107 protein-coding genes, 2 tRNA genes and 3 pseudogenes (2 of these 112 only partly in view) are annotated in these 114344 nt (G+C 62.5%); 50 read left to right on the plus strand and 62 right to left on the minus strand.

The genetic code is table 11. The features are described 5' to 3' along the window. Together O7A70_RS13210 and O7A70_RS13215 are read right to left on the minus strand one after the other, a co-directional pair. On the minus strand, window positions 1-91 hold the 5' portion of the coding sequence (locus O7A70_RS13210) for a hypothetical protein (protein ID WP_337140711.1). It extends 41 nt beyond the left edge of the window; only the first 91 of its 132 coding nucleotides appear in the window; it begins with the start codon at window positions 89-91; its stop codon lies beyond the left edge, outside the window. Between the two features lie 122 nt (window positions 92-213). Then, entirely contained in the window at window positions 214-927 is a 714-nt protein-coding gene (locus tag O7A70_RS13215; RefSeq protein WP_337140712.1) for a GntR family transcriptional regulator, read from the minus strand. Between the two features lie 264 nt (window positions 928-1191). Between O7A70_RS13215 and O7A70_RS13220 the strand changes: the two genes are divergently transcribed. From O7A70_RS13220 to O7A70_RS13245, 6 genes are all read left to right on the plus strand, one after another. Next, complete coding sequence (locus tag O7A70_RS13220; protein WP_337140713.1) at window positions 1192-2280, plus strand: ABC transporter ATP-binding protein; 1089 nt, start codon at window positions 1192-1194, stop codon at window positions 2278-2280. Between the two features lie 34 nt (window positions 2281-2314). Continuing rightward, window positions 2315-3604, plus strand: coding sequence for an ABC transporter substrate-binding protein (locus O7A70_RS13225; protein ID WP_337140714.1), 1290 nt, complete (start codon window positions 2315-2317; stop codon window positions 3602-3604). A 91-nt stretch (window positions 3605-3695) separates the two neighbouring features. Next, complete coding sequence (locus O7A70_RS13230; RefSeq protein ID WP_337140715.1) at window positions 3696-4604, plus strand: ABC transporter permease; 909 nt, start codon at window positions 3696-3698, stop codon at window positions 4602-4604. A 1-nt stretch (window position 4605) separates the two neighbouring features. Next, complete coding sequence (locus O7A70_RS13235) at window positions 4606-5424, plus strand: ABC transporter permease (protein ID WP_337140716.1); 819 nt, start codon at window positions 4606-4608, stop codon at window positions 5422-5424. A gap of 2 nt (window positions 5425-5426) precedes the next feature. Further along, on the plus strand, window positions 5427-6173 hold the full coding sequence (locus O7A70_RS13240; RefSeq protein WP_337140879.1) for an aspartate/glutamate racemase family protein: 747 nt from the start codon (window positions 5427-5429) through the stop codon (window positions 6171-6173). Window positions 6174-6178: 5 nt separating this feature from the next. Further along, the gene (locus tag O7A70_RS13245) at window positions 6179-7015 is read left to right on the plus strand and encodes a GNAT family N-acetyltransferase (RefSeq protein ID WP_337140718.1); all 837 of its coding nucleotides are present in this window, start codon (window positions 6179-6181) and stop codon (window positions 7013-7015) included. A gap of 27 nt (window positions 7016-7042) precedes the next feature. On the opposite strand, the gene O7A70_RS13250 is transcribed toward O7A70_RS13245, so the two are convergent. Then, window positions 7043-9253, minus strand: a complete 2211-nt coding sequence (locus tag O7A70_RS13250; protein WP_337140719.1) for a GumC family protein — start codon at window positions 9251-9253, stop codon at window positions 7043-7045. 253 nt (window positions 9254-9506) lie between these two features. Here O7A70_RS13250 and O7A70_RS13255 point away from each other — a divergent pair, with 253 nt between their 5' ends. The 7 genes and pseudogenes from O7A70_RS13255 to O7A70_RS13285 all read left to right on the plus strand — a co-directional run bounded on the left by O7A70_RS13255 (window position 9507) and on the right by O7A70_RS13285 (window position 13233). Beyond that, window positions 9507-10070: a polysaccharide biosynthesis/export family protein gene (locus O7A70_RS13255; RefSeq protein ID WP_337140720.1), complete on the plus strand. Its 564-nt coding sequence runs from the start codon at window positions 9507-9509 to the stop codon at window positions 10068-10070. After that, a pseudogene (locus O7A70_RS13260) lies at window positions 10039-10170 on the plus strand (glycosyltransferase family 1 protein); the annotation flags it as partial. The gene O7A70_RS13255 and the pseudogene O7A70_RS13260, both read left to right, overlap by 32 nt. 142 nt (window positions 10171-10312) lie before the next feature. Next, window positions 10313-11848, plus strand: coding sequence for an undecaprenyl-phosphate glucose phosphotransferase (locus O7A70_RS13265; RefSeq protein ID WP_027143600.1), 1536 nt, complete (start codon window positions 10313-10315; stop codon window positions 11846-11848). Further along, window positions 11845-11970 (plus strand): hypothetical protein, encoded by a 126-nt coding sequence (locus O7A70_RS13270; protein WP_337140721.1) that lies wholly within the window; start codon window positions 11845-11847, stop codon window positions 11968-11970. Before O7A70_RS13265 ends, O7A70_RS13270 begins: the two co-directional genes overlap by 4 nt. A 41-nt stretch (window positions 11971-12011) precedes the next feature. Then, window positions 12012-12248: pseudogene (locus tag O7A70_RS13275) on the plus strand (hypothetical protein); the annotation flags it as partial. A 56-nt stretch (window positions 12249-12304) separates the two neighbouring features. Beyond that, window positions 12305-12381 (plus strand) — tRNA-Pro (locus O7A70_RS13280). Between the two features lie 327 nt (window positions 12382-12708). Beyond that, window positions 12709-13233 (plus strand): hypothetical protein, encoded by a 525-nt coding sequence (locus O7A70_RS13285; RefSeq protein WP_337140722.1) that lies wholly within the window; start codon window positions 12709-12711, stop codon window positions 13231-13233. 153 nt (window positions 13234-13386) lie between these two features. Here O7A70_RS13285 and O7A70_RS13290 read toward each other — a convergent pair whose 3' ends face one another. Further along, window positions 13387-13854, minus strand: a complete 468-nt coding sequence (locus O7A70_RS13290; protein ID WP_337140723.1) for a YbaK/EbsC family protein — start codon at window positions 13852-13854, stop codon at window positions 13387-13389. 185 nt (window positions 13855-14039) lie between these two features. After that, window positions 14040-14324: a helix-turn-helix domain-containing protein gene (locus O7A70_RS13295; RefSeq protein ID WP_140506483.1), complete on the minus strand. Its 285-nt coding sequence runs from the start codon at window positions 14322-14324 to the stop codon at window positions 14040-14042. Window positions 14325-14558: 234 nt separating this feature from the next. Here O7A70_RS13295 and O7A70_RS13300 point away from each other — a divergent pair, with 234 nt between their 5' ends. Beyond that, on the plus strand, window positions 14559-15173 hold the full coding sequence (locus O7A70_RS13300; RefSeq protein WP_337140724.1) for a hypothetical protein: 615 nt from the start codon (window positions 14559-14561) through the stop codon (window positions 15171-15173). Between the two features lie 185 nt (window positions 15174-15358). Further along, a complete protein-coding gene (locus O7A70_RS13305; RefSeq protein WP_337140725.1) occupies window positions 15359-15553 on the plus strand; it encodes a hypothetical protein in 195 nt (64 codons plus the stop codon). Between the two features lie 179 nt (window positions 15554-15732). Here O7A70_RS13305 and O7A70_RS13310 read toward each other — a convergent pair whose 3' ends face one another. From O7A70_RS13310 to O7A70_RS13340, 7 genes are all read right to left on the minus strand, one after another. Continuing rightward, window positions 15733-16038 (minus strand): hypothetical protein, encoded by a 306-nt coding sequence (locus tag O7A70_RS13310; protein ID WP_337140726.1) that lies wholly within the window; start codon window positions 16036-16038, stop codon window positions 15733-15735. A 95-nt stretch (window positions 16039-16133) separates the two neighbouring features. Then, a complete protein-coding gene (locus O7A70_RS13315; protein ID WP_027143593.1) occupies window positions 16134-16673 on the minus strand; it encodes a MerR family transcriptional regulator in 540 nt (179 codons plus the stop codon). A gap of 214 nt (window positions 16674-16887) precedes the next feature. Next, a complete protein-coding gene (locus tag O7A70_RS13320) occupies window positions 16888-17211 on the minus strand; it encodes an integration host factor subunit alpha (RefSeq protein ID WP_010915609.1) in 324 nt (107 codons plus the stop codon). Window positions 17212-17312: 101 nt separating this feature from the next. Beyond that, window positions 17313-18284 carry a beta-ketoacyl-ACP synthase III gene (locus tag O7A70_RS13325; RefSeq protein ID WP_337140727.1) on the minus strand — a complete coding sequence of 324 codons (972 nt, stop codon included), beginning with the start codon at window positions 18282-18284 and terminating at the stop codon, window positions 17313-17315. Between the two features lie 9 nt (window positions 18285-18293). Next, window positions 18294-19364 carry a phosphate acyltransferase PlsX gene (plsX, locus tag O7A70_RS13330; protein WP_027143591.1) on the minus strand — a complete coding sequence of 357 codons (1071 nt, stop codon included), beginning with the start codon at window positions 19362-19364 and terminating at the stop codon, window positions 18294-18296. A 113-nt stretch (window positions 19365-19477) separates the two neighbouring features. Then, the gene (locus O7A70_RS13335; protein ID WP_337140728.1) at window positions 19478-20026 is read right to left on the minus strand and encodes a YceD family protein; all 549 of its coding nucleotides are present in this window, start codon (window positions 20024-20026) and stop codon (window positions 19478-19480) included. A gap of 3 nt (window positions 20027-20029) precedes the next feature. Then, window positions 20030-20572 (minus strand): ubiquinol-cytochrome C chaperone family protein, encoded by a 543-nt coding sequence (locus O7A70_RS13340; protein WP_337140729.1) that lies wholly within the window; start codon window positions 20570-20572, stop codon window positions 20030-20032. Between the two features lie 114 nt (window positions 20573-20686). On the opposite strand from O7A70_RS13340, the gene O7A70_RS13345 reads away from it, so the two are divergent. Then, window positions 20687-21199, plus strand: coding sequence for an outer membrane protein assembly factor BamE (locus O7A70_RS13345; protein WP_027143588.1), 513 nt, complete (start codon window positions 20687-20689; stop codon window positions 21197-21199). 226 nt (window positions 21200-21425) lie between these two features. Here O7A70_RS13345 and O7A70_RS13350 read toward each other — a convergent pair whose 3' ends face one another. The 5 genes from O7A70_RS13350 to osmF all read right to left on the minus strand — a co-directional run bounded on the left by O7A70_RS13350 (window position 21426) and on the right by osmF (window position 27607). Beyond that, the gene (locus O7A70_RS13350) at window positions 21426-23567 is read right to left on the minus strand and encodes a sodium-translocating pyrophosphatase (protein WP_337140730.1); all 2142 of its coding nucleotides are present in this window, start codon (window positions 23565-23567) and stop codon (window positions 21426-21428) included. Window positions 23568-23807: 240 nt separating this feature from the next. Beyond that, complete coding sequence (locus tag O7A70_RS13355; RefSeq protein WP_027143586.1) at window positions 23808-24557, minus strand: ABC transporter permease; 750 nt, start codon at window positions 24555-24557, stop codon at window positions 23808-23810. Further along, window positions 24554-25492 (minus strand): ABC transporter ATP-binding protein, encoded by a 939-nt coding sequence (locus O7A70_RS13360; protein WP_337140732.1) that lies wholly within the window; start codon window positions 25490-25492, stop codon window positions 24554-24556. The genes O7A70_RS13355 and O7A70_RS13360 overlap by 4 nt, the downstream gene beginning before the upstream one ends. Next, on the minus strand, window positions 25489-26652 hold the full coding sequence (locus O7A70_RS13365; RefSeq protein WP_337140733.1) for an ABC transporter permease: 1164 nt from the start codon (window positions 26650-26652) through the stop codon (window positions 25489-25491). The genes O7A70_RS13360 and O7A70_RS13365 overlap by 4 nt, the downstream gene beginning before the upstream one ends. 43 nt (window positions 26653-26695) lie before the next feature. After that, on the minus strand, window positions 26696-27607 hold the full coding sequence (gene osmF, locus O7A70_RS13370; RefSeq protein ID WP_337140734.1) for a glycine betaine ABC transporter substrate-binding protein OsmF: 912 nt from the start codon (window positions 27605-27607) through the stop codon (window positions 26696-26698). A gap of 216 nt (window positions 27608-27823) precedes the next feature. On the opposite strand from osmF, the gene O7A70_RS13375 reads away from it, so the two are divergent. Beyond that, window positions 27824-28396, plus strand: coding sequence for an NADPH-dependent FMN reductase (locus O7A70_RS13375; RefSeq protein ID WP_127279854.1), 573 nt, complete (start codon window positions 27824-27826; stop codon window positions 28394-28396). A 14-nt stretch (window positions 28397-28410) separates the two neighbouring features. Here O7A70_RS13375 and O7A70_RS13380 read toward each other — a convergent pair whose 3' ends face one another. The 14 genes from O7A70_RS13380 to O7A70_RS13445 form a co-directional block, all read right to left on the minus strand. After that, a complete protein-coding gene (locus O7A70_RS13380) occupies window positions 28411-29622 on the minus strand; it encodes an MFS transporter (protein ID WP_337140735.1) in 1212 nt (403 codons plus the stop codon). After that, window positions 29619-30119: a transcription antitermination factor NusB gene (nusB, locus tag O7A70_RS13385; RefSeq protein ID WP_015318243.1), complete on the minus strand. Its 501-nt coding sequence runs from the start codon at window positions 30117-30119 to the stop codon at window positions 29619-29621. The genes O7A70_RS13380 and nusB overlap by 4 nt, the downstream gene beginning before the upstream one ends. Beyond that, entirely contained in the window at window positions 30116-30610 is a 495-nt protein-coding gene (gene ribH, locus O7A70_RS13390; RefSeq protein ID WP_140506511.1) for a 6,7-dimethyl-8-ribityllumazine synthase, read from the minus strand. The genes nusB and ribH overlap by 4 nt, the downstream gene beginning before the upstream one ends. A 109-nt stretch (window positions 30611-30719) precedes the next feature. Then, window positions 30720-31337 (minus strand): riboflavin synthase, encoded by a 618-nt coding sequence (locus tag O7A70_RS13395; RefSeq protein WP_337140736.1) that lies wholly within the window; start codon window positions 31335-31337, stop codon window positions 30720-30722. A gap of 6 nt (window positions 31338-31343) precedes the next feature. Beyond that, on the minus strand, window positions 31344-32480 hold the full coding sequence (gene ribD, locus O7A70_RS13400; protein ID WP_337140737.1) for a bifunctional diaminohydroxyphosphoribosylaminopyrimidine deaminase/5-amino-6-(5-phosphoribosylamino)uracil reductase RibD: 1137 nt from the start codon (window positions 32478-32480) through the stop codon (window positions 31344-31346). Between the two features lie 2 nt (window positions 32481-32482). Beyond that, entirely contained in the window at window positions 32483-32962 is a 480-nt protein-coding gene (nrdR, locus tag O7A70_RS13405; RefSeq protein ID WP_337140738.1) for a transcriptional regulator NrdR, read from the minus strand. 98 nt (window positions 32963-33060) lie between these two features. After that, a complete protein-coding gene (locus O7A70_RS13410) occupies window positions 33061-33390 on the minus strand; it encodes a GlpM family protein (protein WP_140769125.1) in 330 nt (109 codons plus the stop codon). A 25-nt stretch (window positions 33391-33415) separates the two neighbouring features. Then, entirely contained in the window at window positions 33416-33994 is a 579-nt protein-coding gene (locus O7A70_RS13415; protein WP_442921185.1) for a hypothetical protein, read from the minus strand. 80 nt (window positions 33995-34074) lie between these two features. Then, the gene (gene glyA, locus O7A70_RS13420; RefSeq protein WP_337107535.1) at window positions 34075-35388 is read right to left on the minus strand and encodes a serine hydroxymethyltransferase; all 1314 of its coding nucleotides are present in this window, start codon (window positions 35386-35388) and stop codon (window positions 34075-34077) included. Between the two features lie 178 nt (window positions 35389-35566). Next, on the minus strand, window positions 35567-37207 hold the full coding sequence (locus O7A70_RS13425; RefSeq protein ID WP_337140740.1) for a Na+/H+ antiporter: 1641 nt from the start codon (window positions 37205-37207) through the stop codon (window positions 35567-35569). Window positions 37208-37341: 134 nt separating this feature from the next. Beyond that, on the minus strand, window positions 37342-38595 hold the full coding sequence (locus O7A70_RS13430) for a L,D-transpeptidase family protein (protein WP_337140741.1): 1254 nt from the start codon (window positions 38593-38595) through the stop codon (window positions 37342-37344). Window positions 38596-38945: 350 nt separating this feature from the next. Continuing rightward, a complete protein-coding gene (ldtR, locus tag O7A70_RS13435; RefSeq protein WP_013896002.1) occupies window positions 38946-39461 on the minus strand; it encodes a transcriptional regulator LdtR in 516 nt (171 codons plus the stop codon). Window positions 39462-39699: 238 nt separating this feature from the next. Further along, window positions 39700-40122: a DUF6163 family protein gene (locus O7A70_RS13440; protein WP_027143571.1), complete on the minus strand. Its 423-nt coding sequence runs from the start codon at window positions 40120-40122 to the stop codon at window positions 39700-39702. Then, the gene (locus O7A70_RS13445) at window positions 40119-41159 is read right to left on the minus strand and encodes an enoyl-CoA hydratase/isomerase family protein (RefSeq protein WP_337140742.1); all 1041 of its coding nucleotides are present in this window, start codon (window positions 41157-41159) and stop codon (window positions 40119-40121) included. The genes O7A70_RS13440 and O7A70_RS13445 overlap by 4 nt, the downstream gene beginning before the upstream one ends. A 163-nt stretch (window positions 41160-41322) precedes the next feature. On the opposite strand from O7A70_RS13445, the gene O7A70_RS13450 reads away from it, so the two are divergent. The 3 genes from O7A70_RS13450 to O7A70_RS13460 all read left to right on the plus strand — a co-directional run bounded on the left by O7A70_RS13450 (window position 41323) and on the right by O7A70_RS13460 (window position 44376). Further along, window positions 41323-42144, plus strand: a complete 822-nt coding sequence (locus O7A70_RS13450; RefSeq protein ID WP_337140743.1) for a DUF2066 domain-containing protein — start codon at window positions 41323-41325, stop codon at window positions 42142-42144. 110 nt (window positions 42145-42254) lie between these two features. Beyond that, the gene (gene hemB, locus O7A70_RS13455; protein ID WP_027143568.1) at window positions 42255-43286 is read left to right on the plus strand and encodes a porphobilinogen synthase; all 1032 of its coding nucleotides are present in this window, start codon (window positions 42255-42257) and stop codon (window positions 43284-43286) included. Between the two features lie 445 nt (window positions 43287-43731). After that, window positions 43732-44376 carry a dihydrofolate reductase family protein gene (locus tag O7A70_RS13460; protein WP_337140744.1) on the plus strand — a complete coding sequence of 215 codons (645 nt, stop codon included), beginning with the start codon at window positions 43732-43734 and terminating at the stop codon, window positions 44374-44376. A gap of 202 nt (window positions 44377-44578) precedes the next feature. Here the strand turns inward: O7A70_RS13460 and ppk2 are convergent, their stop codons facing one another. Beyond that, entirely contained in the window at window positions 44579-45499 is a 921-nt protein-coding gene (gene ppk2, locus O7A70_RS13465) for a polyphosphate kinase 2 (protein WP_027143566.1), read from the minus strand. Between the two features lie 283 nt (window positions 45500-45782). Here ppk2 and O7A70_RS13470 point away from each other — a divergent pair, with 283 nt between their 5' ends. Then, window positions 45783-46826, plus strand: a complete 1044-nt coding sequence (locus O7A70_RS13470) for an aldo/keto reductase (protein WP_337140745.1) — start codon at window positions 45783-45785, stop codon at window positions 46824-46826. A 27-nt stretch (window positions 46827-46853) separates the two neighbouring features. Here O7A70_RS13470 and O7A70_RS13475 read toward each other — a convergent pair whose 3' ends face one another. Both O7A70_RS13475 and O7A70_RS13480 read right to left on the minus strand, forming a co-directional pair. Next, window positions 46854-47825, minus strand: a complete 972-nt coding sequence (locus O7A70_RS13475) for a glycosyl transferase family 90 (RefSeq protein WP_337140746.1) — start codon at window positions 47823-47825, stop codon at window positions 46854-46856. A 248-nt stretch (window positions 47826-48073) separates the two neighbouring features. Beyond that, window positions 48074-49045, minus strand: a complete 972-nt coding sequence (locus tag O7A70_RS13480; RefSeq protein ID WP_337140747.1) for a glycosyl transferase family 90 — start codon at window positions 49043-49045, stop codon at window positions 48074-48076. Window positions 49046-49232: 187 nt separating this feature from the next. Between O7A70_RS13480 and O7A70_RS13485 the strand changes: the two genes are divergently transcribed. Then, window positions 49233-49379 carry a hypothetical protein gene (locus O7A70_RS13485; RefSeq protein WP_084637067.1) on the plus strand — a complete coding sequence of 49 codons (147 nt, stop codon included), beginning with the start codon at window positions 49233-49235 and terminating at the stop codon, window positions 49377-49379. A gap of 60 nt (window positions 49380-49439) precedes the next feature. Here O7A70_RS13485 and O7A70_RS34195 read toward each other — a convergent pair whose 3' ends face one another. After that, the gene (locus O7A70_RS34195; RefSeq protein WP_442921182.1) at window positions 49440-49859 is read right to left on the minus strand and encodes a DUF982 domain-containing protein; all 420 of its coding nucleotides are present in this window, start codon (window positions 49857-49859) and stop codon (window positions 49440-49442) included. Next, the gene (locus O7A70_RS13495; RefSeq protein WP_337140748.1) at window positions 49804-50469 is read right to left on the minus strand and encodes a GntR family transcriptional regulator; all 666 of its coding nucleotides are present in this window, start codon (window positions 50467-50469) and stop codon (window positions 49804-49806) included. The genes O7A70_RS34195 and O7A70_RS13495 overlap by 56 nt, the downstream gene beginning before the upstream one ends. A gap of 115 nt (window positions 50470-50584) precedes the next feature. Between O7A70_RS13495 and O7A70_RS13500 the strand changes: the two genes are divergently transcribed. After that, on the plus strand, window positions 50585-51838 hold the full coding sequence (locus tag O7A70_RS13500; protein WP_337140749.1) for an MFS transporter: 1254 nt from the start codon (window positions 50585-50587) through the stop codon (window positions 51836-51838). A 36-nt stretch (window positions 51839-51874) separates the two neighbouring features. Continuing rightward, entirely contained in the window at window positions 51875-52240 is a 366-nt protein-coding gene (locus O7A70_RS13505; protein WP_337140750.1) for a DUF423 domain-containing protein, read from the plus strand. 15 nt (window positions 52241-52255) lie between these two features. Here O7A70_RS13505 and O7A70_RS13510 read toward each other — a convergent pair whose 3' ends face one another. Both O7A70_RS13510 and O7A70_RS13515 read right to left on the minus strand, forming a co-directional pair. Beyond that, the gene (locus O7A70_RS13510) at window positions 52256-52405 is read right to left on the minus strand and encodes a hypothetical protein (protein WP_337140751.1); all 150 of its coding nucleotides are present in this window, start codon (window positions 52403-52405) and stop codon (window positions 52256-52258) included. A gap of 56 nt (window positions 52406-52461) precedes the next feature. Then, entirely contained in the window at window positions 52462-52605 is a 144-nt protein-coding gene (locus O7A70_RS13515; RefSeq protein ID WP_337140752.1) for a hypothetical protein, read from the minus strand. Window positions 52606-52771: 166 nt separating this feature from the next. On the opposite strand from O7A70_RS13515, the gene O7A70_RS13520 reads away from it, so the two are divergent. Continuing rightward, on the plus strand, window positions 52772-53848 hold the full coding sequence (locus tag O7A70_RS13520) for a LacI family DNA-binding transcriptional regulator (protein ID WP_337140753.1): 1077 nt from the start codon (window positions 52772-52774) through the stop codon (window positions 53846-53848). A gap of 18 nt (window positions 53849-53866) precedes the next feature. Here O7A70_RS13520 and O7A70_RS13525 read toward each other — a convergent pair whose 3' ends face one another. Beyond that, complete coding sequence (locus O7A70_RS13525; RefSeq protein WP_337140754.1) at window positions 53867-55087, minus strand: OpgC family protein; 1221 nt, start codon at window positions 55085-55087, stop codon at window positions 53867-53869. Between the two features lie 201 nt (window positions 55088-55288). Between O7A70_RS13525 and O7A70_RS13530 the strand changes: the two genes are divergently transcribed. After that, complete coding sequence (locus tag O7A70_RS13530) at window positions 55289-55975, plus strand: alpha/beta hydrolase (RefSeq protein ID WP_337140755.1); 687 nt, start codon at window positions 55289-55291, stop codon at window positions 55973-55975. 36 nt (window positions 55976-56011) lie between these two features. Beyond that, on the plus strand, window positions 56012-56749 hold the full coding sequence (locus O7A70_RS13535; RefSeq protein WP_337140756.1) for a calcium-binding protein: 738 nt from the start codon (window positions 56012-56014) through the stop codon (window positions 56747-56749). A gap of 70 nt (window positions 56750-56819) precedes the next feature. Here O7A70_RS13535 and sthA read toward each other — a convergent pair whose 3' ends face one another. After that, complete coding sequence (gene sthA, locus O7A70_RS13540; protein WP_337107520.1) at window positions 56820-58208, minus strand: Si-specific NAD(P)(+) transhydrogenase; 1389 nt, start codon at window positions 58206-58208, stop codon at window positions 56820-56822. A gap of 204 nt (window positions 58209-58412) precedes the next feature. Between sthA and O7A70_RS13545 the strand changes: the two genes are divergently transcribed. The 3 genes from O7A70_RS13545 to O7A70_RS13555 all read left to right on the plus strand — a co-directional run bounded on the left by O7A70_RS13545 (window position 58413) and on the right by O7A70_RS13555 (window position 60811). Next, window positions 58413-58883: an RDD family protein gene (locus O7A70_RS13545; RefSeq protein WP_337140757.1), complete on the plus strand. Its 471-nt coding sequence runs from the start codon at window positions 58413-58415 to the stop codon at window positions 58881-58883. A 139-nt stretch (window positions 58884-59022) separates the two neighbouring features. Then, window positions 59023-59781, plus strand: coding sequence for an arginyltransferase (locus O7A70_RS13550; protein WP_015318275.1), 759 nt, complete (start codon window positions 59023-59025; stop codon window positions 59779-59781). 133 nt (window positions 59782-59914) lie between these two features. Continuing rightward, window positions 59915-60811, plus strand: a complete 897-nt coding sequence (locus O7A70_RS13555; RefSeq protein ID WP_027146679.1) for a DMT family transporter — start codon at window positions 59915-59917, stop codon at window positions 60809-60811. A gap of 15 nt (window positions 60812-60826) precedes the next feature. Here O7A70_RS13555 and O7A70_RS13560 read toward each other — a convergent pair whose 3' ends face one another. Further along, on the minus strand, window positions 60827-62044 hold the full coding sequence (locus tag O7A70_RS13560; protein ID WP_337140758.1) for an AI-2E family transporter: 1218 nt from the start codon (window positions 62042-62044) through the stop codon (window positions 60827-60829). Window positions 62045-62295: 251 nt separating this feature from the next. Next, entirely contained in the window at window positions 62296-64548 is a 2253-nt protein-coding gene (parC, locus tag O7A70_RS13565; protein WP_337140759.1) for a DNA topoisomerase IV subunit A, read from the minus strand. A 331-nt stretch (window positions 64549-64879) separates the two neighbouring features. Between parC and O7A70_RS13570 the strand changes: the two genes are divergently transcribed. Then, window positions 64880-66070, plus strand: a complete 1191-nt coding sequence (locus tag O7A70_RS13570; RefSeq protein ID WP_337140760.1) for a hypothetical protein — start codon at window positions 64880-64882, stop codon at window positions 66068-66070. Between the two features lie 110 nt (window positions 66071-66180). On the opposite strand, the gene aspS is transcribed toward O7A70_RS13570, so the two are convergent. Continuing rightward, window positions 66181-67971, minus strand: coding sequence for an aspartate--tRNA ligase (aspS, locus tag O7A70_RS13575; protein ID WP_337140880.1), 1791 nt, complete (start codon window positions 67969-67971; stop codon window positions 66181-66183). 222 nt (window positions 67972-68193) lie between these two features. Between aspS and O7A70_RS13580 the strand changes: the two genes are divergently transcribed. The 3 genes and pseudogenes from O7A70_RS13580 (at window position 68194) to rnd (ending at window position 70082) form a co-directional block, all read left to right on the plus strand. Then, window positions 68194-68568, plus strand: a complete 375-nt coding sequence (locus tag O7A70_RS13580; RefSeq protein ID WP_337140761.1) for an avidin/streptavidin family protein — start codon at window positions 68194-68196, stop codon at window positions 68566-68568. Between the two features lie 14 nt (window positions 68569-68582). Next, a pseudogene (locus tag O7A70_RS13585) lies at window positions 68583-68855 on the plus strand (MFS transporter); the annotation flags it as partial. Between the two features lie 75 nt (window positions 68856-68930). Next, the gene (gene rnd, locus O7A70_RS13590; RefSeq protein WP_027143088.1) at window positions 68931-70082 is read left to right on the plus strand and encodes a ribonuclease D; all 1152 of its coding nucleotides are present in this window, start codon (window positions 68931-68933) and stop codon (window positions 70080-70082) included. 52 nt (window positions 70083-70134) lie between these two features. On the opposite strand, the gene O7A70_RS13595 is transcribed toward rnd, so the two are convergent. The 5 genes from O7A70_RS13595 to O7A70_RS13615 all read right to left on the minus strand — a co-directional run bounded on the left by O7A70_RS13595 (window position 70135) and on the right by O7A70_RS13615 (window position 73572). Then, window positions 70135-70554, minus strand: coding sequence for an MAPEG family protein (locus O7A70_RS13595; RefSeq protein ID WP_337140762.1), 420 nt, complete (start codon window positions 70552-70554; stop codon window positions 70135-70137). Window positions 70555-70579: 25 nt separating this feature from the next. Then, window positions 70580-71122 carry a hypothetical protein gene (locus O7A70_RS13600; protein ID WP_337140881.1) on the minus strand — a complete coding sequence of 181 codons (543 nt, stop codon included), beginning with the start codon at window positions 71120-71122 and terminating at the stop codon, window positions 70580-70582. A gap of 31 nt (window positions 71123-71153) precedes the next feature. After that, window positions 71154-72656, minus strand: a complete 1503-nt coding sequence (gene guaB / locus O7A70_RS13605; RefSeq protein ID WP_140507237.1) for an IMP dehydrogenase — start codon at window positions 72654-72656, stop codon at window positions 71154-71156. A 230-nt stretch (window positions 72657-72886) separates the two neighbouring features. Continuing rightward, window positions 72887-73336: a PIN domain-containing protein gene (locus tag O7A70_RS13610; RefSeq protein WP_337140763.1), complete on the minus strand. Its 450-nt coding sequence runs from the start codon at window positions 73334-73336 to the stop codon at window positions 72887-72889. Next, the gene (locus tag O7A70_RS13615) at window positions 73333-73572 is read right to left on the minus strand and encodes a type II toxin-antitoxin system Phd/YefM family antitoxin (protein ID WP_337140764.1); all 240 of its coding nucleotides are present in this window, start codon (window positions 73570-73572) and stop codon (window positions 73333-73335) included. The genes O7A70_RS13610 and O7A70_RS13615 overlap by 4 nt, the downstream gene beginning before the upstream one ends. A 211-nt stretch (window positions 73573-73783) precedes the next feature. On the opposite strand from O7A70_RS13615, the gene O7A70_RS13620 reads away from it, so the two are divergent. Further along, a complete protein-coding gene (locus tag O7A70_RS13620; protein ID WP_337140765.1) occupies window positions 73784-75205 on the plus strand; it encodes an MFS transporter in 1422 nt (473 codons plus the stop codon). Window positions 75206-75247: 42 nt separating this feature from the next. Here O7A70_RS13620 and O7A70_RS13625 read toward each other — a convergent pair whose 3' ends face one another. Both O7A70_RS13625 and O7A70_RS13630 read right to left on the minus strand, forming a co-directional pair. Next, window positions 75248-75961, minus strand: coding sequence for an RlmE family RNA methyltransferase (locus O7A70_RS13625; protein ID WP_337107507.1), 714 nt, complete (start codon window positions 75959-75961; stop codon window positions 75248-75250). A gap of 25 nt (window positions 75962-75986) precedes the next feature. After that, window positions 75987-77408, minus strand: a complete 1422-nt coding sequence (locus O7A70_RS13630; RefSeq protein ID WP_442921183.1) for a Ppx/GppA phosphatase family protein — start codon at window positions 77406-77408, stop codon at window positions 75987-75989. A 356-nt stretch (window positions 77409-77764) separates the two neighbouring features. On the opposite strand from O7A70_RS13630, the gene O7A70_RS13635 reads away from it, so the two are divergent. Together O7A70_RS13635 and O7A70_RS13640 are read left to right on the plus strand one after the other, a co-directional pair. Next, window positions 77765-78697 (plus strand): lysylphosphatidylglycerol synthase domain-containing protein, encoded by a 933-nt coding sequence (locus tag O7A70_RS13635; protein WP_337140766.1) that lies wholly within the window; start codon window positions 77765-77767, stop codon window positions 78695-78697. Between the two features lie 180 nt (window positions 78698-78877). Next, a tRNA-Gln gene (locus O7A70_RS13640) sits at window positions 78878-78951 on the plus strand. Between the two features lie 67 nt (window positions 78952-79018). Here O7A70_RS13640 and O7A70_RS13645 read toward each other — a convergent pair. Continuing rightward, window positions 79019-80281, minus strand: coding sequence for a tyrosine-type recombinase/integrase (locus O7A70_RS13645; RefSeq protein ID WP_337140767.1), 1263 nt, complete (start codon window positions 80279-80281; stop codon window positions 79019-79021). A gap of 348 nt (window positions 80282-80629) precedes the next feature. Between O7A70_RS13645 and O7A70_RS13650 the strand changes: the two genes are divergently transcribed. From O7A70_RS13650 to O7A70_RS13685, 8 genes are all read left to right on the plus strand, one after another. Next, window positions 80630-80839, plus strand: coding sequence for a hypothetical protein (locus O7A70_RS13650; RefSeq protein WP_337140768.1), 210 nt, complete (start codon window positions 80630-80632; stop codon window positions 80837-80839). 518 nt (window positions 80840-81357) lie between these two features. Further along, a complete protein-coding gene (locus tag O7A70_RS13655) occupies window positions 81358-82368 on the plus strand; it encodes an AAA family ATPase (protein WP_337140769.1) in 1011 nt (336 codons plus the stop codon). A 356-nt stretch (window positions 82369-82724) separates the two neighbouring features. Next, window positions 82725-83099, plus strand: a complete 375-nt coding sequence (locus O7A70_RS13660) for a hypothetical protein (protein WP_337140770.1) — start codon at window positions 82725-82727, stop codon at window positions 83097-83099. Next, complete coding sequence (locus O7A70_RS13665) at window positions 83096-84598, plus strand: hypothetical protein (protein ID WP_337140771.1); 1503 nt, start codon at window positions 83096-83098, stop codon at window positions 84596-84598. Before O7A70_RS13660 ends, O7A70_RS13665 begins: the two co-directional genes overlap by 4 nt. 12 nt (window positions 84599-84610) lie before the next feature. Beyond that, window positions 84611-84901: a hypothetical protein gene (locus O7A70_RS13670; RefSeq protein WP_337140772.1), complete on the plus strand. Its 291-nt coding sequence runs from the start codon at window positions 84611-84613 to the stop codon at window positions 84899-84901. Next, window positions 84898-85689: a hypothetical protein gene (locus O7A70_RS13675; protein ID WP_337140773.1), complete on the plus strand. Its 792-nt coding sequence runs from the start codon at window positions 84898-84900 to the stop codon at window positions 85687-85689. The genes O7A70_RS13670 and O7A70_RS13675 overlap by 4 nt, the downstream gene beginning before the upstream one ends. 13 nt (window positions 85690-85702) lie before the next feature. Next, window positions 85703-88711: a hypothetical protein gene (locus tag O7A70_RS13680; protein ID WP_337140774.1), complete on the plus strand. Its 3009-nt coding sequence runs from the start codon at window positions 85703-85705 to the stop codon at window positions 88709-88711. Window positions 88712-89089: 378 nt separating this feature from the next. Beyond that, on the plus strand, window positions 89090-91540 hold the full coding sequence (locus O7A70_RS13685) for a hypothetical protein (protein WP_337140775.1): 2451 nt from the start codon (window positions 89090-89092) through the stop codon (window positions 91538-91540). Window positions 91541-91781: 241 nt separating this feature from the next. On the opposite strand, the gene O7A70_RS13690 is transcribed toward O7A70_RS13685, so the two are convergent. Next, the gene (locus O7A70_RS13690) at window positions 91782-92015 is read right to left on the minus strand and encodes a helix-turn-helix domain-containing protein (RefSeq protein ID WP_337140777.1); all 234 of its coding nucleotides are present in this window, start codon (window positions 92013-92015) and stop codon (window positions 91782-91784) included. Window positions 92016-92108: 93 nt separating this feature from the next. On the opposite strand from O7A70_RS13690, the gene O7A70_RS13695 reads away from it, so the two are divergent. Next, the gene (locus O7A70_RS13695) at window positions 92109-92483 is read left to right on the plus strand and encodes a hypothetical protein (protein WP_337140778.1); all 375 of its coding nucleotides are present in this window, start codon (window positions 92109-92111) and stop codon (window positions 92481-92483) included. Window positions 92484-92583: 100 nt separating this feature from the next. Continuing rightward, window positions 92584-93000, plus strand: coding sequence for a hypothetical protein (locus O7A70_RS13700; protein ID WP_337140779.1), 417 nt, complete (start codon window positions 92584-92586; stop codon window positions 92998-93000). A 618-nt stretch (window positions 93001-93618) separates the two neighbouring features. On the opposite strand, the gene O7A70_RS13705 is transcribed toward O7A70_RS13700, so the two are convergent. Then, window positions 93619-95007: a calcium-binding protein gene (locus tag O7A70_RS13705; protein WP_337140780.1), complete on the minus strand. Its 1389-nt coding sequence runs from the start codon at window positions 95005-95007 to the stop codon at window positions 93619-93621. Window positions 95008-95246: 239 nt separating this feature from the next. Between O7A70_RS13705 and O7A70_RS13710 the strand changes: the two genes are divergently transcribed. Next, a complete protein-coding gene (locus O7A70_RS13710; protein ID WP_337140781.1) occupies window positions 95247-95435 on the plus strand; it encodes a hypothetical protein in 189 nt (62 codons plus the stop codon). A 72-nt stretch (window positions 95436-95507) separates the two neighbouring features. After that, entirely contained in the window at window positions 95508-96137 is a 630-nt protein-coding gene (locus O7A70_RS13715; RefSeq protein WP_337140782.1) for a hypothetical protein, read from the plus strand. A gap of 40 nt (window positions 96138-96177) precedes the next feature. On the opposite strand, the gene O7A70_RS13720 is transcribed toward O7A70_RS13715, so the two are convergent. Beyond that, entirely contained in the window at window positions 96178-96570 is a 393-nt protein-coding gene (locus O7A70_RS13720; protein ID WP_337140783.1) for a hypothetical protein, read from the minus strand. Window positions 96571-96639: 69 nt separating this feature from the next. After that, a complete protein-coding gene (locus tag O7A70_RS13725) occupies window positions 96640-97326 on the minus strand; it encodes a D-lyxose/D-mannose family sugar isomerase (protein WP_337140784.1) in 687 nt (228 codons plus the stop codon). Between the two features lie 186 nt (window positions 97327-97512). On the opposite strand from O7A70_RS13725, the gene O7A70_RS13730 reads away from it, so the two are divergent. Then, window positions 97513-98571, plus strand: coding sequence for a D-TA family PLP-dependent enzyme (locus O7A70_RS13730; RefSeq protein ID WP_337140785.1), 1059 nt, complete (start codon window positions 97513-97515; stop codon window positions 98569-98571). Between the two features lie 4 nt (window positions 98572-98575). Here the strand turns inward: O7A70_RS13730 and O7A70_RS13735 are convergent, their stop codons facing one another. The 7 genes from O7A70_RS13735 to hutH all read right to left on the minus strand — a co-directional run. Continuing rightward, window positions 98576-99337 carry a heme ABC transporter permease gene (locus O7A70_RS13735; protein ID WP_337140786.1) on the minus strand — a complete coding sequence of 254 codons (762 nt, stop codon included), beginning with the start codon at window positions 99335-99337 and terminating at the stop codon, window positions 98576-98578. A gap of 102 nt (window positions 99338-99439) precedes the next feature. After that, complete coding sequence (locus tag O7A70_RS13740; RefSeq protein ID WP_140769070.1) at window positions 99440-101212, minus strand: glucan ABC transporter ATP-binding protein/ permease; 1773 nt, start codon at window positions 101210-101212, stop codon at window positions 99440-99442. A 372-nt stretch (window positions 101213-101584) separates the two neighbouring features. Continuing rightward, entirely contained in the window at window positions 101585-110173 is an 8589-nt protein-coding gene (locus tag O7A70_RS13745; protein WP_337140787.1) for a GH36-type glycosyl hydrolase domain-containing protein, read from the minus strand. A gap of 287 nt (window positions 110174-110460) precedes the next feature. Then, complete coding sequence (locus tag O7A70_RS13750) at window positions 110461-111039, minus strand: HutD/Ves family protein (RefSeq protein WP_337140883.1); 579 nt, start codon at window positions 111037-111039, stop codon at window positions 110461-110463. An 11-nt stretch (window positions 111040-111050) separates the two neighbouring features. Then, window positions 111051-112724: a urocanate hydratase gene (hutU, locus tag O7A70_RS13755; RefSeq protein WP_337140788.1), complete on the minus strand. Its 1674-nt coding sequence runs from the start codon at window positions 112722-112724 to the stop codon at window positions 111051-111053. A gap of 43 nt (window positions 112725-112767) precedes the next feature. Then, window positions 112768-113583 (minus strand): N-formylglutamate deformylase, encoded by an 816-nt coding sequence (gene hutG, locus O7A70_RS13760; protein ID WP_337140789.1) that lies wholly within the window; start codon window positions 113581-113583, stop codon window positions 112768-112770. Then, a protein-coding gene (gene hutH / locus O7A70_RS13765) for a histidine ammonia-lyase (RefSeq protein ID WP_337140790.1) crosses the window boundary here: on the minus strand, window positions 113580-114344 show its 3' end. The gene runs 771 nt beyond the window's last position; 765 of the gene's 1536 nt are visible here — the last part of the coding sequence; its start codon lies beyond the right edge, outside the window — the gene reads right to left on this strand; its stop codon occupies window positions 113580-113582. The genes hutG and hutH overlap by 4 nt, the downstream gene beginning before the upstream one ends.

Raw genomic sequence — 114344 nt, forward strand, 5'->3', positions numbered from 1 at the left:
GCGTCACGCCCGACAGCATGGTGCGGATGCGGGCCAGGCTCTGGTAGCGGCCATTGACCGAAATATAGCAAGGCCTGCAGGAAGCCGGCATGTTCGGCGCGCGGCACGCCGTGGCGGGTGGTCACGGCGGAGGCATAGCCGGCGTCGCGCGCAAAGCACACTTCGCGGCGCCGGACAGGCGGCCCCCTTTCCATGGACGACGAACACTAGCTGTCAGAAATTGAGAGCCTCGCGGAGCGCTGGGCCTGCCCTGACGCGCAGATCGAGATCAGCCTCGATGTGGTCGATGTGGTGCAACATCAAGCGGCTCACCAGCCCGGAATCGCCGCTTTCCAGCGCGCCGACAATGCCTGTGTGCTCACTGTGGCCGCAGGCCGACACGCCAGACCGTCCGTAAAGTGCGATGACAAGCGACGAGCGCGCAACCAGTTCCTCCATGAAGCGCTGCAGGATGGCATTGCCGGCGACCGAAGCGAGCAGCAGATGGAAATCGCCTGACGCCTTGATTTCGGAACGCCGCGCCGTCGGACCGCGCTCGGCGATGAAGCGGCCCTCCTCGTCGAGTTGTGCCCTGAAGGCGACAATGTCGGCGGCTGTGACCCGTTCGGAGGCGGCGGTTGCAATGCCCGGCTCGATCAGCCGGCGCGACGCGAACACCTGGCGCGCTTCCTCGGGTGATGGATTGGCGACGAAGGCGCCGCGATTGCGCTCGGTGCGCACCAGCCCTTCGAAGGACAGCATCTGCAGCGCCGCGCGAGCGACGGTGCGCGACACGTCGAACAGCGTACCGACCTCGCCTTCCGACAGCTTGGTGCCCGGCGCCAGCCTCCGGTCGACAATGGCGTCGCGCAGATTGTCGCGGATCGCCTGAGCGCGATCCTGGTTGGCGCTATCGGCGGCGGAATAGATCTGATCGGTGACGTTCATGGCGACGATGGTTCCCGCCCTCTTCTAGCGCGACTCGTCGCCTGTTCACGAGAGGCAAAGTGCACACGAAGCCAAAAAAGATTGCATACGATTTTTGCCAAAATTGCGCGCAGTAGCCCACAATTTGTGCAACGCACAAAGCAGCCTCAGAGATAGGCAGCGGGCAAGACTCCGGATCTTTGAGACAATTCAAGTGCTTGGCCGGTCACCTCCGGGTTGGCACGCATGATGCTTTGTTCAGTGCGACCAAACGGGGAAGCCTGAATGTCCAAAGCCGCCGAGATCGACATCGTGTCCGTTTCGAAAATCTATGGAACGACGACCGCCGTCGAGGACATCAGCCTGAAGATACCGGCAGGCACCTATTGCTGCCTGCTCGGCCCCTCCGGCTGCGGCAAGACCTCGACGCTGCGCATGATCGCCGGTCACGAAAGCATCTCGTCTGGCGACGTCCGGCTCGGCAACACTGTTGTCACCGACCTGCCACCGGCAAAGCGCGGCACGGCAATGATGTTCCAATCCTATGCACTGTTCCCGCATCTGGACCTCATCGACAATGTCGCCTTCAGCCTGAAGATGAAGGGCATCGACAAAGAACAGCGCCGCGCCAAGGCGCTCGACATGCTGAAACTGATGCAGATGGAGGCCTATGCGACGCGCCGGCCCGCGCAGCTTTCCGGCGGCCAGCAGCAGCGCGTGGCGCTCGCCCGGGCTTTGATCACCGATCCGGAAGCGCTGCTGCTCGACGAGCCGCTGTCGGCGCTCGACCCGTTCCTGAAGATCCGCATGCGCGCCGAGCTGAAGAAACTGCAGACCTCGCTCGGCATCACCTTCGTCCACGTCACCCACAGCCAGGAGGAGGCCATGGCCTTGGCGGACCTGATCGTGGTGATGAATGACGGCCGCATTGAACAGGCGGCACCTCCGCGCGACGTGTTCGAACGTCCGGCCACGGCCTTCGTCGCGCGCTTCATGGGTGATCACAATGTCATCTCCGGCCGGGTCACCGGCGCACGTGACGGCATGGTCGTCTTCGACGTCATTGGCGGCGGCTCGCTCGCCGCCCGCGGTCACGGCCGAGAGCCGGGCGCGCCGATCGACATCGCCATCCGCACCGATCATGTGCGCATCGGCGACGCGCCCGCGCCCGGCCTCGGCTTCACCGGTATCGTAGCCAACATCGAATATCGCGGCGCCACGGTGAAAATGTCGATCAACGGAGCCGGCATCGACGACTTCACCGTCATCATCGACGATTCCAACTTCTTTGCCCGGCCCGTGGCCATCGGCGACGCCGTTCCGCTTGCCTGGGATTCCGCGGATGCGATCGTCCTCGGCCATCTTCATTCATGAATTCAACAAAGCAAAACAAGACAGGGGAATAGGCATGACAAACACATCGAAAACCAAGACCGGCATTTCGCGCCGCTCGCTGCTCAAGACAGGCGCCGCCGCCGTCGGCCTCGCCGCCGGCTCGGGCGTCATCACAGGCTTTCCGACCATCTGGGCGCAGTCCAATATCACGCTGCGCCAGTTCGGCACCGGCGTGTCGAATCTCAACGCCATCGCCGACAAGTGCAAGGCCGACCTCGGCATCACGCTGGAGATGACCGCGACCGATTCCGACGCCGCCGCCCAGCGCGCCGTGACCCAGCCCGACAGTTACGACATCGCCGACATCGAATATTGGATCTGCAAGAAGGTGTTCCCGAGCGGCGTGCTGCAGCCGATGGACGTCAGCAAGCTGAAATATTACGACGAGTTGGTGCCGCTGTTCAAAACCGGCAAGCTCACACCCGACAGTGTGATTGCCCAAGGTACCGCGCCGCACACCGTTGGTTACGTCGAGGCGCAAGACAGCAAGACCTTCGCCAAGGCACCGACCAACTGGTTCACCATGGTGCCGACCATCTACAACGCCGACACGCTTGGCATCCGCCCCGACCTCGTCGGTCGCGACATCACCACCTGGGCCGACATCATGGACCCGGCCTTCAAGGGCAAGACCGCGATCCTCAACATCCCGTCCATCGGCATCATGGACGCGGCGATGATCATGGAAGCTACCGGCAACATCAAATATGCCGACAAGGGTAACATGACCAAGGACGAGATCGACAAGACGATCGATTTCCTGATCAAGGCCAAGCAAGCCGGCCAGTTCCGTGCCTTCTGGAAATCCTTCGACGAGAGCGTCAACCTGATGGCATCGGGCGAGGTCGTCATCCAGTCGATGTGGTCGCCGGCCGTCGCCGCCGTGCGCTCCAAGGGCATCGCCTGCCGCTTCCAGCCGCTCAAGGAAGGCTATCGCTCATGGGGCGGCGGCCTTGGCCTCGCCGCCCATCTCAAGGGGGCTGAGCTCGATGCGGCCTATGAATACATCAACTGGTACACGTCGGGCTGGGTCGGCGGATACCTCAACCGCCAGGGCTACTACTCGGCCAACATGGTCTCGGCCAAGAAGTTCATGTCCGACGACGAGTGGGGCTACTGGATCGAGGGCAAGCCGGCCAAGGGCGAGATCAAGGCGCCGGACGGCACAGTCATGGAGAAAGCCGGCGCCGTGCGCGACGGCGGCTCCTTCGAAGAGCGCATGGGCAAGGTCGCCTGCTGGAACTCGGTCATGGACGAGGACCGCTACATGGTGAAGCGCTGGAACGAGTTCATCGCGGCGTAAGCGAACAACAAGCGCCCTCCTCTACCCCTTCTCCCCTTTGCGGGAGAAGGGGTAAGCGGCCCAGGCCGAGCCACCAAAAACCGAGACATTGATGACAGTCGCGCTCGAACGCCCCGCAATCGCCGCCGCGAAACCAGCTCGACGCCGCTTCTCCATCGGCGTCGTGACGCCCTATCTCCAGTCGGCACCTCTGGCGCTGATCCTTGGCGCGTTCCTGCTCCTGCCCATCATCATGATCGTCGTCGTATCCTTCTGGGACTACGACTTCGCCGCCATGTATCCGGACTTCCTGACCACGAACTATTCCGACGTGCTGGGCTCGTGGGTCACATGGAAGACTTATCTCAACACCATCAAATTCGCTGTTGTCGTCTGGGCGCTGACCTTGTTCATCGGCTTCTGGGTTGCCTATTTCCTCGCCTTCCACATCCGCACCACGGCCATGCAGATGGTGCTGTTCCTGGTCTGCACCGTGCCGTTCCTGACCTCCAACATCATCCGCATGATCTCGTGGATCCCGGTGCTCGGCCGCAACGGGCTGATCAACTCGACCTTGGTGCATCTGGGCCTGGTGCCGAAACCCATCGAATGGCTGCTGTACTCGGAATTCGCGGTCGTGCTCGCCATGGTTCATCTCTACACGCTGTTCATGGTGACGCCGATCTTCAACACGCTGATGCGCATCGACCGATCGCTGGTCGAGGCCGCGCGCGATGCCGGCGCTTCGGGCTGGCAGGTGCTGTGGAACGTTATTATCCCGCTGGCCAAACCCGGCATGGCGATCGGCACCATCTTCGTCGTCACGCTGGTAATGGCCGATTTCTCCACCGTGCAGGTGATGTCAGGCGGCCAGAGCGCATCCGTCGCGCTCATGATGAAGAACCAGATGTCGCTGCTGCAATATCCGGCCGCCGCCGCCAACGCCGTGGTGCTGCTGGTGCTGGTGCTATTGATGGTCGCCGGCATCCTGCGCATCGTCGACATCCGCAGGGAACTGTGACGTGAGCCACGAAAAACGTACCCTTGAATTCTACGCGCTGGCGGTGTTCTTCGCGCTGTTCGTGCTGTTCCTCTATGGCCCGCTGTCGGCGATCCTGATCCTCTCCTTCCAGGGCGAGACCGGCGGCCTCACCTTCCCCCTCAACGGCGTGTCGCTGCACTGGTTCGCCAATCTGTTCGAGCGCCAGGCGGTCGGCGATTTCGGCGGCAGCTTCAAGCGCTCGCTGGTTCTCGGCCTCATGGTGATGATCGTCACCGTCGTCGTCTCGCTGCTGGCGGGGCTGGCCTTCCGCCAGAAATTTCGCGGCGCCACCGCTTTGTTCTACCTGGCGGTCGCCAGCCTTGTGGTACCCTCGATCATCATTTCGCTGGGCATCGGCGTCGTCTTTCAGCAGGTCGGCTTCCGACCAGCCTGGTATACGTCAGCCTTCGGCGCGCATTTAACCTGGACCTTGCCGTTCGGCGTGCTCATCATGTTCGCCGTCTTCAATCGCTTCTCGCCTGCCTATGAGGAAGCCGCCCGCGACCTTGGCGCCTCATCCTGGCAGACCTTCGCCCATGTCGTGCTGCCGATGATCGCGCCAAGCCTGATCGGCGTCGGCCTGTTCGGCTTCACGCTGTCCTATGATGAGTTCGCCCGCACACTGATGACCTCGGGAACCTTCAACACACTGCCGCTCGAGATCTACGGCATGACCACCAATGTCACCACGCCGGTGCTCTACGCGCTGGGCACGGTGACCACCGTGTTTTCCTTCCTCGTGATCGTGGCGACACTAGGCGCCATCATCTATGTCGGCCGCCGCCGGACCAGGGCGTGATCGTGCAGATCCTGGTGGTAAATCCCAACACGACGGCGAGCATGACCGAGACGATCGCGGCGGCCGCGCGCAATGTCGCCGGTGTCTGGACCGAAATCGTCGCCGTTACCTCGTCCATGGGACCGGCCTCGATCGAGGGTTATTATGACGAGGCACTGGCCGTGCCCGGCCTGCTGATGGAAATCGCCGCTGGCGAACGTGCCGGGGCGCAGGCCGCGATCATCGCCTGCTTCGACGATACCGGCCTTGATGCCGCAAGGGCCATGGCGGCCATTCCCGTCATCGGCATCTGCGAGGCAGCACTCAGCATGGCCTGCTTCATTGCCCAGCGTTTCACTGTCGTAACCACCACCGAACGCTCGCGTGTGCCGGTGGAGGGGCTGGTGCAACGCTACGGCATGTCGGGCCGGGCACGCGTGCGTGCCGCCGATATTCCGGTGCTGGCACTTGAAGACCCGGCATCAGGAGCGGTTGGCAAGCTCCGCGACGAGATCGCCCGGGCCGTGGAGGAGGATCGCGCCGAGGCCATCGTGCTTGGCTGCGCCGGCATGGCGGATCTTGCCCATAGGTTGCAGAGCGAGTTCGGTCTGCCTGTCGTTGACGGCGTCGGAGCCGCTTTGAAGCAAGCCGAGGCCCTGGTGGCTCTTGGCCTCGCGACATCGAAGCGCGGTGCTTATGCGAACCCACTCGCCAAGCCCTATCGGGGTATGCTGAAATCGTTCTCCCCAGGAGTAGTCGCTGCGGAGTAAGCACCATGAAACCGACCATCCGCACGCTGTCGCGGGGAGAGTTGGCTGATCTAATCGACTGGGCGGCCGCGGAGGGCTGGAACCCTGGCCTTGACGATGCGGCGATGTTCCAGGCGGCGGATCCCAAGGGTTTCATCGGTGCCTTTGCCGGGAGCGAAATGGTCGCCGGGATATCGGCGGTGGCCTATGGGCACGATTTTGGTTTCGTCGGTCTCTACATCTGCCGGCCGGACATGCGCGGCAAGGGCTATGGCAAGGCGGTATGGACCGCGGGCATGAACAGGCTGGCCGGTTGCACCATCGGGCTCGATGGCGTCGAAGAGCGACGCGCCAACTACGAAAGCAAAGGATTCAGGCCGGCTTACGAGACCATTCGTTACAGCGGGCGCCCTGCAGCGTTTACTATCGGCACCAAACGGTCTCGCATGGTGACCACGCAATTGGTGCCCGACATCATGAGATATGACGCACTCTGCTTTCCCGCGTCCCGCCATTCTTTCCTGCAGCGGTGGCTGCAGCCGCCGCATCGCGCGCTGGCGGCGATCACGCCACGGGGAACGGCCGGCTATGCGGTAGCGCGATCCTGCCGCAACGGCTTCAAGATCGGCCCGCTCTTCGCCGACGATATGCGAACCGCACTGGAACTGCTCGAAGACCTGGCGGGCGCCTGCGAAGGAGGCGACCTTCACATCGACGTACCGGCCAGCAAGGTGGACTTCATCGCGGCGCTCGTGGCGGCAGGCTTCTCACCGACCTTCACCACCACGCGCATGTACAAAGGCGCGCCGCCAAGGCTCGACGCCAACAGGATATTCGGCGTGACGACGCTGGAACTGGGATAGGCCAGGTGCCTTTGAGTGGCAGCTCTTTCAGGCCGCTGAACGCCGTCCCGGCACCGGATTGCCTGGCGGCTCGTGCCCGAGCGGCGTCACCAGCGTCAGGTCGGGATAGCCGCTCTCGATCAGCTTGACCGCGGCTTGCGTCACCTCGTCGTCGGGCTCCAGCATGGACAGGAACACCTCGGTGGCCTCGCCGCCCAGACGGCCGATGCCTTGCGCATCGGCCGGCCCGCATTCGACCACCACCAGGTCATAGGCTGTCGTCAGCGACTGCATGATGATCGGCAGCCGGTCAGCGGCGCGCATGGCACGGACCGGATCGGCGGTACCGACGGGAATGACATGGCAGTCTGAATAGAGGTCGGCATGGATCACGTCGCTGAACTGCGCCTGCGACGCCAGCAGATTGGTGATGCCGGGGAAAAGCCCGCTGTCCAGCATCGGCCGCGAGGCAGCCCCCGAGGCCGTGAGGTCGAGCAGCAGGACACGCAGGCCGGCGTCGGAAACCTCGCGCGCCACCAGGATCGCCGACGCCGCCGCCTCGTCGCCCTCGGGAGAAACGAATATGGCGCGCGCGGCCCCGCTGGCGATGAGCTTCTCGGCGGCCTTCTCGACGTCGATCTCGCCGAGCACGGAGCGCGGCCGCCGGACCTCCACGGGCTCGATCTCGGCGGCGGGCCGAGGCTGCGCCGGTGTTTCCGTGACCGTTTCGGGCCATGATGCCTCGACCGCGCGATTGGCGAACTTGTTGGCGACTGGCGGCTGCGAGCGGATGGATGGGTCCTGATAAGCAGCTGGCGGCATCGCCACCTCGTCGATCGGTTCAAGCCGGGCACCCCTTGCCGGGCGCATGGCCCGGCCGAAGAATATCTCCCGCAGCAGCGTGAACACCGCCGCCAGCAGAAGGGAAGCCGCGGCGGCGGCGCCAACGATCGGCCAGACCTTGGGGAAGTAGGGCTCGGAGGGGACCAAAGCCGGCGAGGCGATGCGAGCGTCGACCGGAACATAGTTGCGATCCCGACGCGACGCCGCCTCGCGATAATTGGTCAGGTAAAGTTCGAGCTGCTGGCGCTTGGCGGCGACATCGCGCTGTAGCGCGTCTAGACCGACCTGCTGCTCGCCGGCCTGTGCCGAAGCAGCCTTGAGCGTGTCGACGTCGGCGACGAGCTGGTTTTCGCGGGCCTTGGCGGCATCGGCCTGCATCGCCAGGCCCTTCATGATCTTCTGGGCTTCGCTGCGGATCTGGGCGTCGAGATCGGCCAGTTGTGATTTGGCCGCGCGAATACGCGGATGATTGTCGAGCAGCGTCGTCGACAGATCGGCGATGTTGGCGCGCAATTCGACCTGCCGCCCGCGCAAACGCTGGATCAGGTCGGAAGACAGCACTTCCGGCAGTGAATCCAGCGATCCGCCGCTCTGCAGTGCCTTGCGCACGCTCTCGGCTGTGCCTTCGGCCGAGGCGCGGCTGGCCCGCACTCGCGACAACTCGGTCGACAGCTCGGCCAATTGCTGGGTGGCCAGCGTGGAATTGTTGCCGCCCATCAGGAGGTCCGACTGGGCGCGGTAAGCCGCGACCTTGGCTTCGGCATCCCTGACCTGCTTGGACAGGTCGGCGATCTCGGGTGCCAGGAAGTCCGCGGCGGCGGTGTTCGATTCGCTCTTGGCCGCGCCCTGCCCCGCAATATAAGCGGCGGCAATGGCATCGGGGATGGTGGCGGCAAGCTTCGGATCCTCCGAAGAGAACTCGATGGCAATTATGCCTTTCTTTTCAACGCCGTAGACGTTGAGCTTCTCGCGCATTTTCTTCAGAACACGTTCATCGGCAGGAACATCCATCGGGTCGTTCTTCAACCCGACCAGGACCAGCAGCCGGTTCAATGCCGACATGTCGACCGTCTCGTCGAATTCGTGCAATCGCGACAGGCCGAGTTTCCGGGCGACCTGTTTGAGGATTTCGTTGGACGAAATTATCTGGACCTGGGTGGCAATGCCTTGCTCGTCGAGGATCGGCCTGTCGCTGTCCGGGTTGCTGCTGGCGGGCCGCGTGTAGTCCGATCCGCGCGGGGCGATCTCCACCTGCGTCTGGGCCTTGTAATGCCGGGTCGCGAACGACACGGCCGCGAAGGCAAGTCCCGTTACCACGAGAACGAAGACCAGAATCCGCAGCCAGTTCCGGCCCAGGCTGGCGAAGAGCTGCCTGAGATCAACATCGACGTGTGCGGCCGCGGATTGAACGGACATGCATCCCTACTCCGAAACTGGTCGGATGCACCGTAAATAACTATGGTAACTCAGCCGTTAAGATCACGGTAAGCTTCATTAGGGTTTACCGGCGGGCGACGGCAAAAAATCGATAAAATCGCAAAACCTTGTCTGCCTGATCGCCATTGGCGCGCTCCTTTACCGGCCATTAACCCTAACAGGATGATAACGGACCCGATCCCAGATGTTTGCCGCGACGCCGCAGCGGCCAGTCGAAGGTACCTGTCCGGCCATGCAAAGCACTGCTTCCCTTTTTCGCGCGCTGCTTGCCGTATCGATGATCGCGGGCTGCTCCAGCTACCGGCCGACGCCGGCCGCCTTTCACGAGGTCCTCGACCAGCCCTATCGCCTCGGCGCCGGCGACCGCGTCCGCGTCACCGTGTTCGAGCAGGAGGGCCTGACCAATAGCTACAGCGTCGACCAGTCCGGCTACATCTCCTTCCCGCTCGTCGGCGCCATACCGGCACGTGGCCACACCGCGCAGCAGATGGAAAAGGAGATCGCCGATAAACTGCGGCAGGGCTACCTGCGCGACCCTGACGTCTCGGTGGAGATCGATCGTTACCGGCCGATCTTCGTCATGGGCGAGGTGGGCGCCGCTGGCCAGTATTCCTATGTGCCCGGCCTGACTGTGCAGAAGGCCATCGCCATCGCCGGGGGCTTCACGCCACGCGCCAACCAGGAGAGCGTCGATATCACCCGCGACATCAACGGCAAGGTGATAACGGGCCGCGTGGTCACCTCCGACCCGCTGCTGCCGGGAGATACCGTCTACGTCCGCGAACGCCTGTTCTGAACAGCGTGACGGGCAACTCAGGATCGTCCACCGCTTTCGCTCACCCGTCGGAGGAATTTTCCGGCACGTGCGCGGACTGACGGAAGCGCGGGTCGTCGCCGTGCTGGAGACACTTGCCGCGGCGAGGCCAATGACTTCGCCGCGCCCGAAAGGTGGTTCAGGCTCTTCCAAAGCCACAGGTTGTTTCAAGGGTTTCTTAGCTCTCTTTTGCTAATCCTCTTGGGAAGCTTGCGGACTGTTCCATGAACGAGATCGACCCCGCGCATCGCTTTTCATCAGAAGCGGTGCGTCAATTCGACGGCCCTGCCGATGGCGACAAGCCCGGCGGCATGAACGACGTTGCCCGGCAGGTCGCGTCGCAATACCGGCGCGACACGATGTCGCCGATCATGGTCAGCGGCGTGTTGCGCATGGTCGAATTCGCGGTGCTGCTGGTCTCGGGGCTCTGCGTCTATTTCTACTATGTCGGTTTCTTCAATTACCTCGCTTGGCAATATCCACTGACGATCGCCGCCGCGTCGTTCCTCGCCGTGGTGCTGCTCGACGTCACCGATTGCTACCAGGTGGTGTCCCTGATGCGGCCGATCACCAATTTTGGGCGCATCCTGCTGGTCTGGGCCGGCACCTTCGCCCTGATGGCGTTGACGGCGTTCACCATGAAGATGTCACAAGACTATTCGCGCCTGCTGTTCGGCACGTGGTTCGTCGTTGCCTTCGTCTGCCTTTTCGGTCTCAGGCTGATGATGTCGAAGCTGATCCGGCGCTGGGCGCGCGATGGCAGCATGGAACGGCGCGCCGTCATCGTCGGTGGCGGCAAGGCGGCGGAAGTGCTCATCCGCTCGGTGGAAAAGCAGCCCTACAACGACATCCGCATCTGCGGCATCTTCGATGATCGCAACGACAAGCGTTCGCCAGCCCTCGTCGCCGGCTATCCTAAGCTCGGCACCATTTCGGAACTGATCGAATTCGCCCGCATCGCCCGCATCGACATGTTGATCGTGTCGTTGCCGCTGACCGCCGAATCGCGCGTCCTGCAATTGCTCAAGAAACTTTGGGTGCTGCCGGTCGACATCCGACTGTCGGCGCATTCCAATGCGCTGCAGTTCCGTCCGCGCGCCTATTCCTACATCGGCTCGGTGCCGATGCTCGACATCTTCGACAAGCCGATCAACGACTGGGACTCGGTCGCCAAGCGCGCCTTCGACATCATCTTCAGCGTCATCGGCATCGTCGCGTTCTCGCCTGTGATGCTGGCCACGGCGATCGCCATCAAGCTCGACAGCAAGGGACCGGTGCTGTTCAAGCAGAAGCGGCATGGCTTCAACAACGAGATCATCGAGGTCTACAAGTTCCGCTCCATGTATACCGACCGGTCGGATCCGACCGCCAAGCAGACGGTGACCAAGAACGATCCGCGCGTCACCCGTGTCGGCCGCTTTATCCGCAAGACCTCGATCGACGAGCTGCCGCAGTTCTTCAACTCGCTGCTCGGCTCGCTGTCGCTCATCGGTCCGCGCCCGCACGCCATTGCCGCGCAGTCGCACAACCTGCTCTACAACGAGGTGGTCGATGGCTATTTCGCGCGCCACAAGGTCAAGCCAGGGGTCACCGGCTGGGCGCAGATCAATGGCTGGCGCGGCGAGATGGACACCAACGAGAAGATCCGCATGCGGACAGAATACGACCTCTATTACATCGAGAACTGGTCGCTGCTGTTCGATCTGCGGATCCTGTTCCTGACACCGATCCGCCTGCTCAATACGGAAAACGCCTATTGAGCGCGATCAGCCATGATCTGCCGCGTGCGCTGACCTCCTCGAGCGCGGTCGTGCTCGGCATTCTTCTGTCGGGCTTCGTCATCGGCGAGCCGGCGCCTTGCCAAATCTACATGGGCGGCTGATCGCCATCTGGGCTCTGTTCGGCCTGAGGATTTCGCGTACGGCGGCGGGGTTCCGCATCCTACTGCGCGACCGGCCGGGGTAGCCCTACCTCCTATGCGCCTACGGCGCCTTCATCGGCAATATCGGGCTCGGCACCTTCATCGACATCGACCACTGGCGCCATATGTATCTGCCGCTCGGCCTGATCTCGGGCGCCATCGCCCTGGGATGCCGCCATCAGCGGCTGTTACGACCGGTATTGCCCACCTCATTCAAACCTGCGATCGCGGCAAGATAATTATCGCGGAAATCGGTTGACCCGAGCCGGGTTATCACGATACATCGCGACCGGTCCGGAGTGTAGCGCAGCCCGGTAGCGCACTTGACTGGGGGTCAAGGGGTCGTCGGTTCGAATCCGGCCACTCCGACCATTATTTCCTTGATATCCCTAGTTTCTATTGAAGACTCTGTCTGGAGCCTTTCTCCAAGTAACCGACACCGCTTGGCAGAGCCAAACAATGTCCAATGCCTAAATGGACCTTGTTAGTTGATGTGACTGACCACTCATCATTAACCGCTGCAGCTTTTGACAAAACGCTGGAGATCTTCCTGGTGGACGTTTCATCCGCCTGGCCGCCGGCTGGTCTGAGAGAAATTTCGACCGTTCAATTCCCCGTGTATTCAGCCGATCGCCGGGAACAGCCGAACGCCCTGCACGTTTGTTGTTGAAGTTGCACCTAAAAACGGAGGTGACGACCATGGCTTATCGGGAATATATCCACACGCCATTGACACCGCGCGACATGCGGTGGGGTCTTCGGCAGGGCGCTGTCGCAGGCATAGTCGCAGGCATCGTGTTTGCTGCCTTCGAAATGATCGTCAGCGCGGGGATGATGGGCGCGGGAGCATTTTTTATGCCGCTGCGCATGATCGGTGCCATCGCGCTTGGATCGGGCGCACTCGATCCCAGTTATTCGCTCATGACGGCGGGGGTCAGCGGCGTCGTCGTACATTTGGTACTCGCGATCATCTACGGAATAATCTTCGGTGAAATCGCAGCAGCGTTGCGAGGGCCGGTTGCCTTTATCGGCGCAGGCAGCATCTTCGGCTTCGCCCTCTGGCTGATCAACTTCTATCTAATCGCACCGGCCTTCTTCCCCTGGTTCCTGGAATCCAGTCCGCTGGTGCAGTTCATCGCGCACACCTTCTTCTTCGGTTCAGTGCTCGGCTATTACTTGTGGAAGTCGCACGAGAGAAGCGGGCTGGAGGAGCCGATAGTCTAGTCGTGCCGCCGGCAATTGCTAACGAGGTCGGACGCACAACTGGCATTAAAGCCGACCCTGCGGGGACGGCAAAAGTTTGTCGCGCGCGTTACGAGATCCGCAGGCGGTAATTGAGCGCGACGGCGGTCAGGCCTCGCCATTGCAACCGACGTCTCACTCCGAACCTTGGCACACATCGACCCACTCGGCGCCGGTAAGCTCAACCATGCGCTGCGGCGCAATGCGCACCGCCGCGTTGGTGGCGCCGGCGGCGGGTACCACCTCAGCGAATTCGCGCAGCGAGACGTCGCAATAGACCGGCAGCGGCGCCGGCAGGCCGAACGGGCAGACACCGCCCACCGGATGGCTCGTGGCCGCGACAACCTCTTGTGCGTCCAGCATGCGCGGCTTGCCGCCGAACTGGTCCTTGAACTTGCGATTGTCCAGCCTGGCGATGCCGCTGGTCACGACCAGCATGGTACGCTCGCCGACGCGAAGGCAGATCGTTTTGGCGATCTGCGCCGGCAGGACGCCATGCGCTTCCGCCGCCAGCGTCACCGTCGCCGAACTCGATTGCGTGACAATGACCTCGATATCAGGCGCGTGAGCCGCGAAAAAGGCACCAACGGAGTCCAGGCTCATATCGAAAAACTCACGGTTCAGACCTGAGGCATGGCAGATGTGATCGGCGCGGATTTGGATGCCGCACGTATAAGCACGTGTGACTTGCAAATCGGCAAGCCCGGCCTGCCGGAGAACGCCATGGCGTCAACAAGAAACCCGCCAAGCAGGCCTTGGCGGGTTTCTTGCGCATGCCTGTCGCCGATCTATGCCTGGGGCCGGCCTTGTGCAGCCAGCGTCGGTGCGGCGGAAGCAAGGGAAGCGTCCTGGGGCAAACGAAGCGCGGACGCGATACGACGCAGCTTCGCCGGGTCGGCCGCCCGGCCGCTTTCGATGTCCTCTATCTCGTCGACCGAGAGGCCGCAGGTCAGCGAAAGCGCTTCGAGGCTGTATCCGCGCGTTTCCCGCATTGCCCTGAGGGTGTTGTAATCTGGCCCGATCTCGTTGGCTAATGGTTCGGAGAGGGCGTGGCTTTTTGCATTTTTGGGCATTGGCAACTCCGTTGGCTGAAAGCGTTTGATCAAAATGGGATGTTGCCTGAGACGAGCAGGAAGATGCCCTCTCGCCGGCGATTTGCCAAGCGCTGCCTACCCCTGTCCCGATCAAGTTGTTTTGAACGCCCGAGCGGCTTTTGCCCGGCAGTTTCGCCCCACCCGTTCGTTATCTCGACGTCGCTGGCGTGAAACCATCCCTTTCCAGCCAGTCTTTGCCAAAAGGACACCCCCATGAACCTCAAGACACCCCTCCTCGTGCTCGGCACGATTTCGATGCTTTCCGGCGTCGCAGTGGCCAGCGCGCAGGCCGCGGACACATTGCGCGTGCGCGGCACCGTGGTCAGCCTCGAGCCGTCGCTGCTGACCGTGAAAACTCGTCAGGGCGATACTTCCGCCATCAAACTGAAAGACGGCTGGAAGCTTTCAGGCGTCGCAAGCGCATCGGTAAAAGACATCAAGCAGGGCGATTTCCTCGGCATCGCCTCTGTCTCCAAGGCTGACGGCGGCAGCGGCGCGCTCGAAGTGGTGGTCTTTCCCGCAGCCTTGAAAGGCACTGGCGAGGGTGACCGCCCCTGGGACCTGGAGCCGAACAGCCGCATGACCAACGGAACCGTCGCCGACGTCACCGACATAAACGGGCGGGCCGTGACGCTAACCTACGACAATGGGCGGACGAAGAAGATCTCCATACCCGACGGCACGCCTGTCGTGACCTTCGCGCCGGCCGCGCAGAGCGATCTCAAGCCAAGCGCGACCGTCTTCGTTACCGCGCAGCGCGAGGCTGACGGCACGCTCAGCGCAAGCCGCGTCGTGGTGGGCAACAATGGTGTGATCCCGCCGATGTAGGCCAAAACAGCCGGCTTTCGGCCCTGGCGATTATCGAGCAGGAAGCCGGTTTCCTCGGAAACAGTTCAGAAAAAAGATTCTACAATCGGGAAATACCGAGGAAAAAATTCAGGAGCCTAATTCCATTCGCGGCGGTCGGGATATCGGCCCGATTGATCCCTGCCTGCGAAAAAGGAAACGATCCAATGAAGAAGTCCCTCCTCTCGGCCCTCGGGCTTGCAGCAGCAATCGCTTTCGCGGTGCCGGTGGTCGGCGCGACGAGCGCGGACGCGGCCCCGATGGTAAAGCATCATCACCATCGTCACCACTACCATCATCGTTACCATCACCGCTATCACCATCATCATCACCACATGAAGAAGATGGGCAACAAGGCCTAAGCAGACCGCCAACGCGAAGACCGGCCTTGGTTTCTTGTTCAAGGCTGGTCTTCTCCTGGTCAGCACTGCCAAGCCCCGGACGACCGGTACTGTCGCCGGATAGCAGCGCCAGTCCAGCTAGCGACAACAAGGGAATGGCGGCCGTGGATAGGCGGGTTCCCCTTGTGCCGGGGTAGCAGTCAGCGCCGGCTGAACAGCAGGCTGGCGGCCAGGCCGAGCACGACAAGGCCGACCGCGACGGCGGCCGCCGGATGGTCGCGTGCCGATTTCTCGATCACCCTGCCCTGTTTGCGGATTGCCGGCATGGCATCGCGCAGGCGCTCCGCAAAATCCGAATATGTATCAAGAGCAGCATCACGGCCGTCTTCATAATAAGCGCCACCCCGCTTTGACACTGCCCTGCGCAACGCCGCGAGTTCCCTCGAGAGAGCCGCGACCTGCTTTTCGAGGTCGATGTCCGAGAGGGTCGAATATGATGATGCCATCATGCGTTTCCTTGTCTTGCAGAAGGAAACGTAACGCCTCACCCGACCGCCGGTTCCGGTTTTCGAGGCATCGAAGGAACTGGGTGCCGCCGCGGTCAGCGCACCTGGTCAAGCAGGCGCTTGCATTCCAGGAGGTCGAACAACGCCTCCTGCAGCAGCGCGCGATTGTCACGCGAGAGTTTCGACGCGTCCGGCGCAACCGGACCTTCCTCGTCGCTCTTGCCCAGGCCGAAAAAGCGGCGGCTGGGCTTGACCCTTGGCTGGCCAACCAGTTCGTCATCTCCGCCGCGCGGCTGGGATGCCGGCGTCAGCGGCACCTGGTCGGCCTGCTTGCGTTGCGAAATCGCCTCGACGGCGGCCATGTCGCCATTGCCGATGGCGACCAGGAAATGATTGCCGTTTTCGCGCAGCAGCTTCTGCACGCCCTTGATGGTGTAGCCCTGGTCATAGAGCATATGGCGGATGCCCTTGATCAGTTCGACATCCTGCGGCCGGTAATAGCGACGGCCGCCGCCGCGCTTCATCGGCTTGATCTGGTTGAAGCGCGTCTCCCAGAAACGCAGCACATGCTGCGGCAGGTCGAGATCTTCCGCGACCTCGCTGATGGTGCGGAAGGCGTCAGGGCTCTTGTCCATGGGCGAAATCCTCACGCTGGAGCGTGGCCCGGAACGGTCTTCAGACGAGATCACGCTCAACGAAGAAGAGCTTGTTCCGCCAGCGCGGAATCGATCATACGCCAGAACACCAATCCGGCCATGCTGCCGAATCGGGCCTTATTTCAGCGGTTTGTGAAGCAATATTCAAGCCCGCTGTCATCGGCGGGTCGGTTTTTCAACCGTGCAATGGAGGCTATTTACCGCCCTTGGCCTTGCTGTTCTGGTGAGAACGCAAAATGCGGTTCTTCAACACGTTGGACGATTTGAAGGTCATCACCCGGCGCGGCAGGATCGGTACTTCCTCGCCGGTCTTCGGATTGCGCCCGATGCGCTCATTCTTGGAGCGGACATGAAACGTCGCGAAGGACGACAGCTTCACCGTCTCGCCGCGCACGATCGCTTCACATATTTCGTCCAGTACCGCCTCGACGAGTTCGGCGGATTCAGTGCGCGACAAACCGACCTTCCGGTAGACGGCCTCGGCCAGGTCGGCGCGCGTAAGTGTTTTTCCCCCCATGCGACCGTCCCATCAGTTCAAGCGTAAAATCGGCACAACAGCGGCAGAGCCTAAGTAATTGATCCGGCAAGGTCAAGGACCGAAACCGGACCGTTCTCCACTTACCAGCGAACCAGAACGGCGCCCCAGGTGAAGCCGCCGCCCATCGCCTCCAGGAGCACCAGGTCACCCTTCTTGATGCGGCCGTCGGCGACGGCCACCGACAACGCCAGCGGTACGGAAGCAGCCGAGGTGTTACCGTGCAAATCGACGGTGACCACCACCTTTTGCTCGGCTATCCCAAGCTTTTTTGCTGAAGCGTCAATAATCCGTTTATTGGCTTGGTGGGGCACGAACCAGTCAAGATCGTCGGCGGTGATACCAGCGGCCGAGAAGGTCGTCTCAATCACATCGGTGATCATGCCGACCGCGTGCTTGAAGACCTCGCGGCCTTCCATGCGCAGATGGCCGACCGTTCCAGTCGTCGACGGCCCGCCGTCGACGAAAAGCTTCTCCTTGTGCGCGCCGTCGGAACGCAGGCTGGCCGCCAGGACCCCCCGGTCGGCGATCGTGCCGGCCCCCTCGCCCGCCTCCAGAACGACCGCACCGGCGCCGTCGCCAAACAGCACACAGGTCGAGCGATCGCTCCAGTCGAGGATGCGCGAAAAGGTTTCCGAGCCGATCACCAGCACGCGCTTTGCCAAGCCGCCGCGGATATAGAGGTCGGCTGTCGTCACCGCATAGACGAAGCCTGAGCATACCGCCTGCATGTCGAAGGCAAAACCGTGCTGCATGCCGAGCCGGTTCTGGATATCGACGGCGGTGGCGGGGAACGTGTTGTTCGGCGTCGAGGTCGCCAGCACGATCAGATCGATATCGGCCGGGGTCAATCCGGCATCGGCAAGCGCGGCGCGCGCCGCGGCCTCGCCCAGGGAAGCCGTCGTCTCGTCGTCAGCCGCGATATGGCGCTGGCGGATGCCGGTGCGCTGGGCGATCCACTCGTCGGACGTCTCGACCATGCCTTCAAAATCGGCATTCTTCATGATGCGGCGGGGCAGCGCGGCGCCCGTGCCGCGCACAACTGATCTGATCAAAATTCTTTCCTATTCCTTTGCGTCGGTAACGACGTCGGATTTCCTAGATGTCAGGGCATGCGGGTTGCGCGCATGAAACAGATCGAGGTCGGCCTCGATGCGGTCGAGCAGATTGTTGCGCACCATGTCGTAGCCGAGTTCGATCGCCGCGGCGAAACCGTCCGAATCGGCGCCGCCATGGCTCTTGACGACGATGCCGTTCAGCCCCAGGAACACGCCGCCATTCGAGCGGCCGACATCCATCTTTTCGCGCAGGCGGTCGAAGGCGCCCTTGGCGAAGACATAGCCGATCTTGGCCATCAGGGTGCGGCTCATCGCGGCGCGCAGATAGCCACCTATCTGGCGCGCGGTGCCTTCCGCCGTCTTCAGCGCGATGTTGCCGGCGAAGCCTTCCGTCACCACGACGTCGACCGTGCCCTTGCCAATATCATCGCCTTCGACAAAGCCATGGTAGTTCATCGAGGCCATGTTGGCTTCGCGCAACATGCGCCCCGCTTCCTTGACCTCTTCCTGGCCCTTGATCTCTTCCACGCCGACATTGAGCAGCCCGACCGTGGGCCTGGCGACGCCGAATACGGAACGCGCCATGCCGGTGCCGAGAATGGCAAAATCGATGAGCTGGTGCGCATCGGCGCCAATGGTGGCGCCCACGTCCAGAACCACGCTCTCGCCACGCAATGTCGGCCACAATGCCGCAATCGCCGGACGTTCGATGGTGGCCATGGTGCGCAGGCAGAATTTCGACATCGCCATCAGCGCGCCGGTGTTGCCGGCGGAGATGCATGCATCCGCGGCGCCCGACTTGACGGCCTCGACCGCTTTCCACATCGACGATTTCCAGCGGCCATGGCGCAGCGCCTGGCTCGGTTTGTCGTCCATCCTGACCGCTATCTCGCAGTGGAAGAACTCGCTGACCTCGGCCAATTTGGGAAACTTGGCGAGTTCCGGGCGCACCAGTTCCTCACGTCCATAGATGACGAAGCGGATGTCGGGACGGCGGGTCGCGACCGTCATGAGCGCTGGAATGACCACGGTTGGTCCGTGATCGCCGCCCATGGCATCGATGGAAATCCTGATCACGCGGTATTCATCTCACGGTTAGGCGGCAAGTCGTTTTAGCGGTCGCAAAGGTTCGGCGAAAATAGCGGTTTTGGGCTGCCGCACAACCGACTTTTCCGTCGCGGGCGAGGTTTTCAGGATTTTCCCAGCAAGGATCGCAGTTTTTGCTGAAATTCATTCTCGGCCGATCCGATGTCGTCACCGGCACCAAGCGAGGCGCCGGGCTTGCGCGGATAGGGGTCGATCGCCAATCCGAAGAACTGTTCGGCAAGCGCCCCGACATCGATGGTGTCGCCTGAAAATGTCTCGGGACTGTCGGGCCCGTCGGCGTCGAGCAGAATCTCGCCGGCGCTTTCGAATCCCTGCCGTCCGAGCTTGGAGTCCTCAGGCAAGAGCAGTGCCTCGACCGGCTCGTCGATATGCGCCTGGACGGGGTCGAGCGTGACGATGCAGGCCTGGGTGATGTCTGCCTCGACACGGCCGCTGACCTTAACACCATTGCGCTTCCACGACGTAACGAGCAGTTCGGCGCGATAGGCTTCGACCGACAGCAGCCCGTGCGCCTCGGCGAGTGCGGCGCGCTGTGCGGGGTCGGCCCCGATCACCACGGGCAGCCCCTTTTGCGGCAGCCGGGCGACATTGGCGAAAAAGGATACCGGACTCTGCATATCCGCGTGTTTCATCGATTAGCCTCCGTTGGCCCCTGGAAATGCCACAGTGCCGCCCACGATCGATTCGGTCGGTTGCGCACTCAGCTGCCGGCTGGCGTCGGCGACATACCCGGCCAAACGCGACGCTTCCGGCCAAGCGCCGGCGTCGGGACGGACATTACGGGTAAGTGCCGCGGTCAGACTATCATGATCGTTTCGTTCCAGCGCATCATCATAAGCGGCGGTGCGGCCATAGAACATCTTCGCCAGTTTCTTCATGCGTTTTGGCACGCCGACGTCGCCAATGCCCAGTTCCCGCAGCGAATGATCGACGTCGAGGAAGAACTCGTCGATCAGCACCTGCGCGATCTCCTGCGCCACGCCCTCCTCGCCGCGCAAGCGGTGCTGGACCAGGAACATGTGCAGCGAAAGCATCTCGAAACGGCCAAGCGGCGTGTCAGGCACATTCCAGTGGGAATAAAAAACTGTCTGCCGCGCCGCCGCCACGATTTGTGCGTAGAGCGCGTCGGTGATGGTGCGGTTGGCGTGGCGTTCGCGGCCAAAAAGGCGCTGGAACATGGGGATGGTCTCCGGGGACCGTTTGTTGAATTGGCCTTGTTGCATCGGCAAGCAAGCTGGTTTACCGGTTTTGCGGCCCAGCGCAAGTTGCGGCGATGGAATGGAGAATTGTTGTTGCGCGCGCTGAATTTCAAGTCGACTTTCACTTCCAGGCCTGCCGGTGCGATCTCGCTGCTGGCTATCGTAGCGGCGCTGTCTGCATGCCACACCAATAAGATGATCGGCGACCTCAGTCCGAGCGAGACGTTCACGCAAGGCTACGTCCTCGATCAGCAGGCGATCGATTCTGTGCCGGTCGGTTCCAGCCGCGAGCAGGTGCTTCTGGCGCTCGGCACGCCGTCGACCACGGCTACTTTCGACAATGAGGCGTTTTACTATATCTCGCAGACGCGCAAGCGCTACGTCGCCTTCGACAAGCCGAGGCTAGTCGACCAGAAGGTGCTGGCGGTCTATTTCGGCCCGGACAGCCGCGTCACCCAGATCGCCAAATACGGCTTGAAGGACGGCAAGATTTTCGACTTCATTTCGCGCACCACGCCGACCGGCGGCAAGGACCAGAACTTCCTCAGCCAGATCATCAACGGCGCCAGCAAGCTGGCGCCCAGCATTCCCGGCGGCACCCCCTGATCCTTAGATACCTGCTTCCCTAGATCCTGCTTCCCTGACTTTTGGGGAACAGAAATGTCTCAGGCGACCGAAAACCCGTGGGAGCGATCCCACGGGTTTTTGTTTGGCAGCCGGCGAGACACGGACGTCGGTGACGGCCGAAAATCCCGTTCCTGGTCGAAGCGACCCATCAAATGAAAAATCCGCGGGATCTCTCCCGCGGATTTTCAGATTCAATCGTTGCCGTTCAGCCGTGCGCGAGCACGGCCAGCAGCAAGAGTGCCACGATGTTGGTGATCTTGATCGCCGGGTTGACCGCAGGGCCGGCGGTGTCCTTGTAGGGATCGCCGACCGTATCGCCGGTCACCGAAGCCTTGTGCGCCTCGGAACCCTTGAGGTGCTTGACGCCGTTCTTGTCGATGAAACCGTCCTCGAACGACTTCTTGGCGTTGTCCCAGGCGCCACCGCCCGAAGTCATCGAGATCGCGACGAACAGGCCATTGACTATGACGCCAAGGAGCGAGGCGCCGAGCGCGGCGAAGGCGGACGCCTTCGAGCCCGAGATCAGCAGCACGCCGAAATAGACGACGAGCGGCGCCAGCACCGGCAGCAGCGACGGGATGATCATCTCCCGGATCGCCGCCTTGGTCAGGAGATCGACCGCACGCGCGTAGTTCGGCTTCGAGGTGCCGGCCATGATGCCCGGATCCTCGCGGAACTGCTTGCGCACTTCCTCGACGATGGCGCCGGCCGCGCGGCCAACCGCCGTCATGGCGATACCGCCGAACAGGTAGGGAATGAGGCCGCCGAAGATCAGGCCGGCGACGACGTAAGGGTTGGAGAGATCGAAGGAGATTTCGCCCATGCCCTGGAAGTAGGGATATTTGTCGCCATTGGCGGCAAAGAACTTCAGGTCGTTCGAGTAGGCCGCGAACAGCACCAGCGCGCCGAGGCCAGCCGAACCGATGGCGTAGCCCTTGGTCACCGCCTTGGTGGTGTTGCCGACCGCGTCGAGCGCGTCGGTGGAGTGACGCACTTCCTTGGGCAGGCCGGCCATCTCGGCAATGCCGCCGGCGTTGTCGGTGACCGGGCCGAAGGCGTCGAGTGCCACGATCATGCCGGCGAGGCCGAGCATGGTGGTGACGGCGATCGCCGTGCCGAACAAGCCGCCGAGCTGGTAGGTGGCGATGATGCCGCCGACGATGACGATTGCCGGAAGCGCCGTCGATTCCAGCGACACTGCCAGCCCCTGGATGACGTTGGTGCCGTGGCCGGTCACCGATGCCTGGGCGATCGAGTTGACCGGGCGCTTGTTGGTGCCGGTGTAGTATTCGGTGATCACCACGATCAACCCGGTCACCACAAGGCCGATGAGGCCGCAGATGAACAGGTTCTTGCCGGTGATGGTCATGCCGGCAACGGTGCCGACCTCGCCCCAGCCGAGCGTGGCCGAGGTGGCGACGCCGAGGCCAACGACCGAAAGCAGGCCGGTCACGATCAGGCCCTTGTACAGCGCGCCCATGATCGAGCCGTTGGAGCCGAGCTTGACGAAGAAGGTGCCGACGATCGAGGTCAGGATGCAGGCGCCGCAGATGGCGAGCGGATACAGCATCGCCGCACCGAGGACAGCGGTGCCGCCAAAGAAGATGGCGGCGAGAACCATGGTGGCGACGACCGTCACCGCATAGGTCTCGAACAGGTCGGCGGCCATGCCGGCGCAGTCGCCGACATTGTCGCCGACATTGTCGGCGATGGTGGCCGGGTTGCGCGGATCATCCTCCGGAATACCGGCTTCGACCTTGCCGACCAGATCGCCGCCGACATCGGCGCCCTTGGTGAAAATGCCGCCGCCGAGACGGGCGAAGATCGAGATCAGCGAAGCGCCGAAGCCGAGCGAGACCAGCGAGTCGATGACGATGCGGTCATTGGGCTGGAGGCCGAGGAAATAGGTGAGGATGAGGTAGTAGATCGAAACGCCAAGCAGGGCCAGGCCCGCAACCAGCATGCCGGTGATGGCGCCCGACTTGAAGGCGATATCGAGACCGGCGGCAAGGCTGTTGGAAGCCGCCTGCGCGGTACGCACATTGGCCCGCACCGAAACATGCATGCCGATGAAGCCGGCGGCGCCCGACAGAACGGCACCGATCAGGAAGCCGATGGCGGCGGTGATCGACAGCAGCCACCAGGCGAGCAGGAGCACGACCACGCCGACGATGGCGATGGTGGTGTACTGGCGTGCCAGATAGGCTTGCGCGCCTTCGCGAATGGCGGCGGAAATTTCCTGCATGCGTGCGTTGCCCTGATCGGCCGCAAGGACCGAACGTGTCGCCCATATGGCGTAAAGGACAGAAAGCAAGCCGCAGGCGATGACGGCGGAAATTATGGTCATTGCCGGGTTTTCCTCGATTGTTGGCCCAAAAGAACCCCTCCCTGGGCCGTTGAGACAAAGACGGAATCCCGCGCATGGAATCCCCCTCTTCGCATCGGTGTATGCGAAACAGGGCTGCGAACGTCAAGATATTGTTCGATTTTTGCCCGGCTTTCGCCCAAAAGTCGATGCTGGCGAGTGTCCGTCGCGATCTCTCGGCGGTTAGATCGATTGAAATCGTCCCGACCGTCGGGGCACGGGTCAGTCCGCCTCTCTGCCCATGCGGCGTGCCGCGTAACGCTCGACCGCCGACAGTCCGTCGTAGATCAGCACCGCAAGTGCCGCCACGATCAGACCGCCCTGCAGGATGAAGGCCAGATTGTTCGACAGCAAGCCGGCGATGATCACCTCGCCGAGCGTCCTGGCCGCCACCGTCGAGCCGATGGTGGCCGTGGCCAGGCTGATCACCACCGACAGCCTGATGCCGCCAAGGATGATCGGTGCGCTGAGCGGCAGTTCGACCTTGGTGAGCCTTTGCCAGCCGGTCATGCCGGCGCCGCGCGCAGCCTCGACGACATTGGCCGGCAAGGTCGTCAGTCCGGTGAGCGCGTTCTCGAAGATCGGCAGCAGACCATAGAGAAACAGCGCGATCAGCGTCGGCTTCTCGCCGAAGCCCACCGCCGGCACGGCGAGCGCCAGCACCGCCACCGGCGGAAAGGTCTGGCCGATATTGACCAGGCTGCGCGACAGCGGCAGGAATTCGGCGCCGGCGGGCCGGGTGACCAGGATGGCGAGCGCCACAGCGACGATCGTGGCCGCGACGGTCGCGATCAACACGGTGCGCAGATGCAGCAGCGTCAGCGTCAGCAGGCTGCCTTGATTGTAGATGACGGGAGCGTTGTTTTCGGTCAGCGGCTTCAGCAACGGCTCGAACCAACCCGGGCTGGTGATGAAGGCAACAAGCAACACCACAAGCGCAAGCCTGAGCAGCAGAGGCAGCCAGGCTTTCATGACGGCCTCGCCGCCCGCTTGACCAGGCCATCCACGGTGATGCGGCCGATCGGCTTGCCGTCGGTGCCCTTGACCGGCAGCGCCGGCCTGCCGGACCAGAGAAGTTCCGCGAGCGCGTCACGCTGGCTGGCGTCGCCGGGGATCGCCTCGCCTTCGGCGGCGCCCTGCTCCACCGCATCGCGCACCCGGCCCAGCGACAGCAGCCTGAATGGCCTTTCGCTGGCGCCGACCAGCGTCTCGACAAAAGCGTTGGCCGGCTTCGCCAGGATCTCCGCCGGCCCTGCATATTGCACGAGCTTGCCGGCATCCATGACCGCGATCCTGTCGCCCATGTGCACGGCCTCTTCCATGTCATGGGTAACGAGGATGATGGTGGTGCCGAAGCGCTTCTGGATCGCCAGCAAATCCTCCTGCGCCTTGGTGCGGATGATCGGGTCGAGCGCGCCGAACGGCTCATCCATCAAAAGCACGTTGGGCTCGGCGGCAAGCGCGCGGGCCACGCCGACGCGCTGCTGCTGGCCGCCGGACAATTCGTGCGGATAGCGCGGCCCGAATTCCTGGGGGTCGAGCTGGTAGAGCGTCATCAGTTCATCGACGCGGGCCTTGATGCGGCCCTTGTCCCAGCCAAGCAGCACCGGCACGGTGGCGATGTTCTGCGCCACGGTGCGATGCGGAAACAGGCCGTGGCCCTGGATTGCATAGCCGATGCTGCGCCGCAGTTCGTAACCGGGCACCGATCGATTGTCGGCGCCATCGAGCTTGATGATGCCCGATGTCGGCTCGACCAGCCGGTTGATCATGCGCAGCAGCGTCGTCTTGCCGGAACCCGAAGTGCCGACAATGACGCAAACCGTGCGCGGCTCGATGACCATCGAAACGTTGTCGACGACCGTCGTCGCGTCGTAGCGCTTGGTGATGCCTTCGATGTCGATCATGCCGTTTCAACCCTGCGTTTGGTGGCGGTCATTTCGATTGCCGCGTCGAGGATGATGGCGGCGGCGAAGGCGAGCGCCACGGTCGGCACCGCGCCGAGCAGCACCAGGTCCATCGCCGTCTGGCCGACGCCCTGGAACACGAACACGCCAAAACCGCCGCCGCCGATCAGCGCGGCGATGGTGGCAAGGCCGATGTTCTGCACCAGGACAATGCGGATGCCCGTCAGGATCACCGGAAACGCCAGCGGAAACTCGACACCGAACAGGCGCTGGCGATCGGTCATGCCCATGCCCCGCGCCGCGTCGTTGGCGGCACGCGGCACGCCGGCAAGGCCGACCACGGTGTTGGCCACCACCGGCAGCAGCGAATAGAGAAACAGCGCGACGAAGGCGGGTGCAGTCCCGATGCCCCTGATACCGAGCGCGGCTGCTCCCGGCACATGAGTTGCGACCCAGCCAAGCGGCGCGATCAGCAGGCCGAACAGCGCGATCGAAGGAATGGTCTGGATGATGTTCAAGACGTTGAGGACGCCGGCCCGCAGGCTTTCGACACGATGGCACAGGATGCCGAGCGGCAGGCCTACGATCACGGCGGCAAGCAATGAGCCGAGCGCCAGGGTCACATGTTTGGAGCCTTCGGCCCAAAAGCTGTCGGCGCGGTTGGAATACTCCTTGAGGATCGAGAGGCTGTCCCAGCGCCCCGAAATCAGCAGCAAGCCGATGGCCAGCGCCGCAACGACAAGCACGCCGACGCGCGACCAGGGCGACAGGGTGAGCCTGGTCAGCACGTCGGCGAGCAAAAGCGTGAAGACGAAGATGAGAATCCAGAAGCCGGAGGCCGGCGAGACCCGGGCAAAGGTATTGCCGGCCGGAGTGAGGAATGTGCCGGCGACACCGATGAGCAGCGTCAGCGCGGCAAGCGCCACGACGCTGGCTGCAAGGCGCAAGATGAGCGGCGTCCTGAACAGGGCGACAAGGGCGGCCAGTACGAGGATCGCCAAAAGCAGCGGACCGGTCGTTGCCGGCAGAGCTTCGAGAATCGAGCGCGCCTGACCGGGAACGATGCGGTTGGCGCGGAAGGTGGCGAATGGTGCGAGAAACGCGGCGTAAGCAGCGAGCGCGGCGATGACCACGCCGAGTTTGTCGAAGCGGATGGTCATGACCCGCGTCTGCCTTGCACTGACGTCACTTATCGACGCGTAGCTATTTCAAAAACCCGTTCTTCTTCAAAAAGTCCTCGGCGACGCCCTTGACCGGCTCGCCACCGACCTGCACGCGTCCATTGAGCTCCTGCAGCGTGACGAGATCGAGCTTGGCGAAGACCGGCTTCAGCAGCGTCTCGATCTCCGGGTGCTCCTTCAGCACGGATTCGCGGATGATCGGCGCCGGCTGGTAGACCGGCTGCACGCCCTTGTCGTCAGTCAAAACGACGAGGCCCGATGGCGCGATGCCGCCATCGGTGCCGTAGACCATGGCGGCATTGGCGCCGCTGGTCTGGTTGGCGGCCGCCGCGATGGTCGCTGCCGTGTCGCCACCCGAGAGGGTGATCAGTTGGTCAGGCTTCAGCGTGAAGCCATAGGTGGTCTGGAAGGCCGGAAGGGCTGCCGCCGAATTGACGAACTCGGCGGAGGCCGCCAGCACCACCTTGCCGCCGCCGGAGACGTATTTGCCGAAGTCCGACAGCGTGACGAGCTTGTTCTCGTCAGTCACTTCCTTGCGCAGGGCGATCGCCCAGGTGTTGTTGGCCGGCGCCGGTGACAGCCAGACGATCTTGTTGGCGTCGTAGTCGAGCTTCTTGGCGGTCTCATAAGCCTTGGCGGCATCCTTCCACACGGGATCATCGGCCTTCTCGAAGAAGAAGGCGGCATTGCCGGTGTATTCGGGATAGATGTCGATCTCGCCGGCGGTGATCGCCTTGCGCACCACCGGCGTGCCGCCGAGCTGGATGCGATCCGTGGTCTTGATGTTGTTGGCGTTGAGGACGAGCTGGATAATGTTGCCGAGCACGCCACCCTCGGTGTCGATCTTCGAGGAGACGACGACCTGAGCACTCGCGGAAGCCGCCGTGATGACGAGCGCAATCGCGGCGCTGGCCAGAACCTTGACTGAAAACATTGTGAAAACCCCTTGCTGTGAACCGGAATGCGGTGGGCGCATATGAGCATGGCTTCAACGGCCAGTCGGGGCATACGGTTTCATAAGAAGGGGGATCAGCGCAATATTTTTGTTCCAGACGCGCCGATTTCGGCGGCGGCAACGGCGGGCTGGCGATCAGCCGCCATCGGGTGAATAATGCCGCGAGGGGTGGGCGGCAAACACGGAGAGCGTGTCATGGCCATACACAAGGTCGGTTATCTCATCGGCAGCCTTGCCCGGGAATCCATCAACCGCAAGCTCGCGAAGGCGCTCGTTCAACTTGCCCCTCCCGAGCTCGAAATGACGGAAATCGGCTTCAAGGATCTACCGCTCTACAGTTACGACTATGACGCCAATTTCCCACCGGCCGCCCAGGCCTTCAAAAAGGCGATCGCCTCCGTCCAGGCCGTGCTGTTCGTCACCCCGGAGTACAACCGCTCGATCCCCGGCGGACTGAAGAACGCAATCGACTGGGCCAGTCGCCCCTACGGCAAGAATTCGTTCGCGCGCAAACCGTCCGCCGTCATCGGAACATCGCCGGGCGCCATCGCGACCGCCGTCGCCCAACAAAGCCTGCGCAGCGTTCTGAGTTTCTGCAACTCGCCGCAGATGAATGCGCCCGAAGCCTATATCCAGTTCACTCCGGGGCTGATCACGGATGAGGGCGAGGTGACGGTTGAATCCACCGAAGACTTCCTGCGCAATTATATGGCTGAGTTCCATATGTTCATAGCGCGGGTGCTTCAGGTCCTGCCGCCGGACGCATAACTTTCAAATTGGCGTCAAGCCGGCCGCAAGCTTGTGATCTTCAGCGCGCCGAGTGCCACGAAGCAAAGTGCGGCGACCGGAAAGATCATCCAGTTGAGCATCGTCCAGCCCCAGGCGTTGTAGACCATTCCCGACATCAGCGACGCGCAGGCGACGGAGCCGAACAGGACGAAGTCGTGGAAGCCCTGCACCTTGCCCTTTTCGGACGGGTGGTAGCTGGCCGCCACCATGGCGGTGGCGCCGATGAAGCTGAAATTCCAGCCGAGGCCGAGCAGGATCAGCGCCGTCCAGAATTGCCACAGTGCCAGGCCCGACAAGGCAACGACGGCACAGCCGGTCAGCAACAGCAGGCCGGTGGCGACAACGCGCTCGGCGCCGAAGCGATGGATCAGCGAGCCGGTGAAGAAGCTTGGCCCGAACATCGCCATGACATGCCAGGAGATGCCCAGCGTCGCATCGTCCTCGGACAGGCCGCAGCCGACCATGGCGAGCGGCGCGCCGGTCATGACGAAACTCATCAGCGCGTAACTGCCGACGGCGCAGAAGAGCGCCGCGACGAAACGCGGCTTTGTCACGATTTCGGAAAGGGGTCTGGCATCGCCATCGGCAACGTCCAGCTTGCTCGCGGCCCTCGCCGGCAAGCGCAGGAACGACAGGATGATGGCGCCGACCGCCGCCAGCGGCAGGATCGAGGCGAAAGAACCGGCAAACATGACAGGCGCGAACAATTCGCGGGTGAAGATGACGATCTGAGGCCCGAGAATGGCGGTGACAATGCCACCGGCGAGCACGAAGGAGATGGCGCGCGCCTTGAACGCCGGCGGCGCGTTGTCGGCCGCGGCAAAGCGGAACTGCTGGACGAAGGCGCCGCCGACGCCGATGACGAGCAGCGCGAACGCGAACAGCCAGAAGCTGCCATGGAACAAAGCCAGGGTGGCGACCAGCCCGCCGAGCGCGGTGACGACGGTTCCGGTCATGAAGCCGCCCCGCTGGCCGAGCCATCGGATGATGGCCGCCGCGGGCAAGGCGCCGAGCGCCACGCCGAGATTGAAGCCGGTGATCGGCGCCGTCGCCAGGGATTTGTCGGCGCCGAGCAGATATTGCCCGGCCAGCGCGCCCATGGAAATGGCGATGGGGGCGGCCGAACCGATGATCGCCTGCGAGGCGGCGAGGATCAGCGCGGTGCGCCGCGCCTCCTTGCCCGCCTCGACGGCAATGGCCGTCATGATGCGTCCTTGCCGCGGCCCTCGCCACGCACACGGCGTGACACACGGTCGAGCACGGCGTTGACCAGCTTCGGCTCGTCCTCCTCGTAGAAGGCCTTGGCGATATCGACATATTCGGTGACGATGACCGCGACAGGCACGTCCTCGCGCTTCATCAGCTCATAGACGCCCGCGCGCAGAATGGCGCGCAGTGTGGAATCGAGGCGCGACAGCGGCCAGTCGTCGGTCAGCGCCTGGCGAATGATTGGATCGATGGTCTTCTGGTTCTCTACGACGCCTGTCAGGATGGCGCGAAACCATTGCGCGTCCGCCTCGCGATAGAGCGCACCGTCGACTTCCTTGCCGAGGCGGAACGCCTCGTACTCGGCGGTGATCTCGAACACGCCGCTGCCGGCTACATCCATCTGGTAGAGCGCCTGCACGGCGGCCAGACGGGCAGCACCGCGCTTGTTGGCGTGGCGCACCGCGGGCTGTCCTGGCGAAGCGGGTTCGCTCACGATCGCGCTCCCAATTGTTCCTTCAGCGCGATCATAGTCAGCGCCGCACGCGCGGCAAAGCCGCCCTTATCGCCTTCCGAGCGCTTGGCCCGCGTCCACGCCTGTGCATCGTTCTCGGTGGTCAGGATGCCGTTGCCGATGCAGACCGAGTCCTGCACGGACAGGTCCATGAGCGCACGACTGGATTCATTGGCGACGATGTCGAAATGATAGGTATCGCCACGGATAATGGTGCCGAGCGCGACAAAACCGTCATAGCCGGTCCCGCCTTCGGCCATGCCGTCGAGCGCGAAGGTGATCACCGCGGGAATTTCGAGCGAACCGGGAACAGTGACGACGTCGTAAGTCGCGCCCGCTTCATCGAGCGCGCTTGTCGCGCCGTCGAGCAGCGCGTCGGCAAGGTCGTCGTGAAAGCGCGCCTCGATAACAAGAAGGTGCGCCTTCGTCTTGGGACGAATGAACGCCTTGCCGTGTTGGGATGTGCCAGCCATAAATGTCTCCGGGGTCGCCGGTGACTTAGGCCGAAGCCGGTTTGATCGCAAGCGGAAGATTGTCTGCAGGCGTATCAGGTTGCCGTGGGCCGGCCTGTTCCGCAGGCTATCAAAGCCCCTCTTTCGCCGCCTCCGCCAGCCGCGCCGCGTAGCGCGCCATGGTGTCGATCTCGAGATTGACGCGGTCGCCGGCCTTGCGCTCGCCCCAGGTGGTGACGGTTAGCGAATGATGGATCAACAGTACGTCGAAGCGGGTGCCCGCGACGCTGTTGACGGTGAGCGAGGTGCCGTCGAGCGCGACGGAGCCTTTCGGCGCGATGAATTTCGCAAGATCGCGCGGCGCTTCCAGCGTGAAGCGCACCGCATCGCCCTCATTCCTGCGCTCGACGATCTCGGCGGTGCCGTCGACATGGCCCGAAACGATGTGGCCACCGAGCTCGTCGCCGATCTTCAGCGCCCGCTCCAGATTGATCCTGGTACCTGATTTCCAACCCGCCGCCGTCGTCAGCCTGAGCGCCTCCTCCCAGGCCTCGACCTCGAACCAGCGCGCATTCGAGCCGCTGTCGGGCAACGCCGTGACCGTCAGGCAGACGCCGCCGCAGGAGATCGAGGCGCCAATCGCGATGGTTGCGGGATCATAGGCGGTGTCGATGCGCAGCCCCACCCCTTCCCGCAGCGGCTTGACGGCGGCCACGGTGCCGATATCGGTGACAATCCCGGTAAACATCGATCGCTATCCCTGAAAATCCCTGATCCATTCGGCATAACCGTCTTCGCCGAACCGCATCTCGCGCAGCTTGCGAAAACCTGCCGGGATATGGTCGGCATCGACAGGCGATGCAATGCCGTCACCGCCGATCGCTTCCGGTCCCTGGAACAGCACGATGCGGTCGACCAGCCCGTCGGCCAGGAAGGCGCTCGCCACCTTGGCACCGCCCTCGACCAGCACGCTTGCCATGCCGAGCGCCGCCAGATCCTCGAGCAGTTCGGGTAATGCGACGCCGCCCTCGTGCGTCTCCGTGCCGATGAAGCGCACGCCGGCGCGTTCGAGTGCCGCCCGGCGCTGCGGATCGGCCTCCAGGCAAGCCGCGACATAAAGCGGTACGCGATCGACGCCGGACACCAGCTTCGAGCCCTCCGGCAGCCTGGCCTGGCGGTCGAGCACGATGCGTACGGGTGAACGGTTCTCCAGTCCGGGCAAACGCACCGTCAGCGCCGGATCATCTTCCAGCGCCGTGCCGATGCCAACCAGGATGGCGTCCGCCTCGGCGCGCATCAGGTAGACTTCGCGGCGCGCCATGTCGCCTGTTATCGCGACTTGGCCGGCGCCTTCCATGCCGATCTTGCCGTCGCTGGAAAGCGCAAGCTTCAGGATAACTTCCGGGCGTTTTCTCAGAGAGCGAATCAAATAGCCCGCCATCTGTTCGGCAGCTTCGGTGGCCAAGACCTTTTCCACCACTTCGACACCGGCGTCACGCAGGATGGCATAACCTTTGCCGGAGACCCGCGGATCCGGATCGCTGGCAGCGCCCACGACACGCGCGATGCCGGCGTTGACCAGCGCGTTGGCGCAAGGCGGCGTGCGGCCGTGATGGGCGCAAGGCTCGAGCGTGACATAGGCGGTGGCGCCCCGCGCGAGTTCGCCGGCCTCCGCCAGCGCCTCGGTCTCGGCGTGCGGCCGGCCCCCAATCGCGGTGACGCCGGTACCCACGATCATCGGGCCCGAGCCGTCGTCACGCACGATGATGGTGCCGACGGATGGATTGGTCGAGGTGCGACCGGCGTTCTTGCGCGACAGCCGCAAGGCCGCGGCCATGAAACGGCGGTCCAGGGCCGCTTGCTCGGCGTCGCTGCGTTGCGGTGCTGCCATGCTCAGCCGGCGTCCTCTTCGCTCTTTTCCTCGTCCCCCTTCAGCTCGCCGAGCAGCTCGTGGAAATCCTTGGCCTCGCGGAAATTGCGATAGACCGAGGCGAAGCGCACATAGGCGACATCGTCGAGCGACTTCAGTGCATCCATGACCAGCCGGCCGACCTCGCCGGAACCCACTTCCGTTTCGCCGGAACTTTCGAGTTGGCGCACGATGCCGGTCACGGCGCGGTCGATGCGTTCTGGGTCGACGTTGCGCTTTCGCACCGCGATCTCGACCGAGCGCAACAGCTTGTCGCGGTCGAACGGCACTTTTCGCCCTGATTTCTTGACCACGACGAGGTCGCGCAACTGCACGCGCTCGAACGTGGTGAAACGGCCACCGCAATCGGGGCAGACACGCCGCCGGCGGATCGCCGCGCCGTCCTCGGCGGGGCGCGAATCCTTCACCTGCGTATCTTCGGACTGGCAATAGGGACAGCGCATGGAGAGCCTTGGGTTCGCGAATCTGGTGAGGTGAAAAGGCTTAGAGCCTTTCCGGTCCGGATTGAAGCAGTTCCGTTTCTTCGACGGCCTGCCGCGACTCAGAGATAGCGAGGCGCGAGGAAGATTGCCAGCGCGGCAAGCAGCCAGACTGCGATGCCGCCGGCAACAGCCAGGCGATAGTCGACCTTGTCGATGAACAGCCAGCAGGCGCCGAGGAAGGCGAGATAGGCCGGAATCGTCTTCATTCCGGCAAGGCAGGCATCGCGGAATCCGCCTGGATCGCCCTTGGCGCCGACAGCGAGCAACGCGATGACGGCAAAGGTCGGCGCCAGCGGCAGGATCCCGGGCAAGACATTGCCCCGCTTGGACGCCCAGACGATCAGGGCCGTCACCAGCCCGCCGACCACGCCTTTCCAGAGAATGTCCATGGCCCCCCTTGCTCCAGCCAAGCCGTTAAGGCGCAACATCCTTGGTTGGGAAGCCGCAAGACGTGCCGAGATTGCGATAGGCCTTTGTGAAACCGTCCATCGGAATGCTGGCGACGGCCTGCTTGCCGAAGGTGACGTCGAGCGATGTGACTTTTCGCATGGCCCGCAGCAACGCCAGACTTGTCTTGGCCTGGTTGTCGATCGTCCAGCTGGGACGGCCGTTGACGGCATCGTTGGAGTAAACCGTCGCGGAAACCTTGATGCCCGGATCGCCGAAGATGGCCGCGATCTTCTTGTCGGCCGGCAGGGTCCGGTTGTCGATGGTGATCATGACGGCCGGATAAGCATCGGGCGGCAGCGCGTCGCCGGTCGAGATCGACAATGTCAGCGTGCCCGAATTGCCACCCGCGTCGAAGAACGCCGTGGAGGCCGCGCAGGTCTTGTGCGCATCCTGGCCGGTGTCGAGCGTATCGACCATGGTCGTCCATCGGCCGAAACTGCTGGTGGCGGGCATGTCCGGAGCGGGCTGCGTCTGCGCCAAAACGGACCCGCAAGCAGCCAGCCAAACGAAGGTGCCAAGTGAGGCAAGACAAAAATCGCGCATCATCAATTCTCCAGTTCCATGCGTCACCCGATCAGGGGTGACGCACCGCCGGTGGATAAAAGATGACGCGTCGCGCCCGGTCAACCGAGATAGGGATAGAGCGGGAATCGATCGGTCAATGCAACGACCTTGGCCTTGACCGCTGCCTCGACCGCGGCATTGCCTTCGTCGGAATTGGCGACCTTGAGCCCATCCAGCACCTCGGCGATCAGCTTGCCGATCTCACGGAATTCGGCCTGGCCGAAGCCGCGCGTGGTGCCGGCCGGCGTGCCCAGCCGCACGCCCGATGTGACGAAGGGCTTTTCCGGATCGAAGGGGATGCCGTTCTTGTTGCAGGTGATGTTGGCGCGGCCAAGGGCCGCTTCGGCGCGTTTGCCGGTGGCGTTCTTGGGCCTGAGGTCGACCAGCATCAGGTGGTTGTCAGTGCCGCCAGAGACGATGTCGAGGCCCGTCTCCTTGAGGCTGGAGGCCAGCGCCTTGGCATTGGCGGCAACGCTTTCGGCATAGACCTTGAAGCTCGGCTTCAACGCTTCGCCGAAGGCCACCGCCTTGGCGGCAATGACATGCATCAGCGGACCGCCCTGCAGGCCGGGGAACACCGCCGAATTCATCTTCTTGGCGATGTCCTCGTCATTGCACAGGATCATGCCGCCGCGCGGTCCGCGCAGCGATTTGTGCGTGGTGGTCGTCACCACATGGGCGTGCGGCAAGGGCGAGGGATGCACGCCGCCGGCAACGAGGCCAGCAATGTGCGCCATGTCGACCATCAGATAGGCGCCGACCGCGTCCGCGATCTCGCGAAAACGCTTCCAGTCCCAGATGCGCGAATAGGCGGTGCCGCCGGCCAGGATCAGCTTCGGCTTGGTCTCGTGCGCGGTCCTCTCGATGGCGTCCATGTCCAGCAGATGGTCGTCCTTGCGCACGCCATAGGAGACGACCTTGAACCACTTGCCGCTCATGTTGACCGGCGAGCCGTGGGTGAGATGGCCGCCGGAATTGAGGTCGAGGCCCATGAAGGTGTCGCCGGGCTGCAGCAGCGCCAGGAACACCGCCTGGTTCATCTGGCTGCCGGAATTCGGCTGGACGTTGGCGAAGTTGCAGCCGAACAGCTTTTTCGCGCGCTCGATGGCCAGTTCCTCGGCCACGTCGACGAACTGACAGCCGCCATAGTAGCGCTTGCCCGGATAGCCCTCGGCATATTTGTTGGTCATGATCGACCCCTGCGCTTCGAGCACGGCGCGAGAGACGATGTTCTCCGAAGCGATCAGCTCGATCTCGTGGCGCTGGCGACCGAGTTCGTTGCGGATGGCGCCGAAGATCTCCGGATCGGCATCCTCCAAAGTGGTTTCGAAAAAGGATTCGAATTTGTTGGACGCCGCCGCTGCTGTTGCCATGGCCTGAGTTCCCCGGGGTTGGAAGGGCAAATTCGTGGATGCTGTCGTCCCAAACCACTGGGCGGTTCTGGGCGACATGCATTGCGTTCGCCGGCCATTAACACAGTTGTTTTGGGCTCGCCACGTTTGCAGCGCGAAATTTGCTGGCCGGTTTGCGGCAAAGGATCGGCGCGGACCGCTATTTCCTGTCCCGCCGCTGCTTCAGCAAGGCCTCGGTCAATGTGATTTCGGAAAACAGGGCGCGCATCGTGTGATCGTTGATCTCTTGGCTGCGGAACATGTCGCGTAGCGCGGATCGCTCGGCTTCGATGCCCGCCGCCCTGAGTTCGAGCTCCAGCCTGCCGGCCTCACGGGCCTCGGCGCGGGCCTCGTCGGCTTCGTCGGAAGCCGCTATGCGCCGCCGGTAGCCGGCCACGATGCTGTCGGCGACGGCCAGCCGGGCCTCGACCGCCTCGCCCTCGCCTGCCTCGTTGGCCATGCTCTCGATCCTGGCGATCGCCGCACTGGCGGCGCCGACGCGCGCCCGGCGCTCCTCCGCGGCGGCCGGATTCTCGCCTGGCTCGACCAGTCCCCGCGCGATCCTGGGCAAGGCAAAGCTGGCAATGACGAGCGAGCAGATGATGACGCCGGCGGCGAGGAAGATCACGACATCGCGTGCCGGAAAGGGCGAGCCATCCTGCAAAGCCAGCGGCAATGACAGGATGCCCGCCAATGTGATGGCGCCGCGCACGCCGGCCACGGAGCCGGCGAGCCGGACGCGAAATCCGAACGGCTCGGCCTTGCGCTTGCCCACACGCGCCGCGATCGCCTGGGCGATGTCCCCGACCCAGATCCACAGGAAGCGCAGCCCGATCAGGCAGAGCGTCAGGATCAGCACCGTCGCCACTGGCTCGATCAGCCAATGCCGGCTGGACAATTCCGGCGGGACCTTGCGGATGATGTCGGGAAGCTGCAGGCCGAGCAGAATGAACAGAGCACCATTGAAGACGAAAGTGAGCGTCGCCCAGAGCGACAGAATCTGCATGCGCGCCGACACGCCGAGGAAACGGAACATGCCGCTGACCCCGGTCAGCAGGCCGGCGGTGACCGCCGCCAGGATGCCCGAGGCTCCGACATGCTCGGCGCCGAGATAGGCGACGAAAGGCAGCAGGATCATCACGAGAACCTGCGCCTCGGCCGGCACGCCGCCGATGCGGCTGAGCAGTTGCAGCGCCTTGGCGGCGATGTACAGGGCCGCGACACCGGCCAGGATGCCAGAGGCGACGGCGTAGAGAAAGCTGAGCGAGGCTCCCGCGAAAGAGAAGCTGCCGGTCAATGCCGCCGCCACCGCAAAGCGGAACATGACGAGACCCGACGCGTCGTTGAGCAACGACTCGCCCTCCAATATGTGCATCAGCCGGGCCGGAACCACATTCCTGTCGACGATCGAGGACACCGCCACGGCATCGGTCGGCGACAGCACGGCGGCCAGCGCGAAAGCGACGACGAGCGGAATGCTCGGCACCAGCCAGTGCAAGGCATAGCCGAAGCCGACAATGGTGAAGAAGACCAAGCCGATAGCGAGATCGAGTATGGGTCCGCGCAAGGCGACGAGTTCGCGCTTGGGCGCCGCGAAGGCGTCACCGAACAGAAGCGGCGGGATGAACACCAGCAGGAAAAGTTCCGGATCGATCTCGACATGCAGGCCCCTGGTGGGCCAGGCCAGGGCCGCGCCGATGGCGATCTGCAGCACCGGCAACGGCACCCGAACCAGCCGGACGAGCGCGCCGGACAGCGCCACGAAGACGAGCACGACGAGAATGAAGATGGCGACGTCCATGGCACGATTCCGGCTGTCTGCCGACCATGCGCAATAGCCGGAGCTTCGTCCAGCCGGTCGAACGGCTGGAAATGGCGGCGTCCGCAATAAAAAAGCCGCCCTGTGAGCGGCTTTTTTGCAAAAATATCAGCTCGTTATAGCGAAGACGTGATCTGCAGCTCGCTGGCACCGTCGAGCGCGTAGACGTCGTCGCGGAACTGGACGACGCCGGGTCCTGTCGACCACGCCGAGAGATAGAGGAAATGTACCGGCACCGGGTTGGTGACCTGGATCGGCGTGTTCTGGCCGGTCTTGATAGCCGCCTCGAAATGCTGGCGATCCCAGCCGGGCGTGTCGCGCAGGATCCAGGTGACGAGATCGCGCACGTTCTGGACGCGCACGCAGCCCGAGGAATCGAAGCGCATCATCTTGCCGAACAGGCTCTGCTGCGGCGTGTCGTGCATGTAGACGCCGTCCGGGCTCGGGAAATTGATCTTGACCGACGCCATGGCGTTTTCCGAACCGGGATCCTGACGGAAACGGTACTTGGCGGCATCGTCGGTGGACCAGTCCACATTCATCGGATCGACTTCGCTGCCATCGGGCGCGAACAGGCGGATATGGCTGTTCTTGAGATAATCGGGATCCTTCCGCATCAGCGGAATAATGTCCTTACGCACGATCGAGACCGGTGCGTTCCAGTACGGATTGACGATGATCTCGTTGATCTTGGAATTGACGATCGGCGTCTGGCGATCGATCTTGCCGACGATCGCGGTGTGGCGAAGCACGACGCGGTCGTTCTCGACCGCTTCGATCTGTGCGGCCGGGATGTCGACCAGCACATAGCGGCTGCCCAGCGTGCCGGCCTTCTCTTTCAGCCGCTGCAGATTGGTCTGCAACTGGCCGAGCCGGATTTGCGCCGAAACGTTCATCGCTGCGTAGGTATACTTGCCCATCGAGCCGTCAGCCGGCAGGCCATGGCGCAACTGAAAGCGCTTGACCGCCGAGTCGACATAAGAATCGAAGGCCGTCGAAATGCCGGCGCTCTGCGACAGGTCGCCCGCCATCATCAGGCGCTTGCGCAACGGCACCACGTCCGGGTCATCGACGCCGAGTTGCAGTTTCTTGGTCGCGGGAACGTCGGTCCAGCCGCCCTGCCCGACGATGTTCTGATACTGCGCTACCGCCTGCTCGGTGAAGGCGACGGTCTGCGGGCTGAAGATCGGCAGCGTCGAGGCCACCTTGCCGCCTTCGCTGGCGCGGGCATCGAACTGATCATCCCAATTGCCGCGGGCCGAGGATTTCAGGATATCCCCGATCACATCCTGCGCACTGGCGCGGCCGGCCACCATGGCGGCGGCGAGCGCGGAGGCTCCGGAAAGGAAAAAGCGGCGGCTGGTTCTCATGGACGTTCCAGACATTCTTGTAGCGTTCGATCACTTTGCTGCGTCGATCATCGCGCGATCTCGCCCGCACTCTAAAATCGGCAATCTTAACAATTAGCCAACCATGGTCCGTATCACATTGGCGACAAAGGCAAGAGGCGCGATGCGGTTGCCGGTGGACGCATGGTCTTCACCACGGCATCACTGCCACTCTCGGTTCCACTGGAATATGGCGGCAACGTGGCCTTGGCCCGTAATTTGCTTTGGCCGGACGCAAGAAAGAAAAGACTGGTGCTTTTCGGCACCGGCCCTGACTGGAGGTCGCTGTCATGGCCACGCTTCTGCGGCGCGGCTCCGTTTCCTGGATGGTCTTACATCCGGTAGGCGATGGTGTCGTTCCAGAAGCGGTCGAGCCGCTGCAGAGCGCGGTTCATCTGCTTGAACTCGTCGGTGTTGATGCCGCCGACCTGTTCGATCGAGCCGACATGGCGTTCATAGAGACCGGCGACCACATCAGCCACTTCATTGCCTTTCGGCGTCAGCGAGACGCGGACCGAACGGCGGTCGATGCGTGAGCGCTGGTGGTTGATGAAGCCGAGATCGACCAGCTTCTTCAGATTGTAGGAGACGTTCGAGCCGAGATAGTAGCCACGCGAACGCAGCTCGCCGGCGGTCAGTTCGGAATTGCCGATGTTGAAGAGCAGCAGCGCCTGGATGGCATTGATGTCGGAACGGCCGTTGCGGTCGAATTCGTCCTTGATCACATCAAGCAGACGGCGGTGCAGACGCTCGACCAGCTGCAGCGATTCCATGTACAGGGAACGGATAGCCTCGCGGCGATCGTCGGAAACGTTGGCGGTCTTGGCCGCCGGACGCGAATTGATCATTGTCTTTGCCTCTCGTTTGTCGCCCTGGTGATTTTTTGTTTTTCACCTTGATCGCGACACTATCGAATACTCATAAAATTCGACTTAAACGCTAGGGCTAACAAGAGCTTACCGGTAAGAGGTTTCGGAAGACGCTTAACGAACGGTCACCCGGGCAAGGATGATTAACCTAAAGATTTAGGCAATTATCGCCGGGGCGGATTCGAGCGGTCGCCAGGTCGTCAACACGTACAATGGCTTAGTGTCGTGCCGGGCGTTTTTGCAGGTAGATGACGACGCGAAAGACGATGTAGAGCAGCGCTACGCAGGCATGCGAGACGATGATCAGGAGACGATGGCCAAAAAGCTCGGGAAAGCCGGCATACATGACGGTCTCGGTGACCGCGCATATGAACCAGATCACCGGACCCCAGGACGCCAGCATCCACAACCCGGCCGCGGCGAAGGGAAAGAACACGGCGAGCATTACCGCCGCCACCTGCCAATGCACCGGCATAAGATCGAAGCGCCACAGCGAGCCCGGATAGAATCCGATCAGCTTGATCCAGTACAGGATGCCGAACATCAGGCAGTAGCCCGCGATGACGCGCTGGAACCAGGCGAAGATCACCTCGACCGTCGAGGGCTGCAGGACGACGCGTCTCGATGTCACTTCGCTCACAGCCCAAGCTCCCGATCGCCGAGCGGAGCGAAATAGGCCTCGACATTCGCCTCGCTGACGGCATCGATCTTTGCCGGCCGCCATTGCGGCTTGGAGCCCTTGTCGATGATGGCGGCGCGGATGCCCTCGTAGAAATCGTGGCCAGCCAGCATGCGGTTCAGGATGCGGAACTCCATCCTCATGCAGTCGTCCATCGACAATGTCTGCCCGGCGCTGATCTGCCGCCAGGCGACGCGAAGGCTGGTCGGCGAGCGCATGCGGATCGTCGCCAGCGTCCTGGCCGCGAATTCGTCCTTGCCCGCGCGATCCAGGCTGTCGATGAGGTCCGGCAGCGAGGGTTGGGCGAAATGGCGGGAGATCGCCTCCAGGATGGGCCTGTCGGTCTCCCGCTTGGCCGGAACAAAGAACCCGCGCAGCACCGATTCCGGATCGCCCGTCAGCGCCAGCCGGTCGAGGAAGCTCGGCTGGTCCTCGGCCTTGATTGTGTGGGTGGCCAGCCCCGACCACAGCGCATCGCCATAGCGGATGCGGTTACCGGTCAGCGCTAGGTACATGCCGAAGGAACCGCCAAGGTCGGGCAGCAGATGACTGGCGCCGACATCGGGAAAAAAGCCGATGCCGACCTCCGGCATGGCGAACTGGGCATTCTCGGTCATCACCCGGTGCGAACCGTGGAAGGAAATGCCGACCCCACCGCCCATGACGATGCCGTCGATGAGCGCCACATAGGGTTTCTTGAAACGGGCGATGTAGGCGTTGAGCCGATACTCGTCGGCGAAGAACTCGACCGGCGGTTTTCCAGCCCGGCCGGCTTCGTAGATGTGCAGGATATCGCCTCCGGCCGAAAACGCCCTGCCCTCGGCCTTGACCACGACGACATCCACGCCGTCGTCCCGCTCCCAGGAACGCAGGGCCTCGCCCAGCGCCTTGACCATGCGATGGGTGACGGCATTGAGCGCCTGCGGCCGCGTCAGGGTGACGACGCCGGCCCTGGCCAACCTTTCGAAGCGAATTTCGTCGCCTCCACCAAAATCCATCGCCAGAGAATCCTTGTCCCCTCGCCTGCGGGACTGAAGTGCTAAAGGCGGCGCATGGGTGCGTCAATGGCAGCAGTCTGTCCGCCGCGGTCTTGGCGGCAAGTGGCGGCCGATGCTAGACGTTGGCGGCCATTACGGCAGGCCAAGAGCCGGATAGTGAGCCATGCCGCAGTTTTTGCGCCTTGTCCTTGTTCTGAGTTGCCTGTCTGTGTTGTGGGCAACCAATGTCCCCGCGGGGGCAACCGACCTTGGCGACCTTTACCAATCGCAGACCATCGTCACCGGCCAGGGTGAAGAAAACCGCCAGCTTGGCTTCAGGACTTGCCTCGACAAGGTCCTCGTCAGTGTTTCGGGCGATCAGCGGCTGCTTGCCAGACGCGAAATGGACGCGTTGCGCGACAAGGCCGGCAGCTTTGTCGACAGCTTTCGCTACCATGACCGGCTGGAGGGCATTCCGATCCATGACGAGCAAGGCACGCATGACCGGCCGCATGACCTCACCTGCCTCTACAAGCCTGATGTGATCGACAAGGTGCTGGCATCGCTTGGCAGCAGATCCTGGCTTGGCGAGCGGCCGACACTCGCCGTCTTCCTCACGACTGAACAGGGCACTCGGCATTTCGTGCTGAGCGCCGAGGAAGGGCGCGGCGAGACGATGCGCGAATCCTTCATCAATGCCGCCGGCCCAACGCTGATGCATGTCGTCTTTCCGAAGATCGCGCAGCTTGGGGACCTGGGCGAAGAAACGTTGCGCGCGGCCGACATGGCAAAGTTGGATCGGCTGGCCAAACAGGCCGGAGGCAACCGAACGCTCGCCGGCAGCATCGTATGGAGCAATGAGGAGCTAGGCTGGATCGCCGACTGGCGACTGGCCGACCACGGCAAGACCTATCGTTGGCAGGTGCGCGGTGTCAGCTTCGACGAGGCGTTCCGTGTGGCAATCGGAGGCGCGGCACAGATCCTTTCGGGCAATGGGCAGCCCTGACCAATAGGTGGTGCGACAGCGCTGTGGCAGCTTTCGACGCTGGCACAAACGTGTCGCATTGGTCAGCATCATGGGCTCGTGGTAAAAGCCGCCGATCCGGAGTTTTGGCCATGAACAAATTCACCCCAGCAAAACCCGCCGGCGCGCGCAGCGTCGACGACGTCACGGGCAGCCGCCGCCTGCGCCGCATGCGCAAGGCCGACTGGTCGCGCCGGCTCGTGCAGGAGAACAGGCTTTCGGTCGACGACCTGATCTGGCCGATCTTCGTCGTCGAGGGCAGGAATGTCCGAGAGCCGATCGCCGCCATGCCCGGCGTCTTTCGCCTGTCGGTCGACCTTGCCGTCAAGGAGGCCGAACGCGCGGCCAAGCTCGGCATCCCGGCTCTTGCCACCTTCCCCAATGTCGACCTCGGCCTGCGCGACCAGACCGGCTCGCACATCCTCGACCCGGAAAACATCATCAACCGCGCCACCCGCGCGATAAAGGAGGCGGTGCCCGAGATCGGCATCATCACCGACGCGGCGCTCGATCCGTTCACCAGCCATGGCCATGACGGCATCCTGCGCGACGGCATCATCGTCAATGACGAAACCGTGGAACAGGTCGCGGCGGCGGCCGTCATCCAGGCGGCTGCCGGCGCCGACATCATCGCGCCATCAGACATGATGGACGGCCGTATCGGTGCCATCCGCGACGCGCTCGACGCCAACGGTTTTCAGGACGTGGCGATCATGTCCTACGCCACCAAATTCGCCTCGGCCTTCTACGGCCCTTATCGCGAAGCAGTCGGCACCGCCGGCCTGCTCAAGGGCGACAAGAAGACCTATTATATCGACCACGCCAATTCGGACGAGGCGGTGCGCGAGGCCGAACAGGACATCGCCGAGGGCGCCGACATGCTGATGGTGAAGCCCGGCCTGCCCTATCTCGACATCATCCGCCGGCTGAAGGACGAATTCCAGATGCCGACCTTCGCCTATCAGGTGTCGGGCGAATATTCGATGATCAAGGCGGCCGGCGCCAATGGCTGGATCGACGGCGAGAAGGCGATGCTGGAATCGCTGCTCGCCTTCAAGCGTGCCGGCTGCGACGGCATCCTGACCTACTTCGCTCCCGAAGTGGCGGAAATGCTGAAAGGGTAGCCTCAACGTCCCAGGCAAGGCCTTTCAGTAGATGTCACCACTCTTTCGAGCGGTCGGCGGTTCCTTCGAATTCCCGCTGACAAAAACCGGCAGCTGCAGCTACAATAACCGCACGGCCGGAGGCGGCCGGCAGCCCGCACCTCGGCCAGGAGGTATGGCGAACGCCTCCAGAGGTGCTTCCTGACCCGGTTCACCGTCGGGTCGGGCGTCGGCAATGCGGACACCACATCCGTTTCGTGAAATTTACAGGCGAATGAGTTGATATCGCGGCTGTCTCGGCCGCCACTGGCCGTCCGAGCCGACCGCCACACAACAGTCTGGACATCGCTTGGTGCGAAGGTCTGGATAGATGTCTTTCGATCCGAAAAATACCGCTTGCAATTCACAATCGGATTGCTAGAAGAAAACCACTTGCAAAACACAACTGGTTATCGAGGAGGTCTTCATGTCCAAGCTTCGCGTCAACGCTTTCAGCTTGTCCCTCGACGGCTACGGCGCCGGGCCTGATCAGAGTCTGGAAAATCCGCTCGGCGTCGGCGGAATGGCCCTGCACAAATGGGCTTTCAGCACCCGCACCTTCCGCAAGATGTTTGGCGAGGAAGGCGGCGAGACAGGCGTCGACGAGGACTTTGCGGCGCGCAGCTTCGAGAACCTCGGCGCCTGGATCCTCGGCCGCAATATGTTCGGCCCGATCCGGGGTGAATGGCCTGACGACAAGTGGAAGGGCTGGTGGGGCGACAATCCGCCCTATCATGTGCCGGTGTTCGTGCTGACCCACCACGAGCGGGCGTCTATCACGATGGAAGGCGGAACGATTTTCCATTTCGTCACCGGCGGGATCCATTCGGCGCTAGAGCAGGCAAAATCAGCGGCCGGCGGCAAGGACGTGCGGGTCGGCGGCGGCGTCTCCACCATCCGGCAATATCTCCAGGAGCGGCTGATCGACGAGATGCACCTGGCGATCTCACCGGTGCTGCTGGGCAAGGGCGAAAACCTTTTTGCCGCCCTCGACATGCCCAACCTTGGTTATCAGTGCACCGAACAGGCGGCAACGGCACTTGCCACACACGTGGTCATCAACAGGGCTTAGGCCGAGCCCTTTTGGCGCAGGCCCTTTCTCCCCGTCACTATACCAGGAGAAATGTCCGGCAGGACAACGAGGGCGGTGCTGTCGAACGAAGATGATGCTGGCGTAGTCCTGCGAATGGCGGTCTAACCAGTTAACCCTGCGCCGCCCCTCATCCGCCCTTCGGGCACCTTCTCCCCGTGAAACGGGGAGAAGGAAAGGTTTCTCAATATTTCTCCGGCACGTAAAGTTCGCGCGGCAAGACCTGGCGTTCGTATTCGGGGTTGAAGACGCGCTCCGGCAGCGTGATCTCCTCGTGCGGCACGTCTTCGTAAGGCAGTTGCTTCAGCAGATGATCGATGCAGTTCAGGCGCGCGCGCTTCTTGTCGTTGCCCTCGACGATGAACCAGGGCGCTTCGGGGATGTTGGTGCGGGCGAAAGTCTCCTCCTTGGCCTTGGTGTACTGTTCCCAGCGCACGCGTGACTGCAGGTCCATCGGCGACAGCTTCCACTGCTTCATCGGATCATGGATGCGCATCAGGAAGCGCATCTGCTGTTCTTCGTCGGTGATCGAGAACCAGTATTTGACCACGGTGATGCCCGAGCGCACCAGCATGCGCTCGAACTCCGGCACGTCATGGAAGAACTCCTCCACCTGCTCGGGGTTGGCAAAACCCATTACCCGTTCGACGCCGGAGCGGTTGTACCAGGAGCGGTCGAGCAACACGATCTCGCCGCCTGCCGGCAAATGCGGGACATAGCGCTGGAAATACCATTGCGACTTCTCGCGTTCGGTCGGCGCCGGAAGCGCCACGACGCGACAGATGCGCGGATTGAGCCGCTGGGTGATGCGCTTGATGACGCCGCCCTTGCCGGCGGAGTCACGGCCCTCGAAAATCACCACCAGTTTCTTCTTGTGATAGGCGACCCAGGATTGCAGCTTGATCAATTCGGACTGCAAGCTGATCAGGTCGCGAAAATATTGCATGCGATCGATCGAAGGCGGATGCGAGTTCTTGTAGATCTTGGCGATCTCCATCGACAGCGCCGGCTCCGACATTTCGAGCTCATAATCTTCGTCGAGCGTGTCGGCGAGTTCGGCTTCGAGCCAGTCCTTGGCAGGGGAATTCTGTTTTAGCTCGGTCATATCAGCTGCTCCGCTTGCAAGCCCTGTCGGTTACCACTGGGCGCCCCAAATTGCTGGCCAGCGGCCGAGAATGGAAACACCTGAGCCGACTTCAATATAGGCCGGCGGTGACGGTTTTATTGCAGCCCGAGCGCAATTGCCGCCACGGCGGATTCGGCGATGTGTGATCGATCCAACTCATTCTACGGCGACAAGCCGGCCGAATTGTCCTACAAATCCGCGGTCGCGTTCCAGGCCTGCCCCATGGCGGCACGCCTCTTCAACAAAATCGTGAGGATCTGACATGGAATACCGCACCCTTGGCCGTTCGGGCCTGAAGGTTTCGACACTGACGCTTGGCACCATGACCTTCGGCGGTGCCGGGCCCTTCGCCGCGGTCGGCAACAGCGATCTCGCCGAAGCCAAGCGGATGATCGACATGTGCATCGACGCCGGCATCAACCTCATCGACACCGCAAATGTCTATTCGAACGGCCTGTCTGAAGAGATCATAGGCGAAGCGCTCGGCGGCAAGCGCAAGAATGATGTGCTGATCGCGTCCAAGGCGCGGATGCGGATCGGCAAGGGTCCGAACGACGAAGGCCTGTCGCGCCATCATCTGATCCGTGAATGCGAGAGAAGCCTGAAGCGGTTGAAGACTGATGTCATCGACATCTATTTCGTCCACCAGTGGGACGGCCTCACCCCGCTCGAGGAAACCGTTGCCGCGCTCGACACTTTGGTCAGCCAGGGCAAGGTGCGCTACATCGGCTGCTCCAACTATTCCGGCTGGCAGGTGATGAAGGCGCTTTCCATCAGCGACAGCCGTCACCAGCAACGCTTCGTCACCCAGCAGATCCACTACACGCTGGAAGCGCGCGAGGCCGAGTACGAGTTGCTGCCGATCTCGGTCGACCAGGGGCTGGGCGTGCTGGTCTGGAGCCCGCTCGCCGGCGGCCTGCTGTCGGGCAAATACCGCCGCGACAGCCCGACCGCCCGCCAGCTCGCCGGCTGGTCCGAGCCGCCGATCCGCGACGAGGACCGGCTGTGGCGGATCGTCGATGTGCTGGTCGACATCGGCAAGGATCGTGGTGTGTCGGCGGCGCAGGTGGCGCTTGCCTGGCTGCTCGGCCGCCCCGCCGTCTCGTCGCTGGTGATCGGCGCCCGCAATGACGTCCAGCTGAAGGACAATCTCGCGGCCGCCGCCCTGGAGCTCGGCACCGAGGAACGCCAGCGCCTCGACGCCGTCAGCCGACCGCCCCTGCTCTACCCCTACTGGCACCAGCAACTGACGGCGAAGGATCGCTTCGGCCCCGCCGACATGGTTCTCGACCGCAGCGACATCTGATCAGCGGCGTCGGGCCGAGCACAAGAGCTAGGTCCCGATGAACCGCCAGAGCTCGGGATCGGGTTCGATCTGGCCGCTGAGCACGAAATATTTGTAGAGGACGAGCAGGGAGATCGCCTGCTCGTCCCGTTCATTGGAAAATTTGCGGCAATAGCCATTGGCCGCGGCGATGATGCGCTCCGCCGCGGCCGGATGCTGCTCGAAATAATCTACCTTTTCACGAAGATCGGAGAAGTTCGGGTCGAGCGGCGCATAGTGGACACCAGCCTCGAGGTGGCTCTCGCCAAACCATGTTTCGTAGGTCGGCGGCGGCATCAGACAGAGCGAGTTGGAATTCATGATCCATTTGAGGTTGGTCGCCACGTCATTGCCCTCCAACGAGACGATGTAGCGATAGCGCAGATGCTGGCTGATGCTGAGGAAAGGCTTGCTGTACTCAGCCGGTGCACTGCGCTTGTGCGAACCGACGTCGCAGAACGGCAAGCCGCGCGCGACATCCAGGAACCGTGTCCTGATCGGGTTGTTGAGGTCGCCGCGCCAGACCACGACCGGGCGTTTGTCGGCGAAGGCCACGGTGTCGACGGGCATGTGGAAGTGGCGAAACTTGTTGAACTTCATAACGACAGCGTTGCCGTTGTCGACGCTGATCGGCCGATCCTTGACGAGCGTCGGCAGCCTGGGCACGCCTTTGACGTCGCCGAACTTCAGGTCGATGAGCAATGACGGATCGAAATAGCGGGCAAATTCCTTCAGGTCGTAATAATACATGCTCGGTTCAAACGGCATCTTGTCGATGCGCACGGCATCCGGGCTTGGCGTAAAAGCGTTCTGCAGCTTGTTGTAGTGATTCAGCCGTCGGCGCACGGCTTCATCCGAGAGCCTGGCCTGTTCCAGGCGGCCCGCCAACCGTCGTCGGAAGATCGCCTGGGGTGCGATATCGCGCATGACGTTTCGCGCGTAGTAGAAGACCCTTGCCGTCGTCCGTTGTATGGTGGCCATCGTTCTCGTAGTCTAAAACAAGCGCCACTAAACAGACAACAGCCGGGATGGTTCCCGCAGCGTGATCGCGCATCGTTAGGGCACGCATTCCGGCAGTGCCCGAACACGTGATGGCCGGCCTCGACGAGACGCGCCGGAGATGCCGCGGCAACTACAGCATGTCGCGGCGAATAGGATTCGCCCGGCCTTCCGTAAGCTTCTGATTTTATGCATGTCCCGGAACCGAGGACACTTCCGGGCGACATGCATTAGCCCGTTATGTAGCGCCACACCTCGGCATCAGGTTTGATCTGGCCAGAGAGCACGAAGTATTTGTAGAGCACCAGCAGGGAGATCGCCTGTTCGGTCCGCTCGTCGTCGAATGTCCGGCAATAGGCGTTCGCGGCGGCGATGATGCGCTCTGCCTTGGCCGGGTGCCGCTCGAAATACGTGACGTGTTCGGCAAGATTGGAGAAGTCTGCCTCTAGCGGCACATAGTGGACATTGGCTTCGAGCTGTCGCTCGGCAAACCATGTCTCGTAGGTCGGCGGCGGCATCAGGCAAAGCGACTTCGAGTTCATGATCCATTTGAGGTTGGTCGCCACATCATTACCCTCGAGCGAGACGATGTAGCGATAGCGCTGGTGCTGGCTGATGCTGAGAAAAGGCTTGGCGTATTCCGCCGGCGCGTCCGGCTTGTGCGAGCCGACATCGCAGAACGGCAGGTCGCGCACGGCCTTCAAGAATCTTGTCCTGATCGGATTGTTGAGATCGCCGCGCCAGACCACGGCCGGAAGCTTGTCGGCGAACGAGATGGCGTCAGCCGGCATCTGGAAGTGGCGAAACTTGTCCAGCTTCATGATGACCGCGTTCTTGTCGTCATCACGGATCGGCCGATCCTTGACGATCGTCGGCACCTTCGGCACACGCCTGACGTCGCCGTATTCGAGGTCGATGAGCAAATCCGGATCGAAGTAGCGGGCGAATTCCTTCAGGTCATAATAGTACATGGTCGGCGTGAAGGGCAGCTTGCTGATGCGCTTGGCATTGGCGCTTGGCGCGAAACCTTCCTGCAACTTGTTGTAGTAATTCAACCGCTGGCGCGCCGCCTCACCGGAAAGCCTGGCCCTTTCGAGACGGCCGGCCAGCCTGGCGCGAAACAGCGCTTGCGGAGCCACATCGCGCGCGGCGTTTCGCGCATAATAGAAAACTCTTGCTGCGGTCCGCGAAATTGTGGCCATCGGTCACTTGATCAAAACTAACAGGCAGCTCTCAATTCATTGGCGCCCCGGGTTTCCTACATCATTGTGGCGCCCATCTGGCAAGCCCCGGCATCTCTTCGACGCATCGTCGCTTCGGCTGTTGTGTTTGACGGCTAATGCTCCTAGGCAGGTTCAGGGCCGCAAGGCAGTGACAAAAGGAGCCGATATGGCGCGAGCACCAAACTACGATCAGGAACGCAAGGAGCGCGACCGCCAGAAGGCGGCCAAGAAGGCTGAAAAACTGGCGGCCAAGGTTGCCGCGCGCGAGCGTTCGAAGCCTGAGACCGAGACGGAGACCGAAACCGAGGAGTAACGGCATGCGGCCCGCGAATGCGGGCCGTGCCTCAATCCGAATTGTCGGTGTCAGCCTATGTCAGGCTGGCGCCTTGTCGCTGATGAAAACATCCACCTCCCGCGCCGCCGCGATGAAAGCGCGTCGTGCGTTCATCGCCGGCTTGTCGCCGGCGAGTGCGTCGTGGCAGGCCTGCAGCGCCGCACGATGCTTGGCGCTGCGCTTGCCCGGCCAGCTGTTGAGGAGGTAATCCGAAGCCTCCCTTGCCGAACGCAAGAGCTGAGTGCTTCCCGCCGTGACGGATTTGACGGTCACGGGTGTTTCAAAACGATTGTTTTCCATCGCCGCTCTTACGCCATCGGCTTGCTCGAAGCGAGGCTGAAAGTGCGCTTCGCGTCGGATGCCGCCTGTTTTCCGGCGAGCGGGCTGCCGCGCATAGGCCGTACTAAGCGGCGACGACGGCAAATCCCCTGGCGCGAAGGCCACGTCGGTCGTTGGCAAGCGACGTCACCAGCCGGTCGCGGCTGCCGACGATGTGGGCCGACAGGAGCCGCGCGGCTTCATCGGCCTGAGCAAGGCGTGTAGCGGCTAGGATGGCGCGATGCTCGAGCCAGACACGGCCAAGGGCCGTTTCATCACGCACTTCCAGCCAGCGGGCGCGCGACAGGCGCGTCATGGCGTCTCGAACCGCCCGGAACAGGAATTCGTTGCCGGAGAGCCGCGCCAGCTCGATGTGAAAATCCGTGCCGACACGATGCCATTCCTCGCGCGGGGTATTTTCGTCGCAGGAATCGAGCATCGCCTCGATGACATCGATAGCGCTCTTGTCGGCTTGCCCGCATGTCAGCCGCAGCGCCGCGACCTCGACCGCCTCGCGATAGACCGCAATCTGCTCGAGCTCGGCCAGATTGATGGGCGAGACCGTCCAGCCGCGCCCGTCCCTGCCGACCAGCCCCTCGGTCTCCAGCCGCAGAAGTGCCGCCCTGACCGGCGTGCGCGAGGCGCCGAAACGGCCTTCGATCCAGCGTTCGGTCAGCCGCTCTCCCGGCCCGATCTCGAGCGCCAGGATCATCTCGCGAAGCTGCCGTTCGACATTCTGCATCTGCGACATCGCGCATCCTTTCCGAAGCCGCATTGACAGCAACCGGCTTGAAGTTCATGACGGATACCAGGTTGGTATCCCAAAATGGTATCCGCAACAAGCACTGATACCGGGCAGGCAGGACATGACGCAGGAAGACACGCGGCAAAGCGGCTACAACATCCATTGGCGGCGCAATCTCGCCGTCTGTTTCGCGGGGTCGTTCAGCACGCTCATCGCCATGACCCTGCTCCTGCCCTTCTTGCCGCTCTACGTCGAACAGCTCGGCGCACGGGGCCATGCCGCCATCGTACAATGGTCCGGCGTCGCCTATGGCGCCACCTTCTTCGCCGCGGCGATGGTCGCGCCGTTGTGGGGACGCCTGGGCGACCGCTACGGCCGCAAGGTGATGCTGGTGCGCGCCTCCTTCGGCATGGCGATCTGCATGTCGCTGACGGGCATGGTCGAGACGGTCTGGCAGTTGGTTCTGCTGCGCCTGCTGATCGGCTTCGCCGGCGGCTATTCCTCGGGTTCAACCATATTGGTGGCCATGCAGACGCCGAAGGAGCGCTCCGGCTGGGCGCTTGGCGTCCTGTCGGCGGGCATCACGGCGGGCTCGCTGGTCGGCCCGCTGCTCGGCGGCGTGCTGCCGCCGGTGATCGGGATTCGCGCCACCTTCCTCTTGTCGGGCGGGGTGATCTTCCTCGCCTTCCTGGCGACGACCTTCCTCATCAAGGAGAGTCCGCGCCCGAGGGCTGCCAAAGCCGCGTCGGCGACAAAACCGAAAAGCGGCTGGTCGCAGATCCCGGACAAGCGTCCGGTCGTGGCCATGCTGATCACCGGCATGCTGCTCGCCTTCGCCACGATGTCGATCGAGCCGATCATCACCGTCTATGTGCAGCAGCTCATCGAGGACCAGAACCGGGTGACGCTCGTCGCCGGCGTGGTAATGTCGGCGGCCGCCCTCGGCACCATCTTGTCGGCGTCCTGGCTCGGCAAGCTCGCAGACCGGATCGGGCACTGGAACGTTGTCGTGGCAGCGCTGGCCGTCTCGGCGCTGTTGCTCATCCCGCAGGCTTTTGTCGTCAACAGCTGGCAGCTTATCGGCCTGCGTTTCCTGATGGGCCTGGCGCTGGGCGGCCTCCTGCCCTGCATCACCAGTGTCATCAGGCACAACATCCCCGACGGCGTCGGCGGCAACGTGCTTGGCCTTGCGATCTCGGCACAGTATGTCGGGCAGGTCGCGGGGCCGCTGGCCGGCGGTTTCGTCGGCGGCCATTTCGGAATGCCGGCGGTGTTTCTCGGCACGTCGGTGCTAATGGCGCTGGGTGCCGCCTACAACTGGATCGTCCAATCGCGGCGGACGCGGCATATGGCGCTGGAAGCGGGCAAGCCCTGAGCTTGCCTGACCTGCAAAAGAAGGAGCACGCCGACCATGAACCTCGCCAATCCAAACGGCAGCCGGCTCCTCGTGCTTGCCGGCGGTCTCGCCGGCGCGGCGGGGGTGGCGCTTTCGGCAGCGGCCGCACATCATGGCGGCGCCTTCACCGGCACGGCCGCGTCATTCCTCCTGATGCATGCGCCGGTCTTTCTCGCCATCGGCCTTATCGGAGCAAACCGCTGGCTGCGCATCGCAAGCCTCGTTCTGCTCGCCGGGCTGCTGCTCTTCGCGGGTGATCTTCTCGCCCGCGATTTCTGGGGCTCAAGACTGTTTCCGATGTCGGCGCCGATCGGCGGCACCCTGCTCATTGCAGGCTGGCTGGCGATAGCGATTTCGGCCGTGGCGCGTCCACGACCCTGAAATGATCGCTCCACGTCAATCCTGGCGGCGTTCCGGGCGGACCCAAAGTTCGCGATTGCGCGCGGCGGGTTTTGTCCGGCGCCGCGCCTCCGGTCGCTCCGTGGCCGGCGCGATGCCCCAGTAGTTGCGATAGATGTCCTCGAACAGATGTTTGATGGGGTGCATGACTCATCCTCCTTGTCTTTGAATCGATCCAATTCACGGGTGCGAAAAAATGTTGATCAGCCCCGCTTGCGGGCCACGAGGAAGCGAAGGTCGCGAATCCATGGACCGGCTTCACCACGGCGCCTGACTTTGCTGGCGGCTGTCCTGATATTCCAGTCGCTGCGATAAATGTCGTCGAACAGATAGTTGACGGGATGCATGGCGCTCCTCCCCTTCGGTTAGACAAGCAGGCCAAGCCTGCCAATTTGGATCGATTCAAGCATATGACTCCGGCCATCGTCGGTCAAGCAAAATTTGAATCGATCCAACGAAAATGCTAGATGCGGCCCAGGAACGTGCTAAATGCATGTCAGGAGGCACGCGCAAATGGCGTCACTCACCGCAGGCAATCGACGACCCGTGCGACTGGCCGATATCGCAAAGGCCGCCGGTGTTTCGCACGGCACCGCGTCCAATGTATTCAGCCGCCCCGAGATCGTGCGCGAGGAAGTTCGCGACCGGGTTCGCGCGGCAGCCGAGGCAATGGGTTATGGCGGACCCGATCCAAAGGGCAGGCTGCTGCGGGCCGGCAAGGTCAACGCCATCGGCGTTGCCACCGCCGAGCCCCTCTCCTATTTCTTCGACGATCCGTTTGCGCGCGTTATGATGGCAGGCATCTCGCAGGCTTGCGATGCGACGGGAGCCGGCATTTCCCTGGTCTCGGCCGCCAACAACGAGCAGCTTGCCTGGAACATCCAGAGCGCCCTGGTCGACGGCTTCATCGTCTTCTGCATCGAAGGCGGCTCGCGCCTGGTGGAGTTGGCACGCGAGCGCAAGCTTCCCTTCGTCGCGCTCGACCTCGATTCCGAGGACGGGTCGGTCGCCGCGATCGGTGTCGACAACATCGCCGGCGCCGGCATGGCGGCCCGCCATCTCACCGATCTCGGACATCGCCGCTTCGCCGTTCTGGCCCTGCCCTTCGCCGACGACAGGACAGGCCTTGTTTCGGCCGAACAGGTCCGGGCGGCAACCTATGCAGGGACGCGCGACCGCCTCACCGGCTATCTCCGGGAGCTTTCGCGGGTTGGCGTCGATACATCCAAAGTACCCGTCTACGAGACCGCCAACGACGTGGCGAGCACGAAGGCAGGGCTCGAAACCATCTTCGCCTCCGACGCACCGCCCACCGCCATCCTGGCCATGTCGGACAGAATAGCCCTGGTGGCGCTCGAATGGCTGAGCGCACGCGGGCTCAACGTGCCTGACCATGTTTCCCTCGTCGGGTTCGACGGTGTTCCCGAAGCTGCGGTGTCCGAGCCGCCATTGACCACGATAGCCCAGCCGATTGCCGAGATGGGCCGCCTCGCCGTCAGGGCGATCCTGGAGAGCGACGGACCGGTCAGCCGGCAGCAACTGCCGGTCGAACTGATCGTGCGGGGCTCGTCGGGTCCGCCCCGCGGTTGAACCGCACGCCCGAACCGACTACCGATTGGCTCTTCCCACGGCGGAGAGGCCGAACGGCGCACGAACCGGCGCCGGATCCTTTTGGGCCGTGCGGGCCTTGCCCGAACCGCCGATGGTCGACAGCCATTCGAGATAGAAGGCGAGCGCGAACTGCATGGCAATGCCGGCCGATATCAGCAGGCTGTCATAGACGAACCCGCCCGGATTGATCACCTTCATCACCTGCGCGACCATGGCGATCACCGTGCCGGCGATGAAGACCGGCAGCGATCGTTTGCCCAGTATCGCCAGCGGATGGTCGGGGCTGGTGCGCAACAGGCTGGAGAGCGCCGGCAGGGCGACGACGAGATAGCTGACCGCCAGGATGTGCAACAGCCGCGGCAGCGACAGGAAGGTCTTGTCGAAGCCGCCGATCACCACCGGCAGGTCGAACCACGTTATATGTCCCCAGAGCGGGCTATGCACCCACACCAGCGCCGCCAGCACATAGGCGGCGGCCGCGCCGATCAGCCAGCGGTTGACCGGAATGACACCGCCGCGCCTGACATGCAGCATGGCGGCAAGGCCGATGTTGAACAGGAACTGCCAGGACAGCGGATTGAGGAACCAGAAACCGGGCTCGGGATAATTAGGCGGCGCGATCTGCCAGATTCCGGCAACGAGCCACAGCATGCCGGACAGCAGAAGGGCCGCGACGGGCCTGTAGCTGACAAACAGCACGAAGGCCGGCGCCATCAAAAGCAGCGCTGCATAGACCGGCAGGATGTTGTTGTAGCCGAGCTGGTGGCCAAGCGTGACGATGCCGACCAGCACTTGCGGCGTGTCCTTCATCAGCGGCTCGATATTGATGAGCTTCAGCAGTTCCGGCCGCTTGGCAAACACCGCCACGGCGCAGAACAGGGCCATCACCACCATCGTCGTGACGATATGGGCGACGTAGAGCACGCCCGCCCGCCGCCACATCTTCAAGGTCGCCAAAAGCCGGACTCCCGGCCGGAATTTCGTGCCGTAGGCGAGCGCGACCGAGATGCCGGAAATCAGCACGAACGCTTCGGCCGCATCCGAAAAACCGAAATTCTTGTAGGTCAGGGCCTCGAAAGCCGTGCCCGGCACATGGTCGATGAAGATCGTGAGCAGGGCCAGCGCGCGCAGTACATCGATACGCGTGTCGCGTTCCAAGATACGCAACTCGCGATCTGGGATACGCAAATCGCGATCCGGCGAAACAGGGGTGGTCATCGACAAAAGGCCTCAAAGCTGGTTGTTCATGTCCAGCAATGCGACCCCCGACGCACCGCTTCGATTCCTCCCGCAGGGAGTGTATCGGCGCAGAAACGGGCTGGAATGCGCCTGGTTCAATCAACTTTCGCGGAGCATGAAAATATTGCGTTTTGAAGCCGGCAAATTGAGCGAAACCTCATATAATCAACGGGATGCGATATGACTGGCGCCAGTGTCGAAAATGGCTCGCTGATACTGGACCTGGCCTTTCCCTATCGTCTCCTCGGCGCCGGCGACAGCGGCCGTGAATGCCTGTTCCTGCTGCATGGATCGGGTGTCGACGAGACAAGCATGGTGGCGCTGGCGAGACGCATGGCACCAGATGCCGCACTGGTCGCGGTGCGTGGCCGTATCCCACAGGAGGACGGTTTTCGCTGGTTCGAGCGAATCTCGCCGACGCGCTTCGACCAGGAAAGCATCCGTGTCGAAACCGCCACGTTCGCGGCATTCGCAAGAGAAGCCGCCGCGCGCCACGGGCTTGATCTCGATCACGCGACATTCCTTGGCTATTCGAACGGCGCCAATCTGGTTTCAAGCCTGATGCTGCTCCATCCCGGCATCGTCCGCAGCGCCGCGCTGCTGAGGCCAATGCCTGTGCTCGACAAGGTCCCGGCGACGGACCTTGCGGGAACACGGACATTGATCATTGCCGGAGCCGCCGACGAGACCTACGGGCCTTTCGCGCCGGCGCTGGTGACGCTGCTCAGCCGGCACGGCACGGAGATCGACGCCCGGATTGTTCCATCGGGCCACGAAATCGGGGACCCGGACGCCGCGATCGTCGAGCGATGGCTGGCGGGATCGGCGGCGACCCAGTTGGTTAATCTCCGAGACAGCTGTGTGTGATAAACGTCCGGCGCATCGCAGGAGAGCTGTGCTGAGATGGCGAGAGCAAAAGCCAGGGTAATATCGCAAATAGCCGCCGGACTCTTCCTGGTCATCGCAGAAATACTGGTTTTCTGGGGACCAGGCTCCAAACCGATATTCCGCATCGGTACCAGAGCCAACGACTACAGTTCAGGAAGCACCAGGGCGGACGAGATCTATGGTGAAAAGGGTAATGACCGCATCGTCGGCTTCGGCGGTGGCGATTTCCTCGATGGCGGAAGCGGAGACGATACGTTGATTGGCGGAGACGGCGCTGATGCATTGCTCGGCGACGACGGTAACGACCGCCTCGACGCTGCTGGCGGCGACGACTATCTAATTGGGGACGCAGGGGAGGACGTGCTGATTGGCGGTGATGGCGATGACACGCTGGAAGGCGGTGCCGGCAACGACCATCTTAACGGCGGCGCAGGCAATGACAAATTCGTCCTCAACCTGGCGCCCGATGCTTCAAACAATGTCGACACGATTGCCGATTATTCGGTGCCCGATGATACTATATTCCTGGCGCGTGGGTCGTTCATGAGCCGGACGGAGGGCACGCTGCCTCCTGAAGCATTTCATATCGGGGCAGCAGCCACCGATGAATCACAGCGCATTCTCTACGATGCGAGCAACGGCTGGCTCAGTTGTGACCCCGATGGCACCGGAACACGGTCCGCGATCCACATCGCGACAATGTCGCCTGGCCTCGGCCTGACAAGCGCCGACTTCGTCATTACCAGGAACTAGGCCTGGCGCGGCATAGCTATTCCTTGCTTGCGTTGAACTCCACTCAAGGAGGGCATGCCGGGCCGCCGCCCTAACCCCGTCCCATCCTGTTCCAGGCGTCGAGGCCAGCGATCTTGTAGGCTTCCGCAAGCGTCGGGTAGTTGAAGGTGTTGTTGACGAAGAAGTCGACCGTGCCGCCGAGGTTGATCACCGCCTGGCCGATGTGAATGAGTTCGGTGGCGCCCTCGCCGACGATGTGCGCGCCGAGCAGGCGTCGCGTCTCGATCGAGAACAACAGCTTCAGGAAGCCGGTGTCGACGCCCATGATATGGCCGCGCGACGTCTCGCGGAAGCGCGCGACACCAACCTCATAGGCGCCGCCGCTTTGGCGTACCTGTTCCTCGGACTGGCCGACCGTAGATATCTCCGGCACCGCATAGATGCCGTAGGGAAAGGTCTCCGGCGGCGCCGGCAGGGTCACGCCAAAGGCATGGCAGGCGGCCACCCTTCCCTGCTCCATCGAGGTGGAGGCGAGGCTCGGAAAGCCGATGACGTCGCCGGCGGCGTAGATATTGGCCACGCTGGTCTGGAAGGTCTGCGGATCGACCTTGATACGGCCCCTGGAGTCGGCTTCGATGCCGACCACGTCGAGGCCGAGGCTGCCGACATTGCCGGTGCGGCCGGCGGCGTAGAGCACGACCTCGGAGCGGATGGTTCGGCCATCGGCCAGTTCCACCTCGGCGGCTTCCGGCTTGGAGCGGATTTCCTTGACCGCGCTGCCCAGCCTTATCGTCATGCCGCGGTCGCGCATCTGGTGGATGAAATCGTCGACGATCTCCCGGTCGACGAAATCGAGGATGGAGTTGCGCGGCTCGACCAGCGTCACCGGTACGTCGAGCGCGGAAAAGATCGTGGCGTATTCGACGCCGATGACGCCGGCGCCGATCACCGTCAGCGTGCGCGGCAGCCGGTCGAGTTCAAGCATCTCGTCGCTGTCGAAGACACGGGTCTTGTCGAAGGGCACGTCGCGCGGCCGATGCGGCCTGGTGCCGACGGCGATCAGCGCGTTGGCAAAGCCGACTTCGCTGTAATCGCCATTGTCCGATGTCAGGCTGACCTTGTTGGGGCCGAGAAATTTCACCGCCGCGCGCGCACTTTTGACCGTGTTTCGCATGAACTGGTGTTGCAGCACCTCGACCTCGTGGTCGAGCGTCTTGTGCAGGCGCTCGATCAGGTCGCCGACCGAGATATCCTGCTTGACCCGATAGCCGCGTCCATAGAAGCCGCGCTCGCGCCAGCCCGAGAGATTGAGCACAGTTTCGCGCAGCGTTTTCGAGGGGATGGTGCCGGTGTGCACGGAGACGCCGCCAAGACGCCGGCCCCGGTCGACCACCAGCACCGATTTGCCGAGTTTGGCCGATTGCACCGCCGCGCGGCGGCCCGAAGGGCCGCTGCCGATGACCAGCATGTCGTAGTCCATATTACCCCGTCCCCTCGGCGTCTTGTTGCGCCGCAGCAAGCTAACGCCATCCACGCTGCAAATTCAACCGGTTCAGACCGTCAGACGTTCTACTCTGCCCCGATGCGCGCGGCGAAACGGCCCGATCTTGATTCCGCCATGAGCCTTCACCATTTCTGATGAGGTGGGCGCAGGCTAAGCAGGCCCCTGTTACGAGGAAATGACATGAACGCTCGCGTTCTCGACGGCGAAATCATCGATACCCGGCTTGACGATGTCAGGGCTTATGAAGGCGTGCGCACAAGGCGCATCCTGGCCTTCGTGCTCGACTATATCGTCGTCGCCCTGCTCACCATTCCGTTCGCCATCCTGGTGTTCTTCCTCGGGCTTTTGACCCTCGGTCTTGGCTGGATGCTGTTTGGCGTCCTGGTGCCGGCAGTCGCCATCCTCTACATCTGGAACACACTTGGCAGCGCCGACCAGGCCACTACGGGCATGAAGATGATGGGCATCCGCCTCGACCGTCTCGACGGCAGGCCGATCGACGGCCTCACGGCGGTCGTCCATTCCGTGCTGTTCTGGGCCGGCAACGTCATCCTGTCGCCGTTGGTCCTGCTGGTGACCCTGTTCTCCGACCGCAAGCGCACGCTGCACGATCTTTTGCTCGGCACGGTCGTCAGCCGCACTGGCCGCTAAAACCGACCCTCAAGAGAAACCGCAGCCCCTTGCGCGCAAATGTGAAGGTGTTCAGTCAACCGCACCTTCACTATCCTATTGAATTTTTCGCCGCCGGAGCCAAAGGTAGAGCGATTCGAAGGAGTGTTTCCAAGGCTCGATGACGCAGCATCCGACCCAGTCGCCGCAGTTCTTCCTGACCGCGCCGTCGCCGTGCCCCTACCTCGACGGCCAGTTCGAGCGCAAGGTGTTCACGCATCTGGTCGGCGACAAGGCCTCGGAGATGAACGACCTGCTCACGCAAGGCGGCTTCCGGCGCTCACAGAACATCGCCTACAGGCCAGCCTGCGAGACCTGCCGCGCCTGTGTATCCGTGCGTATCCTGGCCCAGGAGTTTACCGCCAGCCGCAACATGAAGCGCGTGCTGCAGCACAATTCCGACCTCGTCGGCGCCATGCACAATGCCGAGCCCTCGACCGAGCAATATTCGCTGTTTCGCGGCTATCTCGATGCCCGCCACCGCCGCGGCGGCATGTCCGATATGACGGTGCTCGACTACGCCATGATGGTCGAGGATACCCATGTCGATACCAAGGTGATCGAATACCGGCGGCGCGGACCCGATACTTTCATCACGGGCAAGGGCCAAGGTGAACTCATCGCGGTGGCGCTCACCGACAAGATGGCCGACGGCCTGTCGATGGTCTATTCCTATTTCAATCCCGATTTCGAAAGCCGGTCGCTCGGCACGTTCATGATCCTCGACCACATCGCCCGTGCCAAGGCGATGGGACTGCCCCATGTCTACCTTGGCTACTGGGTCAACGGTTCGCGCAAGATGAATTATAAGATGCGCTTCATGCCGCAGGAGCATCTCGGCCCAAAAGGCTGGGAGCGCTATACCAACGAAGCGGTCTGACGCTGAGTTTTCCCACGATCCACGCTTAACTGTTTCAAGGCAGGGGATGCTGGTCTTTCAGCCGCTCGGATGGAGAGAGTGCGCGATTGCGCCGATCGGCCACCGCCTGCAATTCAATTGCGAAAGTTCCGGCATGTCCTCTCACCATGATCACCAGAAGGGCCTTCTGATAACCGCCATCGGCGGACTGATACTGACTGTCGACATACCGTTGATCCGCCTTGCGGATGGCGGCGCGTGGACGATCCTTTTGCTGCGGACCGGAACTACTTTCATCGCCGCGATGATCATCTGGTCGGTCTGGCGCGCACTGAGCCGGAATGTCCCGCCGCTCATCCCCGGCTGGTCCGGGCTGATCGTGGCGATATGCTATGGGCTGACCTCGATCACCTTCGTTACCGCGGTCTTTCATACCTCGACCGCCGATCTGGTGTTCATCCTGGCCTTCAACACCGTGTTCGCCGCACTGCTGTCCTGGATATTCCTGAAGGAAAGACCGCGGGCGGTGACGATCGTGGCGATGCTGGTCATGATCCTCGGCGTGCTGGTCATCGTCGGCGGTTCGGTCGGCACCGGCAAGCTGTTCGGCGACTTCATGGCGCTCTGCTCGGCGTTCTTCATCGCGGTCGCCATCACCATCTCGCGCGCCAGCGGCAAGGATATGGGATTCACCTCGCTCATAGGCGTCCTTCTGCCGCTTGGACTGGCCGCCTTCATGGTGACAGGCGAGGGCTTCCACGTGAACGCGCCATGGTGGATCATCTTCAACGGCGCCGTCATCATGCCGATCTCGTTCTTCTGCCTCGCTGCAGGGCCGAAATACATTTCGGGACCGGAAGTGGCGATGTTCTACCTGCTCGAAACGGTGCTGGCGCCAATCTGGGTGTGGATGATCTTCGCCGAGACGCCGACGCGCAACAGCCTGATCGGCGGCGGCATCCTGATCGTCACGCTGGTCGCCCATTCGCTCTGGCAGCTGCATGATGGGCGCAGGCGCCGGGGCGACCTTGCGGTGCACCATCCGGCCTAGATTTGTCCGAAATCCCTATCCGGCGCTCGCCTTCTTCGCGGCGCCTGGTTCGGGCAGGACGTCGATCTGCGGACCCGCCTCGATCTCGGCGGCAGAGCCGTCCGCCGTCTCGTCTGCCAGTTCTACCTCGCGCAGCCACTCGCGCCAGATCGCGACCAGCAGCGCCATCAGGACCGGGCCGATGAACAGGCCGAGAAAACCCATCGTCTTGACGCCGCCGATCAAGCCGAAAAAGGTTGGCAGGAAGGGCAGCTTTATCGGTCCGCCCACGAGCTTAGGGCGCAATGTTTTGTCGACGATGAACAGCTCGACCGTTCCCCATATGAACAGCGCCAGGCCGGCCATCGGCGAGCCGCTGGCGGCGAGGTAGATCGACACCAAGGTAAAGGACAGCGGCGCACCGCCGGGGATGAGCGCCATCACGCCTGTCAGCGCGCCCAGCGTCACAGGCGACGGCACGCCTGCCAGCCAGTAGGCGACGCCCAGCACCAGACCCTCGCCGATGGCAATCACGGTCATGCCGGTCACGGTCGAGGAAATGGTCGCCGGCACGACGCGCGAGATCCGCTCCCAGCGGGTCGGCAGGATGCGTTCGCCGAGGCGGTCGATCTGGCCGGCGAAATTCTCGCCATCGCGATAGGCGAAAAACAGGGCGATCATCATGAACAGCAGCGTCAGAAAGAGGCTGAAAGCGCTGCCTCCGGCGGCGAGCGCGCCGCGGTAGATGCTGCCGATATTGGCGCCGCTGACCAGCTGGATCAGTTCGCCGATGCCGCCGGGATGGCCGAGATTGGTCGTCCACTGCTCGTTCAGCCACTCACCCACCACAGGCAGGGTGGCGATCCAGTGCGGCGTCACCGCACCGTGCCGATTGGTCTCGATCGCCCAGCCGACCCACTCGCGCACCTCGTTGATTGCATAGGTGCCGGCAAGCGCGATCGGTATCACCAGGAAGGCGAGGATGAACAGGATGGCAAATGTGGCGGCGATGGTTCGGTTACCGCCGACGCCGACCAGCAGGCGCCGATAGAGCGGCCAGCTGGCGAAAGCGATGACGAGCGCGGCCAGCACCGGGAACAGGAAACCATGGAAGAAATAGACACCAGCGGCAACGATCAGCACCAGCAGCCAGCGCGCCGCCGACAGCGGCGGTATGACGGCCGACCGGAGCGGTGTGGACAGCCCGAAGAGGCGCTGCTGCCGTTCCGGTTTCTGGATCTTTGCTTCCTTCAAATGCCCTGTTCTCCCCGACCCGTCCGGTCAGTTATGTACTGATATAGTGCAGCAATCGTGACGATAGTCCAAATGGTGATGGTGAAGCTGTGTTCCCTTCTCCCCCTGTGGGAGAAGGTGTCGCCGAAGGCGACGGATGAGGGGTGTTCCAGCGGAGCGAGGCGTTGGCGTTCCCTGGAACACCCCTCATCCGACCTCGCTTCGCGAGGCCACGTTCTCCCACAACAAGGGGAGAAGGAAGAAGCGCCCCGTTACCCGAACTTGCCAGTCCTCGGGAAACCCTTCGGCACCATACGCCCTGCCGATGCCCTCGCGCCGATCCACTCGGCCAGTTCCTCGCGCGACCGCGTGAAGGTGCGGTCGGCCGAATCCTGCCAGGAAAGACCGGTCTCCAGCGTGAATGGCTTGAGGTCGAGAAGGCCGCCGTCCTTGTATTTCTGCAGCCGCACGCCCTTACCGCGACCCATCTCCGGAATTTCCGAGAGCGCGAACACCAGCATCTTGCGGTTCTCGCCGACGATGGCCAGATGATCGCCAGTGACCGGCACGCAGCGCTTGGCTTCGTCCGGGGCCTTGACGTTCATCACCTGTTTGCCCTTGCGGGTGTTGGCGACCACCTCTTCCTCATCAACGATGAAGCCGTTGGCGTCGAAAGAGGCGAGCAGCAGCTTGCGCTTGGGATCGTGGACGAAGGCGGTGACGATGTCCTGGTCATTGTCCATGTCGACGATGATGCGGATCGGCTCGCCATGGCCGCGGCCGCCGGGCAGCCGGTCGGCGCCGATCGTGTAGAATTTGCCGCCAGTGGTGAAGACCAGCACCTTGTCTGTCGTCTGGGCATGGAAGGCGAGCTTGAGACTGTCACCCTCCTTGAAGGTCAGCGTCGAAAGATCGGCCAGATGGCCCTTCATTGCCCGCAGCCAGCCTTTTTCCGAAACCACGACGGTGACCGGCTCGCGCTCGATCATGGCATGCGCGATGTCGGTCAGGTCGTGCTCGGGCGCATCGGCGAACTGGGTACGGCGCTTGCCGATCTCGGTCTCCGGGCCGAACTTGTCGCGAACCTGAGTGACTTCCCACTTGATCGTCGACCACTGCTTTGCATCGGACGCCAGCAGCGCCTCGATCTGCTTCTTCTCTGCGGTCAGGCCATCGAATTCCTTGCGGATCTCGAATTCCTCCAACTTACGCAACGCGCGCAGCCGCATGTTGAGGATCGCCTCGGCTTGGGTGTCGGTGAGCGCCCAGCGGGCCATCATGACCTGCTTTGGCTCATCCTCCTCGCGGATGATCTTGATCACCTCGTCGATGTTGAGATAGGCGATCAGGTAGCCGGCAAGGATTTCCAGCCGCCTCTCGATCTCGCCGAGGCGATGTTTCGAGCGACGGATGAGGACGTCGCGGCGGTGATCCAGCCATTCCTGCAGCACGCCTTTCAACGACAGCACGTTGGGCACCTTGCCGCGCGACAGCACATTCATGTTGAGCGGGAAACGGCTCTCGAGCTCGGTCAGCTTGAACAGCGATTCCATCAGGATGCCGGGGTCGACGGAACGGCTCTTGGGCACCAGAACGACGCGGATGTCCTCGGCACTTTCGTCCCTGATATCCTCGAGCAGCGGCAGCTTGCGGGCCATCAACAGCTCGGCGATCTTCTCGATCAGCCGCGCCTTCTGCACGCCATAGGGGATTTCGGTGACGACGATACTCCAGGTGCCCCTGCCCTGGTCCTCCTGGTTCCATTTCGACCGCACGCGAAAGCCGCCGCGGCCGGTCTCATAGGCTTCGAGGATGGAGGCGCGGCTGTCGACGATGATGCCGCCGGTCGGGAAATCCGGGCCCTGTACGAAATCCATCAGCTTCGCCACCGGCGCGTCGCGATGCTCGATCAGGTGCAGTGCGGCGTCGCAAAGCTCGGCGGCGTTGTGCGGCGGGATCGACGTCGCCATGCCGACCGCGATGCCGGACGAGCCGTTGGCCAGCAGATTCGGGAAGGCGCCGGGGAGCACGACCGGCTCCTCGTCCTCTTCATTGTAGGTCGGCCGATAGTCGACGGCATCCTCGGTGATGCCGGCAAGCAATTCGGTCGCAACGTCGGTCATGCGCGCTTCGGTGTAGCGCATGGCGGCGGCGTTATCGCCGTCGATGTTGCCGAAATTGCCCTGGCCGTCGACCAGGGGGTAGCGCATCGAAAAATCCTGCGCCAGCCGTACCAGCGCATCATAGATCGACTGGTCGCCATGCGGGTGGAACTTGCCCATCACCTCGCCGACGATACGGGCGCATTTGGCAAAACCCTGGTCGGGATTGAGGCGCAGCAGTCGCATGGCGTGCATGATACGGCGATGGACCGGCTTCAGTCCGTCGCGAACGTCGGGCAGCGCCCGGTGCATGATGGTCGACAGCGCATAGGCGAGATAACGCTCTTCCAGCGCCTTCTTCAGATCGACCGGTTCAATATGATCGCCGCCGCCATTGTCAGGCGGCAAAAGCCTTTTTCCCATGGGCTGGGACTAGCCGAGCGGGTGATTCGCGGCAAGAGGCGCGCACCGGACCGGTCGATTTGCGCACGTTTCTGCAACAGGAAACCGCAAGGTCGAGCTTGCCGGCCAACATCAATCTGTTACATGCCGCATCTATTGCGAAGCACGCTGGCGGCCCGACCTTCATGCCAAATTCACTGCATTGTCCAATAGCGTTCGGATCGGGTTTGCCTTTCACCGCGATTTTCGACCATTGTGCCGGGACACGCCTTTTTCCCGTCCAGTTCGTCACGGAATGGTGATGGCGCAAAGAATTGAAAAATAATTTCAGGACACTCTCAGGGACCTTGCGATGACAATCAACCGCTCAACTCTCCGGAAATTCGCTCTTTCGACCTTCTTGCTCACACTGCCGCTGAATGCTGCCCTTGCCCAGGACGCCGCGGTCGCGGACCGGCTGAAGGCTGCGCTCTCCGCACAGGGCGTCGACATCTCCTGGACCGGCGTGACCGGCGACAACACCAGCATGGTGCTGCAGGGCGTGTCGGTGAAACCGGCCGCGGAAAAGGAAGCGCTGACGATCGGCGACGTCAAGCTCGAGAACATCACCGAAGCCAATGGCGGCTATGATATCGGCACCGTGTCGACCTCGGCCTTCGAACACAGCAAGGACGGCGTCACCCTCGATCTCAGCCCCTTCATCATCCACGACATGACGGTGCCGGCCGATGGCTCCACCAGCCCGCTTGGCTCGCTGATGATGTATAAATCCGCTGAACTGTCGAACATGACGGTCAAGGTCGCCGACAAGACCGCATTCTCGATGGACGGCCTTGCCATCGAGATCACGCCGCCCGCCGACGGCAAGGCGATGGAATTCACCGCCAATACGGAGAAGTTCACGGCCGATCTCTCGCTGGTCGACGATCCCAAATCCAAGGAGGTCATCAACGCGCTCGGCTACCAGAACATCTCGGGCAATCTCGAAATGGCCGGCACCTGGCAGCCATCTGACGGCAAGATGGAACTGTCGAAATACGACATCTCCGTCGAGAATGCCGGCACGCTCGGCATGACCTTCGACCTCGGCGGCTACACGGTCGACTTCATCAAGTCGCTGCAGGAAATGCAGAAGAAGATGGCCGCACAGCCGGAAGGCGCCGACAATTCGGCGCAAGGCATGGCCATGCTCGGCCTGTTGCAGCAGCTTTCGTTCAACAGCGCCTCGATCCGCTTCGACGACGATTCGCTGACCGGCAAGGTGCTGGACTATGTCGGCAAGCAGCAGGGCATGTCGGCCAAGGACATCGCCAACCAGGCCAAGGCGATCGTGCCGTTCGGCATGGCGCAGCTCAACAATCCGGAACTCACGGCTCAGGTGACCGCCGCGGTCAGCAAATATCTCGACGATCCGAAGAGCCTCGAAATCTCGGCCGAGCCGCCGGCATCGGTGCCGTTCGCGCTGATCATGGCGGGCGCCATGTCGAACCCGCTGGACCTGCCGAAGACGCTCGGCGTCAGCGTCAAGGCGAACGAGGACTGATCGAAACGATCTCAGGACACGAAAAAACCGGCAGCGATGCCGGTTTTTTTGTTGCCGAATCGGAAGAACCGGTTCGTGCCAGTTCCTGAAGTGAAGCCCGAAGCTTCCGATCAGGCGTCCTTCTTGGTCGCCGCGACGCGCAGCGCCAAATCGCGAAGCTGCTGCGGGCTCGCTTCCGAGGGCGCGTTCATCAACAAATCATAGGCCTGCTGGTTCATCGGGAACATGGTGATTTCGCGCAGGTTCTTGGCGCCGACCAGAAGCATGACGACGCGGTCGACACCGGCGGCCATGCCGCCATGCGGAGGCGCGCCATACTGGAAGGCGCGATAGAGGCCGCCAAAGCGCTCCTCGACCGTGGCGCGGTCCAGCCCGACCGTCTCGAATGCCTTGACCATGGTTTCGGGCAAATGGTTGCGGATGCCGCCGCTGGCGATCTCGAAACCGTTGCATACCATGTCGTACTGGAAAGCCTTGATGCCGAGCAGGTCCTCGCCGTTCAGCGCATCGATGCCGCCCTGCGGCATTGAGAACGGATTGTGGGCGAAGTCGATCTTCTTCTCCTCCTCGTTCCATTCGAAGAACGGGAAGTCGACGATCCAGCACAGTTCGAAGCGCTCGCGATCGACAAGGTTCAGCTCCTCGCCGGCGCGCGTGCGCGCGGCGCCCGCAAAGGAGACGAACTTCTTCGGGTCGCCGGCGACGAAGAACGCAGCGTCACCGTCGGCAAGGCCGAGCTGCAAGCGGATCGCCTCGGTGCGTTCCTCGCCGATGTTCTTGGCGAGCGGGCCGGCGCCTTCGAGCTTGTCGCCCTCCTTGCGCCAGAAGATGTAGCCCAGCCCCGGCTGGCCCTCGCCTTGCGCCCAGCTGTTCATGCGATCGCAAAAGGCGCGGCTGCCGCCGGTTTTTGCCGGAATGCCCCACACCTCGGCCTTCGGGTCGTTGGCCAGGATGTTGGCGAACACCTTGAAGCCGGACTCGCGAAAATGGTCGGAGACGGCCTGCATCTCGATCGGGTTGCGCAGGTCCGGCTTGTCGGAACCGTATTTGCGCATGGCGACATCGTAAGGGATGCGCTGGAATTTCTGCGTCACCGGCTTGCCGTTGGCGAAGGTCTCGAAGACGCCGCGCATCACCGGTTCCATGGTCGACAGCACATCGTCCTGCTCGACGAAACTCATTTCGACGTCGAGCTGGTAGAATTCGCCAGGCAGACGGTCGGCGCGCGGGTCTTCGTCGCGGAAGCACGGCGCGATCTGGAAATAACGGTCGAAGCCGGACACCATGATAAGCTGCTTGTACTGCTGCGGAGCCTGCGGCAGCGCGTAGAAGGTGCCAGGATGGATGCGCGACGGCACCAGGAAGTCGCGCGCGCCTTCCGGCGACGAGGCGGTAAGGATCGGCGTCGAGAATTCGGTGAAGCCGACCTCGCCCATGCGCTTGCGCATCTCGGCGATGATTTTCGTGCGCGCCACGATGTTCCGGTGCAGCGTCTCACGGCGCAGGTCGAGGAAGCGGTATTTCAGCCTGATGTCCTCGGGGTAGTCCGGTTCGCCGAATACCGGCAGCGGCAATTCCTTGGCCGCCGACAGCACCTCGATCTCGCGGGCGAAAATCTCGATCTCACCGGTCGGCAGGTTGGCGTTCGTGGTTTCCGGCAGGCGTGCCTTGACCTCGCCGTCGACGCGGATCACCCATTCGCCGCGCAAGGTCTCGGCGACCTTGAAGGCAGGCGAATCCGGATCGGCGACGATCTGGGTCAGGCCGTAATGGTCGCGCAGATCGATGAACAGCAGGCCGCCATGGTCGCGCACGCGATGCACCCAGCCCGAAAGGCGAACGGAATTGCCGACGTCGCTCTTTCGCAACTGGGCACAGGTATGGCTGCGGTAACGGTGCATGGTCATGGATAAAAGTCCGGGATTGTGGGTTGCGGGCCAAAGCATCGCAGCCCGGCCCAAAATTTGCGCGAAAAGCGCATGAGAGGCATGGTTTGTCAAGGCAAACGGACGGAGGGGCGGTCTCTCAATTTGGAACTTCGGGTCTCAATCCATAGCCGGTCATGTGGCGGAACCGTAAACCGCCTCTCGCGTTGGCGCATGATGGAGTGAGAGGAGGCAAACATGTTTTCCTGGAAGGGCACTTGGCGCAATCAATACGGTTCGGTTGTAGTTATCGAAGACGATAGCGATGGTTTGATCCGCGGTGTCTTCAAGACAGCATTGCCCGACAGCAGCTTTTCCGGGATGGAAGTGCCTCTCCACGGGGCCGCTCATGGGGATGTGATTGGCTTTACTTCCGCGGCGTTAGGAAAAACGGGCCCGGCGGCGGTCAGCTACACCGGCATTTTTCGGGACGGCAAGATCGAGATGTTGTGGCACACAGTGGCTGGAATGGCACTTTCAGCCGATGCCGAGGGTGAGCCCGCAAAGCTGACCCAGGTTGGAACATGGCGCGCCTTCGGGACCAGCCTAGACACTTTTGAGCGCGTCGATTGAATACTCCGACCGCCGGCGAGTTCGTGCCGATCAACGCGGCCCTGATGCTGTTCTATTCCTTCGGCGCCATTGGCGGCCCGTTCGCGGCCTCGACAGCGATGCAATATTTCGGGCCAAGCGCGCTGTTTGTCTTCAGCGCCGTGGTCTAAGCGGTCTTCACCGCCGTCATCCTCTCCGGCGTGCCGGCCGGCAAGCGCAGCCGCTTCACCGCGGTGTTGCGCACCTCGACCATTTTTGCGCGGCTGGCGAGGAGAAATAGTGATCCAGACAGTCCGGAAGGGCCGTGACGGTGGCGCCACAGCTTGACGAAAGCCTTCCCGGCTGAAATCTAGGAAGACCCTACTCCTGCCAAAAGCGATTTGATGCACGTCATCACCACCCAGAAAGAACTCGAGACCGTTCTCGCCGCTTTCGAAAAGTCGGATTTCGTCACCGTCGACACCGAATTCATCCGCGAAACGACCTTCTGGCCCATCCTGTGCCTGATCCAGATGGCCGCGCCCGGCGTGACGGCGCTGATAGATCCGCTTTCACCTGATATCGACCTCGCTCCCTTCTTCAGGTTGATGGCCAACGAGGCGGTGGTCAAAGTCTTCCACGCCGCTCGGCAAGACATCGAAATCATCGTCCATCTCGGCGATCTCGTTCCGCACCCGGTGTTCGACACGCAGGTGGCGGCGATGGTCTGCGGCTTCGGCGACAGTGTTTCCTACGACCAGCTCGTGCAGCGCATCACCGGCGCACGGCTCGACAAATCGTCGCGCTTCACCGACTGGCGCCACCGCCCGCTGTCCGACAAGCAGCTCGACTATGCGCTGGCCGACGTTACCCATTTGATCGAGGTCTATCAGCACCTCAACGCCGAGCTGGCGCGGGAAAACCGCGCCCACTGGCTGAATGAGGAGATGGATGTCCTGACCTCGCGCGAGACCTACGATCCGCATCCCGAGGACGCCTGGAAGCGGCTGAAGATGCGGCTTCGCAAACCGCAGGAGCTGGCGATCGTGCAGACCGTGGCGGCATGGCGCGAACGCGAGGCGCGCGAGCGCGACGTGCCGCGCGGCCGCGTGCTCAAGGACGATGCGATCTACGAGATCGCGCAGCAAGGGCCGCGCGATGCGGCAGCCCTTGCCAAGCTGCGCACCACGCCCAAGGGCTGGGAACGCTCCTCGACGGCGACGGCACTGCTCGGCGCGGTCAACACCGCGCTCGCCCTGCCCAAGGAGCAGATGCCGAAACTGCCGAAAAGCTTCCAGCCACCCGAGGGCTCGAATGCGGCCGCGGAGCTCTTGAAAGTGCTGCTCAGGATTATCGCCGAAAAACAGGGCGTCGCCTCGAAGGTGCTGGCCTCCAGCGACGATATCGATCGCATCGCCGCCGAAGGCGAGGATGCCGATGTGCCGGCGCTGCAAGGCTGGCGGCGCGCCGTGTTCGGCGAACAGGCGCTGAAACTTGTGCGCGGCGAGATCGGCATCAAGTTCGACAATCGAAAAATAGCAGTGTTCGACCTGTAGGTTCAGCCTCTCTTCTTCCGTCGCGGGAGAAGAGAGCTGACGCCAATTCTGCTCAAATCACCCCGAGCAGGTGAAGAGCGAGCCAGATCCAGCCCAACAGGACAATAACCGCTCCAACGAAGAAAGAGCGGCTGCGCCAGCGCAGATCGTTGCTGGTCAGGTGAACCCAGGCGTGGAAGTAGCGGGTCACCACGAAAGCCCACATCAGCGCCAGTGTCAGATAGTTGACGCCATTGGTGACGTGCAGCGCCAGGCACAGCACATAGAAAAGCACCGGCAGTTCGAACTGATTGCTGAGATTGCCGGCAACGGTCGCGCAGGAGGCCGGTTCTGTCGAGCGGGCCTTGTACTGGCTCGCCTTCGCCTCGCCCGACTTGACGGCAACATATCGGCGCCGGCCCAGTACGCAATAGACGATATAGATCAGCAGCACGTGGGCGAGCACCGGCCAGAAGATCGCGGTCTGGTTCATGCAGTCGCCCCTGCCCTGTTCGGCTTCAATTCTGACGTCTTTGGCCGGCCAGCCAGAAAGCGGCAATGACGATGACCGGGACGGCGAGAAGCACGAATTTGGTGACGATGAGCGCCGAGGCGAAAGACAGCGAATCCGGGTTGGCGTAGAGGAAATCGGATAGAAGCCGCGCCACGGCGATGTTCTGGGCGTAGTCGGCGAGCGTGTAGGGCAGCACCAGGACCAGCGCGAAGATGGCCTGCATCTGAGCCGGCAACACGCGGAATTTCTTCAGGCGGCGGCCAGTTGCAAGGGTCAGGCTGACCAGCGTCAGCGACAGCAGCACCGGAAACAAAAGATCGAAGGTCAGGTAATGCCAGACCAGGATGATCTCGCTGCCGCGCCGGCCAAGCGCCGTCAGCCAGGCCATGCCTTCGTCGGGCGTGAATCCGAAATAGCGCATGTCGAGCGAGGCCAAGCCCCCGCTCAACTGGCGGAAATAGAAGAACTCCATGCCCGTCATGGCGATGAAAACCGCCGCCGAGAGAAAGCAGAGCGCCCCGACATGGCGCGACAGGCGCAGCACCATGGCGGTCAAGTTGCGCCAAAGCCCGGAAGAATCAGGCTCCGCCGGGATAGTTGGGGCTTTCGCGGGTAATCGTGACGTCATGGGCGTGGCTTTCACGAAGTCCAGCGTTGGATATGCGCACAAAAGTGGCGCGGTCGCGGAAATCGGCAAGGTCGCGGCCACCAACATAACCCATAGCGGCTTTCAGCCCGCCTGCAAGCTGGTGCAACACGCCAGACACAGGTCCTTTGTAGGGAACCTGCCCTTCAATGCCTTCCGGCACCAATTTCAGCGTGTCGCGCACCTCGGCCTGGAAGTAGCGATCGGCGGAGCCCCGCGCCATGGCGCCGACCGAGCCCATGCCGCGATAGGCCTTGAAGGAGCGGCCCTGGTGCAGATAGACCTCGCCCGGGCTTTCGTCGGTCCCGGCAAGCAGCGAGCCGATCATGGCGGCACTGGCGCCGGCGGCGAGTGCCTTGGCGAGATCGCCGGAATATTTGATGCCGCCGTCGGCGATCACCGAGGCGCCCGATTTATGCGCTGCCTCGACCGCCGACATGATGGCCGAAAGCTGGGGAACGCCGACCCCGGCCACGATGCGGGTGGTGCAGATGGAGCCCGGACCGATGCCGACCTTGACGGCGTCGGCGCCGGCGTCGATCAGCGCCCGCGTGCCTTCCGCGGTGGCGACATTGCCGGCCAGGATGCGCACGGAATTGGAAAGCTTCTTCGCCCGCGTCACCGCGTCCAGCACCCGCTGTGAGTGGCCATGCGCGGTGTCGATCACCAAAAGGTCTACGCCGGCCTCGATAAGACGCTCGGCGCGTTCGAAGCCGTCATCGCCGACGCTGGTGGCGGCGGCGGCACGCAGGCGCCCCTGCGCATCCTTGGTGGCATGCGGGTTGAGCTGCGACTTCTCGATGTCCTTGACGGTGATCAGCCCGACGCAATTGCCCGTTTTGTCGACCACCACCAGCTTCTCGATACGGTGCTGGTGCAAAAGCCGCTTGGCCTCGTCCTGGTCGACATTCTCCTTGACCGTGATCAGGTTCTCACGGGTCATCAATTCGTAGACCTTTTGCGCCGGATCGGAAGCGAAGCGCACGTCACGGTTGGTCAGGATGCCGACGAGCCGGCCGGTCTTGTGGCCGCCGGCGCCGCCATTCTCGACCACCGGAATGCCCGAAATCGAGTAGGTGCGCATCAGCGACAAGGCGTCGGCGAGCGTGGCGTCGGGACCGATCGTGACCGGGTTGACCACCATGCCGGATTCGAATTTCTTGACCTGCCGCACCTGCTCGGCCTGTTCGGCGGGCGAGAAATTGCGATGGATGACGCCGATGCCGCCGGCCTGCGCCATGGCGATGGCAAGCCTTGCCTCGGTGACCGTGTCCATCGCCGCCGACAGGATCGGCACGTTGAGGTCGATGTCGCCGGCGATGCGGGTGCGGATGTCGGTCTGGCCGGGCATCACCTCGGAATGACCGGGCTGCAAGAGCACGTCGTCAAAGGTCAGCGCCAGTGCGCCGGTGGAGGTTTCGATGATTTTTGCCATGGCCAGCCCTTTGAATGCAGAAAAAGCGCTGGACCGGAATGGACAGCGCCGACTCGTTATTCCCTTTCAGGATTGGCGGTGGCTGGTAACACGTCGCGGCGGCGTTGAAAAGCCGATCGTTGAGTGGGCGTTAAGGATCGGTTCAGTGTCGACAGGGTCGCGGGACCGATCCAACTTCCTGTTTCTACGCAGTTCCAGACGGAAAAACCGTTTCACACTTTGCCTGGAGCCTAGTCCGCGCCCAGCAGGGTATCGAGCAATTCATGACGTGGCGATGCGAAAGGATTGACAACGGTTACGCCACCCCAGGTGAAGCCATGTTGCAGATCTTCCGACAGGAGCAGCCGGCAACTCGATTGGGAGGCAGCTGATAGGATGACCGCATCCCAGATACAGAAATGGTGGTCGGCCCCAAGATCGACCGCCTTCATCATGACCTCGGGCGACGTTCCAGCAACCGGGAAGGCGTCGCGCCAGCCCAGGAGTGCATCCCGAGCTTCCTGCGAAGATCGTCCAGCCTTGCGAACAAGCACCTTGAACAGTTCGCCAAGCACTTGAACCGGAATGACAGCTGCCTCTTGCGGAACGTTGCGCAGCAACTCCAGAACAGCGTCACGCTTGTCGGCGTTGTTCACGCCTTCTGCATAAGCAAGGATGTTGGTGTCGAGCGCGACCTTCACCGGTCGTAAAGCTCGTCGCGGGTCCATTGCCCGGCGTCGACGACAGGCTGCCGCTCAAGCCGTGACAGCAGCGCGGTGCGCGAGCGCGAGGCCACCTGGCCGCGATTGTCCGTGGGCACGATCCGCGCAACTGGCCGCCCGTGACTGGTCACCACAAAGCTCCGCCCTTCCCGCACACCACGAAGAATGAGCGAAAATTTTCGATTGGCGTCGGCGGCTGAAACGGATTCGTCCATGATTGCATCAAAGTAGTTATTTTAACTAGAATAGCTATAGCTTGGCTCCTTGGCAAGCTATCTCTGATCGCTGCCCAGGCCCTCCGCGGCGTCGAAGTCGCACAAAAGTGACAGCAAATTAATGCGACATCGGCCCAAAGGCATGATAACCGCCCATTGTATCGGCATGCCCCCGGCCGGCAGGCAATTTCGACCAATTCGGACGCGTTCGTTGAACCGCACCATCCCGCTTATCCTTGCGGTCGCTCTCTTCATGGAAAACATGGATTCGACCGTCATCGCAACGTCGCTCCCGGCGATCGCCACCGACATTCATACCAGCCCTATCGCGCTGAAACTGGCGCTGACGGCCTATCTGGTGTCGCTGGCGATCTTCATTCCGATCAGCGGCTGGATGGCCGATCGCTTCGGCGCCAAGAACATCTTTCGTGCCGCGATCGCGGTGTTCATTGCCGGTTCGGTCGCCTGTGCGCTCTCCGGTTCCCTGCCGGCCTTCGTGGTGTCTCGCTTCCTGCAAGGCATCGGCGGCGCCATGATGACCCCGGTCGGACGCCTGGTTCTGGTTCGTGCCACGCCCAAAAGCGAACTGGTCGCCGCCATGTCCTGGCTGACCGTTCCCGCGCTGGTCGGGCCGCTGGTGGGCCCGCCGATCGGCGGCTTCATCACCACCTATTTCACCTGGCACTGGATTTTCCTGATCAACGTGCCGATCGGCCTGATCGGCATCTGGCTGGCCACCCGCTTCCTGCCGGAAACTGGATCGATGGAGACGCCGCCGCTCGATTTCGTCGGCTTCGTGCTGAGCGGGGTGGCCGCATCCGGCGTCGTCTTCGGCCTGTCGGTGGTCAGCCTGCCTTATCTGCCGCCGGCGACCGGCTTCATCACGATCGCCGTGGGGCTGCTGTCGGGCGCGCTCTACCTGATGCATGCGCGCCGCGCCAGGAATCCGCTGCTCGCGCTTGAGTTGTTCCGCAACCAGGTGTTCCGCTCGTCGGTGCTCGGCGGCAGCCTGTTCCGCATCGGCATCGGCGCGGTGCCGTTCCTATTGCCGCTGATGTTCCAGATCGGCTTCGGGCTGACCCCGTTCCAGTCCGGCATGATCACCTTCGTCTCGGCGATCGGCGCCATCGGCATGAAATTCGTCACCGCGCTGATCTTCCGCGTTGTCGGCTTCCGCCGCGTGCTGATCCTGGGCTCGCTTGTCGCCGCCGCATCGATCGCCATCTATGGTCTCTTCACCCCAGAGACGCCCTATGCGTTGATGCTGGCCATATTGCTGGTCGGCGGCTTCATCCGCTCGATGTTCTTCACCGGTATCAACGCACTCTCCTATGCCGAGGTGTCGGCCGAGGATACCAGCAAGGCGACGCCGATCACGGCGGTATTCCAGCAACTCCCGATCGCGCTCGGCGTGGCGCTCGCCGGCGGCGTTCTGGAAGTCTCGACCTCCATCCATGGCGGACCGCTGACGCTGGGCGACTTCCATATCGCCTTCTTCATCGTGGCGGCGGTATCGGCGGCGGCATCGCTGTCGTTCATGCGGCTGGCACCCGATGCCGGCAATGCCGTCTCCGGCCATGGCCGGCTGACAACGCCCAAGACACTGGAACAGGTGAGATCGCCGGGAGAGTGAGGCTCTCTCCCTTCTCTCCTTCTTGTGGCAGAAGGGGAGGCGTTACTCCCTGCTCGGCTCTCGCCCCTTGAAGTCCTTGGCCAACAGATAAAGCTCCACCGACTCATCGCGCGATGCCGGTGGCTTGACGTGGTGGACGGAGCGGAAATTCTTCTTGAGCATGGAGAGCAGCTCGTTCTCGGCGCCGCCCTGAAAAGTCTTGGCCAGGAAATGGCCGCCGGGCTTCAAGACCGACAGCGCGAAATCGGCCGCCACCTCGCACAGATGCATGGTGCGGATATGGTCGGTCCGCTTGTGGCCGGTGGTCGGTGCGGCCATGTCGGACAGCACGACATCCGGATCCCCGCCCAGCGCTTCGGAGAGCTTTTGCGGAGCCTGCGGATCGAGAAAATCCAGGAGCAGCACCGGCGCGCCAGGCACGGCGTCCATTTCGAGATAATCGATGCCGACGACATGCGGATGCTCGGCCGTCGATTTCGTGCGCGCGGCCGCGACCTGACACCAGCCGCCAGGGGCGGCACCGAGGTCGATCACCTTCATGCCGGGCTTCAAGAGGTGGTGCTTGTCATCGATCTCGATCAGCTTGTAGGCCGCGCGCGAGCGATAGCCGTCGGCTTTGGAGCGCTGGACATAGGGATCGTTGATGTGGCGCTGCAGCCAGCGGCGCGACGATTCCTTCAAGCCGCTTTTCTTCTTGATCCGCGTTTTCAGCACGCGAATGCTGGCGGACCCTGGTTTTTCCGGTTTCTTGGTCATTGCCTGATTTCTTGTTTGAGCATGATCATGCCCTAGCACGCCCATCGTTGCGCCAGACGCCGTCATCGGCCATCAGTTCGCTCAATATGCCCTCGCGCAGGCCCCGGTCGGCGACGCGTAGCCGCTCCGAGGGCCAGACGGCGCGGATCGCCTCGAGGATAGCACAACCGGCCAGCACGAGATCGGCGCGGTCAGCACCGATGCAGGGATTGGCGCAGCGCTGCTGGAAATCCCAGCCGACCAGCCTCTCCACCATGCGGTCGACGCTGTCGCGGTCCATCCACAGGCCGTCGACCCTGCGGCGGTCGTAGCGTTCGAGGTCGAGATGGACGCCGGCCAGCGTCGTCACCGTCCCCGAAGTGCCCAACAGATGAAAATTCGGGCTGGCCTTGAGATGGCTCAACCGATCGCGGCCGTCGAAAGCGGCCAGCCTGCCGGCGACGTCGTCGACCATGGCGGTGAAGATCTCCCGCGTTACGGTGCGGCCGCCAAAGCGTTCCGCCAATGACACGACGCCGACCGGCAGCGATGTCCACGAAACGATATGATTGGCGAGGCGTGGCGAACGGCGGCCGGTGAGATCGATCAGCGCTATCTCGGAGGAGCCGCCGCCGATGTCGAACAGGACGACGCCTTGCGTGTCGCGCTCGACCAGCGAACCGCAGCCGGAAACCGCAAGACGGGCTTCGGTCCGGCGGTCGATGATCTCGAGCTTCAGGCCGGCTTCGCGTTCGACACGATCGAGGAACTCGACGCCGTTTTCGGCGGTGCGGCAGGCTTCGGTGGCGATCAGCCTTGCCTTCCTGATCTTGCGGCCGCGCAGTTTGTCACCGCAGACCTTCAGCGCCTCAACCGCGCGGTCCATCGCCGGCTGGCCGAGCCGGCCATTGGCGGTGAGCCCCTCGCCAAGCCTGACGATGCGCGAGAAGGCATCGATGACGCGGAACTGGCCGTGACGCGTAGGGACGGCGACCAGCAGCCGGCAATTGTTGGTGCCGAGGTCCAGCGCCGCGAAGACCGGAAGCTCGTGCACCGGCGGCCTGCGGTGTCCTTGCTCGGGGCGTGGGATTGGAACGACGGGCGAGATCGCCGCAGCGGCAACAGGCTTCAGCTCTACTGCCGCGACAGCGGCCTTGCCTTGCGCCGGCGCTCGATTGTCCCCGGGGCGCGCATCGTCGCGCGCAAAAACCTTGCGCCCACGCCTTCGCTTGCGCCGTTTCTTGGGCTTGCCCTTCTGGTTGTGGGTCGCGTCGCCTGCCTGCCCATTCACGGAGCGAGGCTCCGTCGGGCGGCGTTGCTGCCAACCGGCTGTGCCCGGGCCTGACGATCCCGGGGAAGCGCTGGACGCGCCCACCTCCGGCGCGCCTCCGCCGGTGTCGCGGTCTTCCACTGTCGTTCCTTCCGGCGCCGCGCGAACCGGTGACGGACGCAGCAGGCGCTTTGGCATGTTTCAAGTTGCGGCCAGACTAACAGTGCTGTGGCCGATCACCAAGAGCCGCATGCTGAATTTTGCCGGCTGGGGCGCGAACCGCCTTTTCGTTGCCCCGCCGTAATGTACCCGCAAGGCTGGATTGATAACGCGGTGCCAGCGAAGACCGCGCCTGTCGAAGCCGATGCCCTCGCCGCTTGTCAGCGTTTTGCGCCCCGTCCAGTGCAGGCAGGTCTTGCCGGCATCAGGCGCGACAAGTGTTCGCGGTTGAATAGCCGGCTTCAATGAGGCATTTCTGAAATGAATGGGGAATGCGGGGCGGTTGGCCTCTCGACAGAAAAGGAAGCGGATACACAAGGCATGGCAGTCTGGCAATGAACTGGAAACGCTATTTCTGGCCGGTCGTCGGCATCGGCGCGGTGATCTTCTCGCTGCTGCTGCTCTGGCATGAACTGCGCGGCATCTCGCTGGATGACGTCTGGGACGGGCTGGCGGCCATTCCGGCTCGCGACTGGATACTGGCGGGCTTGAGTTCGGTCGTCGCCTATGCCGCGCTCGCCGGCTACGATCACATCGCGCTGCTGCATATCGGCAGACGAGTGTCGTGGCTGTTCGTCACGCTCTGCTCCTTCACCACCTATGCGCTGTCGCACAATATTGGCGGCTCGGTGTTTTCCGGCGCCGTCATCCGCTACCGCGCATACGGCACCAGGGGCCTGACCGGCCAGGAAGTCGGCGTATTGGTGGCGGTCTGCTGGATAACCTTCGTGCTGTCGACGATACTCGCCTCGGGCCTTGTGCTGGTGTTCGAGCCGCAGATTATCGACCGATTCTCCGGCATCGCCCATCACGGCCTGTCGGAAGCCGCAGGCATCGCGATGCTGATCCTCATCGCAGCCTATATATTCGGCAGTTGGCTGCATCTGCGCCCGTTGACGATCGGCAGCTTCCAATTGCACTATCCGGCGCTGCCGATCGTCGGACGGCAATTGCTGATCGGCCCGATCGAACTGCTCGCCGCCGCGGCGATCATCTTCTTCGCCCTGCCCGGAGTGCACAATCCAGGCTATTTCGTCGTGCTGGGCGTCTTCCTCGTCTCCTTCTCGGTCGCCCAGATCTCGCACGCGCCGGGTGGCCTCGGCGTGTTCGAGGTGGTGTTCCTGGCCGGGCTTTCCGACATGGACCCGGTCGGCGTGCTGGCGGCGCTGCTGGTGTTCCGGCTGTTTTATCTGATCATCCCGCTGTTTCTGGGCCTGGGCATCGTGCTGTTCTTCGAACGCTCGCAATTCAGCCGCAGGGAGAGCTGAGGCATCAGATCGGACTTTGCGCCCGCGTTGCGCGCGCCATATGAACTCGGCGCCTGATACCAGCGGCCGAAACGTTGCGATTGAACCGCAGAGCAGGCTTGACTATTTTCCGCTGGCGGCTACAAGGCAGCGCTCAAGCGGCTCAGCCGTTTGGCCCGCGCGGTCCATGACCGCGCCTGCTGGGGAATAGGTTAACGGTAGACCCACGGACTCTGACTCCGTTAGTCCTGGTTCGAATCCAGGTTCCCCAGCCAAACAATTTCAAGCACTTAGGTCAATTCCGGCAAGCCTCTTCGGCTTCCATGTCGCGTTTATGTCGCGTCAAGCTCCGAGCAACGACTTTTCAGCCGCCGCCAATTCCACTTGGTCGTCGGTGCCGGGGAATAAATGGCCGTAGGTGTCAGCGGTCATCACAATGCTGGAATGGCCCATACGCGCCTGTACCGTCTTGATGTCCTTTGCCTGCCCGCCCTTCTCCTTGGGATTGATCAGCCAACTGGCGTAGAAGTGGCGCAGCGCATGAAGGCCGGAGTATTTGGCCGCCATGACGGGGTTTCCATCTTTATCGACCTTGGGCTTCCCATTCTTGTCGAGCGCTTGGATAGTCAGCCCGGCCGAGATCTGCGGCGGATGCAGGCCGCGCGTCACGATGTTGGCGTGAAACTCGATATTGCCCTCACCATTCGGGAACACCAGATCGAGCTTGCACTTGGGGCATTTCAGTTTCCATTCCTTCAAGGTGTTGACGACCATGGGCGCCAGCGGAATCGTGCGCTCCTCGCCGGCCTCCGATTTCGGCAGGCCGATCGGGTCATAGCCTTCCTCGACATATTTCTTCGCATGGTAACGGTCCGCGCGCTGGCGGACGTGAAGTTCGGACGCCTTCAGATCGACATCGCTCCACCGGAGCCCGCGCAGCTCGGACGAACGAAGCCCGGTAAAGATGGCGGTGACGATCAGCGGGCGGTGCCAGCCCTTGCTGTGCTCAAGGATGAGCCGGATTTCCGCCGGGGCGGGAATGTCTATTCCGACGTTCAGCTTCCGCTTGCGATCGCCGTTCTTCTTGCGCTTGCGCCGTGTAGACATGTCATGCACCACGTTGCGGGCAACAAGGCCGCGCTCCTGAGCATCCGCCAGCAGCGAACCCAGGCTCACCGTGACGCGCTTTATCATGTCCGCGCTGCAAACCTGGCTCTTGGAGCCGTGCGGCTCGGTACGGAGCCGATCCTGAAACTGCCGAACCACTGGAATGCTGAGCTTCGACAGGCGCAGATTGCCGATGAACGGCACTATATGTTCGTTGAGGTGCTGGCGGCGCTGGTCGAGTGTCGAACGCATCAGCCCGGCCACCACGCCATCCTCAATCCAGTATGCGCCCGCCTCCCCTACGGAGACCGTTGCGCGGTCCGCGACATGCGCCCCCTCGTCCACCGCCACACTTGTCTTCGCCGCCCAAGCGTCGGCGTCCTTCTTCTTGTCGAAGGTCTTCAGCCGGCGGGTGCCATTGCCGTCAGCATAGTCAACGATCCAGGCCTCTTTCTCGACGCCCTTGGCGGTGGTCCACTTGCGCTTGCGTACCGACATAAATCCCTCCGTAGCAGCCGGCATCGGCTGAAATCATGTCGCATTATGTCGCAAATACTCCGCTTGTCAATCAATCGTAATCCCCAGCCTAATTTAGAAGACGCTTGCAATGAGAACAAAAGGAGACTAAACAGTTCATAGCCGATGGTTGGATGACTGGTCGGCTGTACGAGCCGGATAGCTCAAGCCTGTTGGACAGGCGCGCGGGATGGATGTCCCACCGATCTTCCGGCTCACAATTTCTCAGATTTGGTGAAGACAAGCCGGAAGCAAGCGTTAACCCGCGCTGCGCCGGCTATTCGTGCATCGACAGCCCGACGCAAGCGCCTGCTCAAACGGAGCTTGCTGGTGAACTCGATCAACATCAATGTCGGCCTTGACCTCGTATGGGGCGCTGCCGCGATCGCGCGTGAACTTGGCCTCAAGAACGAGCGCCAGGCGTTTTACATCCTCGAAAAAGGGCTGCTGCCGGCCAAGAAGGTCGGCGCGCAGTGGGTCACCTCCCGTCATGCCATACGGACCTACTTCGCCGACCTCGTTCCGGTGGAGGCCGCGTAAATGACCGGCGAGAGAGAAATCGATCACCAGATGATGATTGCGGGGGGTGCCAATGCAGACGCCTCTTGAAATGCGAAAGCCCGCCGGCCAGGGCGAGCTTCGCGAAGTCGATATCCAAAGCAGCAAGAACCCGACAATAGCCGAAGACCTCCGTCTTAGGCAAGCGTCGCGCATCATCAAGCGCTTTCCGATCTCGGTGCCGGTGGCTCTGACTGTGGCTCGCCTCGCTTATGGGGGCGCCTCATGACCGTACGCCCCAACCTCCCAAGCATTGAGGACTTGTACATCGATGCAGCCGTCCGTCACCTGACAGCGGCGCGCGGCCACCTCCAATGCGCCGTGCTCCGCTTCGATGACGCTGGGTACGAGCATGACCCAACAGCACGGTCATACAGTTACGTCGCCAACATCGTGGCCGAGTTCCACGGCAGACCGTATCGGCCCGTGCCGCCACCTGCCCCCTCTCATATCGAGCTTGCGGCCTTGGAATACCGCCAGCAGGCGCGGAGGGGCTATTGATGGACAACATTCACCTCCTCTCCTACGCAGATATGTGCGCCATGCCGGAGCCGGAATGGCTGGTGGAAGGGCTCATCCAAAAGCGCTCGACCGCCGTCATGTTCGGCAAGAGCAACGCCTTCAAGTCCTTCCTTGCAATCGACATCGGCTTGAGCGTCGACACCGGCCAGGATTGGCACGGCAACACTGTCAGCACCGGCGGCGTTCTGTTCGTCGCCACTGAAGGAGCTAATGGTGTAGGACGGCTGCGCATCCCCGGCTGGTACGATCACCACCGTATAGACGAGGGCGATCGGCGCGCCTTCCTCTATCCGAAAGAGATCCGGCTGGACGTGGCAGACGATATCACGGGCCTGATCAACGCCATGAACATCCGCGGCAACTTCGCACTTGTTGTCATCGACATCTTCGGCGGTTCGATGGCCGGATCGGAGATCGAGGACAAGACCGCCAGGGCGTGGGTGCATGGCGTGCAGCGCATTTTGCGCGAGACAGGCGCCTCTATCCTCACCGTGGCACATACAGGCTGGCAGGACGATACCCGCGCCCGCATGCATACCCACTTTTGGGGCTCCTTCGATACGCGTCTCAAAGTCGAAGGCGACAAGGAAGCCATGACGGCAACTCTTACCGTCGAGCGCCACAAGGATGCCGACAGCAACGGCTCATGGGGCTTCAGGATGGTTCAGTCCAATGGGTCGCTGATTGCCGAGTTGGACGCATCTGTCAGCACCGGCGGCAGCAAGAAGAGAACGCTGTCCGCCGGCAACAAGTCCGCTCTCAATGCTCTCGATGACGCCCTACAGGAGCATGGCGTTCGGAAGCTTGGAACGGATTGGCCGCCCTGCAATGTGGTCCAGATCGATCAATGGCGTAGGCACTGTTACCTGCACTCGCCGGAGGACAAGGCGAATACCAAGCTCGTGGCTTTCAACCGTGCCAGGAAAGCCCTGCATGATGGCGGCCACATCCAGTTCTATGACGACCATGTGTGGAGATGCTTCGGGTAGCGGCGGAGCGTGACATCCTGACACCCTTATAAGGGGGTGTCATGTCATGTCACGTTCTACTCCACCGTGACGCACCGTGACATGTCAGGCTTTGTCACGCTTGTCATGGCAATGAACGGGCTGAGAACATACCCCTCACAAAGCCCCAGACAGCGCCGCCGGCCTCCGGCTCTTTGTCGCCGGTATCAATTGCCCTTTCGACAGTTGAACGACGTGCGGATTGTATATCCGCTATTCATCTAGTAAGGTGCTGTTATTCAACGCTAATTTCATGCGTGTTGCGTGTATGTCGCGTCGGTGATATTGTCTGATTAACTGATTTGGAGTTAATCCAATTGCTCGCTGAAACCGCCCACATGGAAGCCGAAAGCCAGCCAGTTACCCCGGCAAAGGGTGGTGGCAAGGCCCGGTTGCGCACGCTGGACGATCTCGACCGCAGGACCAAAGCGGCACAGGCCACGTTCGAACTACGGGACCAGCTCGCCACCGACTTGGGCGGCATGGAACAACTGTCGGCAATGGAACGCGAGATCGTCGACGGTGCTGCGCTATTGGGTGCGATGATCAAGGATGCTGGCGCAACCTATCTCTCCGGTGATCCGGTGGATCTCGGGGAGTTCATGGCGCTGACCAATGCGCAGCGCCGGTTGCTGGCCGATGTCGGCTTGCAGCGCCGCGCACGCGACATCACCCCGAGCTTGCAGGACATCATCTCGGGGCGTGCCGCATGAACATCCTGGAGGCCTGCCAGAGTCCGCTGCTCTTCGCGCCATGGTTCAAGAAGCGTGACACCTACGAGGCATGGTTTGCCTTCCTGGCTGCTCTGTTCGGCCTGCCGCTGACCGATGAGCAACTGGCGCTCTACAAACACCATACCGGCCGCGATGAGGCACCTACGGAGGCCAACAACGAGGCCTGGCTTGTTACCGGGCGCCGTGGTGGCAAGTCGTTCATCATGGCCCTGGTTGCCGTCTTCCTGACCTGCTTCTTTGAATATCGGCAGTACCTTGCCCCAGGTGAGCGAGCCACGGTCCTGGTGCTTGCGGCCGATCGCAGGCAGGCACGTGTCATCATTCGATACATCAAGGCGATGCTGACCCGCATTCCAAGCCTGAAGCTCATGATTGAACGTGAGACGGCCGACGCCTTCGACCTCACAAACTCCGTCACCATCGAAGTAGGCACGGCATCGTTCCGCTCGACCCGTGGCTACACCTATGCGGCTGTCCTGGCCGATGAGATCGCTTTCTGGCGCACCGACGACGCTGCCGAGCCTGACTATGCCATTCTCGACGCCATACGGCCCGGCATGGCCACGATCCCGAACGCGATGCTGATCTGTGCCTCGTCCCCTTATGCCCGCCGGGGCGCCTTGTGGGACGCGTACAAGCGGCATTGGGGCAAGGCTGGAACACCGCTGGTCTGGAAGGCCACCACGCGTGAGATGAACCCGACTGTTCGCCAGTCAGTGGTCGATGCTGCGCTGGAGCGTGATCATTCGGCGGCATCGGCGGAATGGCTTGCGGAATGGCGTTCGGACATCGAGGCTTTCGTCACTCGCGAAGTGGTTGAGGCTTGCGTCACCGTCAACGTTACGGAGCGTCCCAGGGCGGATGGTGTTGGCTACTTCGCCTTTGTCGATCCTTCGGGCGGCAGCAATGATTCGATGACCCTTGCCATTGGCCACAAGGAAGGCCGCAGGGTGGTTCTGGATGCTTACAGGGAGCGCAAGCCACCCTTTTCCCCCGAGGCCGTGGTGGTGGACTTTGTGGCCACGCTGAAGAGCTATGGCATCTCGTCTGTCCGGGGCGATCGATACGCTGGCGAATGGCCACGCGAACAGTTTCGGAAGCTCGGCATCACCTACCAACTGGCCGAAAAGTCCCGCTCGGATCTGTACCGCGACCTTCTGCCTGCCCTGAATAGCCAGACGATAGACCTCCTGGATGTCGACAAGCTGGTGAACCAGATCGTCGGCCTGGAGCGTCGTGTTGCGCGGGGTGGCAAGGAATCGATCGATCATAGCCCGGGTGGGCACGACGACATCGCAAACGCGGTGGCGGGCGTGGCCGACATGCTGTTGCAGCAGTCACCGGCGCCGGTTGCCTACAGCGTCTCTTACCACCGTGGTTCTGAAAGCTCGCAATACTCCAGACCGGCCGGCGGGGGCGATCCTTACGGCGCTCTCGACGCCATGCTTGCGGAAGCCGCTCGACCATTTCAACGATAGAGGAAGCCCCGAATGAAACCCGATGAATTCCAGAACCAACACAATGCGGCCGGCGCCGCTTTCGCTGCGAGCCTCGCATCTCTGAAGCAGGCATATATCGAACTCTCCGCGTGGGACCGTGCCGCCAGCAATGGCAACGTTGCCAGCCTCCTGCCGCACCAGACCATCCGAAGCTTTGTAGGCTGCCCCACTCACGTCCCGGACGTGCTTCGGCATCCGCTATTCGCAGGCGACAACGGCCCGGAATGGAAGCCGGAAATCGACGCGCGCGCCGACCAACTCATCAAGGAGATGTCGAAATGAACTTCCGCACCCAGCAACTTGTGTCTCGCGTCAACAATGAGGCCCTTCGTCAGGCCGCAGCCGCTTGCCTGGATGTCGCCGACAGGTTTGGCAAACGCGCCGCTTCGATCAAAACCGATCCGAGCTTTACCGACATCGGCCGCAGCAAGACTTTGAGGGACGAGGCTGCAAAGAGCTACCTTCCCGGCCTCAAGGCCGCATTCGCCCCGATCGCCAAGGCACTGGCCGACGCCAAGACGGCACGGGCGGCCATTTCAATTCCGGCGCCGGACCCAAGCAATATCGCCGCTGCTATGGAGCGGCAGGAAATACGCGCAATGGTCAAGGCGATGAAGCCCGGCGAGCGCATGTCGTTTTTGATGGGAACGGTGGATGAGAGGATCGCGGATGCGGCCCTCTCGGCACCGGGGTGCCTGTCCGGCCTCTCGGATGAGATGTTCGGGCAGCTTCGCGATCTGGTGGTTGAGCGCCGTTTTGGCGTCCAGGTCGCCGAAATTCGTGAGGCGGAGGAAACCGCCGAAGCCGCCCAGGCGGCAATGCTTGTCGCGCAAAACGACATCAAATCGACCATAGGGCTCGATGATCGCGCTTTCGATGACTTCCACAAAAGGGCTGTGCCCACGCCATGGCTGGTGAAGGACGGCGACAGGGTGATGAAGGTCATCCCTGGCCAAGCCAGCTACCCGGCGGCGTCTGCGGACGAAATCGCGTACGGGAAATTCTACGCGAACATATCGGAATACCACGCTGACAATCCCGGCGTGAAACCGAACCTCGCTGCGGCGTAAAGGATCAGCACCAATGGAAACCGCCGGCTCCGTAACAATCCAGATCAGCGGCAATATCGCGCCGTTCGAAGCAGCTCTTGCGAAAGCGCAGCAGTTGGCGACGACGTTCGACGCCACAGTGACGGCCAAGTTGAACGGTGCCGGCTTGTCGAACGTCGTCGCCAAGATTGCCGCTGGGGTCGACACTACAAACGCATTGTTGGCCAAACTGGCGTCCACCGGCACCGCCGCAAGCGCCGCGATGGAGAAGGTCACCGCGACGACGACCGCAACGGCAGCGGCGCTAGGTAAAGTCGCGGCGGCAACGAAGGTGGCCAACGATGCCTTGCGCGGCTACACCCAGACAGAAATCGACGCTCTCAGGTCTCAGCAGACCGGATCCGAGTTCAACCGGTCGCTTATCGAGCGAGTCGGGATAACCAATACCGCGACGAAATCGGCACAGGATTCCGCAGTTGCCTTCCAGGCGTTTGGACTAACCCAGACAGAGGTCGCGCTAGGAGCTAGGGAGGTCTCCGAAGGAATACGTCTGGGCTCAACCCAAATGATGGCGCTTAGCCATTCCGCCCGTTCCGCCGCCGAAAGCCTGGTCCTCGGTGTCTCGCCGATGCAGGCGTTGACGATGCAGGCAAATCACCTTTCTTATGCCCTGAGCGGGCCTCAAGGCCTCATTGCAGCCTCTGCCGGGGTTAGGGCGGCCTTCGGTACCTGGCTCACCACCATTCCAGGCATTGTCTCAACGGCCGGCGTTGCGGCTGTTGCCGGTGTCGCTGCCTACATGGCGGCCACTCGCGAGAGCATCAAATCGACTGACGAGATTTTGCAGGGTCACAAAGCGCTGCTTGACGAGGTTGCCAACACTTATCCTCACCTCACTTCGGAATTGAAGAAATACGAAGCCGAAGCCGCCAAGCTGCCGCATTCTGTTGTCGCCGCAGATGCGCAGCAGCAGATCAAGGACACTCAGGCCGCTTTGGCTACGTCCCTTGACCACCTCAAGGTTGATCTTCGCGACCTAGCCCGCGTGCCCGATGTCGTCGGATCTGCTGGCGCCGAGGCTTTCGGCCACCTTGCCGACGTGATCGACACGGGAAATGTGAGCGTCGAAAAGCTGGTGGGCTCGATCGGCGATCTACGCCTCAACCCAGAGCTCACGCCTGATGCCAGGCACTTCGCGGATGGCCTCCAGCTCGCCGCCAATGAGGTTCAACGGCTTTCGGACACGCTGCACAAAGACCAGGGATTGCAGGCCGTCAATGAAGCGGGTGGCAAGGCGCAAAAGACGCTTGCCGAAGTCGCGGCCGGATTCAAGGACATGGGCAGCAAGGCGGGCACTGCCGATGCGACCATCGCCAAATTGTTTGGCACTTTGCAGTCTGGCGGTGATGCACGGTTTGGCGTCAGCAAGGCGGCCAATTCGTTTCAGGGCTTGCTCGGCCAATTCCAACAAGCTGACGCGGCCATTCAGGAGGCGCGGCGTAACCAGTTGCAGAGCGTCGAAGAGCTTAGCCAGCAGTTCCGCACGACGACGAACGAAGTCGAGGTGCTGAAGAACGCTATCGCCACATCTGCCGGCAAAGACAACATCGATGCCTTCTTTGGCAACACGTCAAACATCAAAGACGCAAGCGCCGACATCGCCAACGCGACATCGACCGTCGCCAAACTTTTCGACGCGATGAAAAGCGGCAACGCAAGCGTCAACGCTGTGCATGATGGCCTTGAAATGGTCCGTCAAACCCTGGTCGCCGATGGGTTCGGTGTTGACGCCGTCAACAAGTTTGTCGATGGCCTTGTCCGTACGCGCATGCAACTGGATGCCGACGTTGCCGGCGCCAAGCAGCTCGACAGCACAATCCAGGCGATCAGGAATCGCACCGTCACGATCACTGTTCAGACCAGGCAGATCGGCAGCGGCGAGCAATCGCTTTACGATGTAGGCGGCAGCTCGATTGGCGTCACCCGCTATGGCGGCAATGGCGCCGGCCCGTCGATAACTGGATACTCGGTCGGTTCAAACAATGGCGGCGCCGAAGCGGCCGGGTATGGCTCAAGCTACGGCGTCACCGGCGGTTCCAGCACGGTTGGCGTCACCCGGTTTGGCGGAACGCGCGCCGCTGGCGGGCCTATGTCTTCCGGCCTGCCTTATTGGGTAGGCGAGCACGGCCCTGAACTGGTGGTGCCATCCTCGGCCGGCTCCGTCATCCCGAATTCACAGTCGCTTGCTCTGGCGCAATCGGCTTTCACCGGCAGCCAGCCTACGGCCAATGATAACCGTGCCTGGACCGTCTGGATGAACATCGAGGCGAACACGCGCAAGACCGCGCAATTGCTCGATGACCTGAAGACGACGGGAAGCTTCAGTGGCTCCGGCAGTTCGTCAAGCACCGGAACCTCGTCGTCCACGTCCAGTGTCGATCCGGAGACGGCGCAATTCCTCAGTGTCCTAGCACAGGTGAAATCCAACTTCCGCGCGGCCGGCATCGTCGGTGGAGGAAACATCGGTTACGGCTCCACCGGCCTTGGTGCCACGCCGGAGCAGATCGCCCGCGCCATCATCTCAGGCGGCCAGTCCCCGCTAGGCTATCCGAGCGGTGGTTCCTCCATCGGCTCTGCTCCTACGGCCTTGCGTGGTGGTGACCCATACAACGCCATGCTCAACGGCCTCAGCCCAAGTTCGCCCGGCTATGCCGCAGCGTATGCACAGGCGCTAGCCGCGTCGAACAAGGCGCACGGCTTTGCCACTGGCGGAATGATCGGTGCTGGCGACACCCAGCAGGTTCAGCTTTTCAAGAGCCCTGATGAAGTTGTTGCCATCTTCACGCCGCAACAGGTGAAGGCGCTGCGCGGCGAAAACGAGAGCCAGGCGCAAGCCAGTTCGAGAGACGGGAGGCCAATTTCGATCTCGATCCCGGTCACCATTCAGTCAGGCGCCCAAGTGTCCAAGGACAGCATTGCCGAGATGCGCCGGCAATTGTCGCTGGCGGGTAGAGACATGGTGAGGTCGATCTATGGTCGATAAATCTTGGGCGACCTCGCAGCCACCCATCTATTTCGTAAGGACCACTGGCGGCTGCCTTAGTCCGATCTTCCCCGAGGGTTCACTTCACACTGTATCAGCGCACCACAAGCCCATAGTGGGCGACCTCGTGGCGGTCTGGTTTCGACCGAACTTTGGCCGGGACGAGGTATGCCTTGTCAAGATTTTGCAGGGTGATCACGCCAGCACGATCACGTTGCTGATGCTCAAGCCACTGACACTCCTAACAGTGGCCCGAAGCGACGTTCTCGCGATGCACAAGATTTTCGCGACGCGAGAGCCCAATGGAGAGAGCCACTGGGTAAGTGCAATCTTGCGCTCCCGGATGCTAGAATTTCTGCAATGCGAAGGTAGCGCCTGATGGCATCGGCGGATTGGTTCGCGACACCGAACCGTTCAAATGTCGGCGTTGGCCTGACTTTTGGCGGCAACCAGGATGTCTCAACGAAGCCGGTCGAACCGGTATCTGCTGACACACCCTTTACCGTAAGCAAGGTGCTTGGCCGCCCAATCCCGATCGTTATCGGAACCTACAAGGTCGAAGGGATTCCGGTGATCGGTGGCGCGGCGAATGCGCCGGTCGTTTCCGGCACCCAGCAAATACCAGACCCTAACCAAAGCCTGTTCAATTTCGGCGGGGCACCCCAGACCATCACGGTTCCGCTGACAACCACTCAACAGGTCGCCAAGCTGGGCTATCTGCTGGCCTTCGATCCATTCGGGCTTGGATATCAACTGATTCGACTTGAGGTCGATAACAAGGTCGTCTTCGATGCTGAACGCGGTATCGGTGCATCGGTCCCTTTCCGCTTTTACGGCGGAAATCATACCGAAGTCGATCCTATCGCGACTGCTGTCATCGGCGAGAACGCCGGGGCATGGAAACACTACGCCATGGTGTACCTGGACGGCTACCCGGCGACGAGCGAACCAAAGGTAAGAGCCGTCATTTCCAACGCGGCTTCGGAAGGTGGTGGTAGTCACGAGATTGCCTGGATCACCAATGACGTGGTCAGGCTAGGGAATAGCAGCTTCTTGTCTGATGACACCCCGAGTGCCGCCTACGACATCGCCGATGGGATCATCTATCAGGCCTTGACGAGCTATCAGGTGCCAAGCCTGACACAGGTCTACCTCGCCGCGCTTGATGTCCAGACTCACGTCGAGCTCTACCGCGTACCGCTGGCCGACAGCCAGGCCTACGTCAACGGCACCGTACAGCCGCGCGCGATGCCGGGATCTGGCTACATCCTCGTTAGGATGGCGAACGGCTCTGCTGACCGCCCGCTGCGCGTCTACAACGCCGCGACGGGAGCCGTCGTTGCCGAATGGAACGAGGACGCGGCCACGGATTCAATCAACTGGCTTTCGCCGATGCAGTTCGGGGCAAAGTGGGTTTCGATAGGTTCCGATCTCAATGGCAGCGGCGGATTTCTCGCCGGCCAAGCGGTGATCGATCTGGCGTTCTCGACGCTTACCGTGACGCGCGACACCATCAACATCAGCGACGCGATCCAGTGTCGTGGCCGCACGCTCGTCGGCTCGATTTCATACTTTGGCTTCGATGCTTCCGGGACCGACGGAATTTATGAATATCAGTTCGACGGCGATGTCTGGACCCATGCACTAGCCTACGCGCAGGCCGGCACGATCAATGGCATCCATTACGACCCGCAAACCGGCTATCTCGTGGTCTCGGAAATTGAGAGCAGCGTTTCGTATATCCGACTGGTGAACCCCGAGACCGCGACTGTCGTCAGCCAGTTCACGCTTCCAAAGCAGCTTTTCACTCTCGACGGCGGACAGTCGTCTCAGGGACGCGTTTTCCCTAAGCCAGGCTTTGCGCTGTTCCAGGCTATCGACGGCGCCGAGGTGTGGCTCGTCAACATCACGGCGGGCACAGCAAGTCTCATGGCGAATGTCACCGACATCACGGGGCAGTCAGCCAGCTATGCCGTTTACGATATGTTGCGGCTTTCCATCTTCAACGGCTTCGGCGACGATCACTGGACCGACTACAATCTGCCGAACACAATCCCCGACCAGGTTTCGTTGCGGTGGATGATGACAAAGATCGCATCTCTCGGCGCCTACCCAACTGACAAACTCATCTTCGCCGGTCCCGAATGGGGGGACGGCGCTGGCCCAGGCGACGGCGGCGGGGGCGGCTGGGGCGATCCGCTGCCTGATGGCTCGATCGCATCCCTCGATTTCGTCGGCGGGTCCTACTACGCCGGCGGCTCTACCCGAGCCGTTGCCGACCTCCTTGGCGGCGGCTTTGATCCCACGTCGATCTCCGGGTCCGGAATGTATGTCGACAACAGCAATGCTAATCGACCAAACGCGATCGGCGCATTGGCTTCAGACATCGCAACGGGCCTGGCTGTCGGCTGCACCATCGTATTCGAGGTCGACCACGTTTCCGACCCCTACGGCTTCCTGATGTGCATCATGGATGCGGTGGCACGTTCGATGATGACCAACTACGTCAACATCGGCCATAACAACATCCTGGAGGATCAGACCGATATCTGGTTCCATGGGGAGGTCACTTATAGCGGGACCGGCCTTCACAAATCGGCCTTCACGCTCGGCCGCCACAATGCCGGCGCCTACGATTATTCCGTCTCGGTAGACGGCGCTGCGGCGGTAACGCAGACGGTCGCCTATGCACCGTTTTCGCCAGTAAACACCATCACCATCGGTCACGACGGCGACGACACGTTCGTCCTGGACGACGGCTACATCCGCTCGATCAAGCTCTACCCGGCCAAAGATCCGGCCGATCTGCCGGCATTGACCGCGCCTTAATTGTTGCGATCACGTCGGCCGCGTCTCTGCCACCTGCACCCGATATCTTTGCAATATCTCCCTCTTGGCAATTGCCAGCGCTGATCGACCCCAATGCGAGCATTTCGCATGATCGGTCCGCGGCTGCTGCGACGCCGCAAAATACAGCCAGCGTCGCTACTGTGCATAGGAAGCGCTGCATTCCCCATCTCCCCAAGTCATGCCCGGCTGAATACTTGCGCAACTATCGCGCGCGCGCAAGCTACGCCTTTCGCAGCCTTACGCCAGCGCCGCCACCATTCTCTGGAATGAACTCGACGCCTGCCGCGATCAGCGTCTCTTGTAGGCGTCCCAGTGTCGTGGCGTAGGGCGCTCGCTTTCCAGCTTCGAAGTCTGCGATTGTCGCGCGACCGACCTCGGCTTTCTCAGCAAGGTCCTGTTGCGACCATCCTATGAGGCCCCTTGCAGCCCTCAATTGTCCTGCGGTTACGGTCATTCTGCTCCAACTTCATTCAAATTGTATTGACTTGTCGCGGAAGTCATTTAATTTGCATGACGTTACAACATCACCGCTCAAGGAGCAACTACCATGCCGAACACCCATGTTCCGGCTGCCGGCGAAGCTATGCCTGCTGTCGAGGGAATGCAGATCATCACCGGGCGGTTTTCCCGCCGCGCCATGCTCATTGGCGCAATAGCCTCTCTGCCGGCTCTGGGAGGCGCTGCTACAGCGCCAATGACACGGGCCGTAACGATGCTCGCCGATAAGCCGAGGCGTCGTAGCCCACGGCTGGCGAGGATCGAAGCGCTGTTGGACACGCTCCCGCCTGAGGAGGCCGAACGCCACCGGGCAATGTTCATCGACATCCTGGAACGCGTCGTGCAGATGCAAAAGGACGGTGCCGACGACGCGACGATCCGGGGTTTCATTTCGAGCCTGTCCCGGCGGGAGAAGGCAGCATGAACGCGAGTGAAATGGAAATTCTGTGGCTCGTGCGCCGTCTCTCCCCGGAAAAGCGGCGCGCATTCATCCAGATGCTTCACCTGCTAGTGCCGGTGCAGTCATGAACGCGCCAGTCGGAACACTGAAGCCGTACGGCATCCCTGACGGCCTAGATCCTCGTGCATGGCGGAAGGCAATCCAGGCGCGCGTCAATGAGCTTCTCGACCAGTCGATGGCCTTGATCACCGCGCTCGACGTGATGGAAGCGGATTGCGACCTGGAGCCTAGCGGCGATGAGCTAGACGCCTCCGCTACGCACGGCTGGGCCAAAGGAGGCGATTGGAACGAGGACTCAGAGCAGGAAGACAGCGGCTTCGGCGATCAGGACGGCATGAACGAGGACTGCACGGGCGAGCCGTCGCTTGGCTGGACGGTGGCCACGAACCAAGATCACGCCATGACGAGATCCGCCGGCTGGGCGCTTGACGACGGGGAGCAGGATGCCGGCGACATGCCGGAAGGGCCTCCACACGATTAACCGGAAACCGGTTCACGGTAAGGCCCGGCGGCTTCGGCTTCCGGGCCTTTTCTATGTCGCGTCCATGTCGCACGGAGTTGCCGCTAGCCAGTGAAAACCGTTGGAAATCAATGGTAGTCAGTTGCAACATGTGGCGAGCCGCCTAAGCGCCGACTGGCAGCGCAACGCGTTGATATTGCTGTCTTAAATCAAATATTATGTCGCTTAAGCCCACGGACTCTGACTCCGTTAGTCCTGGTTCGAATCCAGGTTCCCCAGCCAAACTGGATGCCCTGCGGATAACTTGTTGCCACGAGCTTCTTCTGCTGCTGCAGCCGCCGTTTCCGCAAGTCAATCAAACGGTTGCCTGAAGGCGGCACAGACTTCGCCGCGATCCCATTCGCAGCACCAGATGTAGGAGCTTCTCGTTAGGAGGCTGCCGGACGAACAGTCGGCTGGCTTCGCGACCCAGTCCAGGAGCCAAACGCCGTCGTCCATGGATGATTCTTCACCTTGCCCATAAACGTCGGCCACTTGATCGCGGCAGACGCACACGCGCCGGCCCTTGCAATCAGCGGTGCCATCACCAGTTTCGGGCCGATGGCGGCGACACCACTATCGGTGCGATCGCAGGAGCGATCAAACGACGAACACGTCGTGATAGGTCAGGGCCGCCCCGGGCTCCAGATGGGCAATTTCCACCTGCGGGGTCGATTTCGAGCCGTCGGGATCATAGGACAGAACGCCCGTGGCCCGGTCGTAGAGCAGGTAATCGTTGCTGTGGGCGGCGTGTTCTTGCAACTCGAAATACGACGAGTTCACCTGTGTCGGGCTGGACAAGGAACCGGGGCCGAGCTTGGTGAAGACGGCACTGTCGAGATAAAGCGCGTCATGTTCCGCGTCGAAGTCGGTGATTGTGTCGACGTTGCCGGGGCCATAGGCCGTGTCAAACACGAAGGTGTCCTCGCCCCTGCCACCGGTCAGCACGTCGTTGCCACCCAGGCCCCGCAGTGTATCGTTGCCAGCCTGGCCATCATAGGTATTGGCCGCGCCAGTGCCTACAAATGTATCGTTCCCCGCCGTTCCGTGGGTCGGGTCGGTCGGAGGTGGCGGTGTTGGGTCGGTCGGAGGTGGCGGTGTTGGGTCGGTCGGCGGGGTCAGTATCGGGTCGGTCCCGTCATGGGCTGCGTGCCAGGCTGCCTTGGCGTGGTCCCAATAGTCGCGGGCGGCCTGGCCCTGAAGGACCGTCCAGCCGGCGGGCGGCTTTGGATAATCCGCCGGCAGCGGCGTGTCGGAGAGGTTGAGATAGTAATTGCCGTGCGACTCGACCGTCTTATCCCAGGCGTGCTGCAGCCGCCCCTGGCCGTTGTGGTGAACGTCGGTGATCGCCACCACGCAGTCGACAAAGTGCAGGCTGGGCGAGATATCGTTGGCGCCTGTGCCGTCGGCGAGTTTGAATGGCGAACCGTGGGTGATCACGCCTTTGCGAAGGTACTCTCCCATGCCCAGAAGCATGCCATCCATGACGACCGAGTTGCCAGACCCATTCACCTCACCGTCGCCAAGGCTCACTCCGGAAAACACGTGGTCGAACAGCGAATCCCGGATGGTGCCGCCGATGACGTCGTCGTCCTCGACCGCGTCGTCTCGTGAGTTGCCGACATAGCTATCCTCGATAAGAAAGGTGCCGGTGCCGCCGACGCGGATGCCATCCCAGGGCTGGGTGATCGTAAAGTCGTCGATGACAAAGCTGTGGGCTGAATTCACACGGACCGCGGCGGAGTTAACGTAGATGTTCTCCCAGTCGCCGGTTTGGGACACCGTGCCGTTGATCGTGCCGCCCAAAGCCACGAGGTTGTCACCGGGGTTGACGACCGCGAAGGGATAGAGGTTGGTGGGGCTTCCCTGATTGGCAACGATCCACGAGGCGCTGGTGGCATCGATTGTGGTGTCGGCGGGCAGGTTGGATGCCTTGTATTGGCGGTAGCCATAGTCGTCGGTCAAGACAATGGTGTTCGTACTGGCCATGTTCGGCCACCTTTCACACCCCGCCCTTTTTTCTGCCCAAACGCCTGAAGCCAGAAAGGCCTGCACCTACCAGAGCCCCGTTAACCATATCGTGCAAATCACAAAATGTAAAAATATAGGACGTCCCTCGCAAAAAAAGCTGTCGCGTAGCGATTTCAGCGGGGCCCGACGTCCTATATGCCTATATGCTTGGCGCATTAGCACGGGAGAAAGGTGTGTCCCGAGAGCGTGACGCGCATATGTGGCGCGAAGCCGGGAAGCTTGCGGCGTCTGGCGACTATGAAGGATGGCTTGCCATTGAATGGGAGCTTCGTAGCAGAGGATTCTCACGCGCCAAGCTGCTGTTTGATAACGACCGGGTCCGCGAAAAATTGGATGACATCTGTAAGAAGGCACAGGAGCAACGCGCCCACGCCAACCGGACCTAAAGGCCAGAAGCGCGGCGATCTTGCCCTCCACCGATCGCATGTGGGCCTGCCATTCTTGCATAAGGCCGCCTGATGGTCACTGACACCGAGTTCATCCGCGAAAGCATCAGCCAAGGCTGCATGATGCTGGCCGATGGCGAGTTCTTCATCGACAGGTTGGTGAAGTATGTCGGCAACGGGAGGGTCCGGTGGCACGTCGAATTTCGTGGACATCGAATCGAGCTGACGACCGGCCAGTTCAAGAAGCAGCCTACGTTCCGAAGGAAGATGCTCGAACAGGCCGGCGTGCTGCCGTCTCAGCGTACCGGGGCCAATTACAGGCGATGGGCTATCGATCTGAGGAAGAACGCTATCGAGCTTCCTTGGCGCGATAGACCGGTCGATGCCGGGTTCGCCGTAGACAGGCTTGTCAGCCATGGGGGCGACCGGTGGATGGTTGAATACCAAGGCAGGGCAATCAAATTCACGACGACCAAACTGCGCAGGCAAACCAGTTTCCGCAAGAGGATGCTGCTCAAGGCCAAGGTGCTGCCGCCCCAACTGGACCCGGTTGCCTATCGAAAGTGGATGGACTGGCTGATTCAAAACGCCACGGAGGCGGCACCGCAGGCCAGCGATGCCTCGATGACCGAGAAAAGTTGGCTTGACGACCTGCGGGAGCTAGCCGGCTGGCAAAAAGAAGCGCCACCCGAAAGCGACTAACAGGGCGCCGGCCGAGCTTCCCGGGCGGTTAAATTTGCGATCATGGAATGCTGAAGGGCACCGATTCCGCAACCGTTCCATCGATGGCCAAATCAACACGATAGGTGCCCTCCGGCCATCCCGCCGTGGGTTTGGTGAGTTGTGAATCAGCCTCGTTGTTCGCTCCGACGTCGAGGTCGACCTTGTCGATAGTATAGTTTTCCGGTGCGGCGCCGTGGGAATCGACCGAGACCCAGGAGAATGTGATTTTCGATGTGGGCGCGATATCCACCAAATCGGCCGACACATAAATCACCGGTGTGTCGACAGGGAAGCTGCTCTGAGGCGTTGCCCCGTCCTTCGTCGCGGAAAGGACAATGTTATCGAAGCCGGCCGCCTGGGCCGGCAAGCTGAGGGCCGCCAAGGCGGCAATGGCAACCAGAACTGATTTCAAGACTTACTCCTCGGACTTGGTTACTGGCCCGCAAATCTGGGGGCGAATTGGCGCTAAGGGCGGATGCCTTCAGCCCAGCCATTTGTCATAGTCGGCCACCAGCAAGTGCAGTGGCTGCGTGTCTTCCTCGATATCGGCGAAACGGCCGATCGGCTCGCGGAAGACATTGTCGGTGCGATCGTCATTGACGGTCGATACCTCGCCGATCAGGACATCCTTGCCCTCGGCCCAGAAGGCGTGCCAGACGCCGGGCAAAAGCGTGACGCTCTGGCCCGGATCGAGCTTCAACAGCCCGCCCGCCGGCAGCCTGTGGATGGTTCCGTCGACCGGCACCGACACCTCGGCCTTGGGGTCGATGCCGCCATCGCGGTCATGCATGAACAGTTCGAGCACCAGGTTGCCGCCGCCGCGGTTGATGATGTCCTCGGCCTTGATGTTGTGGCGGTGCATCGGCGACATCTGCTCCTTGCGCGAGATCATGATCTTCTCGGCATAGAGCATGCCCATGCCCTTCTTCATGTCCTCATAGCGACCGTTGCGAACGGTGAACAGAAACAGGCCGAGATCGTCGAACTTGCCCTGGCCGTAGTCGGTGATGTCCCAGCCGAGCCGTGAGGTGAAGATGGCCGAGGAATCGACCTGGCGCGCCTTCATCTCTTCCGGCGACCAGTAGGCGAAGGGCGGCATGATGTAGCCGAACGAGCGGATGAAAGCGTCGGCTTCGCGGATGATATCGTTGATTGCGGAGCGTTTCATGACCATGACCCCTGGTGTCGGTTTTTCCGATAGATCGCATAGCCGAACGCCGGTGCGGTGTCGATCCATTCTGCTTATTCGAGCCTTGCGCGTTCCCGACCATGGCCCACTGATCCGGCCCGCTGGCCGCGTGACATCGCGTGCTTTCAGGCTCATAAACCTTGCGAATTTTCACAGAGATAGCCGATGCCGACCATCCATGATCTCGATACGCCGTCGATCCTCATCGACGCCGCACGCGCCGAAGCCAACATCGCCAGAGCGCAAGCCCACGCCGACAAGAACGGACTGAAACTCAGGCCGCACATCAAGACGCACAAGCTGCCTTATTGGGCGAAGAAGCAGATGGCGGCTGGCGCCGTCGGCATCACTTGCCAGAAGATCGGCGAGGCCGAGGTGATGGCCGATGCCGGGCTGACGGATATCTTTCTCCCCTACAACATCCTTGGGCGCGCCAAGCTCGAACGGCTGAAGGCGCTGCATGGTCGCGTGACGCTGTCGGTGACGGCTGACAGCGCGCAGACGCTGGAAGGGCTCGCCGCCACCTTCATCGATGCCGGGCACCCGCTCTCGGTATTGGTCGAATGCGACACCGGCATCGGACGCTGCGGCGTGCAGACGGCCAATGAAGCGGTTGCGCTGGCGAGGGTGATCGATAACGCAGGCGGCCTCGCCTTCGGCGGACTGATGACCTATCCGGCCGCCGGCCGGGCCGTGGAGGCCGAAGCCTGGCTTGCCGACGCCAAACAGGCGCTGGCCGCCTCGGGTCTCGCTTGCGAACGCATCTCCAGCGGCGGCACGCCTGACATGTGGCGTTCCGCCGATGCCTCCGTCGTCACCGAATACCGGCCCGGCACCTATATCTATCTCGACCGTTACCAGGTCGCCAAAGGCGTCGGCACAATAAACGATTGCGCGCTGACGGTGCTCGCAACCGTGGTCAGCCATCCAACAGCGACGCGCGCCATTCTCGATGCCGGCAGCAAGGCCTTGTCCAGCGACACGCTGGGGCTAAAGGATTTCGGAGAGTTGATGGGCGTGCCGGGAGCGCTGGTGACGGGCCTGAGCGAGGAGCACGGTACGGTCACGCTGTCGGGCGATGGCAAGCTGCGCATTGGCGAACGCGTGCGCGTGGTGCCGGACCATTGCTGCGTCGTCACCAACCTGTTCAACGAGGTCAATCTGATCGACGGTGAGAAGGTGCTGGAAACGCTGCCCGTGGCGGCACGCGGATTGATGGGGTGAATTTCTAGGCCGGACGCTCCGCCTGCCGCGCCGCCACCCGCCGCATGGCAATGACGCGGCGGCGCCGGATTTCGGTGCGCATGGCCATCAGATGCAGCATGAAGAAGAGCGCGGTGAAGCCGACGGCCATCACAAGCAGCGGCCAGAGCAGGCTGGGATCGATGGTCGGGCCGCCGAGCCTGAACACGGAAGCCGGCTGGTGCAGCGTGTTCCACCAGTCGACCGAGAATTTGATGATCGGGATGTTGATGAAGCCGACCAGCGTGATGATGGCGGCGGCCCAGGCGGCGCGGCTGGCATCATCCAGCGCACGGGTCAGCGCGATGATGCCGAGATACATCAGGAACAGCACGAACACCGAGGTCAGCCTTGCATCCCAGACCCACCAGGTGCCCCACATCGGCTTGCCCCAGATCGAACCCGTGATCAGCGCCAGCGCGGTGAAGACCGCACCGATGGGGGCCGCTGATTTGAGCGCGACATCGGCTAGCGGATGGCGCCAGACCAGCGTGCCGAGGGCAGACAGCGCCATCAGCGTGTAGCACATCATGGCGAGCCAGGCGAAAGGCACATGGATGTACATGATGCGAACGGTGATGCCTTGCTGGAAATCCTCGGGCGCGGTGAAGCTCATATAGAGGCCGACGGCGAGGACGAGCGCGGCGAGCGCCGCCAACCACGGTACAAGCTTGTCGGCCATCCCGACGAACCGCGTCGGATTGGCAAGATCGGCCCAGCCGCTCAGGCGTGAGGTGGTGTCACTCATGCGACTTTACATAGACCGCCGATGCGTTTGGGGCAATCGAGCGGTGGTGTCGCAGGCGTAGAAGCGTCTTCCTTCCCTCTTGTGGGGGAAGGAAGAACCGGCTCAGGCGGCCTCACCCTGTACGGAGCGGCTCAGGCGGCGGACTTCCTCGTCGTTGAGCAGGCCGCCGGCGCGCAGCAGGCTGGCGAAGCGGCCGTTGCGCAGCGACAGTTCGGCGAAGCCACCCATCTCCACCACCTTGCCTTTGTCCATGAACACGACCAGATCGGCATCGCGAACGGTGGTCAGGCGGTGGGCGATGATGAAGGTGGTGCGGTCGCGGCGCAATTCGTCGATCGCTTCCTTGACGCGGTCCTCGGTCTCGACGTCGAGCGCGCTGGTCGCTTCGTCGAGCACCAGGATCGGAGCATCCTTCAGCACGGCACGGGCGATGGCGATGCGCTGGCGCTCACCGCCAGACAGCTGGCCGCCACGTTCGCCGACCACCGTGTCGTAGCCGTTGCTCTTGGCCAGGATGAAGTCCTGCGCCGCGGCCGCGGTGGCGGCGGCATGGATTTCTTCGTTGGTCGCGTCGGCACGGCCGACCCGGATGTTGTCCTCGATCGAGCGGTTGAGAAGCCCGGCATCCTGGAACACGGTGGCGATCGAATGGCGCAGCGACTTGCGGGTCACCGTGCGGGTATCGATGCCGTCGATCAGGATACGGCCGCTGGACGGCGAGAAGACGCGCTGCAGCAAATTGATGAGCGTGGTCTTTCCCGCACCCGTCGGGCCGACGATGGCGACGGTCTGGCCTGCCTGGACCTCGAAGGACACATCGCTGACGCCCTGGCCCGAATTGGCGAACTCGAAGCTGACATCCTCGAAACGGACATGGCCGGTGACGTTGGCAAGGTCGCGCAGGCCATCCGGCTCGGCGGTATCGGCGGCCGAGTCCTCGAGCTTGTAGAAATCCTCAAGCTTGGCGCGGGCTTCCGAAATCTGAGTGGTGAAGGCCGACATCTGGTCGAGACGGGCGATCAGCATTCCGGCAAAGCCGGTGAAGGCCACCACGTCGCCGACGCGGAGCTGGCCACGGGTGACGAGATATGCGCCGATCGACAGCACGATCATCATCGAAATGGTCGAGGACAGGCGGTTCAGCGCATTGGCAATCGCCCACCAGTCGAGCACAGGATTCTGCGCGTCGAGCAGGCCCTTGACGTAACGCTTCAACGCCGCGGTCTCATGGCCGATGCGGTTGTAGCTCTGCAGCACGGCGACATTGCTGACGCTGTCGGTCACATGGGCAAACACGGTATGATAGTGACGCTCGACGGCGGTCTGCCCTGCCTTGGTGCGGCGCATGACGATACGGCCGATGCCCACGTAAAGGACGCCAAGGCCAAGCAGCACAATGGACATGCGGACGTCCATCGCAAGCGCGGTCGGCACCAGCAGCACCAGCGCGATGGCCGTCGAAAGATGCACGCGCATGAATTCGAGCCACAAGCTGAAAAGGGTTTCAACGGCGCGTAGCAGCGTGTGCAGCGAATTGGAAGTGCCGCGCTGGTGATGCCAGGCGAGCGGCATGGTGATTACGCGCTCGAAGGACTGGCACAACACTTCCGAACGACGGGCATGGGCGAAGCGATCGGCGCCACGCGCCACCAGCACGAAGGCCATGACATTGAAGAGACCGAGAGCTGCCCAAACCGCGAGCGTCGAAAACACCGGACCTTTTTCGGAAATAGCGCCGATCACCCGGCCTAAAAGGATCGGCTCAAGGATCGCGATGGCTGCAAGCGCGACGTTGGCCGCACAGATCAGCGCGACGCGCTTCTTGTCGGCAGCCAGATATCCCAGCGCTCTCCAATAGATCTGCAGAAGTGACACTTTAGCTACTCCGCCAACTTTCTATTGTGCCCAATACCAATATTGTGCACTGCACCATTTCGTAACACCTAACGGTTGATGCGTCGCAAAACAATGCCCGTCTATCGCTTCCGTTCCCGTTTAGCGAACAAAAGATGACGACGATACGAAATCTGACGTGATCACCTAACGGTTTGAGATAAAAGGTGAAATGTCAGCCTTGCGGCAAAATCGTGGCAGCAGCGGAGCACTGCCACATTTTTAATCACCGCGAGCTTGCACGGTCGGTTTCGCGCGTCTTTGGCGGACGCCCCACAGATCGCGCGCAAGTAAACAGGACGCGGCGGCGCGCGTCCCGGAGGACGCGCGCGCTTCTGACATAAACTGCTGATTTTACGCTGGTATCTTGACCACGACCTCGGTCTGGTCGCCGGCTTTGGGTTCAAAGGACGCCGCTTTTGTCTTCGATCCATTGACTTCGAGCGAGATCGTCTTGGCCTTTTTGTCGCGAACGACCTGGACCTTGATGTCGGCGCCCAGCATCTTGAGCGAAGCCTGGTAGCCATCCCAGTGGCTGGGCAGCTTCGGCCGGAATGTGATCTGCTTGCCGCGCCGTTCGATGCCCAGGATGCCTTCGACCGCCGCCCGGTAGAGCCAGCCCGCCGAGCCGGTGTACCAGGTCCAGCCGCCGCGCCCACCCTTGTCGTCCCCGGCATAGATATCGGCCGCCACTACATAGGGTTCGACGCGGTAGTGCTCGGTCGACGCCTCGTCGAGCGCGTGGTTGACCGGGTTCAGCATCGAGAAGCAGCGATAGGCTTCATCGGTCTGCCCCATCTCGGCGAGCGCAATGACGAACCAGGTGGCGGCATGGGTGTACTGGCCGCCATTCTCGCGCACGCCAGGCGGATAGCTCTTGATGTAGCCGGGATCCTTCTGCGTCTTCGAGAAGGGTGGAGTGAACAGTTTGACGATCTTGAGATGATCGTCGACGAGCAGCTTCGTCGCCTGCTGCATCGCGGTGGTCGACCGCGCCGGGTCGCCCTCGCCCGAAAGCACGCTCCAGGACTGGGCGATGGAGTCGATCTTGCACTCTTGCGATGTACGCGACCCCAAAGGCGTGCCGTCATCGAAACTGCCGCGCCGGTACCATTCGCCATCCCATGCCGTGCTTTCGAGCGCTCGCTTCAGCGCGTCGGCATGCTTTGTCCAGGCCTGTGCGCGCTTGGTGTCGCCCTCGGTCCTGGCGACCGCGGCGAAGTCGCCCAGCGTCTTCAGCAGGAACCAGCCCAGCCACACGCTCTCGCCCTTGCCGTCCTCGCCGACACGGTTCATGCCGTCGTTCCAGTCGCCGCCGAGAATCAACGGCAGGCCGGCTGGACTGCTGCGCTTGATGGCGAGGTCGAGCGCACGCGCGCAGTGGTCGTACAGCGACACCGTCTTCTTCGAGATTTCCGGGGTGAAAAAGGCGTCGTGCTCGCCTTCGCCCAGCACCTGTCCGTCGAGGAAAGGCAGTTGTTCCTTCAGGATGGTGGCGTCGCCGGTCACCAAGAGATAGCGGGCCGTGGCGTGGGCGAGCCACACCACGTCGTCGGAGATCAGGGTACGCACGCCGGCGCCGGTGCGCGGCAACCACCAATGCTGCACGTCGCCTTCCGGGAACTGCCGCCGCGCGGCGTTGAGGATCTGGTCGCGCGCCAGCGTGGGATCATGCGCCAGCAAGGCGAGTGTGTCCTGCAACTGGTCGCGGAAGCCGAAGGCGCCGCTTGCCTGATAGAAAGCCGAGCGGGCGCGGATGCGGCAGGCAAGGCTCTGATAAGGCAGCCAGTGATTGACCATGGCATCGAGCGCCTTGTCGGGCGTCTCGACCTGGATGGTGTCGAGGAAGGCGCGCCATTCGCGCTCATTGTCGGCCAGGCGCTGGTCGAAATCCTTGCCCCGGTGCTTCTGCACCAGCGCGCTCGCCTGCGCCGAAGACTCGGCATCGCCAAGCAGCCAGATGAGCGTGACGTCGCCGCCAGCCTGAATCTCGATGTCGCGGGCGATCGCCGCGCAAGGATCATCTCCTGCCTCGACGCGGCCTGAGAGGGCCGCGCCGCTCAGCACCGCCTGCGGCAACTCGCTGGACCCGTGCCGGCCGAGGAACTCGGCCCGGTCTGATGTCACCGAGTGGACGCCGGTGTCGGCGGCGAGGAAGGCCACCCGCTCGCTGAAATCGAGCCCGTAGGGATTTTGCGCCAGCAGCGCGCCGGTGGCACCGTCGCGGGACGGCACTATAGTTGCCGCGGTGCGCGACCGATGCCCGCCAAGCACCCATTCGGCATAGGCGTAAACGCGCAGCCGGGCCGGTACCGGGCCGGAATTCTGGATGCGCAGCCGCGTGATCTTCACCGGATCGATGGGATCGACGACATGGGTCAGGTCCATCGACAACGGTCCGCGCTTCGAGCGGAAGGTCGAGAAGCCCTGGCCATGCCAGGCTTCGTAGGTCATCGAGGGATCGCGCACCACCGCCGCGATCGGCGAGAACGCCTTGCCGCTGGCCTGGTCGTAAATATAGACGCCCTCGCCCGGCCGGTTGGACACCGGGTCGTTCGACCATGGCGTCAACTGGTAGTCGCGGCTGTTGCGGCTCCAGGTGAAGGCAGCACCTTCGGCCGAGGTGTGGAAGCCGAACGAGGCGTTGGAGACGACGTTGATCCAGGGCTGCGGCGTGGTGCGCCCGCCAGTCAGGCGCACCACATAGTGCCGCCCGTCGCCGTCGAAGCCGCCAAAACCGTTCCACTGGCTGAGGCCGGAGCCATCGGCACTGAGATCGGCCCCCGCCTGCGAGGCAAATGCATGCATCTGCGGTGCGGGCGCCGGAATTTCGCGCGGGCTTGGCAACCCTGCCGGCTGCAGGCCATCGCGCGCCTGCAGTGCGGCCGCCTCGGCCCGTTCGATCTGGTCGAAAATGGTGCCATTGCGCGTATGCAGCACAACCCGGGCGACGGCGAGCAGCGTCTTATAGGTGGTTTCCTCCATCAGGTCGCGGCGCACCGCGAAAATGTGCTGGCGGGGTCCGAGTTCCTTGCCACGCAAGCGGCTGTTTTCGCAAAGCGTTTCGACCGCGCGCTGCAGATCCTGGACATAGGAGGAAGCCTGCTCGTTGACGACGACGAAGTCGATCATCATGCCGCGGGTGCGCATATATTCCTGGAAGCGCAACGCCTGGGCAACGATCTCCAGATCGGCAACGTCGCCGATCCTGACCAGGAAGATCGGGTAATCGCCCGAAATGCTTGTCGGCCACAGGCTCGACTGCTTGCCCAATCCGGAAGCAACGGACTCGGCCGGCAGCCGCAGGAACGGGTCGGGATAGATCAGATAGCGCGCCAGTTTCTGCACATTGGCCGCATCGGTCAGGCTGAGGCCCATATGGCGGGTCTGCACCTGGCTGCGCGTCCAGGCAAGCATGGCCTGGCGAGCAAAGCTCTCCTGATGGTCGAGCCGGCTTATGGCCTCATCCAGCTCGGCGCGGTTGGCCCCGACGACGGTCCAGAAGGTCAGCGATACCTTCTTGTTGGCGGGCACGCGCACCTGACGGCGCAGCGAGGCGATGGGATCGAGCGTGAAGCCGGAATGGCCACCCAGCCTGGCGCCTGGATCGAAAGCGGCGGCATCGACGATGGTGCGGCCACGGCCGATGAAGGCGCGCCTGTCGGTCTCCGCCTCGGCATCACGCGCCGGTCCCGACGGATCTGTGACGAAATGCACCAGGGTGACATCGGGCTCGCTGGTTTCGCGCTTGCGGCGCGTGGCGAAGATCGCGCCATTGTTGGCGGCGATCTCGGTTTCCACGAACATCTTCGAGAAAGCCGGATGCGCGTTGTCGGAAGCCTCCGAACCCAGCACCAGCTCGGCAAAGGACGTCACTTCGATGTGACGGTCGGATGTGCTCTCATTGTAGAGCGTGATCCGGCGGCCCTCGCCATTGCCCTCGGAAACGACGATGCATTCCACCTCGGAGCGCAGCGTGCCGGCGGTTTTGACAAAGCTCGCCTTGTCGTCGGAAAACAAGGTCTGCGTCTTTTCCTCGGCGGCGCGTCTGGGCTCCGATGTCGCCGACCACCAGTCGCCGGTGGCAGCGTCGCGCAGGAAGATGTAGGAGCCAAGCCGGTCCTCGACGGGGTCGGGCTGCCAGCGGGTGACGGAAAGATCGCCCCAGCGGCTGTAGCCGGAGCCGGTCGCGGTCACCATCACCGAATAGCGGCCGTTCGACATTACATTGGTCGAACGCAGCGCACGCACGGGATCGAGCACGATGCGGGTATCGGGGCTCTCGGTTTCGGTCTCGTCCTTGGAGCGCTCGTCGGCCTCGGTGCGGACGGTGGCGGTCGGAATATCGCGCGGCGCCCTCTCCTGCAGCAGCAGTTCGGCCGATTCAATGACCGGATCGCTGTGGAAGCGATCGCGCAGGCGACCTTCGAAGATGGCGTCGGCGACGGCGGCGATCGACATGCCCGAATGGTGGGCATAGTAGTTCAACACGACCGCTTGGTTGGTTCCTTCCGGCACGCGCTGCGGCGTGAAGTCGACCGCATCATAATAACCATGACGGCCAAGCGCGCCGATTTCGCGCAGCCGGGCCAGATTCTGCACCGCTTCGCGCGGGTTGAACTGCGCCGCCATGATAGTCGCGTAAGGCGCGATTACCGTGTTCTGGCCAAGGCCGCGCTTGAGCCCAAGCCCCGGCACGCCGAAATTGGTGTACTGATAGGTCAGTTCGCGGTCGCGGGCGTTGTAGGCCGCTTCCGAGATGCCCCACGGCACGTTCTTCTGGCGACCGTACTGCATCTGGCGCTTGATGATCAGCTTGCTGGTCTGGTTGAGGATGGAGCCTTGCGGCTCCTTCATCACCAGCGGCGGCATCAGGTACTCGAACATCGAGCCAGACCACGACATCAGCGCGCCCTGGAAGCCGATCTCGACGATGGGACGGCCGAGCCTGAACCAGTGTTCGGTTGGCAGATCGCCCTTGGCGATGGCAAACAGGCTGGTCAGCCGCGCCTCGGAAGCCAGAAGATCGTAGCAGCTTTCGTCGAGCTGATGTTCCTCGACCCGGTAGCCGATCGACAAAAGCTTGCGCTCCGGCCGCATCAGGAAGGCGAATTCCATCTCGAAGGCGAAACGACGGGTGCGCTCGCGCAAGGTGAGCAGCTTGGCACGCAGAGCCTCGACAGCGTTTTCGTCGCTGTGGGCGTCGTGGACGTGCGCCTCGCAGGTGGCTTCGAGCCTTGCCGCCCAGTCGACGATGACGTCACTCTGCGGTGATGCGGCCTCAGTGTGAATGGCGGTGGCGAGCTTGCGGATTTCGCCGGCCAGCACCGCCAGATTGATGGTGCGGATCGAAGCCATTTCCGGCTGGGCCTTAATCGTGTCGACGGCACGCCGCATGCCGTCGAGGCGATCGACAAGCCGTTGGCGCAACGGGCGCAACTGACGGCGGTCGTCGGGCAGTTCATCGAGGCTTTCGCTCAAGATGGTCACCGTGTCGAGAATGCCTTCGAAATCGCCCTGCAGGTGGACGGAAGGCGCTTCCGCCCATTCGGCGCAGGCCGCCGCCACCGCCACCAGGTGACCGGCGAGATTGCCGCTGTCGACAGCCGAGATATAGAGCGGATAAAGCGGCTTGAGCGTCGTGGTGTCGTACCAGTTGAAGAGATGGCCGCGGCTGCGCGGCATGCTCTCGATGGTCGTCATGGTTGCATCGATGCGGGTGATGGCATCGGAAAGGCTGATCCAGCCGAAATCGCGCGCCGAAACGACCGAGAGCAGGTAGACGCCGATATTGGTCGGCGAGGTGCGCGGCGCCACGACGGGCGCCGGGCTTTCCTGGAAATTGTCCGGAGGCAGATTGTGATGTTCTGCCGTGACGAAGGTTTCGAAATAGTGCCAGGTGCGCCGCGCCACGGTGCGCAGCGTGTGGATGTCGGCTTGCGATATGCGCAGCCGGTCCTCGGTTTCGGCGGAGCGGCTGATCCAGCTGGCGATCGCCGGCGAACCGATCCAGAACAAGGCAAAGAAGAAGGCGACGAAGGCACCGGTGGAATCGGCCAGCACCGGAATGGCGAGGCCGACAAAGCCGATGATCACGGCGCCATACATCATGCCGTAATAGGAGCCGACATCGTTGTCGCCCGCCTTGTGCGCCTGCGAGGCGGTGCGCCACTCCAGGAGGTTCTGCCGGCTGACGAACAGCCGGTAGAGCGTGCGCACAATGGCATCGCCCATCATCCAGGCGTTATGTGCCATCAGCACGATCTTCAGCGCCACCATGGCGGTGCCGAAGGCGACGTCGCGCGCCAGCGCGGAGAAATGGCCGCGCGGCGTCTGGTCGCCGCTCTTGGGCAGGATGGCGTTGACCACGTCGAAGGTCGGCGCCATGAACAGGCTGAGGATCAGCAAGGCCTGCCACTGCGCGGCCTGCGTGAACGGCAGCAAGGTCCAGCCGGCGATCGCCGCCATCACCCAAAAGATCGGCGTCAGCGAGCGGCGCAGATTGTCGACCATCTTCCAGCGCGACAAGGCCGGAACGCCGGAACGAGGGTTAAAGATGTAGCCCAAAAGCTGCCAGTCGCCGCGCGCCCAGCGATGGTGGCGCGACGCATCGACCGAGTAGCGGGTCGGGTAATCCTCGACCAGTTCGACGTCGGTGACCAGTGCGGCGCGCGCCAGGGCACCTTCGAGCAGATCGTGGCTGAGGATGGTGTTTTCCTCGATGCGGCCCTGCAAGGCGGCCTCGAAGGCATCGACATGATAGAGGCCCTTGCCGGTGAAGGATCCGTCGCTGAAGACGTCCTGATAGAGGTCCGAAACAGCGAAGACATATGGATCAAGGCCGCGATTGGCCGAGAAGACGCGCTGGAAGAACGAGGCTTCGTCGCCGCTGGTGAGTGAAGCGGTGATGCGCGGCTGCAGTATGGTGTAACCGGCGGTCACGACGCGCCTCGTGGCGTCGAAATGCGGACGGTTGAGCGGATGGCAAAGCTTGCCGACCAGGCTCGATACCGCATCGCGGGTGGTGCGGGTATCGGCGTCGAGCGTCATCACATGGACGACCTTTTCCGGCAGCGGGACTTCGAGCGGCAGGAAGGTGGTATCGCTGTCGCCGCGCAGCAAGAGGTCGAGTTCGTGCAGCTTGCCGCGCTTGCGTTCCCAGCCCATCCAGCACCCTTGACCGGCATTGTAGAGCCGGCGGCGGTGCAGGATATAGAAGCGCGGCGCGCCGTCGGAGGGATAGCGCGCGTTGAGACGGGCGATTTCGGCGCGGGCGAAGTCGAGGATCTCGGTATCCGCCGCATCTATCTCGATCTTGCTGTCGGGCCAATCCGAAAGCAGCGCGAAATGGATCTCGTCCGCCAGATTGGCAAGGTAATGCACTTCGATGTTGCGGATGTTTTCCTCGACATCGTCACGCGAGCCGATCAGCGACGGCACGACCACCAGGGTGCGCGCCTCGGGCGGCACACCGTGCCTGTAGTCGTAACCGATAAGGCGTGTCGGCTTAAGGAACAGCGAGACCACGGTGTTGAAGAAAGCGAGCGCGCCTTCGCTGGCCGGCACGGCAAACAGAGCCAGCATCAGCACGATCGATGGCACCGACAGGCCGAGATTGGAAAGGGCGTTGCCGGACAGGACAAGCAGCAGGACGGTCAGCGCGAAGACGGGCAGGACGATGCCCAGCCAGCCGGTCTTGGCGAAGGTCCGCTTGACCGTCTGGCTGATCGTGGGCCGGTAACCGATCGCCTTTTCCAGTTCCAGCCGGCGCGGGCCAACGACATAAAAACCGACATCGGTATGAGCGGATGCAACCTGGGCGTCCGCTCCTTCACCGCTCTCGGGGACGGTTTCACCGACGGCGTGGCCGGCCAGTTCAATGGCTTTTTCGGCTACACGGTCCTCCGAAAGGTTCGAGCGGCGAGCCAGTTCCTCGATCGCGGTGCGGTATTGATCGCGCGAGAAGAAGTCGAGCGCGGCAAAATCGGTGCGCTCGCGCAGCACGGTATCGATGCGGCTGACGCCTTCGAACCACACCGTCCAGTCGACGTCGTTGATGAGGCGCAGGCCGCGGACGATGTTGCCGGTGGTCACATTGCCGCTGGACAGCGTCTGGTGCTCGGAAATGATGATTTCCTCGGCATCCGAGCCGGTCTTCTCGAGTTCGCCTTCCAGCCACTCCAGCGCCTTGCCGGCGTTCTGCGATCCGTCACGCAGGCGATAGAGAAGCTGAGTGGCAAAGGTGGTGTCCTGCGCATGCGCGCTGAAATTGGCGAGGATCGCCTGCCGATCCGGATTGTCGTCGGTCGCCAGCACCTTGTCGGCCACGTCATTGGCGATCTGGCGCATCTGGCGGGTGCGATTGACCCTTACCGCCAGGCGACGGAGGTTCTCGATCAGCACGAAACGCAGAAGGGACGGCAGTGCCCAGAGTTCACCAATCTTCAACGGTTCGACCGACTGAAAACCCTGGACGATAGACTTGAACATGGTCGCCGAGACGGAACTGTCGGAATGCGCGACATAAGTCCAGGCCAGCGCCAATGCGCGCGGCACGGTGCCGCCATCGGGCAGTTTCAGGGTCGGCAATTGCCGGTAAAAGCGGCGCGGCAGGTCGCGTTTGACCTGGAAAATGGTTTCCTCGATCAGATAGTTGTTGTCGAGCAGCCACTGCGCGGCCGGCGTGATGGTTTCGCCCCTCGCCTGCGCGGCATTGGTAGACCGGTAGACTTCGAGGATCTTCTTGGCGCTGTCACGGATACGGGCTTGAAAGTCGAACGGTATCAGGCCGAACAGATCCGTCAGATCGCCCTTGGCCAGGCTTTCGCCGAGCAGCCGGAGCCGTTCCTCCGGCAGGAATGTGGATCTTATCGGCTCTTCCGTGATGACTGGGAAGCTCGCGCTTGTCTTCTCGATCTGGGCTAGGTTCGTCTGAATATTCATTGAAAATTCCGTAAGCGGGCACTCAGCGGCGTCACCGCCACGGCAATGGCCCTAAAACTGGTTCGAATGCAATCGGTTGCATCAACCCTAAGCCGAAAGTTTATTTCCGCACCACGACGGAGCGTCATCTTTCGACCAATTCAAAGACGAGCGCCTCTCGCTCCCGCCGGGATCGATCGACGGAGAGGATTCGGGCTTTTTCGTGATGCCAGTGCCAGCTTACGCTATATTTCGCCAGCGTCGCGATCATGTTTGGAAACAGGCGGTAACCGTTGGGGCGAAGCGCGTCAGGCGGCAGCGATTATCCGGATCACGAAAAGGGTCGCATCCGGCGCGGGCTGAACCCGCAAGACAGAGGCGTCCGGCCCAAGCAGCAGGGTGTCAAGCGGTCCGAGACGAATGGGCGCGGCGCCGGGGAAAATGGCATGGCCTCTGTGACAAAGGATGAGGGTCGGACCGGCCTCGGCCGGGATTTCCGCAGGCGTCGAAATCGCCAGACGCTCGACCGAATGGAACATGCGGCCGCGGCGGGTCATGACGTTGAGATCGGTGATCGGGCCGGCGATCAGCGCGGCACTCGTCGGCTGGTCGGCTGGAAAGGAAAATGGCTGGGAAGCCGCCGTCACCCGCTCCGGCGGACGGCCCGCGACATCAAGCACGATCCCCTCGCCTTCCAGCACCGACAGCGTGCGGTCGATGCCGGCAAAACCCGAGAACGGCCCGCCGCGTTCGACCCGGGCCATCGAGACGCGCCAGTCGAAATCGTCGAGCCCGGCACCATCGGGCGAGACGGCGATCTCGGTCGTCGTACCGCCGCCGTTCTTCCACGGCATGACGCGGTAATCGGTGGCACGAAGGACACGCATCACGTCAGCCGCTATCCGAGAATGCCCGGCAGATTGAGCTGGTGCTCCTTGGCGCATTCGATCGCGATGTCATAGCCGGCGTCGGCATGGCGCATGACGCCGGTCGCCGGATCGTTCCACAGAACGCGCTCCAGCCGCCTTGCCGCGTCCGGCGTGCCGTCAGCAACGATGACCATTCCGGCATGCTGGGAGAAGCCCATGCCGACGCCGCCGCCATGGTGCAGCGATACCCAGGTCGCGCCCGAAGCCGTGTTGAGCAGCGCATTGAGCAGCGGCCAGTCGGAGACGGCGTCGGAACCATCCTTCATCGCTTCCGTCTCGCGGTTCGGCGAAGCGACCGAACCCGAATCGAGGTGATCGCGACCGATGACGACCGGCGCCTTGAGTTCGCCCTTGGCCACCATTTCGTTGAAGGCGAGGCCCAATCGGTGGCGATCGCCAAGACCAACCCAGCAGATGCGCGCCGGCAACCCCTGGAAGGAAATCCGCTCGCGGGCCATGTCCAGCCAATTGTGCAGATGGGTGTTGCCGGGGGTGAGTTCACGCACCTTGGCGTCGGTCTTGTAGATATCCTCTGGATCGCCGGAGAGTGCTGCCCAGCGGAACGGGCCGATGCCGCGGCAGAAGAGCGGACGGATGTAGGCCGGCACGAAGCCGGGGAACGCAAAGGCGTTTTCAAACCCTTCGTCCTTGGCGACCTGGCGGATGTTGTTGCCATAGTCGAGTGTCGGCACGCCGGCGTTCCAGAACGCGACCATCGCCTCGACATGCTCGCGCATGGAGGCGCGCGCCGCCTTCTCGACCGCCCGGGGGTCGCTGACGCGCTTTTCGCGCCACTCGGCCATCGTCCAGCCCTTCGGCAGATAGCCGTTGATGGGGTCGTGCGCCGAGGTCTGGTCGGTGACCATATCGGGGCGGATACCACGACGGAACATTTCCGGCACGATCTCGGCGGCGTTGCCGAGCAGGCCGACGGACTTCGCCTCGCCGGCCTTGGTCCAGCGCTCGATCATTTCCATGGCCTCGTCGAGCGTCTCGGCCTTCTCGTCGACATAGCGGGTGCGCAAGCGGAAATCGATCGAATCCGGATTGCATTCGATCGCCAGGCAGCAGGCGCCGGCCATGACGGCGGCCAATGGCTGGGCGCCGCCCATGCCGCCCAGGCCGCCGGTCAGGATCCATTTTCCCTTGAGATTGCCACCATAGTGCTGGCGGCCGGCTTCGACGAAGGTCTCGTAGGTGCCCTGCACGATGCCTTGCGTGCCGATGTAGATCCAGGAGCCGGCCGTCATCTGGCCGTACATCATCAGGCCCTTCTTATCGAGCTCGTTGAATTTCTCCCAGGTCGCCCAGTGCGGCACCAGGTTGGAGTTGGCGATCAGCACGCGCGGCGCATCGGGGTGGGTGCGGAACACGCCGACCGGCTTGCCGGACTGCACCAGCAGCGTCTCGTCCTCGCCAAGCGTCTTCAGCGACGCAACGATCTGATCGAAATCGTTCCAGGTACGCGCCGCCCGGCCGATGCCGCCATAGACGACCAGTTCATTGGGGTTCTCGGCGACATCAGGGTCGAGATTGTTCATCAGCATGCGCAGCGGCGCTTCAGTCGTCCAATACCGGGCATTGAGCTTGTCGCCGCGGGGGCTGCGCACTTCGCGGATGTTGTGACGGGGGTCGGTCATCATTGTCCCTTTCGGATGAGGCGGCGCGTTCGGATGAGGCGGCGCGTCAGCGCCCGGCCCAGTCAATGGCGGTTTGGAGAATCTGCGTCAGCGTGGCGCGGATCGGCGCGGCGAACGCGGCATCGTAGGGCGCGGGCCAATTGTCCGGTGTGCCCTTCCCGTCCGGCTCGCGCATGTAGCCGCGGTTGGAGAGCTCCATCTGCAGCGCATGCACGCCCTGATGCGGCTGGCCGAAATGGCGCGTGATCCAGCCGCCCTTGAAGCGTCCGTTGACGACAAAGGTCTCACCGGTTTCTGCCATGATCTGATTGACCATCGCCTGCAACGCCGGATCAGCGCTCCTGCCGTCGTTCGTGCCGAGGTTGAACACCGGCAGCGTGCCCTCGAACAATCGTGGCAGCACCGAGCGGATCGAATGGCAGTCGTAGAGGACAATCTTGCCATGCAAGGTGCGCAACCTGTCGATCTCGGCCTGCAAGGCGGCGTGGTAGGGCGCAAAGAACTTCTCGCCGCGCTCGTCGATCTCCGACGGTCCCGGCTCTTCGCCCTCGCGATAGAGCGGATCGCCGTCGAAGGTTTCGGTCGGACATAGACCGGTGGTTGCCTGACCGGGATAGAGCGAGGCGCCGGATGGATCGCGGTTGACGTCGATGACGGTGCGCGAGATCGCGGTGTGCACGACGGTAGCGCCGAGACCGCCGGCGAAATCATAGAGATTGTCGATCCACCAGTCGCAATCGCGGCGACCAAGCCATGGCGACACGAGCCGAGGCTCAAGCCCAGCGAGGTCGATGCCGGTATGCGGGATCGACACCAAAAGCGGTGCCGTGCCTTGTTTTATCGTCAGCCAAGAAGGTGTCATCGCGCAATCCCCGGCAGCGCCACGGCGCTCGCGGCCTTCGCGACTGCACCGCTACGTACCATGGCGATCGCCTTTTCCATGTCGGGGTGGAAGTGCCGGTCATTGTCGAGATGCGGCACCTCGGCGCGAACCAGCTTGCGCACGGCTTCAAGCGCCGCACTCGAGGCCAGCGGCGCATGGAAATCGCACCCTTGCGCGGCGGCCAGCAATTCAATGCCGATAACAGCCGTCGCATTCTCGGTCATGCCGATCAGCCGGCGCGCGCCATGCGCAGCCATCGAGACATGGTCTTCCTGGTTGGCCGAGGTCGGGATGGAATCGACGCTGGCCGGATAGGCTTTCTGCTTGTTTTCCGAGACAAGTGCGGCCGCTGTCACCTGCGGGATCATGAAGCCGGAGTTCAGGCCGGGCTTGGGCGTCAGGAAGGCGGGCATGCCTGACAGCGCGGGATCGACCAGCATGGCGATGCGGCGTTCCGACAGCGAGCCGATCTCGCAGACGGCAAGCGCGATCATGTCGGCGGCGAAGGCGACCGGCTCGGCGTGGAAATTGCCGCCGGAGAGCGCCGTGTCGTCCTCGGCGAAGATTAGCGGATTGTCGGTAACGCCATTGGCCTCGGTTTCGAGCGTATCGGCGGCCTTGCGCAGGACATCGAGCGCGGCGCCCATCACTTGCGGCTGGCAACGCAGGCAATAGGGATCCTGCACCCGCTCGTCGCCGAGCCGGTGCGACTCGCGGATGGCGCTGCCGGCCATCAGATT

Origin of the sequence: Mesorhizobium sp. Cs1299R1N1 (assembly GCF_037179655.1) — a bacterium.
GTDB classification, from domain to species: Bacteria; Pseudomonadota; Alphaproteobacteria; order Rhizobiales; family Rhizobiaceae; genus Mesorhizobium; species Mesorhizobium salmacidum.

Excerpts from the sequence above, each read along its gene's own strand:
- rnd (WP_027143088.1), top strand. The coding sequence starts at position 68,931 with ATGCACGTCATCACCACCCAGAAAGAACTCGAGACCGTTCTCGCCGCT.
- O7A70_RS13715 (WP_337140782.1), top strand. The coding sequence starts at position 95,508 with ATGGTCACTGACACCGAGTTCATCCGCGAAAGCATCAGCCAAGGCTGC.
- O7A70_RS13265 (WP_027143600.1), top strand. The coding sequence starts at position 10,313 with ATGAACGAGATCGACCCCGCGCATCGCTTTTCATCAGAAGCGGTGCGT.
- O7A70_RS13295 (WP_140506483.1), bottom strand. The coding sequence starts at position 14,324 with ATGCCCAAAAATGCAAAAAGCCACGCCCTCTCCGAACCATTAGCCAAC.
- O7A70_RS13285 (WP_337140722.1), top strand. The coding sequence starts at position 12,709 with ATGGCTTATCGGGAATATATCCACACGCCATTGACACCGCGCGACATG.
- O7A70_RS13710 (WP_337140781.1), top strand. The coding sequence starts at position 95,247 with ATGTGGCGCGAAGCCGGGAAGCTTGCGGCGTCTGGCGACTATGAAGGA.
- O7A70_RS13230 (WP_337140715.1), top strand. The coding sequence starts at position 3,696 with ATGACAGTCGCGCTCGAACGCCCCGCAATCGCCGCCGCGAAACCAGCT.
- O7A70_RS13550 (WP_015318275.1), top strand. The coding sequence starts at position 59,023 with ATGACGCAGCATCCGACCCAGTCGCCGCAGTTCTTCCTGACCGCGCCG.
- O7A70_RS13600 (WP_337140881.1), bottom strand. The coding sequence starts at position 71,122 with ATGGTGCTGCGCCTGTCGCGCCATGTCGGGGCGCTCTGCTTTCTCTCG.
- hutG (WP_337140789.1), bottom strand. The coding sequence starts at position 113,583 with ATGACACCTTCTTGGCTGACGATAAAACAAGGCACGGCACCGCTTTTG.
- O7A70_RS13485 (WP_084637067.1), top strand. The coding sequence starts at position 49,233 with ATGGCGCGAGCACCAAACTACGATCAGGAACGCAAGGAGCGCGACCGC.
- parC (WP_337140759.1), bottom strand. The coding sequence starts at position 64,548 with ATGGGAAAAAGGCTTTTGCCGCCTGACAATGGCGGCGGCGATCATATT.
- O7A70_RS13530 (WP_337140755.1), top strand. The coding sequence starts at position 55,289 with ATGACTGGCGCCAGTGTCGAAAATGGCTCGCTGATACTGGACCTGGCC.
- O7A70_RS13460 (WP_337140744.1), top strand. The coding sequence starts at position 43,732 with ATGTCCAAGCTTCGCGTCAACGCTTTCAGCTTGTCCCTCGACGGCTAC.
- O7A70_RS13665 (WP_337140771.1), top strand. The coding sequence starts at position 83,096 with ATGAACATCCTGGAGGCCTGCCAGAGTCCGCTGCTCTTCGCGCCATGG.
- O7A70_RS13595 (WP_337140762.1), bottom strand. The coding sequence starts at position 70,554 with ATGAACCAGACCGCGATCTTCTGGCCGGTGCTCGCCCACGTGCTGCTG.
- O7A70_RS13555 (WP_027146679.1), top strand. The coding sequence starts at position 59,915 with ATGTCCTCTCACCATGATCACCAGAAGGGCCTTCTGATAACCGCCATC.
- O7A70_RS13335 (WP_337140728.1), bottom strand. The coding sequence starts at position 20,026 with ATGAAACACGCGGATATGCAGAGTCCGGTATCCTTTTTCGCCAATGTC.
- O7A70_RS13690 (WP_337140777.1), bottom strand. The coding sequence starts at position 92,015 with ATGACCGTAACCGCAGGACAATTGAGGGCTGCAAGGGGCCTCATAGGA.
- O7A70_RS13705 (WP_337140780.1), bottom strand. The coding sequence starts at position 95,007 with ATGGCCAGTACGAACACCATTGTCTTGACCGACGACTATGGCTACCGC.
- O7A70_RS13430 (WP_337140741.1), bottom strand. The coding sequence starts at position 38,595 with ATGAGAACCAGCCGCCGCTTTTTCCTTTCCGGAGCCTCCGCGCTCGCC.
- guaB (WP_140507237.1), bottom strand. The coding sequence starts at position 72,656 with ATGGCAAAAATCATCGAAACCTCCACCGGCGCACTGGCGCTGACCTTT.
- aspS (WP_337140880.1), bottom strand. The coding sequence starts at position 67,971 with ATGCACCGTTACCGCAGCCATACCTGTGCCCAGTTGCGAAAGAGCGAC.
- O7A70_RS13220 (WP_337140713.1), top strand. The coding sequence starts at position 1,192 with ATGTCCAAAGCCGCCGAGATCGACATCGTGTCCGTTTCGAAAATCTAT.
- O7A70_RS13315 (WP_027143593.1), bottom strand. The coding sequence starts at position 16,673 with ATGGACAAGAGCCCTGACGCCTTCCGCACCATCAGCGAGGTCGCGGAA.
- O7A70_RS13545 (WP_337140757.1), top strand. The coding sequence starts at position 58,413 with ATGAACGCTCGCGTTCTCGACGGCGAAATCATCGATACCCGGCTTGAC.
- glyA (WP_337107535.1), bottom strand. The coding sequence starts at position 35,388 with ATGGCAACAGCAGCGGCGGCGTCCAACAAATTCGAATCCTTTTTCGAA.
- O7A70_RS13615 (WP_337140764.1), bottom strand. The coding sequence starts at position 73,572 with ATGGACGAATCCGTTTCAGCCGCCGACGCCAATCGAAAATTTTCGCTC.
- O7A70_RS13625 (WP_337107507.1), bottom strand. The coding sequence starts at position 75,961 with ATGACCAAGAAACCGGAAAAACCAGGGTCCGCCAGCATTCGCGTGCTG.
- O7A70_RS13470 (WP_337140745.1), top strand. The coding sequence starts at position 45,783 with ATGGAATACCGCACCCTTGGCCGTTCGGGCCTGAAGGTTTCGACACTG.
- O7A70_RS13395 (WP_337140736.1), bottom strand. The coding sequence starts at position 31,337 with ATGTTTACCGGGATTGTCACCGATATCGGCACCGTGGCCGCCGTCAAG.
- O7A70_RS13355 (WP_027143586.1), bottom strand. The coding sequence starts at position 24,557 with ATGAAAGCCTGGCTGCCTCTGCTGCTCAGGCTTGCGCTTGTGGTGTTG.
- O7A70_RS13700 (WP_337140779.1), top strand. The coding sequence starts at position 92,584 with ATGAACGCGCCAGTCGGAACACTGAAGCCGTACGGCATCCCTGACGGC.
- O7A70_RS13735 (WP_337140786.1), bottom strand. The coding sequence starts at position 99,337 with ATGAGTGACACCACCTCACGCCTGAGCGGCTGGGCCGATCTTGCCAAT.
- O7A70_RS13685 (WP_337140775.1), top strand. The coding sequence starts at position 89,090 with ATGGCATCGGCGGATTGGTTCGCGACACCGAACCGTTCAAATGTCGGC.
- O7A70_RS13750 (WP_337140883.1), bottom strand. The coding sequence starts at position 111,039 with ATGCGTGTCCTTCGTGCCACCGATTACCGCGTCATGCCGTGGAAGAAC.
- O7A70_RS13340 (WP_337140729.1), bottom strand. The coding sequence starts at position 20,572 with ATGTTCCAGCGCCTTTTTGGCCGCGAACGCCACGCCAACCGCACCATC.
- O7A70_RS13300 (WP_337140724.1), top strand. The coding sequence starts at position 14,559 with ATGAACCTCAAGACACCCCTCCTCGTGCTCGGCACGATTTCGATGCTT.
- ribH (WP_140506511.1), bottom strand. The coding sequence starts at position 30,610 with ATGGCTGGCACATCCCAACACGGCAAGGCGTTCATTCGTCCCAAGACG.
- O7A70_RS13630 (WP_442921183.1), bottom strand. The coding sequence starts at position 77,408 with ATGCCAAAGCGCCTGCTGCGTCCGTCACCGGTTCGCGCGGCGCCGGAA.
- O7A70_RS13425 (WP_337140740.1), bottom strand. The coding sequence starts at position 37,207 with ATGGACGTCGCCATCTTCATTCTCGTCGTGCTCGTCTTCGTGGCGCTG.
- O7A70_RS13725 (WP_337140784.1), bottom strand. The coding sequence starts at position 97,326 with ATGAAACGCTCCGCAATCAACGATATCATCCGCGAAGCCGACGCTTTC.
- O7A70_RS13380 (WP_337140735.1), bottom strand. The coding sequence starts at position 29,622 with ATGACGGCCATTGCCGTCGAGGCGGGCAAGGAGGCGCGGCGCACCGCG.
- O7A70_RS13695 (WP_337140778.1), top strand. The coding sequence starts at position 92,109 with ATGCCGAACACCCATGTTCCGGCTGCCGGCGAAGCTATGCCTGCTGTC.
- O7A70_RS13505 (WP_337140750.1), top strand. The coding sequence starts at position 51,875 with ATGAACCTCGCCAATCCAAACGGCAGCCGGCTCCTCGTGCTTGCCGGC.
- sthA (WP_337107520.1), bottom strand. The coding sequence starts at position 58,208 with ATGGACTACGACATGCTGGTCATCGGCAGCGGCCCTTCGGGCCGCCGC.
- O7A70_RS13730 (WP_337140785.1), top strand. The coding sequence starts at position 97,513 with ATGCCGACCATCCATGATCTCGATACGCCGTCGATCCTCATCGACGCC.
- O7A70_RS13445 (WP_337140742.1), bottom strand. The coding sequence starts at position 41,159 with ATGGATTTTGGTGGAGGCGACGAAATTCGCTTCGAAAGGTTGGCCAGG.
- O7A70_RS13480 (WP_337140747.1), bottom strand. The coding sequence starts at position 49,045 with ATGGCCACAATTTCGCGGACCGCAGCAAGAGTTTTCTATTATGCGCGA.
- O7A70_RS13645 (WP_337140767.1), bottom strand. The coding sequence starts at position 80,281 with ATGTCGGTACGCAAGCGCAAGTGGACCACCGCCAAGGGCGTCGAGAAA.
- O7A70_RS13510 (WP_337140751.1), bottom strand. The coding sequence starts at position 52,405 with ATGCACCCCATCAAACATCTGTTCGAGGACATCTATCGCAACTACTGG.
- O7A70_RS13520 (WP_337140753.1), top strand. The coding sequence starts at position 52,772 with ATGGCGTCACTCACCGCAGGCAATCGACGACCCGTGCGACTGGCCGAT.
- O7A70_RS13350 (WP_337140730.1), bottom strand. The coding sequence starts at position 23,567 with ATGACCATAATTTCCGCCGTCATCGCCTGCGGCTTGCTTTCTGTCCTT.
- O7A70_RS13255 (WP_337140720.1), top strand. The coding sequence starts at position 9,507 with ATGCAAAGCACTGCTTCCCTTTTTCGCGCGCTGCTTGCCGTATCGATG.
- O7A70_RS13290 (WP_337140723.1), bottom strand. The coding sequence starts at position 13,854 with ATGAGCCTGGACTCCGTTGGTGCCTTTTTCGCGGCTCACGCGCCTGAT.
- O7A70_RS13365 (WP_337140733.1), bottom strand. The coding sequence starts at position 26,652 with ATGACCATCCGCTTCGACAAACTCGGCGTGGTCATCGCCGCGCTCGCT.
- O7A70_RS13320 (WP_010915609.1), bottom strand. The coding sequence starts at position 17,211 with ATGGGGGGAAAAACACTTACGCGCGCCGACCTGGCCGAGGCCGTCTAC.
- O7A70_RS13305 (WP_337140725.1), top strand. The coding sequence starts at position 15,359 with ATGAAGAAGTCCCTCCTCTCGGCCCTCGGGCTTGCAGCAGCAATCGCT.
- O7A70_RS13245 (WP_337140718.1), top strand. The coding sequence starts at position 6,179 with ATGAAACCGACCATCCGCACGCTGTCGCGGGGAGAGTTGGCTGATCTA.
- ppk2 (WP_027143566.1), bottom strand. The coding sequence starts at position 45,499 with ATGACCGAGCTAAAACAGAATTCCCCTGCCAAGGACTGGCTCGAAGCC.
- O7A70_RS13670 (WP_337140772.1), top strand. The coding sequence starts at position 84,611 with ATGAAACCCGATGAATTCCAGAACCAACACAATGCGGCCGGCGCCGCT.
- hutU (WP_337140788.1), bottom strand. The coding sequence starts at position 112,724 with ATGATGACCGACCCCCGTCACAACATCCGCGAAGTGCGCAGCCCCCGC.
- O7A70_RS13515 (WP_337140752.1), bottom strand. The coding sequence starts at position 52,605 with ATGCATCCCGTCAACTATCTGTTCGACGACATTTATCGCAGCGACTGG.
- ldtR (WP_013896002.1), bottom strand. The coding sequence starts at position 39,461 with ATGATCAATTCGCGTCCGGCGGCCAAGACCGCCAACGTTTCCGACGAT.
- O7A70_RS13680 (WP_337140774.1), top strand. The coding sequence starts at position 85,703 with ATGGAAACCGCCGGCTCCGTAACAATCCAGATCAGCGGCAATATCGCG.
- O7A70_RS13410 (WP_140769125.1), bottom strand. The coding sequence starts at position 33,390 with ATGGACATTCTCTGGAAAGGCGTGGTCGGCGGGCTGGTGACGGCCCTG.
- O7A70_RS13375 (WP_127279854.1), top strand. The coding sequence starts at position 27,824 with ATGGCCATACACAAGGTCGGTTATCTCATCGGCAGCCTTGCCCGGGAA.
- O7A70_RS13635 (WP_337140766.1), top strand. The coding sequence starts at position 77,765 with ATGAACTGGAAACGCTATTTCTGGCCGGTCGTCGGCATCGGCGCGGTG.
- O7A70_RS13500 (WP_337140749.1), top strand. The coding sequence starts at position 50,585 with ATGACGCAGGAAGACACGCGGCAAAGCGGCTACAACATCCATTGGCGG.
- O7A70_RS13225 (WP_337140714.1), top strand. The coding sequence starts at position 2,315 with ATGACAAACACATCGAAAACCAAGACCGGCATTTCGCGCCGCTCGCTG.
- O7A70_RS13495 (WP_337140748.1), bottom strand. The coding sequence starts at position 50,469 with ATGTCGCAGATGCAGAATGTCGAACGGCAGCTTCGCGAGATGATCCTG.
- O7A70_RS13745 (WP_337140787.1), bottom strand. The coding sequence starts at position 110,173 with ATGAATATTCAGACGAACCTAGCCCAGATCGAGAAGACAAGCGCGAGC.
- O7A70_RS13215 (WP_337140712.1), bottom strand. The coding sequence starts at position 927 with ATGAACGTCACCGATCAGATCTATTCCGCCGCCGATAGCGCCAACCAG.
- O7A70_RS13360 (WP_337140732.1), bottom strand. The coding sequence starts at position 25,492 with ATGATCGACATCGAAGGCATCACCAAGCGCTACGACGCGACGACGGTC.
- nrdR (WP_337140738.1), bottom strand. The coding sequence starts at position 32,962 with ATGCGCTGTCCCTATTGCCAGTCCGAAGATACGCAGGTGAAGGATTCG.
- osmF (WP_337140734.1), bottom strand. The coding sequence starts at position 27,607 with ATGTTTTCAGTCAAGGTTCTGGCCAGCGCCGCGATTGCGCTCGTCATC.
- O7A70_RS13310 (WP_337140726.1), bottom strand. The coding sequence starts at position 16,038 with ATGGCATCATCATATTCGACCCTCTCGGACATCGACCTCGAAAAGCAG.
- O7A70_RS13675 (WP_337140773.1), top strand. The coding sequence starts at position 84,898 with ATGAACTTCCGCACCCAGCAACTTGTGTCTCGCGTCAACAATGAGGCC.
- O7A70_RS13655 (WP_337140769.1), top strand. The coding sequence starts at position 81,358 with ATGGACAACATTCACCTCCTCTCCTACGCAGATATGTGCGCCATGCCG.
- ribD (WP_337140737.1), bottom strand. The coding sequence starts at position 32,480 with ATGGCAGCACCGCAACGCAGCGACGCCGAGCAAGCGGCCCTGGACCGC.
- hemB (WP_027143568.1), top strand. The coding sequence starts at position 42,255 with ATGAACAAATTCACCCCAGCAAAACCCGCCGGCGCGCGCAGCGTCGAC.
- O7A70_RS13535 (WP_337140756.1), top strand. The coding sequence starts at position 56,012 with ATGGCGAGAGCAAAAGCCAGGGTAATATCGCAAATAGCCGCCGGACTC.
- O7A70_RS13475 (WP_337140746.1), bottom strand. The coding sequence starts at position 47,825 with ATGGCCACCATACAACGGACGACGGCAAGGGTCTTCTACTACGCGCGA.
- O7A70_RS13580 (WP_337140761.1), top strand. The coding sequence starts at position 68,194 with ATGTTTTCCTGGAAGGGCACTTGGCGCAATCAATACGGTTCGGTTGTA.
- O7A70_RS13415 (WP_442921185.1), bottom strand. The coding sequence starts at position 33,994 with ATGCGCGATTTTTGTCTTGCCTCACTTGGCACCTTCGTTTGGCTGGCT.
- O7A70_RS13525 (WP_337140754.1), bottom strand. The coding sequence starts at position 55,087 with ATGACCACCCCTGTTTCGCCGGATCGCGATTTGCGTATCCCAGATCGC.
- O7A70_RS13250 (WP_337140719.1), bottom strand. The coding sequence starts at position 9,253 with ATGTCCGTTCAATCCGCGGCCGCACACGTCGATGTTGATCTCAGGCAG.
- O7A70_RS13660 (WP_337140770.1), top strand. The coding sequence starts at position 82,725 with ATGGAAGCCGAAAGCCAGCCAGTTACCCCGGCAAAGGGTGGTGGCAAG.
- O7A70_RS13570 (WP_337140760.1), top strand. The coding sequence starts at position 64,880 with ATGACAATCAACCGCTCAACTCTCCGGAAATTCGCTCTTTCGACCTTC.
- O7A70_RS13450 (WP_337140743.1), top strand. The coding sequence starts at position 41,323 with ATGCCGCAGTTTTTGCGCCTTGTCCTTGTTCTGAGTTGCCTGTCTGTG.